At 54.9% G+C, this 115,343-nt stretch carries 95 protein-coding genes and 2 tRNA genes (1 of these 97 running past the window's edge); 34 read left to right on the top strand and 63 right to left on the bottom strand.

Going from position 1 to position 115,343, the window contains the following annotated elements:
* The 8 genes from HK20_RS00490 to HK20_RS00455 form a co-directional block, all read right to left on the bottom strand.
* On the bottom strand, nucleotides 1-159 hold the 5' end (the start) of the coding sequence (locus HK20_RS00490; RefSeq protein ID WP_086645142.1) for an FAD-dependent oxidoreductase. Its footprint begins 1,092 nt before the window's first position; only the first 159 of its 1,251 coding nucleotides appear in the window; the start codon lies at nucleotides 157-159; its stop codon lies beyond the left edge, outside the window.
* A gap of 261 nt (nucleotides 160-420) precedes the next feature.
* Complete coding sequence (locus HK20_RS00485; RefSeq protein ID WP_086645166.1) at nucleotides 421-1,158, bottom strand: class II aldolase/adducin family protein; 738 nt, start codon at nucleotides 1,156-1,158, stop codon at nucleotides 421-423.
* Between the two features lie 34 nt (nucleotides 1,159-1,192).
* The gene (locus tag HK20_RS00480) at nucleotides 1,193-2,239 is read right to left on the bottom strand and encodes an isopenicillin N synthase family oxygenase (protein ID WP_086645141.1); all 1,047 of its coding nucleotides are present in this window, start codon (nucleotides 2,237-2,239) and stop codon (nucleotides 1,193-1,195) included.
* A complete protein-coding gene (locus HK20_RS00475) occupies nucleotides 2,239-3,108 on the bottom strand; it encodes a sugar phosphate isomerase/epimerase (RefSeq protein WP_233129016.1) in 870 nt (289 codons plus the stop codon). The genes HK20_RS00480 and HK20_RS00475 overlap by 1 nt, the downstream gene beginning before the upstream one ends.
* Nucleotides 3,109-3,133: 25 nt before the next feature.
* On the bottom strand, nucleotides 3,134-5,527 hold the full coding sequence (locus HK20_RS00470) for a TonB-dependent receptor (RefSeq protein WP_086645140.1): 2,394 nt from the start codon (nucleotides 5,525-5,527) through the stop codon (nucleotides 3,134-3,136).
* A gap of 154 nt (nucleotides 5,528-5,681) precedes the next feature.
* Nucleotides 5,682-6,407, bottom strand: a complete 726-nt coding sequence (locus HK20_RS00465) for an amino acid ABC transporter ATP-binding protein (protein ID WP_086645164.1) — start codon at nucleotides 6,405-6,407, stop codon at nucleotides 5,682-5,684.
* 16 nt (nucleotides 6,408-6,423) lie between these two features.
* Nucleotides 6,424-7,998 carry an ABC transporter substrate-binding protein/permease gene (locus tag HK20_RS00460; RefSeq protein WP_086645139.1) on the bottom strand — a complete coding sequence of 525 codons (1,575 nt, stop codon included), beginning with the start codon at nucleotides 7,996-7,998 and terminating at the stop codon, nucleotides 6,424-6,426.
* Nucleotides 7,998-8,951 (bottom strand): LysR family transcriptional regulator, encoded by a 954-nt coding sequence (locus tag HK20_RS00455; protein WP_086645138.1) that lies wholly within the window; start codon nucleotides 8,949-8,951, stop codon nucleotides 7,998-8,000. Before HK20_RS00455 ends, HK20_RS00460 begins: the two co-directional genes overlap by 1 nt.
* A gap of 315 nt (nucleotides 8,952-9,266) precedes the next feature.
* Between HK20_RS00455 and HK20_RS00450 the strand changes: the two genes are divergently transcribed.
* From HK20_RS00450 to HK20_RS00440, 3 genes are read left to right on the top strand one after another with little or no spacing between them, the layout of a single operon-like run.
* Nucleotides 9,267-10,139 (top strand): dimethylarginine dimethylaminohydrolase family protein, encoded by an 873-nt coding sequence (locus HK20_RS00450; protein ID WP_086645137.1) that lies wholly within the window; start codon nucleotides 9,267-9,269, stop codon nucleotides 10,137-10,139.
* Nucleotides 10,140-10,165: 26 nt separating this feature from the next.
* Nucleotides 10,166-11,110 carry a glyoxylate/hydroxypyruvate reductase A gene (locus tag HK20_RS00445; RefSeq protein ID WP_086645136.1) on the top strand — a complete coding sequence of 315 codons (945 nt, stop codon included), beginning with the start codon at nucleotides 10,166-10,168 and terminating at the stop codon, nucleotides 11,108-11,110.
* 35 nt (nucleotides 11,111-11,145) lie between these two features.
* Nucleotides 11,146-12,390, top strand: a complete 1,245-nt coding sequence (locus HK20_RS00440; RefSeq protein ID WP_086645135.1) for a M20 family metallo-hydrolase — start codon at nucleotides 11,146-11,148, stop codon at nucleotides 12,388-12,390.
* Nucleotides 12,391-12,528: 138 nt separating this feature from the next.
* Here the strand turns inward: HK20_RS00440 and HK20_RS00435 are convergent, their stop codons facing one another.
* The 13 genes from HK20_RS00435 to HK20_RS00375 all read right to left on the bottom strand — a co-directional run bounded on the left by HK20_RS00435 (nucleotide 12,529) and on the right by HK20_RS00375 (nucleotide 33,628).
* Entirely contained in the window at nucleotides 12,529-13,710 is a 1,182-nt protein-coding gene (locus tag HK20_RS00435; RefSeq protein WP_086645134.1) for an aminotransferase class I/II-fold pyridoxal phosphate-dependent enzyme, read from the bottom strand.
* 443 nt (nucleotides 13,711-14,153) lie between these two features.
* Nucleotides 14,154-15,755, bottom strand: coding sequence for a hypothetical protein (locus tag HK20_RS00430; protein ID WP_143296433.1), 1,602 nt, complete (start codon nucleotides 15,753-15,755; stop codon nucleotides 14,154-14,156).
* A gap of 270 nt (nucleotides 15,756-16,025) precedes the next feature.
* Nucleotides 16,026-17,387 (bottom strand): nucleobase:cation symporter-2 family protein, encoded by a 1,362-nt coding sequence (locus tag HK20_RS00425; protein WP_086645132.1) that lies wholly within the window; start codon nucleotides 17,385-17,387, stop codon nucleotides 16,026-16,028.
* Nucleotides 17,388-17,541: 154 nt separating this feature from the next.
* Complete coding sequence (locus tag HK20_RS00420) at nucleotides 17,542-18,450, bottom strand: isopenicillin N synthase family oxygenase (RefSeq protein ID WP_086645131.1); 909 nt, start codon at nucleotides 18,448-18,450, stop codon at nucleotides 17,542-17,544.
* A 33-nt stretch (nucleotides 18,451-18,483) separates the two neighbouring features.
* On the bottom strand, nucleotides 18,484-19,341 hold the full coding sequence (locus tag HK20_RS00415; RefSeq protein ID WP_143296432.1) for a helix-turn-helix domain-containing protein: 858 nt from the start codon (nucleotides 19,339-19,341) through the stop codon (nucleotides 18,484-18,486).
* Nucleotides 19,342-19,528: 187 nt separating this feature from the next.
* The gene (locus tag HK20_RS00410; RefSeq protein ID WP_086645163.1) at nucleotides 19,529-20,980 is read right to left on the bottom strand and encodes a carbohydrate porin; all 1,452 of its coding nucleotides are present in this window, start codon (nucleotides 20,978-20,980) and stop codon (nucleotides 19,529-19,531) included.
* 690 nt (nucleotides 20,981-21,670) lie between these two features.
* Nucleotides 21,671-21,880, bottom strand: a complete 210-nt coding sequence (locus HK20_RS00405) for a molybdopterin-binding protein (RefSeq protein ID WP_086645129.1) — start codon at nucleotides 21,878-21,880, stop codon at nucleotides 21,671-21,673.
* Nucleotides 21,881-22,299: 419 nt separating this feature from the next.
* Nucleotides 22,300-25,473 carry an EAL domain-containing protein gene (locus tag HK20_RS00400; protein WP_086645128.1) on the bottom strand — a complete coding sequence of 1,058 codons (3,174 nt, stop codon included), beginning with the start codon at nucleotides 25,471-25,473 and terminating at the stop codon, nucleotides 22,300-22,302.
* A gap of 330 nt (nucleotides 25,474-25,803) precedes the next feature.
* Nucleotides 25,804-26,370, bottom strand: coding sequence for a hypothetical protein (locus tag HK20_RS00395; RefSeq protein ID WP_086645127.1), 567 nt, complete (start codon nucleotides 26,368-26,370; stop codon nucleotides 25,804-25,806).
* Nucleotides 26,371-26,764: 394 nt separating this feature from the next.
* Nucleotides 26,765-28,213, bottom strand: a complete 1,449-nt coding sequence (locus tag HK20_RS00390) for a cytochrome c (RefSeq protein WP_086645126.1) — start codon at nucleotides 28,211-28,213, stop codon at nucleotides 26,765-26,767.
* Nucleotides 28,206-29,843, bottom strand: a complete 1,638-nt coding sequence (locus HK20_RS00385) for a GMC family oxidoreductase (RefSeq protein WP_086645125.1) — start codon at nucleotides 29,841-29,843, stop codon at nucleotides 28,206-28,208. Before HK20_RS00385 ends, HK20_RS00390 begins: the two co-directional genes overlap by 8 nt.
* Before the next feature lie 22 nt (nucleotides 29,844-29,865).
* Nucleotides 29,866-30,498 carry a sugar dehydrogenase complex small subunit gene (locus HK20_RS00380; RefSeq protein WP_369822984.1) on the bottom strand — a complete coding sequence of 211 codons (633 nt, stop codon included), beginning with the start codon at nucleotides 30,496-30,498 and terminating at the stop codon, nucleotides 29,866-29,868.
* A 382-nt stretch (nucleotides 30,499-30,880) separates the two neighbouring features.
* A complete protein-coding gene (locus HK20_RS00375; protein WP_086645124.1) occupies nucleotides 30,881-33,628 on the bottom strand; it encodes an autotransporter domain-containing protein in 2,748 nt (915 codons plus the stop codon).
* A 350-nt stretch (nucleotides 33,629-33,978) separates the two neighbouring features.
* Here HK20_RS00375 and HK20_RS00370 point away from each other — a divergent pair, with 350 nt between their 5' ends.
* The 3 genes from HK20_RS00370 to HK20_RS00360 all read left to right on the top strand — a co-directional run bounded on the left by HK20_RS00370 (nucleotide 33,979) and on the right by HK20_RS00360 (nucleotide 37,732).
* Nucleotides 33,979-34,644, top strand: coding sequence for a DedA family protein (locus tag HK20_RS00370; RefSeq protein WP_198943852.1), 666 nt, complete (start codon nucleotides 33,979-33,981; stop codon nucleotides 34,642-34,644).
* A gap of 274 nt (nucleotides 34,645-34,918) precedes the next feature.
* Nucleotides 34,919-35,521 carry a Crp/Fnr family transcriptional regulator gene (locus HK20_RS00365; protein ID WP_158093021.1) on the top strand — a complete coding sequence of 201 codons (603 nt, stop codon included), beginning with the start codon at nucleotides 34,919-34,921 and terminating at the stop codon, nucleotides 35,519-35,521.
* 345 nt (nucleotides 35,522-35,866) lie between these two features.
* Nucleotides 35,867-37,732 (top strand): hypothetical protein, encoded by a 1,866-nt coding sequence (locus HK20_RS00360; protein WP_233129014.1) that lies wholly within the window; start codon nucleotides 35,867-35,869, stop codon nucleotides 37,730-37,732.
* A 90-nt stretch (nucleotides 37,733-37,822) separates the two neighbouring features.
* Here the strand turns inward: HK20_RS00360 and HK20_RS00355 are convergent, their stop codons facing one another.
* The 3 genes from HK20_RS00355 to HK20_RS00345 all read right to left on the bottom strand — a co-directional run bounded on the left by HK20_RS00355 (nucleotide 37,823) and on the right by HK20_RS00345 (nucleotide 41,686).
* Nucleotides 37,823-39,115 (bottom strand): NAD(P)/FAD-dependent oxidoreductase, encoded by a 1,293-nt coding sequence (locus HK20_RS00355; protein ID WP_086645122.1) that lies wholly within the window; start codon nucleotides 39,113-39,115, stop codon nucleotides 37,823-37,825.
* A gap of 189 nt (nucleotides 39,116-39,304) precedes the next feature.
* Entirely contained in the window at nucleotides 39,305-40,696 is a 1,392-nt protein-coding gene (locus HK20_RS00350) for an NAD-dependent succinate-semialdehyde dehydrogenase (protein ID WP_086645121.1), read from the bottom strand.
* A 396-nt stretch (nucleotides 40,697-41,092) separates the two neighbouring features.
* The gene (locus tag HK20_RS00345; RefSeq protein WP_086645120.1) at nucleotides 41,093-41,686 is read right to left on the bottom strand and encodes a TetR/AcrR family transcriptional regulator; all 594 of its coding nucleotides are present in this window, start codon (nucleotides 41,684-41,686) and stop codon (nucleotides 41,093-41,095) included.
* 205 nt (nucleotides 41,687-41,891) lie between these two features.
* Between HK20_RS00345 and HK20_RS00340 the strand changes: the two genes are divergently transcribed.
* Complete coding sequence (locus tag HK20_RS00340; protein WP_086645159.1) at nucleotides 41,892-43,091, top strand: MFS transporter; 1,200 nt, start codon at nucleotides 41,892-41,894, stop codon at nucleotides 43,089-43,091.
* Nucleotides 43,092-43,164: 73 nt separating this feature from the next.
* On the opposite strand, the gene HK20_RS00335 is transcribed toward HK20_RS00340, so the two are convergent.
* Nucleotides 43,165-43,371, bottom strand: a complete 207-nt coding sequence (locus HK20_RS00335; protein WP_086645119.1) for a cold-shock protein — start codon at nucleotides 43,369-43,371, stop codon at nucleotides 43,165-43,167.
* Nucleotides 43,372-44,028: 657 nt separating this feature from the next.
* On the opposite strand from HK20_RS00335, the gene HK20_RS00330 reads away from it, so the two are divergent.
* Nucleotides 44,029-44,511 carry a hypothetical protein gene (locus HK20_RS00330; protein ID WP_143296431.1) on the top strand — a complete coding sequence of 161 codons (483 nt, stop codon included), beginning with the start codon at nucleotides 44,029-44,031 and terminating at the stop codon, nucleotides 44,509-44,511.
* A 19-nt stretch (nucleotides 44,512-44,530) separates the two neighbouring features.
* Here the strand turns inward: HK20_RS00330 and HK20_RS00325 are convergent, their stop codons facing one another.
* The 4 genes from HK20_RS00325 to HK20_RS00310 form a co-directional block, all read right to left on the bottom strand.
* Nucleotides 44,531-45,472 carry a DMT family transporter gene (locus HK20_RS00325; RefSeq protein WP_233129013.1) on the bottom strand — a complete coding sequence of 314 codons (942 nt, stop codon included), beginning with the start codon at nucleotides 45,470-45,472 and terminating at the stop codon, nucleotides 44,531-44,533.
* A gap of 199 nt (nucleotides 45,473-45,671) precedes the next feature.
* Complete coding sequence (locus HK20_RS00320) at nucleotides 45,672-48,473, bottom strand: diguanylate cyclase domain-containing protein (RefSeq protein ID WP_158093020.1); 2,802 nt, start codon at nucleotides 48,471-48,473, stop codon at nucleotides 45,672-45,674.
* 232 nt (nucleotides 48,474-48,705) lie between these two features.
* Nucleotides 48,706-49,377: a thiopurine S-methyltransferase gene (gene tmpT / locus HK20_RS00315; protein WP_086645116.1), complete on the bottom strand. Its 672-nt coding sequence runs from the start codon at nucleotides 49,375-49,377 to the stop codon at nucleotides 48,706-48,708.
* A gap of 34 nt (nucleotides 49,378-49,411) precedes the next feature.
* Nucleotides 49,412-49,738, bottom strand: a complete 327-nt coding sequence (locus tag HK20_RS00310; protein WP_086645115.1) for a YnfA family protein — start codon at nucleotides 49,736-49,738, stop codon at nucleotides 49,412-49,414.
* A 741-nt stretch (nucleotides 49,739-50,479) separates the two neighbouring features.
* Between HK20_RS00310 and HK20_RS00300 the strand changes: the two genes are divergently transcribed.
* The 5 genes from HK20_RS00300 (at nucleotide 50,480) to HK20_RS00280 (ending at nucleotide 56,485) form a co-directional block, all read left to right on the top strand.
* Nucleotides 50,480-52,684 (top strand): EAL domain-containing protein, encoded by a 2,205-nt coding sequence (locus HK20_RS00300; protein ID WP_086645113.1) that lies wholly within the window; start codon nucleotides 50,480-50,482, stop codon nucleotides 52,682-52,684.
* A gap of 125 nt (nucleotides 52,685-52,809) precedes the next feature.
* Entirely contained in the window at nucleotides 52,810-53,727 is a 918-nt protein-coding gene (locus HK20_RS00295) for an NrtR DNA-binding winged helix domain-containing protein (RefSeq protein WP_086645112.1), read from the top strand.
* Nucleotides 53,728-53,813: 86 nt separating this feature from the next.
* Nucleotides 53,814-54,794, top strand: a complete 981-nt coding sequence (nadA, locus tag HK20_RS00290) for a quinolinate synthase NadA (protein WP_086645111.1) — start codon at nucleotides 53,814-53,816, stop codon at nucleotides 54,792-54,794.
* A 21-nt stretch (nucleotides 54,795-54,815) separates the two neighbouring features.
* Complete coding sequence (nadC, locus tag HK20_RS00285) at nucleotides 54,816-55,679, top strand: carboxylating nicotinate-nucleotide diphosphorylase (RefSeq protein ID WP_086645110.1); 864 nt, start codon at nucleotides 54,816-54,818, stop codon at nucleotides 55,677-55,679.
* Between the two features lie 188 nt (nucleotides 55,680-55,867).
* Nucleotides 55,868-56,485: a GcrA family cell cycle regulator gene (locus HK20_RS00280; RefSeq protein WP_086645109.1), complete on the top strand. Its 618-nt coding sequence runs from the start codon at nucleotides 55,868-55,870 to the stop codon at nucleotides 56,483-56,485.
* 67 nt (nucleotides 56,486-56,552) lie between these two features.
* Here HK20_RS00280 and HK20_RS00275 read toward each other — a convergent pair whose 3' ends face one another.
* Nucleotides 56,553-57,242, bottom strand: coding sequence for a polymer-forming cytoskeletal protein (locus HK20_RS00275; RefSeq protein ID WP_194301366.1), 690 nt, complete (start codon nucleotides 57,240-57,242; stop codon nucleotides 56,553-56,555).
* A gap of 215 nt (nucleotides 57,243-57,457) precedes the next feature.
* Here HK20_RS00275 and HK20_RS00270 point away from each other — a divergent pair, with 215 nt between their 5' ends.
* Complete coding sequence (locus HK20_RS00270; protein WP_086645107.1) at nucleotides 57,458-58,456, top strand: adenosine kinase; 999 nt, start codon at nucleotides 57,458-57,460, stop codon at nucleotides 58,454-58,456.
* A 35-nt stretch (nucleotides 58,457-58,491) separates the two neighbouring features.
* Here HK20_RS00270 and rnd read toward each other — a convergent pair whose 3' ends face one another.
* A complete protein-coding gene (rnd, locus tag HK20_RS00265; RefSeq protein WP_086645106.1) occupies nucleotides 58,492-59,694 on the bottom strand; it encodes a ribonuclease D in 1,203 nt (400 codons plus the stop codon).
* 122 nt (nucleotides 59,695-59,816) lie between these two features.
* Between rnd and queF the strand changes: the two genes are divergently transcribed.
* Nucleotides 59,817-60,287: a preQ(1) synthase gene (queF, locus tag HK20_RS00260; RefSeq protein WP_086645105.1), complete on the top strand. Its 471-nt coding sequence runs from the start codon at nucleotides 59,817-59,819 to the stop codon at nucleotides 60,285-60,287.
* Nucleotides 60,288-60,350: 63 nt separating this feature from the next.
* Here the strand turns inward: queF and atpC are convergent, their stop codons facing one another.
* From atpC to HK20_RS00230, 6 genes are all read right to left on the bottom strand, one after another.
* Nucleotides 60,351-60,758, bottom strand: a complete 408-nt coding sequence (atpC, locus tag HK20_RS00255) for an ATP synthase F1 subunit epsilon (protein ID WP_086645104.1) — start codon at nucleotides 60,756-60,758, stop codon at nucleotides 60,351-60,353.
* 28 nt (nucleotides 60,759-60,786) lie between these two features.
* Nucleotides 60,787-62,259, bottom strand: a complete 1,473-nt coding sequence (atpD, locus tag HK20_RS00250; protein ID WP_086645103.1) for a F0F1 ATP synthase subunit beta — start codon at nucleotides 62,257-62,259, stop codon at nucleotides 60,787-60,789.
* A gap of 31 nt (nucleotides 62,260-62,290) precedes the next feature.
* The gene (locus tag HK20_RS00245; protein WP_086645102.1) at nucleotides 62,291-63,178 is read right to left on the bottom strand and encodes a F0F1 ATP synthase subunit gamma; all 888 of its coding nucleotides are present in this window, start codon (nucleotides 63,176-63,178) and stop codon (nucleotides 62,291-62,293) included.
* Between the two features lie 16 nt (nucleotides 63,179-63,194).
* Entirely contained in the window at nucleotides 63,195-64,730 is a 1,536-nt protein-coding gene (gene atpA, locus HK20_RS00240) for a F0F1 ATP synthase subunit alpha (protein ID WP_086645101.1), read from the bottom strand.
* Nucleotides 64,730-65,347, bottom strand: a complete 618-nt coding sequence (atpH, locus tag HK20_RS00235) for an ATP synthase F1 subunit delta (RefSeq protein ID WP_179290170.1) — start codon at nucleotides 65,345-65,347, stop codon at nucleotides 64,730-64,732. Before atpH ends, atpA begins: the two co-directional genes overlap by 1 nt.
* Nucleotides 65,348-65,658: 311 nt before the next feature.
* Nucleotides 65,659-65,732, bottom strand: a tRNA-Gly gene (locus tag HK20_RS00230).
* 225 nt (nucleotides 65,733-65,957) lie between these two features.
* Here HK20_RS00230 and HK20_RS00225 point away from each other — a divergent pair.
* The 4 genes from HK20_RS00225 to HK20_RS00210 all read left to right on the top strand — a co-directional run bounded on the left by HK20_RS00225 (nucleotide 65,958) and on the right by HK20_RS00210 (nucleotide 68,719).
* Nucleotides 65,958-66,034 (top strand) — tRNA-Trp (locus tag HK20_RS00225).
* Between the two features lie 132 nt (nucleotides 66,035-66,166).
* Complete coding sequence (gene secE, locus HK20_RS00220) at nucleotides 66,167-66,361, top strand: preprotein translocase subunit SecE (protein WP_059024606.1); 195 nt, start codon at nucleotides 66,167-66,169, stop codon at nucleotides 66,359-66,361.
* A gap of 9 nt (nucleotides 66,362-66,370) precedes the next feature.
* Entirely contained in the window at nucleotides 66,371-66,901 is a 531-nt protein-coding gene (gene nusG / locus HK20_RS00215; RefSeq protein WP_086645100.1) for a transcription termination/antitermination protein NusG, read from the top strand.
* 189 nt (nucleotides 66,902-67,090) lie between these two features.
* On the top strand, nucleotides 67,091-68,719 hold the full coding sequence (locus tag HK20_RS00210) for an NAD-dependent malic enzyme (protein ID WP_086645099.1): 1,629 nt from the start codon (nucleotides 67,091-67,093) through the stop codon (nucleotides 68,717-68,719).
* A 76-nt stretch (nucleotides 68,720-68,795) separates the two neighbouring features.
* On the opposite strand, the gene HK20_RS00205 is transcribed toward HK20_RS00210, so the two are convergent.
* Entirely contained in the window at nucleotides 68,796-70,757 is a 1,962-nt protein-coding gene (locus HK20_RS00205) for an alpha/beta hydrolase family protein (RefSeq protein WP_369822988.1), read from the bottom strand.
* Nucleotides 70,758-71,022: 265 nt separating this feature from the next.
* Between HK20_RS00205 and HK20_RS00200 the strand changes: the two genes are divergently transcribed.
* Together HK20_RS00200 and HK20_RS00195 are read left to right on the top strand one after the other, a co-directional pair.
* Nucleotides 71,023-71,607: a DedA family protein gene (locus HK20_RS00200; RefSeq protein WP_086645156.1), complete on the top strand. Its 585-nt coding sequence runs from the start codon at nucleotides 71,023-71,025 to the stop codon at nucleotides 71,605-71,607.
* The gene (locus HK20_RS00195) at nucleotides 71,604-72,554 is read left to right on the top strand and encodes an SDR family oxidoreductase (RefSeq protein WP_086645097.1); all 951 of its coding nucleotides are present in this window, start codon (nucleotides 71,604-71,606) and stop codon (nucleotides 72,552-72,554) included. The genes HK20_RS00200 and HK20_RS00195 overlap by 4 nt, the downstream gene beginning before the upstream one ends.
* 12 nt (nucleotides 72,555-72,566) lie before the next feature.
* Here HK20_RS00195 and HK20_RS00190 read toward each other — a convergent pair whose 3' ends face one another.
* Nucleotides 72,567-74,918, bottom strand: coding sequence for a helicase-related protein (locus HK20_RS00190; RefSeq protein ID WP_086645096.1), 2,352 nt, complete (start codon nucleotides 74,916-74,918; stop codon nucleotides 72,567-72,569).
* Nucleotides 74,919-75,280: 362 nt separating this feature from the next.
* Between HK20_RS00190 and HK20_RS00185 the strand changes: the two genes are divergently transcribed.
* From HK20_RS00185 to HK20_RS00175, 3 genes are read left to right on the top strand one after another with little or no spacing between them, the layout of a single operon-like run.
* A complete protein-coding gene (locus HK20_RS00185; RefSeq protein ID WP_086645095.1) occupies nucleotides 75,281-76,177 on the top strand; it encodes a ferredoxin--NADP reductase in 897 nt (298 codons plus the stop codon).
* A gap of 58 nt (nucleotides 76,178-76,235) precedes the next feature.
* Nucleotides 76,236-77,633, top strand: a complete 1,398-nt coding sequence (gene gorA / locus HK20_RS00180) for a glutathione-disulfide reductase (protein ID WP_086645094.1) — start codon at nucleotides 76,236-76,238, stop codon at nucleotides 77,631-77,633.
* Between the two features lie 11 nt (nucleotides 77,634-77,644).
* Nucleotides 77,645-78,994 carry a dihydroorotase gene (locus tag HK20_RS00175; protein ID WP_086645093.1) on the top strand — a complete coding sequence of 450 codons (1,350 nt, stop codon included), beginning with the start codon at nucleotides 77,645-77,647 and terminating at the stop codon, nucleotides 78,992-78,994.
* Nucleotides 78,995-79,136: 142 nt separating this feature from the next.
* On the opposite strand, the gene HK20_RS00170 is transcribed toward HK20_RS00175, so the two are convergent.
* The 13 genes from HK20_RS00170 to HK20_RS00110 form a co-directional block, all read right to left on the bottom strand.
* A complete protein-coding gene (locus tag HK20_RS00170) occupies nucleotides 79,137-80,681 on the bottom strand; it encodes a Tad domain-containing protein (RefSeq protein WP_158093019.1) in 1,545 nt (514 codons plus the stop codon).
* Nucleotides 80,678-81,286 carry a TadE/TadG family type IV pilus assembly protein gene (locus HK20_RS00165; RefSeq protein WP_086645091.1) on the bottom strand — a complete coding sequence of 203 codons (609 nt, stop codon included), beginning with the start codon at nucleotides 81,284-81,286 and terminating at the stop codon, nucleotides 80,678-80,680. Before HK20_RS00165 ends, HK20_RS00170 begins: the two co-directional genes overlap by 4 nt.
* Nucleotides 81,255-81,737 (bottom strand): TadE/TadG family type IV pilus assembly protein, encoded by a 483-nt coding sequence (locus HK20_RS00160; RefSeq protein ID WP_086645090.1) that lies wholly within the window; start codon nucleotides 81,735-81,737, stop codon nucleotides 81,255-81,257. The genes HK20_RS00165 and HK20_RS00160 overlap by 32 nt, the downstream gene beginning before the upstream one ends.
* Nucleotides 81,724-82,467, bottom strand: a complete 744-nt coding sequence (locus tag HK20_RS00155; RefSeq protein ID WP_086645089.1) for a lipopolysaccharide assembly protein LapB — start codon at nucleotides 82,465-82,467, stop codon at nucleotides 81,724-81,726. The genes HK20_RS00160 and HK20_RS00155 overlap by 14 nt, the downstream gene beginning before the upstream one ends.
* A 28-nt stretch (nucleotides 82,468-82,495) precedes the next feature.
* Nucleotides 82,496-83,434 (bottom strand): type II secretion system F family protein, encoded by a 939-nt coding sequence (locus tag HK20_RS00150; protein WP_086645088.1) that lies wholly within the window; start codon nucleotides 83,432-83,434, stop codon nucleotides 82,496-82,498.
* Nucleotides 83,434-84,399, bottom strand: coding sequence for a type II secretion system F family protein (locus HK20_RS00145; protein WP_086645087.1), 966 nt, complete (start codon nucleotides 84,397-84,399; stop codon nucleotides 83,434-83,436). The genes HK20_RS00150 and HK20_RS00145 overlap by 1 nt, the downstream gene beginning before the upstream one ends.
* Entirely contained in the window at nucleotides 84,396-85,724 is a 1,329-nt protein-coding gene (locus HK20_RS00140) for a CpaF family protein (RefSeq protein ID WP_341461179.1), read from the bottom strand. The genes HK20_RS00145 and HK20_RS00140 overlap by 4 nt, the downstream gene beginning before the upstream one ends.
* Before the next feature lie 68 nt (nucleotides 85,725-85,792).
* Nucleotides 85,793-87,055 (bottom strand): hypothetical protein, encoded by a 1,263-nt coding sequence (locus HK20_RS00135; protein ID WP_086645085.1) that lies wholly within the window; start codon nucleotides 87,053-87,055, stop codon nucleotides 85,793-85,795.
* A 3-nt stretch (nucleotides 87,056-87,058) separates the two neighbouring features.
* Nucleotides 87,059-87,397: a hypothetical protein gene (locus tag HK20_RS00130; RefSeq protein ID WP_086645084.1), complete on the bottom strand. Its 339-nt coding sequence runs from the start codon at nucleotides 87,395-87,397 to the stop codon at nucleotides 87,059-87,061.
* A 6-nt stretch (nucleotides 87,398-87,403) separates the two neighbouring features.
* Nucleotides 87,404-88,789 (bottom strand): type II and III secretion system protein family protein, encoded by a 1,386-nt coding sequence (locus HK20_RS00125; protein WP_233129011.1) that lies wholly within the window; start codon nucleotides 88,787-88,789, stop codon nucleotides 87,404-87,406.
* Between the two features lie 55 nt (nucleotides 88,790-88,844).
* Complete coding sequence (gene cpaB / locus HK20_RS00120) at nucleotides 88,845-89,690, bottom strand: Flp pilus assembly protein CpaB (protein ID WP_086645083.1); 846 nt, start codon at nucleotides 89,688-89,690, stop codon at nucleotides 88,845-88,847.
* Between the two features lie 9 nt (nucleotides 89,691-89,699).
* Nucleotides 89,700-90,161, bottom strand: coding sequence for a prepilin peptidase (locus tag HK20_RS00115; RefSeq protein ID WP_086645082.1), 462 nt, complete (start codon nucleotides 90,159-90,161; stop codon nucleotides 89,700-89,702).
* Between the two features lie 115 nt (nucleotides 90,162-90,276).
* Nucleotides 90,277-90,468 carry a Flp family type IVb pilin gene (locus tag HK20_RS00110; RefSeq protein ID WP_086645081.1) on the bottom strand — a complete coding sequence of 64 codons (192 nt, stop codon included), beginning with the start codon at nucleotides 90,466-90,468 and terminating at the stop codon, nucleotides 90,277-90,279.
* A 289-nt stretch (nucleotides 90,469-90,757) separates the two neighbouring features.
* Here HK20_RS00110 and HK20_RS00105 point away from each other — a divergent pair, with 289 nt between their 5' ends.
* The 3 genes from HK20_RS00105 (at nucleotide 90,758) to HK20_RS00095 (ending at nucleotide 94,326) form a co-directional block, all read left to right on the top strand.
* Nucleotides 90,758-91,921, top strand: coding sequence for a glycosyltransferase family 87 protein (locus tag HK20_RS00105; RefSeq protein WP_158093018.1), 1,164 nt, complete (start codon nucleotides 90,758-90,760; stop codon nucleotides 91,919-91,921).
* A 176-nt stretch (nucleotides 91,922-92,097) separates the two neighbouring features.
* A complete protein-coding gene (locus HK20_RS00100; protein ID WP_158093017.1) occupies nucleotides 92,098-92,532 on the top strand; it encodes an isoprenylcysteine carboxylmethyltransferase family protein in 435 nt (144 codons plus the stop codon).
* Nucleotides 92,533-92,781: 249 nt separating this feature from the next.
* Entirely contained in the window at nucleotides 92,782-94,326 is a 1,545-nt protein-coding gene (locus HK20_RS00095; RefSeq protein WP_086645078.1) for an NAD(P)/FAD-dependent oxidoreductase, read from the top strand.
* A 52-nt stretch (nucleotides 94,327-94,378) separates the two neighbouring features.
* Here the strand turns inward: HK20_RS00095 and HK20_RS00090 are convergent, their stop codons facing one another.
* The 3 genes from HK20_RS00090 to HK20_RS00080 are packed head-to-tail and all read right to left on the bottom strand — an operon-like array spanning nucleotide 94,379 to nucleotide 98,007.
* Complete coding sequence (locus HK20_RS00090; protein ID WP_086645077.1) at nucleotides 94,379-94,843, bottom strand: hypothetical protein; 465 nt, start codon at nucleotides 94,841-94,843, stop codon at nucleotides 94,379-94,381.
* Nucleotides 94,844-94,855: 12 nt separating this feature from the next.
* Nucleotides 94,856-95,992: a DegT/DnrJ/EryC1/StrS aminotransferase family protein gene (locus HK20_RS00085; RefSeq protein WP_086645076.1), complete on the bottom strand. Its 1,137-nt coding sequence runs from the start codon at nucleotides 95,990-95,992 to the stop codon at nucleotides 94,856-94,858.
* Nucleotides 95,989-98,007 (bottom strand): nucleoside-diphosphate sugar epimerase/dehydratase, encoded by a 2,019-nt coding sequence (locus HK20_RS00080; protein WP_086645075.1) that lies wholly within the window; start codon nucleotides 98,005-98,007, stop codon nucleotides 95,989-95,991. The genes HK20_RS00085 and HK20_RS00080 overlap by 4 nt, the downstream gene beginning before the upstream one ends.
* A gap of 66 nt (nucleotides 98,008-98,073) precedes the next feature.
* Between HK20_RS00080 and HK20_RS00075 the strand changes: the two genes are divergently transcribed.
* Nucleotides 98,074-99,099: a UDP-phosphate alpha-N-acetylglucosaminephosphotransferase gene (locus HK20_RS00075; protein ID WP_086645074.1), complete on the top strand. Its 1,026-nt coding sequence runs from the start codon at nucleotides 98,074-98,076 to the stop codon at nucleotides 99,097-99,099.
* 21 nt (nucleotides 99,100-99,120) lie between these two features.
* Here HK20_RS00075 and HK20_RS00070 read toward each other — a convergent pair whose 3' ends face one another.
* The 3 genes from HK20_RS00070 to HK20_RS00060 form a co-directional block, all read right to left on the bottom strand.
* A complete protein-coding gene (locus HK20_RS00070; protein ID WP_086645073.1) occupies nucleotides 99,121-99,564 on the bottom strand; it encodes a hypothetical protein in 444 nt (147 codons plus the stop codon).
* A 199-nt stretch (nucleotides 99,565-99,763) separates the two neighbouring features.
* The gene (locus HK20_RS00065) at nucleotides 99,764-100,177 is read right to left on the bottom strand and encodes a MarR family transcriptional regulator (protein WP_086645072.1); all 414 of its coding nucleotides are present in this window, start codon (nucleotides 100,175-100,177) and stop codon (nucleotides 99,764-99,766) included.
* Between the two features lie 170 nt (nucleotides 100,178-100,347).
* Nucleotides 100,348-101,775 (bottom strand): M17 family metallopeptidase, encoded by a 1,428-nt coding sequence (locus HK20_RS00060; protein WP_086645071.1) that lies wholly within the window; start codon nucleotides 101,773-101,775, stop codon nucleotides 100,348-100,350.
* 112 nt (nucleotides 101,776-101,887) lie between these two features.
* Between HK20_RS00060 and HK20_RS00055 the strand changes: the two genes are divergently transcribed.
* Both HK20_RS00055 and fdxA read left to right on the top strand, forming a co-directional pair.
* Nucleotides 101,888-104,473, top strand: a complete 2,586-nt coding sequence (locus tag HK20_RS00055) for a helicase-related protein (protein ID WP_086645154.1) — start codon at nucleotides 101,888-101,890, stop codon at nucleotides 104,471-104,473.
* A gap of 165 nt (nucleotides 104,474-104,638) precedes the next feature.
* On the top strand, nucleotides 104,639-104,971 hold the full coding sequence (fdxA, locus tag HK20_RS00050; protein WP_086645070.1) for a ferredoxin FdxA: 333 nt from the start codon (nucleotides 104,639-104,641) through the stop codon (nucleotides 104,969-104,971).
* Between the two features lie 227 nt (nucleotides 104,972-105,198).
* On the opposite strand, the gene cyoD is transcribed toward fdxA, so the two are convergent.
* The 5 genes from cyoD to HK20_RS00025 all read right to left on the bottom strand — a co-directional run bounded on the left by cyoD (nucleotide 105,199) and on the right by HK20_RS00025 (nucleotide 110,426).
* Complete coding sequence (cyoD, locus tag HK20_RS00045; protein WP_086645069.1) at nucleotides 105,199-105,531, bottom strand: cytochrome o ubiquinol oxidase subunit IV; 333 nt, start codon at nucleotides 105,529-105,531, stop codon at nucleotides 105,199-105,201.
* Entirely contained in the window at nucleotides 105,531-106,136 is a 606-nt protein-coding gene (cyoC, locus tag HK20_RS00040; RefSeq protein ID WP_086645068.1) for a cytochrome o ubiquinol oxidase subunit III, read from the bottom strand. Before cyoC ends, cyoD begins: the two co-directional genes overlap by 1 nt.
* On the bottom strand, nucleotides 106,136-108,127 hold the full coding sequence (cyoB, locus tag HK20_RS00035) for a cytochrome o ubiquinol oxidase subunit I (RefSeq protein WP_086645067.1): 1,992 nt from the start codon (nucleotides 108,125-108,127) through the stop codon (nucleotides 106,136-106,138). Before cyoB ends, cyoC begins: the two co-directional genes overlap by 1 nt.
* 5 nt (nucleotides 108,128-108,132) lie before the next feature.
* Nucleotides 108,133-109,059: a ubiquinol oxidase subunit II gene (cyoA, locus tag HK20_RS00030; RefSeq protein WP_086645066.1), complete on the bottom strand. Its 927-nt coding sequence runs from the start codon at nucleotides 109,057-109,059 to the stop codon at nucleotides 108,133-108,135.
* Between the two features lie 593 nt (nucleotides 109,060-109,652).
* Nucleotides 109,653-110,426 carry a Bax inhibitor-1/YccA family protein gene (locus HK20_RS00025; RefSeq protein ID WP_086645065.1) on the bottom strand — a complete coding sequence of 258 codons (774 nt, stop codon included), beginning with the start codon at nucleotides 110,424-110,426 and terminating at the stop codon, nucleotides 109,653-109,655.
* Between the two features lie 254 nt (nucleotides 110,427-110,680).
* Between HK20_RS00025 and HK20_RS00020 the strand changes: the two genes are divergently transcribed.
* The 4 genes from HK20_RS00020 to HK20_RS00005 all read left to right on the top strand — a co-directional run.
* Nucleotides 110,681-111,148, top strand: a complete 468-nt coding sequence (locus HK20_RS00020) for a hypothetical protein (RefSeq protein ID WP_143296430.1) — start codon at nucleotides 110,681-110,683, stop codon at nucleotides 111,146-111,148.
* Between the two features lie 208 nt (nucleotides 111,149-111,356).
* On the top strand, nucleotides 111,357-113,588 hold the full coding sequence (locus HK20_RS00015; protein ID WP_086645063.1) for a PQQ-dependent dehydrogenase, methanol/ethanol family: 2,232 nt from the start codon (nucleotides 111,357-111,359) through the stop codon (nucleotides 113,586-113,588).
* Between the two features lie 48 nt (nucleotides 113,589-113,636).
* Nucleotides 113,637-115,055: a cytochrome c gene (locus HK20_RS00010; protein ID WP_086645062.1), complete on the top strand. Its 1,419-nt coding sequence runs from the start codon at nucleotides 113,637-113,639 to the stop codon at nucleotides 115,053-115,055.
* 33 nt (nucleotides 115,056-115,088) lie between these two features.
* A partial coding sequence (locus tag HK20_RS00005) for a hypothetical protein (protein ID WP_143296429.1) occupies nucleotides 115,089-115,343 on the top strand: 255 nt, incomplete at its 3' end.

Below are 115,343 nucleotides of genomic sequence, written 5' to 3'. Positions count from 1 at the left end.
GTCCGCATGAGCACGAATAGGCACAATACGCGGGATGGTTCCGTGCAGGGCCGTACGCCCAAGAGCGGCTGCTGCATCTGGGGTGGCGGCCCAGCCCCGTCGGGTGCTCCCCATTATTCCGGCTGCCAGAGAGGCCGCAAACAGGTCTCTGCGTTTCAAGCTGCGTATCCTAATTGTGTGATCAACTGGCGAATAGAAGACCTAGCATACGGGAGTTTGCCGTGCATGCGCTACCCCTGCGCGCAAAACGACCGACCATGAACTTGCAAAATGGGTGATTTATCTGACTGAGCAGGCTTTACACCCGGCAAAACTCCTGCTGGCAAGGATGCAACACATCTGTTGTACCGCATCTGGCGCAGGCGGGCAGGCACCCTACCAAGGAGAGGCTCAAAAGCTCCCCCTGGCAGGGTCAGATGCTCAGTTTTTGTAGTCAGGCTGTTCGCGGTCAAGCTTGCGGCGCAGGGCTTTCCAGATCATCTGCCCCTGATCGGGGTCCGTATCAAACTGGTTTTTGGCACGAAGCATTTTTTCTTCTGACGGAATGTGTAGCGGTACCCCGGTGGACTGCGCTGCAATCTGGATCTTGCAGGCCTGTTCCATGTAGTACATGCGATAAAATGCCTGTGCCACGGTGCTACCTACAGTCAGCAGGCCGTGGTTTTGCAAAATAATGGCATTGCGTGTGCCAAGGTCACGCACCAGACGTTCACGCTCGCTCAGGTTGTCATCCGCTGCAATACCTTCGTAAGCATGGAAGGCAACTGCACCATAAAACTCGATATTGATCTGGTTAAGTGGAAGAATCCCCTGATCCTGTGCCGCAATAACCATACCGGCAAGGGTATGCGTATGCATGACGCATGCAGCATCCGGCCGATTGGCATGGACAGCGGAATGAATGACAAACCCGGCAGGATTGATGTTCCAGCTTGTTTTTTGCTGCGGAACACCATCTGCGTCCACCACAACCAGACTGCTGGCTGTAATTTCTTCAAACAGAAGCCCATACGGGTTAACCAGATAACGGTGCCCATCACCGGGCAGGCGGACGGAAAGGTGCGTATAAACCATATCCGTCATGTCAAAATGCGCGATAAGCCGGTATGCGGCTGCCAGGTCTTCGCGCAGTTCCTGTTCTGTCTGCTGTGTTGTCATTGTTGTGGTGTCCTTAAATTCAAAAAAGGTGGTTTCAGGCTGAGGCAACGCGCTTGAAATGTCCAAAAGTTGCTGTTTTGCGTGCCCCTTCGGGGAGCTTGAGATCCCCTTTTTCAACCTTGCGCACCAGATACTGGTATGTCTGCAAGGCCTGCGCCCACATGTGCTCGCCAATAGTGATGGTTTCGTAGGAAGCCGCATCATCCTTGGCAAAAGCCGGTAACGGGCGGATCTGGGTATGGTAGTCGCAGGCGTAAAAGAGCGGGAAGGAATAGCGCTCTTCGGCAACCTTGCGCACCCTGTGTGCTGTTGCCACAAACTCGCCTGCGGTCATGACTTCAAGCATGTCACCAATATTGACCACAAACGCTCCGGGGATGGGGGGCGCGTCAATCCAGTCTCCGTGCCCGTTCATCACTTCCAGCCCCGGCTTGTCTGCCAGAAGAATTGTAAAGCATTCGTAATCCGTATGAGCACCAATGCCGGGCGCATCCTGCGCCTGTGCGTCATGCGGGTAATGGATCATGCGCAGCTTGGAGGGCGGAAAATTGGCTACGGAATCAAAGTAGTTTTCCTCCAACCCCAGAGCGAGAGCAAAACCGCTGAAGAGCTTGCGGCCCAGATCAAACACCGCACGGTAATAAGCTTCCGCCGCGGCCTGAAAACCGGGGAGGTCCGGCCAGTTGTTAGGGCCAAGCAACGGGGTTCCGGCTTGTACCAGCGGGTGATTGGCCGGAACTTCGTAGCCAATATCAAACGCTTCCTTATGATCGGGGCGGCCAGCGGAATACACCTCCTCCCCTTCAGGCACAAAACCTTTGTGGGTGGCAGAGGTGCCTATGTAATATTCCATCTTCTTTTCAAAAGGCTGGGCAAAAAAATCACGCGCAACCTTGCGCACACCCTCGATCAGATCCTCTGGCACATTATGCCCGGAAATAAAGAGAAAACCGACATTACGCGCAGCATCACCCAGCTTGTCCGCTACGGCCTGACGTTGCGCAATATCAGGACTGTACAGACCACTGATATCAATAACGGGAATACGGGTGAAAGTTTCGGTGGTGGTGGAAACGGACATCAACCCAGTTCCTTTTTACTGCCACGCGCTGACATGGCCTGTTGAAAATGCTGGCGTTCTGTCTGGCCAGTCCAGATGTTAAGGGACCACAGGTCCGCAACCGGCATGTTGGTAAACGGCAAGGTGTGCAGATAACCATCCGGCCCACATTCGGGGGTCATGGTGGTTGTGGTGTAGCCCCGCGCAAGCTGACTCTGCCAGATCTGCTGCCAGATACTCTGGTGGAACCGTAAGGCGGGTGCATATTCCGGCGCGCCGGGATGGGGGGCCTGTGGCCCCTGATCATACCCCACACGTGCCTGAATGTGATGCACACGCTCGACAAAAGCGGACAGGTCATCTGCCGGGTCATTCAGCAGGCGTTCACAGCACACAACCCAGTGGCTTATGTCCGCCGTAAACAGCATATCCGGCACCTGTGCAAGCACATCCAGCGTTACCCACGGTGTTGCCAGAATACGGGAGCGGTGTGTTTCAAAACAGCAGAGCACATTGGCTGCACGGCAAATTTCCTGCGCCTGCGCAATAAACTCTGCCTGCTGGCTTGCGGGCCAGCGGTCGTTGCCCCCCAGAATGGTGACAAACCGAGGGTTCATGGGCAATGCGCGGTCCACAGCACACCGCAGGTCGTCCAGATGATTTTGAACAGAGGCACTCTGGTTGGGAATAACGCCGCCACCTGTCATGGCTATGGCGATATACGGTGCCCCTTCTTCTCGCAAAATAGTGCTGCATTCCTGTGCGGCAGCATGGGTTGGAGGAATACGCGCCTCCAGCCCGGTAAACCCCGCGACACGGGCTTCCGCCAGTGGGATGTCCCACCGGCGGTTATCTCCCCACAATGTTCGGAAAAGTTCAAATTTCATCATCGCTTTCCCGGTTTTTATTCAGGTATCAGAAGTTGTAGTGCAAGTCGCAGCCAACCCAGCGGGGTGTCTGGATATACTGGGCGCGGTTCCCGTCACTCCCGGTAAAGGAGTAGGTGGAGCCATGATTGTCCTGCAGATTGTCAACATAAACGGCAGCAGTCCATTTGCCGGTTTTGGGGCCAACTTCCATCCGCAGGCCAAGCGAGCTGATCTTGCTGGTCTGGGCGTTACTATCCCCCAATGCGGCCCACATGTTGTCTTTCCATGTGTAGCTGGCCTGCAATGTGGTGCGGTAGCGGTCAAAGTTGATGTTGTAACGTGCAACAGCACTCCATGAGAACCGCGGCGCAAACGGAAGCTGGGAGTTATGCGCGATCTTTGGGTCCAGTGTCAGGCCGGGCAGCGAGTCAACCGGGCTTTTGATCTGTGCATCTAGGTAGGCAAAGGAACCACTCAGATCAAGGTTAGGAATAACGTTATGCAAGGTGGTGGAAACTTCGCCACCCCGTGTGCGTGCACGCGGAATAGTGCCCAGCGTCAGCGAGTTGCTGGAAATGTTTGAATTTGCATAAGGGTGGAACGTACCAAAGAAGAGTGTCTGACGATTGTGATATTCGTAGTCAAACAGGGAGCCTTCCAGAATAACCTTGTTATGCAGAAGGGAGGATTTGATCCCGACTTCATAAGCAATCAGATTTTCCGGACGGACATAATCCAGTGCTGCGGGCGCCAGCACAGGGGCTGCAAAATAACTGCCTGCCTTATAACCGTTGGAAATGGTGCCATAAGCATAAGTGCCCGGCACAATCTGGTAACGCAGACCAACACGCCCGGTAAAGCGCTCGTAATCGTGCTGCTGGTTAAGATGGTTGATCGCACCATTAAGCGTTGCATTGTACGGAGCAGCAAGGCGCGGGCTTCCGTTCCCGACCGCCGAGTACACCGAACCACCATTAAAGCCACGTTCATCATAGGAAAAACGACCAGACGCGATAAAGTCCAGCTTTTTCGTAATATTGGTGACCGTGTTGACATAAACACCGGTGGACAGGTTCTGCTGCGAGAAATGGTTGGTCAGGTTGACCATGCTACCGGGGTCATCCATGCGGTAGCTGGTGTAGCTGCCATCAATCTTGTCATAAGATTCGTAAACACCAACCGTCAGATGGAAGATTTTGGCCAGATTCATGCGCAGGTGCATGTCATGCGACTGGGCAATAGCCGTATCGTTCCAGCGGTAATCGGCATATTTGGTGCCAACGCCGCCTACCACGCCCGTACCGTCGGAGCGCACCCCGCCAGCAACGGTGCCAAGACCATCGTAGTTATCCAGATCATTCCGGCGGTAAAAATCAATCCCCGTTGTGGAGGAGAACGTACCAAAATCAAAAATTTTGGTAAAGTTGAGCGAAACACCACCGCCATTTTCGTTGCGTTGGGGCGGGGTATTGCCAACATTAACAGCATGCGGGTTGGGGTTTGCACCCACACCACCATTGGCAACCGTATCCATGTCCTGTGGGGATGTGGACCGCCCCTTATCACGCGTATAGTGGATATTCAGCAGGAAGGATGAGGTATCATCCACCGTAAACTTGGTCAGGTTACGCATTGCCAGCAGATCCTGCGAGCCATAACGCGCACCCGTTGCAACGTCTTTCTGCCAGCCATCGCCCTTGACGTAGTTAAAGGCCAGGCGGTTGGAAATCTTGCTTGTAATGGGGGTGTTAATGGCAAAGCGGCCACGGCTGGTATTGTAGCTACCATAACCCCACTCCGCATACCCCCCAAACTTATCGGATGGTTTTACGGACTGTACGTTAATGCTACCACCGGTAGTGCTGCGCCCCATGTCAAAACCCTGCGGGCCTTTTTCCGTTGCAACACTTTCCACATCCAGCATCTGGCCGGTGTAGAACACGGGGAACGGAGCCAAAACACCATCAAGGTAAATACCAATGCCACCCATGTTGGTGCCAACATAGTCATCCAGCCCAACACCACGAATGGAGAAAATGGGAGCCGAACCAGAGACAGCGTTGGTTGCCGTCACACCGGGGGTAAAGGAGGCAATGTCCTTGGGGTTCTCCAGATGGAGCGAGCGGAGTTCCTGCCCGCTGATCACGTTGACCGTGGTTGGCTCGGACAGATAGCGATGGGCATGGGTCTGCGTGACTTCAACCTGCTCGGAGCCCCCTTGCCGAGGGGCTGAGCTTTTGCGGCGCGGCGCAGTACCCGCATGCTTATGGCCTGGGGCACTGTGGCTTGCATCTGCAGACGGCGGGCTTGCAGCAGAGGGTGCAGCCGTTGCCAGTGGGGAGGTGGATGCCAAAAGCAGGCAGGGCAGAGCTGGCAGGGTAACATACGCTGGAACCGAAGCCAGAAGGCGGAAGGACCGACGTAAAAACAAGGATTTCATGCCCGTATTCCTGATTTTATTCCAGTTGGAACCGGCCCTGGGCTTCTAAGGCAACCGGTCTTTTCATTTCCATTTGATAACGAAATCTCCGGCACATTCGTTTGAAAATGACTAAATCATACTTTTGCTTGTTGGCATGCGGCCCTGTAGCGTCTCAATAACGGAGCATCTGGTTAAGAAAATTCTGTGCCCGCTCCGACTTGGGCGAGGTAAAAAAAGTTTCCGGGGGCGTAATTTCTACAATTTTCCCCTGATCCATAAAAATAATACGGTCAGCAATCCGGCGGCTAAACGCCATCTCGTGGGTTACGCAAACGGTTGTAATACCCTGCTCTGCCAGTTCATCCATAATACCAACCACCCCCACAATGGCCTCGGGGTCCAGCGCTGCGGTTGGTTCATCAAACAGCATCACTTCTGGCTGCATGCACAGGGCACGGGCAATGGCTACACGCTGCTGCTGCCCACCAGACAACTGAATGGGGTATTTATCTGCCTGATCGGGAATCCCCACCTGTTCCAGATAACGGCGGGCAAGGGCGGTAGCCTCCATACGGGTCATGCGCCTGACCCGCATGGGGGCAAGAATGCAGTTTTCCAGCACGCTCAGATGCGGAAACAGATTGTAGTTCTGGAACACCATCCCAACCATGCAACGGAGCTGTATGGGGTCCGTTTTTTCATTGATCAGCTTGCCATCAATGGTAAGCATACCGCTGTCATGCGGTTCAATCTGGTTGAGCGTGCGGATAAGGGTTGATTTTCCGGACCCGGATGGCCCCAGAACCACAATTTTTTCACCACGGCTTATATCAAAATCCACACGGTCCAGAGCAACAAACTTGCCGAACAGTTTGCTCATTCCCCGGACGGAGATCATGGGAGTGGTTGTGGTTTCATGCTGCATTGGAAACAACCTTTTTGCGGTCAGACCAGGAAAAACGTCGTTCCACCCGTTTCTGAAGGAAAAGGAAAAAGAACACCATGACAAGGTAGTAAATCAGTGCTGCGGCATAATACTCGGTAAAGGCGAATGTCCGTGCCACCTGTATCTGGGTGACCGCCAGCAACTCCTGCAACGAGATAACAGACGCCAGAGACGTGATTTTTAACAGATTGATAAATTCGTTAATGGTTGGCGGCAGGGCAATACGAAAAGCCTGCGGAAAAATAACGCGCCAGTAAATATCGCGCCGGCTCAGGCCCAGAGCACTTGCGCCAAGCTCCTGCCCCGGATCAACCGCGCTCAATGCGGCACGATTGATTTCGACCTGATAAGCCGATTCATTAATGGACAGAGCCAGAATGGTGGCCAGAAAAGGCGTAAACCACTGTTCCCGAAAAATAGGGAAAAACTGCGGAACCGCATTCCAGATAAACAGAAGCTGGAGCAGTGTAGGCGCAGCCCGGAACAGCGACACATAACCCTCCAGCGCCACCTTTAGCAGCGATTTTTGCGGGCTATTCAAAACAATGGCGATCGGCACGGAAATTGTGATGGCAATAAAGTGCGAAATCAGCGCAACACTCAGGGTAATCAGTGCACCGTGCAAAAATGCCATGGACGTAAGAGCGGAAAAGAATGCGCCCCAGTCAAACATTCCGCCTGCCCCGGCCTGCGTTGCATCGCCTTTTGTGGACTGGTCGGTAACAGACCATTTGGTGCGGAATGTTTGCAGCGTACCATCGCTATCCAGCGCCGATATGGCATTCTGCAACAGTGTCCGGTCCTCAGGATTCTGGCGGATATAAATGGCAAAATGGCGGTAATCCGGAATATTGGGGGTAATCAGCACATGCAGTTTGTCCCCCAGCTGGCGCATACGGTAAAAAAGCTCGACATCCTGACTGACGAAGGCAAAAACACGCCCGATCAGCACCTGCTGCACCACCTGCTCTTCGGTTGGGTATTGCTGGATGATCATGGGGGGCTTGCCCGCAGCAATCAGGGCATCGTTTACAACCCCCAGCCGGGTTACGTAGCTGGTGCCGGATTCCACCGCAACATCCTTGCCCGACAGTTCATCCATACTGCTCAGGGAAGGAGTGCCTTTGCGTCCGACAACAACCAGCGCCGTATCCTGATAGGAAACGGCATCAAAGCTTTTTTCCCGCGCGGGGGTGCGGATAATACCGCTCATGACCAGACCGCAGCGTTGGGCGGAAAGGCTGGGGAACAGCCCCGTAAAATCCATGGTGATCACAGACAGGCGGGCATGCCAGCGCGTGGCCAGTGCCTGCGCTACGTCTATGTCAAACCCTTCCGGGTGTGTAACATCCTGTCCTTTTACAAAGGTCATGGGGGGCAGCGTGGGGTTGGTACAAACGGTTAATGTGCCGTCCTGCACGAACGAGGGAACCTGCTCCGCCCGGGCTACGCCGGGCAGCACTGCTGCGGTAAGCGCAACCGCAAGGGCCGCAACCGGACGAAGCCTGCGGGGGAGCCGCAGGTAAGATAAAACGCTGGTCATCAATAGGAAGCTTCCAGAAGGGTACGGAACGTCTCGACCATCAGGCTGGTTTCGGGGGACGTACGTGCCAGAAAATGACAGCAGGTGATCAGCCGCAGATCGTTAAAAACAATCCGGCGCAGCAAACCCTGTGCAACAAGAGGAGCGGCAAACACTTCGGGCAGAAAGCCCATATAACTGCCAGAAAGAATGAGCAGGGCGCGCGCATCCACCTTGTCGGCCTTGGCACGATAGGTAAACAGCGGGCGTATCTCCTCCCACCTGTCGGATGTGGCGGCATCTGCCACGCTGACCATGCTGTGGCTGGTCAGCACATCAAGGGTGATGTCTTCTTCAGGCATATGGAAAAGAGGATGGCGGGAGCCACAGAACAGAAAAGACGCCTCCGCCACAAGCGGGCGGCAACCCAGCGGGGCCTGCCCCTGTGCATACAGAGCAATGCCAGCCGTGGCCTGCCCGGTCATGACCGCAACTTCTACCTCCTTGGTGGAGGCGGAATGCAGGTTCATGAACACACCAGGGTGGCTTTGCGTAAAGGTGTGAATGGCTTTGACCAGCGGTGTCTCACCATGGGTCTGTATGTTATCGGGAACATACAGGTTAAAAGTGCCGCTGAGCATGCCACTGGTCTGGTTGATCTGCTGGCGGAAGTTCTCCAGACTGACAAAGAGTTTGCGGGTTGCCTCCAGCACCTCGCGCCCTTCATCCGTAAGGGCAAAGCCACTGCGGCCGCGCAGGCAGATGGTCAGGCCCAGACGGGTTTCCAGCGCGGAAATATCCAGACTGATAGACGATTTGCTTTTGCCCAGCGTAATTTCGGCCGCACTGAAGCCCCCCTGTTCCGCCACAGTGTGAAAGACACGCAGCAGCCGCAGATCAATTTCGGAAACATGCCCCTGAAAACCGCGTGGCCTCTTTCTGGGGCGGGGTGTTTTATGGCTGCTTCCCGTCATGGTTTGAATGCTCCTGTCGGATGGGGCGTCAAGAAGAGGGCGGAAGGTGCTGCCAAAGGCTCCTGTTCTATGCTGGCAAACCGTTATCGTTCTTTATCCAGAATAATTATGACGTGGAAAATATACGATGTGAAGAGAGAACCAGTGCAATGCATAAACATACGCGCACCAGAACGCAGCAGAATGACGGTTTTCCGCGTTGTTTGCCTATGTTTGCGAAAAAACCAAAGTAAACTCATATCTGTTCATATTGGGTCCGAAACGAGGCTCGGATAGCCTGCAAGGGAAAACAGATACCTTGGGGATTGACAAGACATGGCTGCAAACAGGTGGTTTATTGATAGCGAAACCGGTGTGCTGACAGATGTTCTTTTATGCCCGCCAGATTATTATGAATGGATTCCGAGCAACGACATCGCCATTCAGACCATGGCTGGCGGTGGCAGTATTGACCGGAACATCCTGAGCAGCCAGTTCAACGAGCTGGTTTCCACCCTCAAGGGGGCGGATGTTTCCTGCCATTTTCTCACGCCGCACAAGGGCATGCCTTACGAGGTCTACACCCGCGACAGCTCGCAGACCACGCCATTTGGCACGGTAGTCACCAGCCTTTCCCGCCCTGAACGGGTGGGGGAAGAAAAGGAAATCCGCACCTTTTATGCACCCGACGAAATCTGGCGCACCTGCACCGCAGGCCGGATTGAAGGGGGGGATATTCATATCATCCGCCCCGGTCTTCTGGCCGTAGGGGTCAGTGGTGGGCGCACGGATACCAAAGGGGCGGCCGAGTTCATCAGCTGGTTTGAAGAGGCGGGCTGGACCTGCCGCATGATCCATTTTCCCGAACATTTCCTGCATCTGGACGTTATTTTCTGCATGGTGGCGGAAAATCTGGCGATTGCGGCAGTCGATGTGCTGGACGAAGCAGATCTGGAGTGGTTCCGTGAGCAGGGTATCCGTATTCTGCCCGTAACCTACCGTGAAGCCATGCGGGATATGGGGTGCAACGTGCTGGCTCTGGGGCGTGACCGGGTTGTAAGCCCGCGCCATTCCACCCGTATCAATGCCATGCTGCGGGCCGAAGGGCTGAGTGTGCTTGATCCGGAACTGAACCAGTTCTCCCGCGGGGGGGGCAGCATTCATTGCATGACCATGCCCTTGCGCCGTCAGTCTTTGCAGACCGCGTAAGGCACAAACTAAAGGAGCGGGGGCAGATGCCAGCACGGATTGTTATCAGCGCAGATGGCAAGAAGGCGTATGAAAGCTGGCATCAGGCCTTTGCTGCTGTCGCGCCTGATCTAGATGTCTGCTCATGGTATGACCCTGCGTGGGAAGTCGGGGGGGATGATTACGCACTCGTCTGGACCCCCGAACCTGAACATATGGAACGCCTTGCGGGCATGAAGGGTATTATCTGCACCGGAGCGGGTGTTGACCACCTTCTGGCGCACGAACACTTCCCCCGCACGGTTCCACTTGTCCGCATGGGCGGGGAGCAAACCGCACGGTTGATGGCCGATTATGTTCTGTGGGCGGTTATCGGTCTGCTGCGGGATGCCCGGACATGGGCCGTGCAGCAGCAGCAGGGGATATGGCGCAACAATGTATGCTGCCGCACATCCAACACGACCAGAGTAGGCGTTATGGGGCTGGGCCACCTTGGGGCCTATGTGGCACAGGCGCTGGCACAGGTCGGCTTTTGCGTATCGGGCTGGAAACGTACCCCGGCCGAACTGGATGGTATAACGGTCTGGAGTGGGGCGGACACATTGCCCGATTTTCTGGCCGAGCTGGATGTTCTGGTCAATCTTCTACCCGCAACCCCTGCAACTGACGGGCTGATCAACCACGCCCTGCTCAGCCAGTTGCCCAAAGGGGCCGGGTTTATCAATGTCGGGCGCGGGCGCCACGTGGTGCAAAGCGATTTGCTCCGCGCTCTGGATGATGGAACACTCTGTGGCGCAGTACTGGACGTGGTAACACCAGAACCCCTGCCACCAGAAGATCCCCTGTGGCACCACCCACGCCTGACCATAACCCCCCATGTTGCCTCTGAGGCCGCGCGGGAGGTGCAGGCCCGTTACGTAGCCGACGTGGTGCGCAGTCTGGAGCGGGGGGAAAAGCCCGCATTACTGTGCGACACAGCACGTGGTTACTAAAAACCGAACAGCTTGAAACAGGGAATGGACAGGATATGAGCCAGCACGCCAACCTGACAGTAAACGGACAGGCCCTGTGGCATGACCTTGTCACAACCGCAGCCTTTGGCGGCACAGAAAAAGGTGGCGTCTGCCGCCTTGCCCTGACGGATGAAGACAGGCAGGTTCGCGCCTGGTTTGAGCAGACATGCACGGCACTTGGCTGCACGGTTACGTATGACTCCATGGGCAACCAGTTTGCACGCCGCCCCGGCACGCGTGATGACCTCCCCCCTATTATGATGGGCAGCCACCTGGACACACAGGTCACAGGTGGTCGCTTTGATGGCATTCTGGGGGTGCTGGGGGGCATTGCCGTTTTGCGCGCCCTGCATGATGCAGGAGTTACAACCATGCATGCGCTGGAAGTTGTAAACTGGACCAACGAGGAAGGCGCACGCTTTACCCCGCCCATGCTGGCATCGGGCGTTTTTGGGGGAGCCTTTACCGAGGAATTCGCAGGCTCCCGCGCCGATGGAGCCGGCATAACCCTACGGCAGGAACTCGAACGCGGTGGTTTTGTTGGCACAGAACCCTGTGGCCAGCACCCTGCCGCTGCATATTTTGAACTGCACATTGAGCAAGGCCCCGTGCTGGAAGCCGAAGACCGCACCATAGGCGTGGTAACGGGTGTGCAGGGCATGCGCTGGTACGAGGTTGTTGTACGTGGTCGCTCCGCCCATGCAGGCACAACCCCCATGCCCATGCGCAAGGACGCACTCCTGGCTGCCGCACGCATGATTGAACAAGTCAATGCCGTGGCTCAGGCCCATGCGCCTGAAGGGCTAAGCACTATCGGTATTATTACGGCACTCCCGGCCAGCAGCAACGTTGTGCCACGGGAGGTCCGCTTTACAGTGGACCTGCGCAACCCGTCAGAGCCTGTCTTACAGACCATGGAAGAAGATTTCCTACAGCGCATGCAGGCCTGTGCACTGGAAAACGATGTGCAGGTCACGGTTACACCAACATGGAACTCCCCGGCTGTTCATTTTGACCCACGTTGCATTGCCAGCGTTAAGGAAAGCACGGAAGAACTTGGCTACAGCATGCGCGATATTGTTTCCGGCGCCGGGCATGATGCCGTTTATGTCTCCCGTGTTGTGCCAACTGCCATGATCTTTGTGCCATGCCTGCATGGAATCAGCCATAACGAGGCAGAAAGCGCCACACCGGAAGACGTCACGGCGGGCAGCAATGTTCTATTGAATGCTGTTTTGAAAGCTGATCATCTTTTTTAAAGAAATCTTTTTTCACTACACCCCTTCAAAGACCATTCTGGCTTTCCAGCCCTAGAAAATGCACTTTATAAAAAGGGGAGGGAGAAGTTGATCTTCTCCCTCCCCTTTATTGAGCGGCGTTGCAAACCAATCAGCTTATCACTTAATCAGTGACGCAACCTGTTCCATGGCTTTACAAAAAACCTGCACATCGCTGGCCGAGCCCACGGTAATTCTGGAACAGGTTGGCCAGATATCCCAGCTTCGTCCGATAATCACATTGTTCTGGGCAAATGTTCTCACAATTGGCCCGGGTGCTGTACGCCAGTCTGCCATAAGCATATTGGCTTCACTTGGAATAGTCCGGACGCCATAATGGCTCAGACATTCCTGCATGACTTTGCGGTTTTGGCGTGTTTCAGAACGCCGCTTTGCAATTTCAGCCTGATCTTTCAGACTCTCCGTGCCAATAGAAACAGCGGGAACGGAAAGCATGGTCGTCTGGTAAATGCCATCATACCGCATCATTCTGTCATGCAGTTGCGGGTGAGCAATGCTCAGCCCCAAGCGAAGTCCAGCCATGCCGAACAGTTTGGAAAAAGTACGTAAAACAACAAGATTACGGCACGACCCAAGCAGTGAAACCGCAGAGGGGGCGTTACTGAAATGCAGATAGGCTTCATCCACCACCAGCACGGATTTTTCAGGAATATTACGGGCAAGCCATGCAATATCCGCTAACGGCGTAACCGTGCCTGTCGGGTTATTGGGGCTGCATATGTAATACATACCGGCATGCGGATCAGCCTTGAGCATGGCCCGCACATCGGTCTTATAGCCATTGTCTGCCCTTAGGGGGACTTTGGTCAGGGGGATCTGTAGCCATTCCGCAACACCCCATACCGTCTCGTATGTAGGGTTGCTGGTTACAAGGCCCTGCGTAGGCGAACAGAAGGAAATCACAGTCCGGCACAGCGGGTCGCTCGACCCCGGCCAGGGAGTTACCAGCTCTGGCGAAATATGATCATACGTTGCCACGGCTTCAACAAGCGCCTGACGCTCCTTACCGGTCAGATAGCGATTGCCGTTCAGCAACGCCTTTTGTCCGGCGGGCAAGGCCGAGGGAAAAGGCCCCGTCCAGAATTCATTCCCATTGAGCAGAATGGCCCCCGCAGGGTAAACCCCGCCTACAGGCAGGGTATCCGCTCGGCTCCTGTGCCAGGGCATGCCGGCCATAACAGCACCGGCGCCCAGAACAAGACCAATGCGACCGATCTGCCTGCGGGAAAAACCACGCTCCTGAAACTCCTGCTGTGTGTGCGGTGGCAGAGGGGCAACCATGGCGTGTCTCCTGTCGGGGAAAGAAAGGAATCTGGGAGAAAACTTCTTTGGCTCAAACACAACTCGTGCAGAGTAGCATGGTGGCCAAAGTAGAAGGATCAGAACTGTACGAAAAAGAGGTGAAAAGGAAAGTTCACTTTTGTTGTAACGGAAATCGGTCTATATGTTCCGATAACGTATCTAAAAATATGCTATGAATACAAGCCTGAAAAATCAGAAGGGCGTTCAATTCATCGCCAGTCACTTTATTCCTCTCCAGAACAAAGCGTCCAAACCCCTGACTGCAACACACAATGCATGGAGTATTAACCCATTGGAGCAATGGTACGCGCGTCCTCCAGCAGCCCGACTATGCAGAAGCTGCTTCTGCCAAGCCAGAACGACAGCGCGCTGCCCCACAGGTAACGCCTCAGGGGCAGAAAAAGCGTAACAGAGGCCCTGCCCTATTTTGACCGGCAATTACTCTGTTCTGTCCTGGCCACATTCAGTTGGTAAACTATAAAGCCCTGCTCCAGATAACCATTGGGATACCTCGCGATTTCACGCGTATTTTCTAAAAACCTCTTTTTTTGTTCGGGTGTTACGGTAAACGTCCAGTAGTTGTACATATAATTTCGGACAGATTTTTCCGCATTCTCATCCATGATATTCAGAACAGAACTCCCTGCTTTCTCCTTGTCATTAGCAATCAGAATCAAGGGCGGAGATTTAGAACACACGGCCAGCTTTTGTGCGGCCTTGAGCAAATCATCCAGATTGTAATCCAGCTTGTTTTTATAAGGAACGACAACATCATAGTCATTCAATGTCATCATGAACACGGGTCGTTTTGTATAGTAAGGAATTGCCTCCAGATTATAATCCATGGATGAAAGAATAGGAGAATCCTTTAAAATTTCGTCTTTATTGATAAAATCCACAAACTGTTTGGACATGCTATTAGGTTTATGCACCTCATGAAATGCCAGCAAACCAGACAGAATGACTTGAATAGTGAGTATTGTATAAAATGAGACAGAGCCAATTTTATTCAGAACATTACCGGCAGGCTCTTTATACGTGTTCTTCTTTATCCACAACAATGCAACAACAAGCATGAGCCAGAGAGCCTCATGCCGATAATTACCTTGATAAACGATAGAGAAAAAAGCAGAAAATCCGATAAGAGACAGCGCTGCAACAGAAAATAGAAAAGCATCACCCCACAAAACAAGGGGGGAAAACAAGATAGCAGCGTAAGCGACTGCCTCCAAAACAAGATATACAATTTTTCCGAAAAGGTGATGGCCGAAAACATCAGATAAATAGTCTTTGCACCCGAAAAAGGTCAAATGCTTGAAAAATCGGAAATGGTGTTTGACAGTCATCTCTACCGGATGCGCCGCCGCCAGGTCATAGCGTGTTGGATAAACTGTCATGAAACAGGCAATAAATCCCGCAATACCCAGAAAACTGTTGAGGCATGCTTTTTTAGTGTCCTCACTCCACTTTTTGCCATTTTCGTACCAAATACTTAATGGCCATAAAACTGAAAATCCCCCCACAATCAGAGCTGAGTGTACGTTGGTATTAGCCAACAAAAACAAAATAGGACCCGAGAAAATATATTTGTATTTATCAGTTGAAAAACAGCAGGCAAGCAGCAGCATCAACAGAGCGCTTATGCCATAATTCCTATCCATAACCGTATATTCATACAGCATGGGATAGCCAAAAAGTACCAGAGCTTTGAGTCTGAAATTAAATGGAGAGAAAAACAGCAGCAATATTACGGAGCAAAGAGATATGAACAACGATGAAGCTGGCAAAACATAATAAGAATCAGTTATCCAATATAACAACTGCTCTATTTTATAGACCAAAAATGGGTGTGGATTCCCAATAATATGGATCCGGGACGTTGCCCCTATACCTATCATAAAATTCCGCACTTCATCCCGCCATAGGGCATGATGAAGAACCAAGTATGTTATGGTTAAAATCCACAACATAAAAATTCCAATTAAATTAATATTTTTATTTTTTAATAAGCCACCTTTACTCATTTTTTATTTCCACAATATTTTGCCATTTCGGAACTCATAAAGCAGAAAACAACGCCATTCAAGAGGATTTTTTAAGTGTCAAGACCATCAACTTTGAGAATTTGTGCTTAATATTTTTCACTATTGAATACACACCATAAAATTTCATTTCCACCAATAATCAGAGCATCCTCGCACAAATATCCAACATTCTTCTCAAACACTGAAGGGGAAGGAGCTTTCCCCCTTCCCATACATGCACGGCATATCTTTCGGCAATTATGAACGCCGTTAATTGCTGGCCAGATTTTTATCTGATTTTGAAGGCGGCAAAACATGATTGAAAAGAAGGCTAAGGAAAATAGCCGTAAGAGCACCAACGGTAATCCCGCTCCCAAACACAATCCGCACCCATGATGGGAGGCTGTCTGTAATATGCGGTTGAGCCGTAACCAGCATGCTCAATGCAACGCTGGCCCCCGCAATAATGATGTTACTATGATCATCAAAATCAACCTGACTTAAGATCTGAACACCGATCATTGCGACAGTTGCAAACATGGCAAGGGCAGCGCCCCCCAGTACCGGGGCCGGAATGCTGGCAACAAGAGCCGCTGAGACCGGAAAACTGCTGAGAATGATCATAATGACAGAGGCGGAAACAATAACCCAACGGCTCCGCACACCAGTCATACGCACCAGTCCAACATTCTCTGCATAACATGTATAAGGGAATGAGTTGAGAATACTACCCAGAACAGTCGCCAAACCATCTGCCTGAATAGCAGAGGCAATGTCCTCAGCATGAATATCACGCTTTACAATGGAGCCAATGGCATAAACACCAGCAGATGTTTCGATCATGGCGATGATCATAACAACTGTCATCGACAGAATTGGTGCGATATGAAAAACAGGAAGTCCAAAATAAAAGGGCTGAGTATAAGCCACCCAAGGTAGGGCATTATAATCATGCACTTTCATGTCACCCAGCATCATGGCAATGCCCGAACATAGGAGCAAACCCAACAGCACTGCTATGGTGGAAAAAAAACCGCGTAACACCCTTTGTAAAATGACAATCAGAAAAAAAGTACCCAACGCATAATAAATATTCCTGATATTAACAGAGCTCTGCATAATGCTCGGGCTCTGACCACCAACAATATCATTTGCGGCTATGGGAAGCAGGGCAAGCCCGACGATAAGAATGGTTGATCCCATGACCACTGGTGGGAAAAACCTTACAATTTTGGAAAAATATTTTCCCGCTATAAACGCGAACAGACCTGCTATGAGAATTGCACCGTAAATCTCTCGCAATCCTTCTATTCCGCCACCTGCAGCTACACCAATGGTGACCATCGGCACCATGGCTGTAAAGGTAACCCCCTGTAACAGCGGTAAACGGACACCAATTTTTCCAATACCAACTGATTGTATTAAAGACGCAATACCACATGTAAAAAGATCAGCATTGATCAGGTGTAGCAGGTCACTTCTGGACAGGTTAAGTGCATTGGCCAGAATGATAGGCACAATAACCGCAGCAGCATAAAACGTGCAGACATGCTGAACACCATAGATAATCAGCTTGTTTAAGGGCAGCACTTCATCAACCGGATTATCCTGTGCTGATTGAGCCTTTGCCATACAACCTGACACACCTGCATTTGTTTCGCAGCACTTCATCCCAGTTCCTTCCGGCCATGTACGACTGAACTATGAGATTCAGGAAATTTTTTGAGTATTGATCATGTTCTCTACTCACGATCAAAATAGAAAACATGGACTGATCTATTCAGCCTTAGCTCTGGTGCCCATACGTTGCCTGTAGCCTTTCCTGCAGATAATCGTAGCCACTCACAGGCGGGTAATGCGGGCTTTCATCTTGCTGGCTGACAATTGGTTCAACCTGTGCATCCGCATCCGGGTCCAGAAAAAAGGCAATGGAATATCGCTCTCCTTCTGGGCGCAAAACACGATGGGGTGTGGAGACATACACATCGTTGCTCCAGCGCATCAGGCAGTCCCCAATGTTGCAGATAAACGTGCCGGGAATAAGTGGCGCATCCATCCAGTCACTCCCCCGCGGGCGCACCTGCAGGCCGGACACACCATTAACGGCCAGAATGGTCACATTGCCATAATCCGTATGTGCCCCTGCCCCCGGAGCCTGATCGGCACGTTTTGATAGAGAAGGCGGGTAACGCAGCAGACGCAGCGTTACCATGGGGTTTTTGAACTTATCAACAAAAAAGTTCTCATCCACGCCAAGGTCGCGCGCAAAACCACGGTGCAGGGCCGCACCTATATCCAGACATGTTGTAAAATACGCCATCATCAGGTCCCGCCACCCCGGTAAATCGGGCCATACGTCTGCATCATCCACATTATGGGGGCTGATATTGAAGGCTTCCTTATTATCGGGCAGGGATGTCGTATCAAGCCGTTCGACGCCCAGACCAACATAACCCCGATTTTTGCCAAGCCTGCTCATGGCGACCTTTTCCTTGGCATTGGCAGGCTGGTTGAAGAAAATGCGTGAAGCTTCAAAAAGCTTGTTCATCATTTCAGGCGCAACACCGTGGCCGGTAATGTAAAAAAAACCGGCTTCGCGGCATGCCCCGCCAAGGGCTGCAGCCACTACCTTACGCTCCGCACTGCTGCCATGACGGAGTGCTGCAATATCAATAACAGGAATAGGGGGAACCATCGGACGTATCCTTTCAAACGCAGGACGCAAAGACTAATGCTGATCGTCAGGCAGGCGGGTGGCGTCTCCCATGGTATGGGATGTCTGGCCATGAATACCGCGCTGCCGGATACTGCGTGGGCTCTGGCCATTCATCAACCGGACCTCACGCGAGAGATGAAATGCCGATCCGTACCCGGTAATATCGGCAATACTGGCAAGCGACATGTCTGTATGCCGTATAAGGCGCAAAGCCGCTTGGGCCCTTACGTTACGTAAATACCGTATAGGGGTTGTACCCTGATGGCGACGGAACAGGTCGATCAGGTAAGGCGATGTAACACCAGCCACGCTAGCCAGTTGCTCAAGGGATGGTTTTTCCGCGTAATGCTGGTCGATATAGGATTTTGCCGCAATGAGGGAGGGCGGCATATGCCCGATAACGTCCTGCCCCGCCTCTATACGCCATGCCGCAAACAGGGCCTCGCCCAAAGCATTGCGTAATGTATCCAGCGTGGGCGAGCTATTCAGGCCGCAGTTAATACCCTCACGAAACAACGTGAGAATACGCTGGGATGCACGAACCCTGTCCCCCAGAAAATCACTTCTGGCTGGCAGGGCAGACTTGAGCAGCGGTGTTTCGCACCACATCACACGGCTGCCCGGAGCGTAAGTGGAGCGACGGCCTGTTCTGTTGATAAAAATACCGCATTCACCAGCATGCAGCTCGCGCCGGTTCCTATCAATAACCGTGCTCATGGTACCTGTTTCCAACAGGATCAGAGCAGCATAGGCACCACTGGTGACCCTGAACTCCCCTCCATCGGGGTAAGCCGTTTGACCAAACGAGAAATTGGCGCCACGCCTGATAAATGCGGTTTCCTGAATCTCTGACAGATCGAGCCTCCTCACATAGCGCACGACCTGAATTATAGTTATGATTCCGGAATGATAAATAGCTCAAATGGCTAAAAACATATCCAGAATTAAGATATGGCAACCACGGAGGGCACCCACCCCCAAAAGATCGGGCCTGTAGCAAGCACGCTGGAAGCTGGAAAAATACGGGCGGCCTGAAACACCGCCCGACTGGACCGCTTTACAAAGCACTGATCACTTTAAGCCCTGCCAGAACAGCGTTGGGAATGACCGATGTCTCCCCCGGGCGCATCATGTATTCAAACTCGGGAGTTACAACCAACCCCGGCATGATGGGGATACCATAATACGCTTCCAGAATAGCAGAGTGGGTCTGAGGTGCATTAACATAGGCCCCCATGGACATGCCTGCCATCTGGCGCAATCGTTGCCCATACGTCGTGCGGGGGCTGAGCTGGTAATAGGAATACATGACCCCAAACCGGTCAAACGGACGCCCGGGAATAATCCCCAGCAAGGAAGCCCCGACATAAAACTCATTGGCGAATGTAGAATTGCTTGGAGTATTATGGACAAATCCCGCCAGCACATACCCCCCCGCCATCTGGTGTTGCCCATGACTGCGGTAAACCATCTGGTCCGTCTCGATATAAAACGTATCTCTGGGCTTTTCCTTATGCTTTTGCACGGACCCGGCAAAAGCAGGCGGAACAACCCCGATCATGTCCGCATAGGGGGACGTATCATGCGCATACCCAATTTTGTAATGACCGGGCAATTTGCGTTCACCAAAAAAGGGTTCCCAGGTCAGTTCCACAGGGGTCTGAATACCAGTGTACGGCTCACTCCCCCACGCCCAGCCTGTGTTATCAACCGCTTTGGGGCCAATGCGGTACACGCCTGTTCGTAAAATCAGATCCCGCGTGGGACGTATGCGGAATGTTCCGCCCCACGATGTTTTAGGATACACGCTCCAGCCCGCAGGCTCACGAATGGCCATAGGTGCGGAACACATGGTCATGAACGTGCATAGCAACACCGAAGTGGAATAGGTATGCGTGAGCGCAATACGCCCGAGATTAATATTGATCCTGTTGTTCAGGAACGATTTTTCTACGTAAAGGTCTGCCAGACGTGCGGCGGCAGGGCCATGAATACTCCAGACCTCGGTCAGCAGAACATTGCGCTCGCCCACGTGGTCCCACCCAACCTGCCGGCCCTCCCGGTTCATGACAATACCATGCAGGAACCAGCCTTCCAGCGGTTTCCATCTGGTTAGCCGGCCCAGATCAAACAGCATGGCAATACGCACTTCATGCGTGTAGTCCATTCCTTTGGAAAGGCCACCGCTCATATTCCCCATGCCCTCGCCCTTATAGGTTAGTTCAAAGCTGAAACCATGGTTCGCCAGACGGTCCCGTAAGGGTTTAAGGGAGGGCATAAGGTTGCCAAATGCCTGCTCGGACACATAATACCCTGCACTAATATCCCCCCGCCGCAAGGCATCTTCATTATGGTTCAATAATGAGGAAATACTTTCCGTCTGAAACAAGGATTCCAGACGCTCTTCCGCAATAGGCCGCTTATGTTTGGTCGGGGGCTGTGCAGTGCCATGCCCCCCACTGGCTTCAGCACCCGCGGACACAGGCAATTTTTTAACATCCTGCGCCATTACGGCGTAAGGCACAGCCAGCAGAACAAGCCCCAAAACAGCAGGCAATTTTGCAAGAGAATAAAAGATACAACACCGCAAGGCACATGCTTTGCGGCTATGACCCCGAAATGTGGACATGGCTTTATCCAAAGCTGCAAGCATCCGCCCCAGCTTGCGCTGAAACAGAGGCACAACATTCCTGATTTACAGAATAAAGGCGCGCTTAGAGCTTGCTGACGACAGGCAAGCTTACGGACACCTTATTGTGCTGTTGCAGGTCTGGGGGAGCACGGAGCATCATTTTGTCAGACATTTTTTTCTTTTTCTTATGACTGTTTTTTATGAGGCTAAACCGGGTTTTAAAAATTTTCAATTCACGTTCTTGTCGCTGATTTGTAATAACAACAGAACATACTTCAGTAATTCATTTTTCTGCTCGGATAATATAATATCCGCTGAGTGACGGTATACCTTTACGTATTGCTTTCAAGTATCGCCAAATTGGTTCTTTGCATCCCGTAAAATGCTGTAACCAGCCGGTTTCTAAGCTGATTTCTTTATTGCCTTAAAACACAGGTCAGTTTCAAAAACATCTCTATTCATCTTTATCTATGAACACTCTTGTTACAGAAGAATGGAAACCGTGCCAGATTTTATGAGGCTACAAGCACCATCTTTACAAGGCACGGTTCCAGAAATGGAATGTCTTTAGTCAACACCCACCATAACATCGGATGCTTTGATCACAGCATAGACGGACTCTCCGTCCTTCAGCCCGAGGTCTGCCACAGCTTCATTGGTAATGGATGCCATAACAATAGCTCCACCTGCAATTTCGATGCTCACATGAGAGGTGGTTGCACCTTTTTCTATTTTTCTGACTGTACCTTTGATCTGATTGCGTGCGCTAATCTTCATTATTCTATCTCCAGCATTTTTATCAGCTATCTCCCTCTGACGGGCGATAGAGAAAGTATTTTCAGGAGCCAGATGCTCCTTCTTTTATATACTGCCACGTCCTGTAGAAAACACCAGCTTGCTACAGTGCTTACAGTTGGGGTTATTCTGCTTTAACCCCAGCCGAGCCACAACACGCCGGTATTTGTCAGGAACAAATCACCAACGCGTGGCCATAAGCCAACTATGCCGCCTTGCGGCCACTTATAGTGGCAAGCCCCTTTTTGCGCCGAATGGGAACCGGCAATCGCGCCAGATTGCCCATTCCTGCCAGAAACCGAACCTGTCCGGCCGCGATGACGTGCATCTACCGAACAGGCAGGAAAAACCCTTTCATCCGGCGTAGCAATGCCGCGCATGGGAGCACCATGTGCACTGGTCTATACGCCCGTTTTAGGCTCTTCTACCAAAGACAGACGTTCCTGATTGGCCTCGGCTATTCTTTTAACCAGCCAGCCTATAAATTTGCGGGAAGCCCCCACAGGGTCATCTCCATAATGGCATTGTTCATGCCATTGTGCTGCATCAGAGCCTTCCAGCCCCCGTGCAGCCAGCCAGTGCGTTATAAGGCTATGGCGCAGTGAGTGCCTGCTGGCACTCTGCCCGCCCCGCGTGGACATCCAGTGATACGACAGCACGCCCAGATCGCTCACCAGTTCCTTGGCATAGCTGCAGGAATGGGCTTTTACGCGGTACTCTGCATGCCATTTGACAAAATGCTCGGGAGGCATGGGGGGAGAAATGCCATATCCCTGACCAAAACGGCAGCCCAGATGGTAGATGGCCTCGATAACGTCATCATCCTCCAGACCTTCCACAATAACCAGCTCATGGAAATCTATCCCCATATCCAGCACGGACTTAACCATGCTGAATGTCTGAAGCGGTGCTGTGCGGATATTCCGCAAAAGCCCTTGGTCAACCTTGATAATATCAAACGGCAGGGAAGAAAGGCGGAGCAGGTTACTATAACCCGACCCCAAATCATCAATCGCGATCTTGACCCCTACCGCCTTGAACTTCTGGATAGCAATATCCTGTATGGTCGGGTCGATCATCTGGGTTTCCAGCAGCTCAACCGTTAACTGCTCGGGGCGGATGTTATAGCGCTGCAAAGCACTCTCAACCCACGCTGGGCCATCCTCATTTAAAAGATAAGTGGGAGGCATATTCACGGCCAGGTTGATAATCTGCCCGTCCTTCTGCCACTGCTGCAATAAGCTCAGAGACTCCTCAAGCCCCATATGGAACAGCCTGTCGAGCTCATTCTGCCCAAGCAGGGACAGGAAGCTCCCGGGTTCGATAATGGCACCATTAGTATCCTGAATACGCACAAGTGCTTCAACTTCCAGCAAATCTCCCGTGCGCAGGTTTACAATTGGCTGAACGTACATCCGCAACCCATCGCTGAACAACCTGTCCCTCAGGTAGCAGGACTGTTCTTCCGTCACGACGGACCCCCGGGGGAAGCAGCACCGCATCCACATCTGCTCCCAGCGGTGTTGCAGGCTGCGGGCAAACTGCTGCATGCGCTGGGTTTCAAACTGGTTAGGGCATGCGCCAAACAGGGCCAGCACAACCGCGACCTGCTCCTCCTCCATGGAAATGGGGATGCTAATGGACGAACTTATGCCCAGAGCCTGCATCATCTCCCGCCACGGAGCGGCATTGGGGTTTGTGGAATAAGAGGCACAGGTCTGCTTCTGTCGTGTCCGCCATGCCAGACCGGTCACAGTATTACCAAATACCGATTGCGCGTTCACAACGGGCTGACTGATGATCTGCTTCAGTCTTTCGGTCAGCTGGGCACCAGCAGCCCCTCCACTATGTTCAACCACCAGCTCGCCAGCAGGGTTCATCCGGAACAGCAAAACAGCTTTAATACCCGGCAGGCTGCCCAGAGCCTCTATGCCCTGCGCACTCACATCCGGCCATACACCCCCGGCAACAGGCAGACGCTTGGAAAGAAGAGAGAAATATTTTTCCTCTATCTTCTGCCCGGCCTCAAGCTGTGCGCCTTTATCATCCTGCAAGCGCATTTCGGTTGTCAGGAGAATATGGTACCGGTCATACGCACGCAGCAGCGCTTTATCCAGACTGTCAATCAGCAAACGTCGGTAAATACTATAGGCTTCTCCCAACAGGGCGGGGGAAATACCACAAAGCATGTGAATGGCACCCAGCTTTGTCGCCTGTTGCAGAATATCCTGCCGTTGCGTTTCTGCCCCCAGTAAAAAATCCAGATGTGCAGCCTGCTTTTGCTTCAGGTGCTCAAGCTGCTCTGGTGTCAGCACAGACAGGATAGACTGCGCCTCGCTCATTTTTGCCAGACTGTCGTAAAAACACTCGATAAAATTCTGCCGTATCCGTGTCAGAAACGTTTTGGCGCGGGTCAGCAGTTCCGCAGCTTCTGGCCCGTATGGGTTAAAGGCAACCTGTTCCACGGCCTCCTCAGCAGGCATCTGCCGGGTATTGCTGGCCATGCACCACCAATTCTGGCGGTTGGCCTTGTTCTGCTTGGACAAATACATGGCCGCATCGGCACGGCGCAAAAGCGTGTCGGGGTCTTCGCCATCAACCGGATACAGTGCGAGCCCTAACGTCATGCCCACCATGGCAAAAGCATCCTGCGCAATGGCAAAGGGCGTTTCCACGGCTTTGTGCAGGTTATCCAGAATTTTTGTAGCCTGTGTTACCCGTAACAGCGGGTCCAGATTTTCCAGCACAATAACAAACTCATCGCCGCCCAGCCGGGCAACATAATCCGTATGCCGGACATGCTCTTGCAAACGACGCCCAAGAGCCTGCAAAAGACGGTCCCCCGCCTCATGCCCATAACCATCATTAACCTGCTTGAAGTCGTCCAGATCCAGCATACCCACAGCCACCGAACTGCCCTGACGGACCGCGCGGGCTATGGCCTGTGGCATATACTCCTCCAGCGCCAGGCGGTTGGGCAGGCCTGTTAGCGGGTCATGCCGTGCGCGGCGTGCTTCCTCATTCTGGAGTTTTTCCAGCCTTTTCTGGGCATCCAGCTTATCCAGCGCATGGCCCAGCAGTTCCGCCACCTTCTGGCACAGGCCTATACACTGCTCATCGAACATATCTGTGCGGATTGATACAAACGAGATAACGGCCCAGCGTACGCCGCCCCGCCAGATCGGGACCGCCAGCACGGCACGCCACTGGTTACGGTACAGAAAATCATACCACGGCGTGTTTTTCTGCTCTCCCAGTTCGTCATTACTGTAAACTAGGGTCTGTCTGTCCCATGCCTCCACGGCGACAGGAAACTGGGGCGAATCTTCCTGAAAGCCAAACTTCAGGTTGGTCATCCCCTGCGTGCCAGCCCCCATGCAGGAGAGGATATGCAACGTGTCGGACTCATCCTTCCGACCAATCCAGACTGCCTGAAAAAGCGCATCATATACCAGATCGGCACATGTTTTATCGCACATCTCGCTTTCGGTAGAAGCCTGCAACACCGCATCGGCCGTGTTAAGAAGGGCGCGATACAGTCTCTGCACTAAATCCAGATTTGTTGCATTCTCCATAAAACAGACTAAAACCTTCCCCAGAATTTATGAATGACACAAAAACTAAAGTCCAAAACCCCAAAATGGGTATACAATGCGTATCTAACCTAAAAACAAGACGATTTTATAAAGTGGAAACGCTGCAAGCCGGTTACAATATATTTAATTATTAAATACATAACAGCATCAGATACAGAACCCCCTGTGCTGACAGGCAGATTTCCGCACGTTTAAAGACCCCAGATTATTCTACACCCGCATTGCGGTCAGACACGCCGGGAAACAGATACCCACGCCCCCGGCAACCCTGACCAAAACCTGAACACCAGAGAGAGAACCCGGCTTTCCTTAGGCGGCAGGTTCTTTTTCTTTGGGCATTTCCATGATCTTGATGCAGCTAGACAGAATCTTCCCGTTCAAAAAGCTGTCACGCACAAACCGGCGGGACACATCTGCGGGCTTATGCTGCCCATCGGACCGGTTTTTATTATCGTCCAGCACAACGGCACCTGTTTTGGGGTCAAAATACCCAAAATCGCATAGATGGGGGTTTCTGATATCCGCCATAATATCAAACAGATGGCACTTATACTCCCCAATCCAGATTTCCGTTCCCTTGCGGTTGGAAATATCGGGGTAGTTGAAGGTCAGCCCACGCGCATGGAAAAAGTCAAAAATACCCCCCATCAGGCACTGGGTTGCCTTGACCTCGCGCGGGTTGAACTCAAAACCGTAATAAAAATGCTTCTGATAACGGATTTCGTCTGTGGGCAGGTATTTCTGGTTAAACAGCCCCATGAACTTCTGCAGGCCGTTAGGGTTCGCCTTTACCTTGACAGGATCCTCATGAAAGAGGGCTGTTCCACGGTAATTGAAGAACACGGGAACAATAATATGTTTTGGGTTTTCCCACATGGGAAATCTCCTAAAGACCTGACCACACAATAAATAATCTAGTTTGTTATGATTCTGCCAGCTTTGACAAGCTGCCCGTGTTCATAACCCTCAACCAAAATCACCAACGACCAATATCGGCGAGAGAGGCAGCAACATGCAAGTAACCTTACGAATGCACAACCGGCTTTGATAGCTTTACCCTAACGCCAGACCGAGCGAGACGTGGCACCATGTGCCTCCAATTACCTGCTTATACCTTTTTAGCATAGAGCATTCCTCCACCCGCCCAAACGCAATCTGCCCCGCCAGCACCCACAAGGGGAGTATAACGGGGCAGACTTTGTAAGCGTTTACCGGGCCTTCAGGGGCATGCACTTTTGTCCCGCGGCTTATCCGCCACAGGCAGCGGCCCTCATGGATGCTCTGGCGGCGTAGGCTGGGCTGCCTCCTTGCCCGAAGCCGGCACGGCAGGCGGGGAGGCAACAGTTGCAGGTGCTGCGGTTGCCGGTGCCGGCACCGGAGCAGATGCGGAAGCAGGAGCCGGGGCCGGGGCCGGGCGCGGCTGGCGCATGGCCGCAACCTGCTCGGCATTAACCTGATGGTCCCCACTCCCGAACCTGATGGTCAGGTAATTGACCAGTCTGGCAATTTCCTCATCACTCAGGCGCTGCACGTCGGAATGGCTGCCAAAAGAGGGCATGCTGGCATGGCCAGACGGCGTCGTGCGGTTAACGCCTTCCAGAATGGTCATGATCAGGTTATCCGGCCGCCCCGAACCCACAACGGAGTTGGTGTAGAGCGAGGGCACATACTGGTCCGTCGTTCCTGCGCCATTGGCACCATGGCAGGCTGCGCAGTTTGCATCATACAGTTCAGCCCCACCCATTTCGTACAGATCACCGACCTGATGGACAACACCGGACCGAATATCAGGCTCCTGTAGCGCCTTGCCAAAACTGTCCCGCGCCTGATGCTCCATGTCATCATCATGAGCGGGAACCTGTTTGATAAAGGCGGCCAGTGCATGCAGGTCCTCATCGGTCAAGTGGCTGGTGCTATGCTCAACCGCCTCCCCCATGGGGCCAGCGGCCTGACTGCGCCCTTTGGCATGACCCGTTTTAAGGTAGGCTACCAGATCATCCTCGCTCCAGTCCCCTATGCCGCCAGTATTGCTGGGCGTAATATTGGGCGCGAACCAGCCATTCAACTGGCTCCCGGCCAAGTACTGGTCCTGCTGCTCCACCAGCATGAAGTTACGGGGCGTATGGCAGGTGCCACAATGCTCCAGCGCAGTAGCCAGGTAATGGCCACGGCGGAGCTTGTCATAGGTTGCGGAATCCCCTGTTTCGGGCTTTTCGCTCTCGGCCAGCATGTTCCACGCCATCATGGACATACGGATATTACCGGGGAACCCCATTTGTGTTTCAGGCGCTTTTTCCGCCACTGGCTGCACACCGTGCATGAACCATGTGTACAGCGCCTTGACGTCCTGATCGGTCAGCCCGGCATAGGATACGTAAGGCATAACGGGGTAAAGATACGCCCCATCTTTTCGCAGGCCACGGCGCAGGGCTTTTTCAAAGTCCTCCAGCGTGTATGCACCAATGCCGTTTTGGGGGTCGGGCGTTATGTTGGTGGAAATCACCGCCCCTTTGGGAGTGGCAATTTCCAGCCCACCGGCAAAAGGTTTGCCTCCGGGGCGCGTATGGCAGGCCACGCAGTCACCCGCGGTTGCAAGGTATGCACCACGCGCCATAAGTGCCTGCTCGTCATCCGCAGCATGGCCGGGCGTGGCATGCACTCCGCCAAAGACCGCCCCACCCAGCAGAACAGACCAGAAAATATGTTTGAAATCAGCCATGGAGCAGTTCTTTTTTCAACGTATCGGCAACACGCAGCGCAATGGCCGCTACGGTCAGGGTGATATTCCCCGTTCCCACGGTCGAAAAGACAGACGAACTGGCAATAAACAGGTTTTCATGGTCATGCGTGCGGCAATGCCCATCCACCACGGAATCCTTGGGGTCCACACCCATAATGGTGCTGCCCGAGGGATGATCCTGCGGGAAGTAGCCCGGTGTCCATTCTTCATCCGTGCCGTGCATCAGGTGGATCAGCTGCTTGAACACACTGCGCGTGTGGTCACAGCTACGCACCGTGTACTGGGGCAGTTTGTAATAGACTTCGGGGTGCGGAATACCCAGTACGTCTTTTTCCGTCTTACTCAGGGTCAGGCGGTTTTCGGGGTCGGGCAGAGCCTCGTTATGGCTGAACAGGCGCACCGTGTGCGATGCAAGGTAACGGATCTGCTCTTCCAGCTCCCGACCGACATACCCTTTGGAAATGGCAAGCTGGGTGGCAAAGTCCACCTGATTATCATCCACCATATGCACAAGGTACGCACCGCGTTCGTTCCGCCAGCTTCCATCCCGGAAATTGTCGATCACGTTTGTTTCCAGCGGCCCACGCCCCGGCCAGAGCGCCTTGTCCCCGCTAATAAACGTCACCTGCACGCCGGTATGGTCCATCATGTTCCGGCCAACATGGCCTGAACTGTTGGCAACCCCATCGGGGCTCTGCTCATCGGCGGACAGAAGCAGGAGTTTGGCGGTTTCAATACAATGGGCGGCAATAACAAAGTACTTTCCGCTCACACGGTGCGACCCTTTATCGGGATCGTAATAGTGTACTGCTGTAACTTTTTTATTCGCGGCATCCCGCTCAATTTTGTACACAACCGCATTGGGGATAAACTTCGCCCCGGCTGCCTCGGCATGGTAGACGGAATAGCTGCCGTTATACATGGCCCCGATCGGGCAGATGGGCATGCAGTTATTATGCCCTTCGCAGGTTGGCCGTCCATCATACGGGCGCGTGTTGCGGGCCTGCGGTTCATGCACAATGCGCCAAGGGGTTTTTTCCGTAATCAGCTTGCGGAACTGCTCCCCGGCATAGGACAGGGGCAGAGCTTCCATGGGGTAGGGCTGCTTGCGGGGGGAGCCAAGGTCTTCCACGCTGGGGTCTGGCCCGCAGACGCCCATCATCACCTCGGCCTGATAGTAGAATGGCTCCAGGTCATCATAGCTCAAGGCCCAGTCACGCCCCTGCCCGTAACGGGTTTTCAGCTCAAAGTCCGATGGCAGGTAGCGCCATGCACAACCGGCCCAGTGCCATGTTGTGCCCCCCATAAGCCGCAGATAAGCCTGCTGGTACGCCTCTGCGTCCGGGCCGGTCGTGTGGAGGTACTTATTGGGGGATTGCTGGTTGGGCGGATGGGGTGCCCACGGCGTGCTGGGGAACGGCCCCTGATAGGAGGGTTTATTCTCCAGATTACGAAAGTTCTCTACAAAATGCTGCCGGTCCACGCGCGGACCCGCCTCGAGCACGATAACGGATATTCCAGCGCGCACCAGTTCGTTGGCAATGGAACTTCCGGCAACGCCGGACCCGACAATAACAACATCAGCGGAAAGATTCTGGTCAGAAGACATAGGTTTGGACTGCTTCAGTTCTTCAGGTGGGTTCCACGACAAACGGCGAGGGCGAAAGGGCCGGCAGACCAGTCGGACGCGCGACCTCGGGCGGCTTGGTGGTCCAGTAGAATGGACCACCTGCGGCGTAGGTCTTGGGGTAAATGGCATCTTTGGTGATGTCGAACATCAAGGCCGTGCGGTACACAACGACCTTGCCCCCCGCAACACCACGGTACCAACCGATCATGATGTCATGAATCGTATCTTTTAAGGCCTTGTCGGCTTTTTCCGCCGCTTTTGCCAGTTCGGCCGCGGTGATCAGCCTGTACTTTGCCTTCAGGTCATACAGGGTTGCGATCTGGGCCGTACGTTCTGGTTTGGCCTGCACCATACCGGCGTACAGGGCAGCGCCCACGGTGGAGTCCAGCTCCGTGCGGTCCGTCAGGCAATGAGAGACATCCATAAACCGGGCAAGGCCGGGGTCAACGGCCGGCACGGGTGGAGGCACTGTATCCAATGCCGGAGCTGCACTGGCCCCACCCCATGCTGCCAGAGCACCAATGCCCGAGAGCAGCACATCACGACGCATCAGCCGCATGGACTGGTTCAGCTTGATTGCATTGGGCGATGCACGCCATGAACCCGCCACTGGGGAACGTCTTTCTTGCGTCACAAAAACTCACTCCACCCTAAAATCATAATCCCGACCGGAACGCAGAATATCCCGGACATTATTGCGACAACCGAACAGACAGTCTGCCCTCTACATAAACCAGAGCACTGGCTCCAAGGGGTGATAAAGCGGAATAACTCCTCTGAACGAACAACAGAACCCCCAAAAAAGAGCAGTTCTCGCCCGATCACAGCCCTCCGACCCATAGGGAACCAGATAAAGCGCTTTATTCCTGTGTTGATATTTTTGCGCATACAGGCAAAAGTGGAGTGTTATATCAAATTTTTCTTTACCTTACGGCACCTCCGGCATGCACCTGCCCTGCCAGCACTGGGGTTGTGTGCCGCAATACAGGCATATGCCAGATAAGGGCCACGCTCCTTTAAAAACGGAAGGTCACGCCACCATGCGCACCACTGCTGGAGGAAGGCCCACCATACTGCCCCAGATAGGACACGCCGATATCTATCCGGTCTGTCAGTTTAACACTCACCCCCACATCCATGACCGCCGCGTTCGGGCTCAGGGATATGCCGGCAACCTCCATACCATAGGCACCAGAGCCAATGGCAAAGGCCTCATGCGTGGTGGCTGTTAACAGGCCAAAGGCATGCCGGTAGCCTAATGTGGCATGTGGAGTAACCCATGCCCCATGTGTCTGGAAAGACGCGGAAGCCCGCACCCCGAACGTAGCAAACGTGACCCCACTGGTCATTGCCCGCCCACGCAGTGCTGCCACGCCCCCACGCTCCCGGAAGGAACTGGTATGCTGGTTTACGTAAGCCACATTACCAAACGGTTCCAGCACAGCCCGCCCCGTATGGAACCGGTAGCCCAGTTCACCCACACCCTGTGCCGTGCCTCCATCATAATGGCTAGACAGGGTGTTGCCAAAACCCGCAAACGCCACCCTGCGTGAGAGGGAGAGCAGGTTCCATGTGTAATCGCCCTCTATATGCAGGCGCCACCCGCCCAAACGCGCGCCCACATACCCCCCCAGCGTTATGTTGTTGCTCCGGCCAGACGCGCTGCGCCCTCCGCTGTCCACCATGGAACGGCCATAACTGACCAGCCCCCCAACGCGCCACCGGGCCTCCTCCCCCAAAGGCGTATCTGCCCCCATGATAAACCCGGATGTAGAATGGTGCAGGCTGGCCGCATTGCCATTGCCGCTATTATTGCCAAAACCCCCATAGGCCTGGCTCCACACTGCCGCGCGCTCTGCCGTGCAGCCCTCCTCCACACCGCGCCCATGCCGCGTGCCCAGCACATGCACGTTTTGCCCTGTTGGCCCATTATCACACCAGGCTCCGGCCAGCCGGTCGGATACGGCCTGCCGCACATACATGGAATCCTGCACCAGAACCGTGCGCATGGAGGCATGGACTTCGCCCGACAGGGCATCCAGCGCACCATCCACCGCGCGGGTACCCCCAAGCTGCACTACTGTACGCACCACGGAACTATCCAGCGCCACGCCTTGCAATCCATTCCCTGCGGCCCGCTGGTTCCGTGTCTGTGCCACTGCGGCAAAAGGCACAGAATTACGCAGTAATTGCAGGTTTACCGTATTTGCCGTGTAAAGCAGGGTGGGAGATAAAAATGGGTAAATGCTCGCCTGTTCCAGACTCACCCCTTCATACTGCCCACTTACACCCTGTGCAGCGGATAACAGGGTGTATTGCTCCCCGTAACGCAGGTTCTGCTCGGCACCCAGCAGGCGCACGGTGCCACCGGACAGGTTTGCACTCCCCGTAACCCGCACCAGTTCCTGCGTGGTGGACAGGTTATTAACCAGCAGGGAGGAACCCTGGCTCATGCTCAGGTTCCCCACCACATTCAACTGCCCACCAGTGCTCCCCACGCCGGGCGAAAGAGCAGCACCGGAGGCCACCGTTGTAGTGCCAACACTACCCTGCCCCGCCAGAGTGGCCCCGCCAAGCACATTCACCGCGCTGCTGACCCCGCCATCAACCTCCAGCACCCCGGACTGCACATCCGTCTGCCCGGTGTAGGTATTGGTCCCGGATAAAATAAGTGTCCCCTGCCCGGCCTTGGTCAGCCCCCCATTGCCCGAGAGCGTGCCAGACAACACCGCCATTCTGCCATTAGTATCAAAGGTGGACTGCACGCCACCGGTCAGCTGCATGGCCATTTGCGTGGTTAAGCCGGAATTAATCAGCTTGATGCCCCCGCCAGACAGGATCAGATGTGACTGCCCGCCCGTTCCCTCCTGATCCACCAGCGCACTGAGCGTCTGGCCATTGGCAACCCGGTCCCCCAGTGCCAGCGTGCCGCCGGATTGCAGAATAAGCGTGCCATCACCATTGGTGTTGTCCGTACCAAAATAGACCTGCCCGCCCACAAACAGCATACCGCCATTGCTGACCTGTGTTGTACCCGTGCCGCCAGCGCCCCCCGAGCCACCATTGACGTAATAATCCTGACTTGCCTGCAAAAGGGAGTTGGTACCATCCACCGTTACAGTGCCGATGCCGTCACCATACATCCCAATAGCCACTGTACCCACCAGAACCCGCCCCCCATTGGTAATGTTAAGGGTGCCGTAGGTTTTGTTGGTCGTACCAATAAACGGGCTGCCGTAATTACTGTTATCCCCCGTTGCCACAACCAGAAGGCTCTCGGGCGATGTGACTATCTGGGAGCCCGCGCCAGAAACATTGACCAGACCATCCCCCCCACTCCAGCCAATCTGCATAACCGAGCGGTTGAGCAGCAGAGTCCCTCCCCCCTGAATGGAAAGAGTGCTGGTGCCCGAGGTGGTAAACCCGACATAAACCTGCGCAGTGGATGTGACCGTGGCCCCTGTGCCCACAATTCCCAGCGTAGCCCCACCATCCACGCAGAGTGGAGATGGGGCTATATTGTTTGAGCAGGCCCCCCCCGGTACAAAAAAACTTTCCTGACCATTCACCACATATGTTGTCTGGCTTCCGGTCAGGTACAGGGTGTTATCTGCGTGAGCAGCCTTTTGGAGCGCCACATTCAACCCGACCAGAATACCCAGAACCGGGCCTGACAAAGCGAACGAACGGACTCTGGCGCGAGAAAACAGTACAATTTTGGTACTGTTTTTGCCCATGGAAATGCCTGCACGATCTAATTTCATGCGACTGTATTCCTTATCAGATTAATGCTGTTACTCATGAATTTGTCTTAATGATAAGCACACATGAAAATATATTGAGCGTTAAAAAAACGGTTATTCCAATTTATTGAGATTATTTGATATTTTATTAATTGATTATAAATTCGTTTGTTTGAAAAATATTGACTGTATGTTTTTTGTTCTTATTTTTCTAACTTGGTTCTGTTCTTTCTCTTTCGCTGGATAACAGTACTCCAACACCACCAGCAGCCAGCACCAACTCAAACATGGCAGGAAATGCAGCCATGCAACAGAAAGCCTTCCCACCCGTAACACTCTGACTGCATCAGAAAACGGAAACACCAAAAAGGATGCTCCCCCTGCTACATCATCTGGATACGCTGCTTCAGCATTACGGTTACGGTATCGTGACCCTGCTTGTTCTGATGGAGAGCATGGGCCTGCCTGTTCCGGCCGAAACCTGCATTATCACCGCATCGCTGTACTGCCTCAAAACCCACCATCTGGCCATTCAGGGTGTTGCGCTGGCAGCTATTGCCGGGGCGATCATCGGGGATAATCTTGGCTACCTGATCGGGCGGCATTTTGGGCTTCCGCTCCTGCAAAAGCATGGGCGCAAGGTCGGCCTGACGCCAGAACGGCTGGTGCTGGGCCAATATCTGTTCCGCCACCACGGTAGCGCCATTGTTTTTCTGGGGCGGTTTGTGTCTGTCCTGCGCGTTTTTGTGGCTCTGCTGGCTGGGGCGTGCAACATGCACTGGAAGCGCTTTATGCTTTTTAATGCACTGGGCGGCACATGCTGGGCCGGGGGGTATGCAATGGGCACCTACCTGCTGGGGCGCAAAATATCGGAAGTTTCCGGCCCGACCGGCATAGCCATAGGGGTGCTGACCGTAATCGGCCTGCTTGGCTCAGGTCTTTTTTTACGCAAGAACGAAAAACATCTGACCCAACTCGCCCTTGCCGAAGAAAAAAACCTCGCATCCCCGCAGCAAAGCACCATTTCAGCCGCATGAAAGGCTGGTCCATTCGCTCTGGCCGCCTGTACTGGATGATATTGTGAAACGGTTCCGTTTCGTTTATTTAGGACCCAACAGCAACCTCGTCATCATGACAGCAAGGGTTTACCGGCATGGCGGTCACACATCATGAACCAGACCACCTGCCCGCCTCCGCGCTGCCGCTTGGGTGGTAACCAGCACCGTGCCTTACTCTCGACCGCTGCATAATCCGGAGTATTCCGGGGAGCATGCCCCAAGCACTCCACCTAGTCTTGTGGAAGAAGCATGCTTGGCTCTGGAGCGCATTGGCTGCGACCTGAAAAAACCCGCAAAAAGCATTGTGTTCCGGCAAGGTGAAAGTGCCGATTTTATCTATTTCATACAATCCGGAGCACTCAGGCTGGATTACCAGCTTGAAGATGGCCGTAATCTGGTGCTTGATTTTTTATGGCCCGGCAGGGTTTTGGGCATTGTAGAAAACGATGTTTACGCCTGGTCTGCCATTGCGCTGGTGGACGTGCACCTCAAGCGCCTGCGCCGGAGTGCTGTGCAAACCCTTGCCCGGAACTATCCGGGCATAACGGATTTACTGCTCAAGCAGAAAACAGCCTCCCTTATGGCGGCCAAAAACCATATTATTCTGATGTCCCACCCAACAGCGACCAGCAAACTGATCGGTTTTCTGCTCGATTACAGCAAACAGCCTGAATACTTCAACCAAGCAACGCAGGTGTTAACGCTGGTTATGAGCCGTAAGGATATTGCCGATTATCTGGGCATGACGTTTGAGACAACCAGCAGAATTTTCAAATATCTGGAAACCAAGAATTACATCAAAAAAATCAATCATCGTCAGATACAACTCAACACCCGCATGCTGCTGGACCCATAACCTGCGGCAAACCCACCTGCGCGGCATAATCCAGATCAACCCATCATCTTTTTCTGGTCATGGCCTTGATGGATCTTATTTTACATAGTTATGCAGATCATAAACACGCCTGCTTTTTCAGACTTTTTTATATTCTACACCCCTTTTCCTCCTATGGTTTACTGCAAAACCATTGTGTCAGTCTGGCACTTCCGGCCATTTGGGTAGCCTGAATTCGCCCTGTATGGATGGGTCGCCAAATTGGCATATCTAGACTGGAGCAATACCCGTTAAATCACTGCTTCGTTACCGGTAAGGCGCTGAAAGGATAATCGTCTCCAGCCGGCCACACGAGGATCGGTCAGGGTGAAAAAACAGTCTTTTCTACATCTCTACACGCAGGACCTCTGGTATTTTGGGCTATCATGCGTTCTGGGCTGCATAATCAGCTTCCCCCGCGCAGCTCTGGCGGACAATAGTGCCGAAATTGCACAATTGCGCAGCATGGTTCTGCAACTTCAGGCACAGGTTAAAGACCTGCAGAAAAACCAGCGGACACCCCGTAGCCTCCTCCGCCACCAGCCCCGTGCGGAACAGAGCCCCACCAGCCACTATGCCTCTGGTCAACAGGCTTCTGGCACAGCGGGCACACGTCTGGCACGCTCACCCTCCATGCCAAGCCAGCAGACGGAAGAACTGGCCGGGCCAATCCGGATCAACAACCAGCCAGTCGAACCATTTTCTGCCGACCCTGCCCCCACAGCCATGGCGCAGGACACGCCAAGCGTTAAAAACATCAACCTGTCTTCTTCCAGCCCTACCGCGCTCACCCAGACAGAAGTGGACAGCCTACCCCCTATTTTTAAAATTGGCTCAGTCTCAGTCAAACTGGGTGGTTTTGTGGATATGTCGAATATCTACCGAGATAAAAACCTGACCGCAGGCCCCGCAACCCCTTGGGGGGCTTTCCCTTACTCCGGCAACCCCAATGCCCATGCCTCCGAATATCGCCCGACCGCCCAGCTCAGCCGCTTCAGCCTGCTGATTGAGGGCAGACCTGCCCGGGGGGTTACCGTTGAAGCTTACGTGGAAAGTGATTTTGGCGGTTCTGGCAGCAATTCCAATGCCGTGCAGACCAACAGCTACGTGCCCAGAATGCGACAGGCCTATCTGGCGGCAGACGACCGGGATCTGGGCCTGCACTTTCTGGCCGGTCAGGCATGGAGCCTGACCACGGGCTACACCAGCACCCTGCTGCGCAGGCACGAACAACTCCCCCCTGTTGTGGATAGCAACCTTATTCCCGGCGTAACCTTTACCCGTGTGCCTCAGGTGCGCTTTATCAAGGACTTCCACCGCAAGTGGTGGCTGGGCCTGTCGGTTGAAACCCCGCAGGCTACCCTTGGGTTTGATGATTCCACGCTGGATTCCGGCGGCAATATTCCACCCGCCATGGGGCAAACGTCTGGGCCGCATGTGATCTATAACAGCACGGGTACAGGCATGCTGGACCCCGAAGCCCATTACAGCCTTGATGCCGCTCCGGATATTGTTCTCAAGACTGCGGTGGACACTTCTGCCGGGCATTACGAACTATACGGCTTGGCACGGTGGTTCCGCACTATTGTTGTCAATGGTGGGGGCAGTGGGGGGCTTGGTGGTCAGGCGCATTCCCGGGTTGCCTTTGGGGGCGGTGTTGGTGGCTCCATGGCTGTGCCGCTTCTGTCTGGTAAAATGCAGCTAGTGGGGGATGTGCTGGCAGGCAGAGGAATTGGCCGTTACGGCCCCAGCCAGTTACCCGACATGACCTTCCGCAGCACCGGCGCACCCGCCCCCCTGCACGAAATTATTGGCTCCCTTGGCCTGATCGGCCACCCGACGGACAACCTGCTCCTGTATTCCTATGGTGGTGTGGAAGCCGCCCACCGCACGGTTTATGAAGGAGCGGATGGCAACTATTACGGCTATGGCTCCCCCAATGCCAGACTTTCGGGCTGCTCCCTGATGATGGGGGTCTGCAATGCCCAGACCCAGTCCCTTATATCGTACACAATGGGTGGGTGGTGGCACCTGCTGGATGGGCATTACGGTAGTGTTATGGCAGGCCTGCAATATACCTATGTTCGCAAATTTGCTTTTCGGGGCGTGAATGATACCGGAACCACAACCCGCCCAACCGTAAACGGCAACACGGTTTTTGTAACCTTCCGGTATTATCCTTTCCAGAACTAGGCCAGAAGCAGGCCGGAGCCTGAAATACCTGAAGACAAAAACCGGAAAACACAGGGGCCTACAACTCCCCCTAATCCTGCTTGGCCGGGATTAATCCAGCCTTACAGGGGGGCGGATAAAGGTTTCAATCCTGTCCGCAAAAATGGAGGCCAGACCACGCAGTAATCCGTACAGTTCAACCTGATGTTTTCTGTAAAGCATGATATGGCCAATACGGGCAGAGAGCCCGCGCATAAAGCCGCCCCCCAATACACGCCCACCCGGCAGGGCCGCCCAGCCATTATAATTGCCCAAGGCAACAATAGCCCCCTTGTTATGAAAAATGCAGCCAGGCACTTCTTGACCGTGTTCAATCCAGGCAGGCAGGTGCCGGGCAAGGTGAATGGCCTGCTGGCGGGCAACCTGCGCGGTTGCTGGCAAAGGGTCATCCACAATAAAGGAGCAGTCCCCCATTGCAAAAATCCGGTTATCATCCACTGAGCACAGGTTGGGTTTAACCTGTATCTGCCCCGCACGATTGAGCGATAGCCCCCCATAGGCACGCGTAACTTCCGGTGCTTTAACCCCAGCAGCCCAGACACGCAGCATGGCAGGCACATGCGTGCCGTCCTTGAGGATAAAGCCGCTCTGATCCGCCCCCGCCACTCTGGCCGATGTGCGCACGGTTACCCCAATACGCTCCAGCTCCTGCTGCGCTGCCACCGAAACAGATTCGGGAAAAGCCGGGAGAATACGCGCACCGGACTGAAGCAGCGTAATACTGAGCTTGGGCGGCTCCTTACCAAAGGCATGCAGGCTGACCGGGTCCACGATTTCGAGCGATTTATGCAGTTCCGCAGCCAGCTGGGTGCCAGTTGCACCGCCACCAACAATGGCAATGTCCAGCTTGGATGTGCTGGCAAACGCCTTGAGCAGTTCCATGCGGAACTTCTCGTTAAAAGAATTGGCTTCGACCAGATTATCAATAAACAGGCAGTTTTCCTTAACTCCCGGTGTGCCAAAATCGTTCGCGCAGCTCCCCACCGCCAGCACTACGGCATCATATGTCAGTGTCCGGCTTTCCAGCACCGGCGTGCCATCGGAGGCATGAAAAGGGCTTAGAGTTACCTGCCGTTTCTCCCGATCCAGAGAGACGACCTCACCGGGCCAGAACTCAAAATGGTTGCCGCTGGCCTGCGACATAAAACTGATCCGGTCATTTTCGTTCATGACCGTCCCTGCTGCAAAACAATGCAACATGGGCTTCCACACGTGGCAGAAGCTTTTATCCACCAGTGTAATGCGGGCCTTACCCTGCCTGCCCAGCGTTTTACCCAGACGCGTTGCAAGAGCCAGCCCGGCCACACCACCGCCAACAATAAGAATTTCAGACCTGGATGCCATCGGTTTTACCAACCTCTTTAAAAAACACGCAGAATGGAAGAGCAGCCAAAAGGGTTTCCCGCATGGGAAACACAGAAGAATTATTTTAGTCCGGGAGTTTCAGTCTGATACTTTTATAAAAAAGTATCTTATTCAGTCAGTATATTTTGCAAAACCCGGTGGAATATCACTTCCACCGGGCTGTGTTCGTCAGAACGGTGCGTCAATATCAACAGTGTTGATCAGTTTGTGGTTAACAAACTCCTTGATCCCCAGACCGATCAGCTCGCGGCCATAACCGGAACGGGCAATACCCCCGAACGGAAGATCGGCCTTTGGTGCCAGCGGATGGTTGATAAACACCATGCCTGTGCGGATCCGGGCGGCAACACGCGCACCACGTGCCTCATCCCGCGTAAAGACAGACCCACCCAGACCATAGGGCGAATCATTGGCAATACGCACGGCGTCATCTTCATCTTTCGCACGGTAAAGCTGTGTTACCGGGCCGAAAAACTCCCAATGGCGGGCTTCGTTATTCTCATCCAGACCGGTCATGAGCAGCGGCTGGAAGAACGCGCCCTTACCCGGCACGGGAGCACCAATAACTTCTACCTTTGCGCCATGGCTCATGGCCCGCGTTACCTGATCGTGCAGGTCATCCTTGGCACCCTGGGAAGAAAGCGGAGCCAGTGTGGTGGCTGGGTCCATAGGGTCACCCGCTTTAAGCTCGGCAACACCTTTTTTGTACAGCTCCAGAAAACGATCATACACGGCATCAGCCACAATCAGACGCTTGGCAGATACACACACCTGCCCTGCATTCCAATGGCGGCCCAGCACGGCCCATTTGGCAGCCTTTTCCACATCGGCATCATCCAGAACAATAAAGGCGTCTGCGCCACCCAGTTCCATGGTTGCCTTTTTAAGGGCTTTGCCCGCCGTGCCTGCGATAATAACGCCAGCACCTTCGGACCCGGTCAGGGCCACGCCGCAAACGCGGGGGTCATTCAGGATCATGGCTGTATGCGGGCGCGCAGCATACAGGTTGCGGAACAGGCCTTTGGGCAGACCGGCTTCTTCCATCAGGCTCTGGCAGGCTGCTGCACACTGCGGCAGGTTGGAAGCATGCTTGAGCAGCACGGCATTACCAGCAGAAAGCTGGGGCGCAATAATGCGCACAACCTGATAGAAGGGGAAATTCCAAGGTTCGATTGCCAGCACAATACCCAGCGGTTCATGCACCAAAGTGGCCTTGCCTTCCGAAGGGTCGGCAACCGGCAGGGATTCAGGCTGGAGCAGTTTTTCGGCAAATTTTGCGTAATATTCAAAAATTTCGGCTGAAAGAATCACTTCTTTTTTGGATTCTTCAAACAGCTTGCCCATTTCCAGCGTGCCAAGCAGGGCATATTTATCCACATCCCGGCGCAAAATGGCGGCGGCGGCCGTCATGACCCGTGCACGTTCTGCAAAGGATGTTTCGCGCCAGCTTTCATAAGCTGCGTGAGCCTGTGCCAGTGCGGTCTGCACTTCCGCATCCGTTGCATCGGGGAATGTGGCTAGAACTTCGCCCGTATAGGGGTTTGTTGACGCGTAGGCCATTTTTTCCTCACAAGTATTAAAAGTCGCCAAGGCAGAAGTGTGCACAATCTACCCCGCACCCAATGCGCGACCGCGCACAACATCGGGGCGATTAAAAATAGACCAGTCTATTTAATTGTTGGCACACGAGAAGCAGCCGGATGCTGCCCGCTCTTGCGCCCACAACCTGGAACAACAGTGCACGACCATAACTCCACACAAACAGCACCCCGCCAAAACCGTGGCTTGCTGGTTTGTGCTACTCATGTTGTCTATATATGTATGGATATAGATGCGGTCAACGACGAAAATAGACCGATCGGCTCATATCCGCCCTGCACGTTACGCACATGCTTGTAACAAAAGCATTTTAAAAAAGACCAAACCGGGTCGGTTTGAGCTACACGCTCCGCCGGATCAGGGCAGAAGGAGCCGCTGGGACGCCTGCCATGTTTTTTCAAACGGCTGGGAGCGGTGCGTAATCTTGACCATTAAGGTCGCGCCAAGCCAGAGCTGGTATAAAGCTCCCGCCAGTGCCTGAGCCTCCATACCGCGCTGGACCGAGCCTTCCTTTTGCCCTTCCGCAATGGTGCGGGCAATGCGGTCTATGGCTTTGGCTGTGCCGGTATCCAGAATTCTCCGCATGCGTTCGGACAAGTCAGATACTTCTGCTGCCAGCTTAACAATCAGGCATTTATCGCCTGTTTTCCCATCCACATGCGTTTCCTGCCAGAAGCGGAAATATGCAAACAGCTGGTCCGCTGCATTACCAACATCGGGTGAGAACAGAGTGTCCATTTTTTGCAGATAATCATCCATGTAAATCCGCAAAAGTTCTTCGCCAAAAGCCTCCTTCGAATCAAAATAATGGTAAAATGATCCTTTGGGGATACTTGCAACTTCCAGTATCTGGGAAATGCCTACAGCAGAAAACCCACGCTCCCCAACAATAGACCGTGCGGCTTCTACAATACGCCTTCTGGCTGCATTATGCTTTTCTACAACACTCATGCGTATTTAATAGAGTATCTACAGTGCTCAGTCAATACAACCAGACCGATCGGTCTATAAAATTCCCCTTTTACTCTGCCGAATTCTTTGCGCCATGCGGGCACCAAAGGGGCCTCTCCGGCTCCATGCCCCACATACTCATCACATTGCTGCTCATGCGCTTAACCTGCTGTGCAAAGCGTTCAAAATCTGTTCCAATTACGGCATGGCCACCGCACAAACATCAGACGCATCTCCGATCAGGAAGGTTCTTTCCGTCGTTCTGTTCAATCTGCTTGTCTATATTGTCATAGGCATGCCCAATGCGGTCCTGACAATTTTTGTGCATACAACGCTGGGCTACAGCACAACGCTGGCCGGGCTAACCTTTGCCCTACAATATCTGGCCACCTTTGCGGCCCGCTCCTCCGCCGGACGGCTGGTGGACAGAATAGGCCCCAAACCCGTGGTTATTGGCGGGTTGCTGACTTGCGTCTGTTCCGGCCTGCTCTTGGGGGGGGCGGGGCTGCTGCCATATGCCCCCTCTGCTTCCCTTGCCATTATATTGCTCAGCCGCCTTTTTCTGGGCTGGGCAGAAAGCTGGACAGCAACGGGTGTTATCATATGGAACATCCACCGCGTGGGGGCCGAGAACACAGCACTGGCCATATCGTGGAACGGAATATGCTCTTACGGGGGCATTGCTCTGGGGGCACCGGTTGGTGCGGCACTTGCACTCCTGCCTGCACCGTATGGGGGGCTGGTTTCGGTTGGTGCCCTTTCTGCCGCATTACCACTATTCGGGCTTGCCCTTATTGGCTTTTACCACGGAGCCCAACCTCACCCATCAACTGAAACGCCTATTGCTTTCAGCAAGGCATTGCATCTGGTTCTGTGGCACGGCTCGGCCCTTGCCGCAGGCTCTATCGGGTTTGCTGCCATCTCGTCTTTTCTGGCACTGTATTATGCAGCCCATCATTGGACTGGCGCGGCTACGGCACTTGCTGTTTTTGGCATCGTGTTTGTGTGTATCCGGTTTTTCTTTGCATCCCAGATCAAACGACGCGGAGGCGTGTTTGTCGCCATTGTTTCCTTACTGGTCGAAGCGATTGGACTGGTTGTTATTGGGGTTTTTCCGTCCCATACCAGTGCATTGCTGGGGGCAGCCCTAACAGGGGCAGGCTTTTCGCTCCTGTTCCCGGCATTAGGGGTTCTGGCGGTTAACAAGGCAGGCCCTCATAACCGTGGTGCCGCACTCAGCGCTTATTCCATCTTTCTGGACCTGGCCATTGCGTGTTCAGGCTTTACACTCGGGCCTATCATTGAACTTGCAGGCTACCCCGCCATGTTCCTGGCCAGTGCCACCTGCTGCCTAGTCGGGGCCATGATCAGCCACCTGTTAACACGTGCGCCAGACCACACCTGACCGGGCTTAACCCCAGACATAAAAAAAGCCGCCCCGAAAGGCGGCTTCAGACAGCATTTCTGCTGGTCTGGTCTTAAACTGCCTTGAGATTGACAGCAGACTTTTTGCCGTTACGGCCAGCTTCGATTTCGTAAGAAATCTGCTGCCCTTCGCTGAGCGAAGCCATACCTGCACGTTCGAGAGCAGTAATGTGAACGAACACGTCCTGCGCACCATCCTCAGGCTGGATAAAACCGAAACCCTTGGTCGAATTAAACCATTTTACGGTGCCTGTTGCCATAACTAGGCTCCTTTTTAACGTCGTGGTCGCGCACAGAACACGTGCGCAATCGTAACTTCTAACAGGACAAGGCTGGCACAACGCGCACCAACTCGCCTTATAAGAGCATCCACTCTATATTTTTCCCATACATCCAATACAAAGGCAAGTTATTATTTTTATAATGGACATAATTTTATTTTATGAGATCAAGAAATTTACGCATGATATTGAATTTGTTACACCTTATTAATTTACATATCATTCCGATTTATTTTTACACATCTCTTTTTTTATAATCTTTTAAAGACTGTTCCTTTCCATAGCCCACTCCCCAACATTGCCCCTGCATGCTGGATGGAAACCACAGTTCGCGTTATGGAGCACTCTTTGGTCCATACAAAAACACCAAGGCCTGTCTGCATGCCCCACTCCCCCGCCCCACAAAACCAGACAACGGGTTCTGATGGTGTTGTCTGGAAAGATTTTCCTCAGGCGGCCCTTCTTAACCTTGTAACAACAGAAATCGTGCGCAATTTTGCACGCCCGTTACAAGATGATAATCGGCGCGTACATGCCCCTACGCTATTTGCGGCTTTAGGGAGTGTTTGTGGGTTTGCCACCCAAACCAGCCTGCTTGCGCTCATACACTCTGGGCAACGACCGGAGCAGGATATAATGGCACATACACTGGCTGGGGGGCGGACCTTTCTGTTTGGTGAGCAGCTCAACCAACTGCTGATGCAAGGGGACGCCAGTGTGCATAACCCCGGCCTGTGGCCCTGCCTGAGTGGGCCAGCACTCCAGAACGGCTGCTCCGCACAGGACTTACCGGACCTGAACGCCCAGTTTGCAAGCGTTGCCAGCCGTCTGGGCACCGCAGAAGAAGGCATGCCTGATGTTGAAGCCCACTTCCGCCCCCTGATTGCTACAGAAAACCTGCGCGAGGCCATGTGGGCATACGTGGAACCTATTTTTCAGCAGGATTACCCCGATCAACCCGGACCATATGGCCCGCTCCCCAAGCCGTTCTGGGGCTCCGCCATGACCGTTGCCACAGGCATGCTGTTCAACACCATGTTCAAGGTCATGGACACACGCATTGCCATGACCATTATCCTGCAATCCGCCATTTTTGGTTCAAAAATTATAGAAGCCTGAAGCAGCGGCCCCAACCCGGTCAACTCACGAGTTGACCGGCCTTATCTGCCTTACGGGCTTTACGGCGGGCAAGGCGTTCCTTCATGGCCATCCGCTCATAGCGGATTCTCTGACGCACCCAGTTCAGAATACCGGAAGACATCAGCACAATAATACCCACGAATGTCCAGCCATCCAGCGGCTGGCGGAATACGAGGTAGCTCAAAGCCACCCCCCACACCATCTGGCTGTACTGCGGCAGCGCAACACGGTTGGCAGGTGCTCTGGCTGTTGCCATCATCATCATCAACTGCCCCAAAGCCGCAAGAAAGCCGTAACCAAACAGATAGACCCATGCTGTCATTGTGGCAGGCCATTGTGCATGCAGCCCCATAAGCAGCCCATTGCCAACCAGAGGACCAATCAGGCTTGAACCAAACAGGGACAGGCGCGTGGGCTCCTTATCCGCCAGACGATAGGCAATAACACTGCCAGCGTTGGCAAAAGCTGCGATCAGCGCGCACAGATGCCCCCATTGCAGCGCCCGAAGCCCGGGGCGTAGAACAATAAGAACCCCGACAAACCCCAGTACAACCGCCAGCCATGCCCAGAATGACACTTTTTCCTTGAGCAGCAGCACGGACAGGATTGTCACAAACAGCGGCATAAGAAACATGAGCGAAAGGGCTTCGGGCATAGGGAGCAGCATAAACGCTTCCACACTGGCAGCCGTAGCAGCAAACACACACCCTGCACGCAGCAACCACATGCCCCATTTTTGCGGCCTGACGATATCCAGATAGGATTCACCGGACCTGCGGATAAAGGGCAGAATAAGAAAACCAAAAACCCCGCCAGAAAAAGCCACTTCAAATGGATCAAGCTGGCCAGCCAGCAATTTGGAAAATGCATCACTCACTGCAAAAGACGCATAAGCGCCAAAGGCCAGAGCCATGCCGGAAAAAAGAGTCTTTGTGTCCATTGAAGCCGCTATATCTGTGAGAAAAGTCCTGTATTCAGGACAATATTTGGTAGCAATAAGGGCCAGCTAGCACAAAGTAAAACGGTAATTTTTGCGCTGTATTTCTGGCATCAGGTTTTTCAATCAATCCCATGTTGGGCATAAGGCAAACTCAGGCCAACAGAAAACACCTCTATTGCACCATGCGGAGCCTGCTACCTCAGAGCAAAGGAGCATCCGATGCGTCACCCGCAAGATCCTTCACCAAGAACCACCATTTTTCACGCGTTTTTTTATTCTGTTTTGCGTGATACATGGCCTTATCGGCCCGTTTGAGCAAACTTTCGGCATTTTCACCATCCTGCGGGTACAATGCCACCCCCAGTGTCATACCAACAGTTGCGGTGTCCTCCACTGTAACCGGAAAAGGCTTTTCAACTGCTGTATGCAGCGCGGCCAGCACCACTTCCACCTGCTCAACCGCCTGCGTAGGTGTCAGTCCTTCAAACACCACAACAAACTCATCCCCACCCAACCGGGCAACAAAATCTGTCTGGCGTATCCGGGCTTGCAGGTTTTGCCCCAGTTGCTGCAAGAGCCTGTCCCCAGCTTCGTGCCCGTATGTATCATTCACCTGTTTAAAGCCATCCAGATCAATCATGCCAATGGCAACACTGGTCGTCTGGCGCTGCGCACGGGCAAGTGCTTGCGGCAGATACTCCGTAAGCGCCAGACGGTTGGGCAGGCCGGTCAGCATATCATGGCGGGCGCGGGCAGCTTCCTGCTCCTGCAAACATTCAATGCGCTGCTTCACATCGAGCTTGTCCAGCGCATGGCCCAACAGGCTGGCAACCCGTTTGCACAATGCAATGCTTGGCGCATCAAACACCTGCGCCTGAGGGGAAACAAAGGTCATGATCGCCCACATCTGGCCATCACGCCAAATGGGTGCGCACAGCACCGCACGCCAGTTATTGGTGCGTATAAACTCAAAGCAGGGACTATTGGCCTGCTCTGCAAGTTCATCGTTACTATAAGCAAGATCCCTGTCGCGCCATGCACGCATAATCACCAGCGGCTGGGACAGGGAGCAGGATTGATCCAGACAGTTGTTGATCTGCTCTATCCCTTCGGTACCCTCCCCGGCATGGGATAAAACCTCCAGCTGCCCCTCGTCGCTTACTCGACCAATCCAGACCGCATGGAACAGCGTATCCCGCACCAGATCCAGACAGGCCCGACGACACATCTCGCGTTCATCCGTGGCCAGCAACACGGCATCTGCCGCGTTCACCAGTGCATGGTACAAACGTCGCGCAACATCCCTGCTGGTCACATCCTCAAGCGTCCAGACAGAAATATCATTTTGCAGATCAGACAATTTTACGCCTGAGCAATCAGCAATCAGAATCTGCCCATCGGAGCGGGCAAGGCGCACGCCAGTTATCCGCACTGTACGCTTTTGCGCAAGCTGCTCATAAAACTCGGCAATACGCTCGAACTCAGCCTGATCTGCGTAGAGAATTTCGGTTGATTGACCAACAAGAGCATCAGGCTCAAGACCAAACATATGCGTGGCATATGAGTTGGTCATCTGAACAACCCTGTTTTTTACAAGAAGAATCCCAACAAGGGAATTATCCAGCAAAGCGGTTTTCAACTGCTGGCTGTAAATCCTATCCAGACCCATGGAAATATTAATGCAGACTTCCTTGAGCAGGATCTGGAGCTGATCATCAAAAATATCTGCTTTTTCATGATAAACACTAAAAACAGCCCAGACCTTGCCATCCCTGTAAATCGGCAGAGCCGTATTGGAACGCAACCCTAGCTTGAGCGCGCGTTCTTTCCATGGCGCAAGGGCGGCGTTACTTGAGAAAGACGCATTAAAAATAGGTAGCCCCGTGCGCCAGACCTGACCAATAGTACCCCGCCCTTCCGGCAGGTCCCCCCGCGCGGAAATGGCAATATTATTCAGATATGCCCGCGCACCGCTTATTGCGAGCATCTGAAACCACTGCGCTTCATCCGGTCGGGCAATAAGGGCAATTCTAAAATGAGTATAGCGTATGGCCATATCGCAGATTTCCTGCAAAAGCCCCGCTTCATCATTTGCCTGACTGGCACACTGGCTGGCCTGCGCCATAAACATGTTAAAATCGGTCAGCCTGCGCAAATGCGCCATCTGCTCACGATCACGCCGACGGATTAAAAACTCCCCGACGAGCAATAACAGGACAAGCAACAATGCCTCCGCACTCCAGCGCGCGGGAGCCTGCTGGCTGTATGCGTGCCACACGCGCGAGGAAGATACCAGCGTCTGCACAACAAACGGGTAACCCGGCACAGGGGCTAGCGCGACCATTTCCGGCTTTACAGACAACAAAGGGTGAACCTGCACCTGCATATGCAGCAAATGGGTCAGGGACTGCCCGCTCCGGGTATCAATAACCGTAAAATCCCAGTTCCGGTAATCCGGTGGCAGTTCCTGCTCATCCAGAAACCTGCTGAGCCGGTAAGGAGACCCTAAAAAATAGCCTGCTTTCCCACCGTCTTTTTCGCGCACCCGCATTGGCAGCACGACTGTTCCCAGACTTTCCGAATAATGCACAGGCCCCAGAAGGTGATGTGGCATTTTGGGAACGGGCAAAAAATCCCGTAATGGTTCATCCAGCGCCTTTTTCTGCTCCGAGCTGGACCATTGTATGCTCTCACCATCAGCCCCCAGAACGCTAAAAGTCGAGTAAGTCGGGCGCGAAAGCAGATAGTGCCGAAGCGACAGTTCAACCTGGGGAGAAAGAGGAGTGCCAAGCTTGTCATCCGCACCGCGCAGCGCGGCCAGCGCCATATCCAGCTCTGTAAAGCGGGTGTCCAGCCGCTCCATAATCAGGTTGGCATAAGCCTGACTATCCCGGCGGGCAGCCTCGTTAATTCTGGAAATGGCATGCTGGTATTCATCAAACTCAACGGCTGTACCGCAGATTGCCACAACCAGAACCGGCAGTCCGTAGCTCACCATCATTTTTGCCGGCTTTTTTATGGCTCTGAAAACCTGAGAAGCCACGACAAAGAAGGATGGGAATGGACTCACGCGCATGACCATATGCTGGATTTTATAACAAGCTCACAGGCAATATATACGACGCTATGCCCGAGACTCTATGTTTTTTAAGTAATGGATACAAATATTTTACAGATTTTTTGCAAAAATCAGCACGCGGCCCAAATTCATAAAAAGTCAAACCAAATATGGATTAAATTTTCTGGTCACTCGCAGGCGCTGCATCACGCCCTTGCAAAATCCAGACATGCTCAAACCCCGGTTCTTTTCCCTTTATGCCTCTGGGCACAGGCAGGCGCTCAATACTCGCGATATTATAAGCCTGCCCGTAATACCGCTCCACATCATGCGCCATAACGGCATAGGGCGGACCAGACAGGCGGGACTGATCATATTCAACACAAATCAAAAACTGTTCTGATTTACGGGAAATTTCTATAACATGCTGCGCATAACGCACGCGTATATCCTCAGGTAACGCCACCAGAGCAGCCCTATCGTAAACCGCATCAACCGGACCGAGTATGGCATGCGTCAGCACAAAAATATCTGCCACAAAAATTTTTATATCAGGACCTTCAAACACCATGATTTCTGGAGACAGAGAAAACACAGCGGGTTGAATGCCCAATTCAGCAAAAAGCTGTTCAACCGCCAGGCGGCTCAGTTCCACACCGACAACTTTGTACCCCTGCTCTAGGAGCCAGTGAATATCTAGCGTCTTCCCACATAATGGCACAAAAACCCGGTCCCCCGGAGCCAAACCGAGCCTGGAAAAATACTGCACCAAAGCATGATGCGGGCAAGGAGTATGAAACCCGATTTCGTTTTGACGCCATTTTGCAAGCCAGAACTCTGCGTTCATGAATACACATGCCTCCGCCAAAACAAATAATCGCTCACCGCGCGTGGGGTGCCAATAAAATAACAACCGTACCCAGCAGGCATAAACCCACGCCCAGAAAATCCCACGGGTCTGGTCGCGCTCCTTCTGCCAGCCACATCCAGAAAACCGCCACCAGAATGTAAATACCTCCGTAGGCTGCGTAAGCACGCCCCGCCACGGATGTATCAATCAGGGTTAAAAGATACGCGAACAGAAGCAGGCAACAACACCCCGGCACAAGCCAGAGGGGCGTTTTTCCCAAACGCAGCCACCCCCAGAAGGCAAAACACCCGCCGATTTCAGCTATTGCAGCAGCCAGAAAAATTAAGCCTGTCTTCATGCTCTCTTGTCGCAACCATCTATCTGATCCTTCACCGCTCCTTATTAAAGAGGACCGGATACAGGGTCGTGCCTGCATATCACGCTTCAGAGCAAAAACCTGACATTAAAATTAAGCCATTTAAACCAGTCAGGCATCGTATGAAGCAATGCTTTACCTTGTTTGTTTTTCTCCACAATCCACTAGCAAAACCCTGCTTTTCCGCCCCGGAGCAAGAGCGGGAAATTATCCTTTAAATAACTGTAAAATTAGATTTTTTTTACCTATTTTTAAAAAATATATGGACGCTCCACTGTTGTAACGCCAATGTGACAATGGTGGTATGAGAATCACGATAAGCTTCATGGTGGGGTTTTGCTGCGAAGCAATTCCCCCAGATCTTAAAACATTTTTGACGCCTTGCGATAACAATAAAAACATTACGTGTGTCATCACAAGGGAATATATACGACATGAGTTTGGTTATTTTTGACAAATTTATTGAATATAATGCACAAACACTAGAACTATATTTTATTTTTTCTGTTCTATTTTATGTAACATACCATTTTCTGAAAAATAATTTTCCAATTCCTCAGACTTTCAACAAAATTTATTTGACTTTGCAACCACCCATATATTCAATTTTCAAAAGACCTCACACACCAAACCATGCCTTGCGCAATGCGGTTCTTCCATCTGGCATGAATGTCATGAGGCAGATGTCCCTCTGGTTTAGCCTTCTGCTTAAAGATTGAGTCCATGCCAGAACTTGCAAACCCGCTCACGCTCTCAGGCTATACCAACACGTTTTACGCAGCCATTCTTGAACAGGCGACTGATGGCGTCATCATCATTGATGACCAGAACAGGATTGTTTTTTTTAATGCTGCGGCAGAGCATTTGTGGGGGTGTTCGGCATCTGCGGTTCTGGGGAATAATGTTGACCTACTGATCCCCCTGGGGCACCGCCAGCACCATAATGACTATATTGAACACCATCGCAAGACGGGGATTCACCGCCTTGTCAACACCTCGCGCGAAGTTACGTTTGTTCGCAGCAATGGGGATTATGTTGCCGCAGAACTCTCGTTATCTACTGCTCTGATCGGGAAAGATAACAAACGCTATTACATGGCCTTTATTAAAGGTGTGACCGAAGAAGTCCACCGCCGTAAGCTACTGGAACTGCAAAGCGAGGTTTTTGCCGCACTCGCAGACTACACAACCATACACGATGTTGCAGATATGCTGTGCAGCAAGGTGGAAGAACTTGTTCCCAACAGCATAGCCACACTCCTGCACATTACCCCACAGGGGGGGCTTTCCATTCTTTCGGGGAAAAGCCTGCCCAGCAGTAAGATCAACAAGCTGGACAATCTGGTTTTAAGCGCTTCGGATATCCAGACCCTGCGCACAAACCCACACCATGCCTGTGCCCTGATCTGGACCCCAAAACAGGGTCAGAGCCAGCTCAACGACCTGCATGACTGCTGGGCATCGGCCATCTGCAACGGTGCGGGAGAACTGATCGGTATTTTTGCACTTTTCTCACGCAACAAGGAAAAAATCACTGACTGGCCGCAAAAAATTGTCACAGGGTGCATTCCGTCCTGCGCATCTATTATAGAACATGAAAAAACACTCTATAAAATCAATAATTTTAATAACATTGATTCCCTAACGGGGCTTCTGAACAGAACAGCCCTGTCCACCCGCCTGAGGCAGATGCTGGCGCAGACCGGGCAGGCACCCTTTGCCATTCTGATGCTTGACGTTGACCTTTTGCAGGATGTCAACAATGTCATGGGGTACAATAGTGGGGACATCCTGCTCCAGACCATTGCCCGACGCATTGCCGCTTTTTGCCGCGGGCAAAATCTGGTTGCCCGTTTGGGAGGGGATGATTTTGTGGTTGTCATGCCTGATGCAGACCGCAACAAAGCCTGCAAACTGGCCCATGACCTGAACTGCATATCCCGCGAACCCATAGAGGTTAAAGGCCGTGATCTGGTTGCCTCCCTGAGCATAGGGATCAGCCTTTACCCCGATGATGGCACGGAAATAGAGGAAATACTGGGCGCTTCCGAAATTGCCATGCGGCAGACCAAAAAACAGGCCCGTGGCGGGTTCCGTTTTTTTGGCAAAGGCGGCAACAGCAATATGCGCGAACGCCTGATTATTGGCTCTGCCCTGCGCGAAGCATTGCAAAAAATGCAGCTTCATCTGGTCTATCAGCCCCAGATTTGCGCATTAACGGGCACCCTGTGCGGCGTTGAAGCGCTCAGCCGCTGGCAGCACCCCACACTTGGCTTTATTCCACCCTCTACCTTTATTCCCATTGCAGAGGAAACCGGGCAGATCGAAGCCATAGGTTTATGGTCGCTGGATAAATCCTGCCAGCAGGTCATAGAATGGGAGCAGAACAATGTTTACGTTCCCATTGTCAGCGTAAACATGTCTGCCGTTCATTTTTGCAGCATGGACCTGCCAGACCAGATCCTATCCGTATTGCAGAAGTACAATCTGGCCCCGCATCGCCTGACCATAGAAATTACCGAAAGTGTGGCCATGCGGCAGGACCCCGAAACAGCCGCCAACCTGACTGCCATCCGCAATATTGGTGTTGGCCTGTCCATGGATGATTTTGGTACGGGCTTTTCGTCTCTGTCACGGCTTGCACAACTCCCTCTGACAGAGATCAAAATCGACCGCAGTTTTATTGAGAATTTTGAAAACAACATCAGTTCTCTTGTTGTAGCAGAAGCTGCAATCAACATTGGCAAACGCCTTGGTATCAAGGTCGTTACAGAAGGTGTTGAGCACGAAGCGCAGGAAACCAAGTTGCAACAACTGGGTTGCGATATTCTGCAGGGTTATTTTTACAGCAAACCCCTCCCCGCAAAGGACATGCCCCTCTGGCTGGACACATTTCCCGCCAGACGGGCCATCTCCCCCTTGGCCTGAGCGTGCCTGTTCTTTTATAACTCTTTTACCACGCAGGCATGGCGCGCTTCTTCTCACGCACGGCGCCATGCGCACTCATTTTATGACACTTGCCAGACACCACACGTTCAGACACTTTGCCAGCCATGATCAGTCCTTTGGCCACCCCCATACCCCAAAACGCACAGCCAGTATTGTGTGAGACCGAACTGGTGGCTGTTCTGGTCAGTATCAGCAACAATACGCCACACATTCTAACGCTGGAGCATGGCCGCTCCTTTCCGTCCGGCCCGCTTATGGTGGAGCATCGCTCCTTGCAAAAAGGGATGCGTAACTGGGTGGAACACCAGACCGGCCTAAAGCTTGGTCATACAGAACAGCTTTATACCTTTGCCGACCCCCTGCATGGGCAGGGCCACCAGATGGTGCAGATTTCCTACATGGCGTTCATCCGCCAGAACTGCGACCACAGTCTGGCCGAGCGTTCCATTTATGACTACTTCCCATGGGAAGACCGGCGGGATGCAACAACCTGCCCATTGCTGCATACCATTGCCACACGCCTCAAACAGTGGGCGGCCGATAACACACAGCACTGGCAAAGATGCACCACTGTTTTTGGCCTTGAGGACCACGCCTGGAACGATGAACTCAGCCTCCAGCGTTATGAACTGCTCTGGGAGGCCGGGCTTGTGCCCGAATCCTCGTGGCAGAATGGCGCGCACCTCCCGGGCCTGAGCATGCACCGCGACTACCGGCGCATTCTGGCCACGGCACTTTCACGCATGCGGGCAAAAATACGCTACACACCGGCAGTGTTCGACCTACTGCCCCGGCAGTTCACCCTGTTGCAACTTCAACAGGCCATGGAGGCTCTGGCAGGGCGCGCCATGCACAAACAGAACTTCCGGCGGCTTGTGCAGCAGCAAAAACTGGTCAGCCGCACCGCGGAATACGATTCCCCCCCACAGGGCCGGCCAGCACAACTGTATCAATTCGCACCCGAAACAGCCGAACACTGCTATCTGGCGGGGGCCAAACTTCCTTTACCTGCCATCTCCTGAAAAAGTGTTTGGTTCGACCCTTGCAATTCCTGAATGCTATATATACTCAATAAGAGCATATATAGCACGGGAAACGGAACACAACCATGTCTGCCTCTCTCATGCCCAGCAGGGATGAATTATACCACCCTGTTGCCCACATTATGCTGCGGGACCAATGGGAAGCCAATTACGCGGCGGATATTGAAGCCATCCTGCGCTTGAAGCAGGAAAAAAACGCCGTCATTCTGGCCCATAATTACCAAACACCGGAGATCTTCCATTGTGTGGCAGATATTCGGGGCGACAGTCTGGCTCTGGCACGTGCGGCACAAACGGTGGATGCCTCTACCATGGTGATGGCGGGCGTGCATTTTATGGCCGAAACCGCAAAACTGCTGAACCCGGAAAAAACTGTTCTTATCCCGGATGCCACGGCAGGGTGTTCTCTGGCCGAAGGCATTACCGCAGACAACGTGCGAACGCTCAAAAAGCGCTACCCCGGTGTGCCCGTTGTAACCTACGTTAACAGCACAGCCGATGTAAAAGCGGAAAGCGATGTCTGCTGCACATCGGGCAATGCACGCCGCATTGTGGAAAGTCTCGGTGTTCCCCGCGTGATTATGATCCCCGACGAGTTTCTGGCCCGCAACATCGAAGCCGAAACCGGCATAGAAATGCTGACATGGCCAGCCCACTGCGAAGTGCATGAACGCTTTACCCCGCAGGAAATCCGCCAGTACCGGCGCCTGCACCCCGATGTGAGTGTCATTGCGCACCCCGAATGCCCACCCGACGTGGTTGCAGAGGCCGACCATGCAGGCTCCACTGCACAGATGATCAGCTTTATTGACCAGACCAAACCGCAAAAGGTCCTGCTGGTTACAGAGTGTTCCATGAGCGACAACCTTGCGGCACTCTACCCGCAAACGCAGTTTGTGCGCCCGTGCAACCTGTGCCCGCACATGAAGCGGATTACCCTGTCCAACATCCGTCAGGCGCTGGAAACCATGCAGACGGAAGTGACCATCCCTGAACAACTGCAACACCCCGCCCGTATGGCGGTGGAGCGGATGCTGGCAATTTAAGCCCCCAGACCGGAGCCTGACATGACCACAAACCTGCATCTTCCCACCCTTTTATGGGAACCCATTGTGCGCACCGCACTTATGGAAGATCTGGGAATTGGGGGGGATGTCACCACACAGGCGCTGGCCCAGCCGGGGCAGCAACTGCATGCCATCTTCCGCAGCCGCCAGAATGGTGTTCTGTGCGGGCTGGAAGGAGCCCGACAGGCTTTTGCCATACTGGACCCCAGCGTGCGCTTCAGCCAGATCAAGCAAGATGGCAACCAGATTGCACAAGGGGACGTTCTGGCCACCGTGGAAGGCAACGCCACCACCCTGCTGGCTGGGGAGCGCACGGCATTGAACCTGCTGTCACACCTGAGCGGCATCGCCACACATACGCGCCATATTGTGCAAGCCGTGGCTGGCACCAAAGCCCGTGTGGCCTGCACCCGTAAAACCCTGCCGGGGTTAAGAAGCCTGCAAAAATACGCGGTGCGCGCCGGGGGCGGGAGCAGCCACAGGCTCCGACTGGACGATGCCATTCTGATCAAGGACAACCATATTGCCCTGTGCGGTGGCAACATACAAAAAGCCCTGCTTTCTGCCCGTACATACGCAGGACACCTGATGAAGGTGGAACTGGAAGTCGATACCCTCGAACAGCTTGAGGAAGCCCTGTCCGGACCGGGGGCGGATGTCTATCTGCTGGATAACATGTCCGTACCCCAGCTTGAACAGGCCGTGCGCATGATTAACGGGCGCGCACTGGCCGAGGCCTCTGGCGGCATCACGCTCAAAACAGCCTCCGCCATTGCCCAGACCGGAGTGGATGTGCTCTCGCTCGGCTGGCTGACCCATAGCGTGCAGGCACTCGATATTGGTCTGGATATTGTGCAGAGCTAGGCACCGGCCCCTACCCTTCCGCCCCCCATAAACCCGGTAAAACCACTTTTTGCAGGCATGAACACACCACAGGGCACCCAGACTGCGGGCTTTCCGCTTGAGATACGAGTGCCATCCTCCTAATATGCAAAATGTAGAAGCACTGGTATTTTGCCAGCCCGCCATGCAATGCTCAAAGGTGCCTGTTAATGGAGTGGTCCGAAGAAATAATCGCCCAGCTTAAGGACCTCTGGGCGGAAGGTCTTTCAACGGCGGAAATCGGCAGGCGTCTTTCCATTACCAAGAACGCAGTGGTCGGCAAGGCGCACAGGCTGGGCCTGCCGCCGCGGCCCTCCCCCATCCGGCGGAACGGCAGCAAACCCAAGGCAGCGGCCGACAAAGCCGAGCAGCCCACGCTTATTCCCCCCACACCGGAGGCCCCCGTTAGCCGCGTGGCTGCTCCGGCTCCGTCCGTGGCACCTGCTACACAGCCGGTTGCTGCAACCGCGCCTACACCTGTTGCAGCCCCCTCCCCAGCACCTGCTACGGCGACTGAGGCGGGTACGGTGGATGATAAAACTGCCAGAAAAGAAAAAGCGGCACCCGTTACGCGCACCAGCGCCAAACCCAAAACACTGCTGCGCAGCATCTCGGACCCGGAACCACAAAAGCGCCGCGGCCCATCCTGCTGCTGGCCTATTGGCGACCCTGGCACACCGGGTTTTCATTTTTGTGGTGCAACGCCCATTCCGGGTAAACCCTATTGCGAGGAACACGCCCAGATCGCCTATGTGCGTCTGCGTGACCGCCGCGACAGTGTAGCCTGATCAGCCACACCCAAGCATGATGCCTGATGGTGGCACTACCACCACCATCAGGCTAACAGGCAGATAATCAGCCTTCAATCGCCTTAACCGGCTCAGCCGCGCTATCAGCCGTTTTGGTTGTGGCACTGCCTTCGGCCAGCATTTCCAGCTGCCCTGTAATCTGGCCACCATCTTCCACTTTCAGGCGATGGCAGGCAGCCTTACCCAGCAGGCGGCCGCTACCACGCACGGTCAACCCGCCACGTGCGGTCAGGGAGCCATCCACCGTACCGGCGATTTCCGCATTTTCCACTTCCACACCACCACGGAACAGGCCACCTGGCATAACAACCAGTTCCTTGGCCGTGATCATGCTGGATTCAACCGTCCCTTCAACCACCAGACGCTCTGCATCCTGCACCGTGCCCTGCACGCTAATGCCGCGCCCGACAACCAGAGTACGCTGCTCCGGGCCATCCTTTTTCGGCTGGATCTGCGTGGGCAGGCCACGGGCGGCAGCAGCTCCGGGCATAGGCGGAATGCCAGCACCTGCGGGAAGAGAAGAACCAGACGGAAAAGGTGCACGACCCATAGGTGAAGTTTCCTTTGAATTATCAGAATGCGATACGGGAGCCCCAGCCGCAGAACTACCCTGAGCCGCCGCATTGGACGGAAGAACAGTGCCAGATGCCCCTGCCGGACGCGCAGAACCCTGCTGCACGGTAGAGGGTGCCTGTGTGTTTGGCTGACTATCTTCAGGCTTACGTCTTTTGAACAAGAAAATCCCCCGCCTTTCTGGCCGCCTGTATTCAGGCAGCAGTCCACGTTAACAAGCCGCTCCAACACCGGCCCGGCTTCCTTCAGAACATTTTCATGCACGGAGCCGTCCGGTAAGCAGCGCATGTTGCTTAAGCCTTACTGTTGCCCTTTTTGTGGCAGCGCGCTAGCCAAACAACCGCACAGATCATTTTTTCAGGAAAAAATTTTATCGCCATGACCGGTCAGGACACACAATACGACATTCTCGGTATTGGGAATGCCATTACCGATATTCTCGCCCGCACGGATGCCGCCTTCCTGCAAAGCCAGGGGCTCACGCCCGGCAGCATGACGCTGATCGACGTGGACCGGGCCAACGCACTGGAAGCCGCTCTGGCTCCCGAGCAGGTCATGGGTGGTGGTTCCGCAGCCAATACCTGCGTTGTTGCCGCACAGTTTGGCGCGCGCGTTGCCTACCTTGGCAAGGTCTCGCGCGATGATGCCGGGCTAAAGTTCACGCAGGACCTGCGCGATAACGGAGTGCAGTTTCCGTCCGCTCCGCTGAATACGCAGGTATTTGACAACCTGCCCACAGCCCGTTGCGTGGTCATGGTCACACCCGACGGACAGCGTACCATGGCAACCTATCTGGGTGCCTGCACCTGCTTTACCCCCGAAGACGTACTGCCGGACATGATTGCCGCATCCAGCATTATCTATCTGGAAGGGTATCTGTTCGATCCCCCGCATGCGCAGGAGGCATTCCGCCGGGCCGCAGCTCTAGCCCACAAGAACGGCCGCCAGGTTGCTCTTTCCCTCTCCGACCCGTTCTGCGTTGGTCGCCACCGTGCTGCGTTCCTTGATCTGGTCAAGAACCACGTCGATATCCTGTTCGCCAATGAAGACGAAATCTGTGCATTGTACGAAACAGAAAACTTTGACACAGCTGCCCGCCACACCGCGCAGGACACAACCTTTGCAGCCCTGACGCGCTCAGGCCTTGGCAGCGTGATTGTGCATGATGGCCAGCTGACCACCGTAGCCCCGGTTCCAACACAGGTTGTGGATACAACAGGTGCGGGCGATGCCTATGCCGCAGGCTTTCTGGCAGGGCTGACATCCGGCCGCAGCCTGCCTGAATGTGGGCGTCTTGCCTCTGTTGCTGCGTCGGAAATCATCTCGCACTACGGTGCGCGTCCGCTTTCCAACCTGTGGGAAGAAATGGGCTTTTAAAGCAGGCTCCCGTCCGGCGGGCGCGCGTCACTCCGTCAGGAGGCCGCGTTTTCGCCGGGCACGCTGATCACCCGCCCACCCTTGACCTGAAGCGCCACGCGCCCTTCACACAAAGCCTGCGCCACATCCCCAAAAACTCTGCCCCGCCAGCCCGACAGCAAGGTGGGAGCCTGTGCCGGGTCCAGCGCCAGAGCCTCCAGCTCATCCATGGAAGCAACCAAGCGTGGCGCCACATCGTGCTCCTCGCAACAGGCGGTCAGCAGCACCTTGAGCAGAGCAACCAGAGATGCAGGCGCTCTTGCGTTATCCTTACCCTTGCCCCGTGCAGGACGCGGCAGTTCCGACTCCGGCAAAGCCTGTGCCTGCTTGACCGCTTCCAGCAGCGCCATGCCGGTGCGGCCTTCGGCCAGCCCGCGGGATACACCACGCACACGGGCAAGCGCATCCACCGTACCCGGTGTTGTGGCTGCTATTTCCAGCAGGCTTTCATCCTTGAGCAAACGCTGGCGCGGCACATTCACGCGCTGGGCCTCACGCTCGCGCAGGGCGGCAACTGCACGCAGCACACCCAGCATACGGCGGTTGCCTGTGCGGGCCTTAAGCCGCTCCCACTGTTTTTCCGGATCAGGGCGGAAGGTTGCCGGGTCTTCCAGCTCTGCCATTTCCGCAGCTACCCAGCTCAACCGCTTGTCCTGCTCCAGCTTGCGCACCAGTTTTTCGTAAACCAGCCGCAGCCATGTCACATCGCCCGCAGCATAATTCAGCTGGGCTTCGGAGAGCGGACGGGCTGACCAGTCCGTAAAGCGGTGGCTTTTATCAATCATATGGCCAGTCAGGGAGCCAACAAGACTGTCATACCCAACCTGATCCCCAAAGCCCGCCACCATGCCAGCAACCTGCGTATCAAACACAGGTGTCGGCAGGGCATCGAACTCATGCAGAAAAATTTCCAGATCCTGCCGCGCCGCATGAAACACTTTCAGCACCGAGGCATCGGCCATCAGTTCTGCCAGAGGGGTCAGGTCAATCCCTTCCGCCTGTGCGTCAATCAGCACAACAGCATGTGCGCTACCCACCTGCACCAGACACAACTCCGGCCAGTACGTGCGCTCACGCATGAACTCCGTATCAACCGTTACAAAACGTTCGGCATGAAACGGTTTAAGAGCTTCCGCCAAGTCCTGGGTAGAGGACACAAGCTGGGGCTGGGGAAAGACGGGAGTGGGTAATTTGGCCATGTTTCTTCCATACACCAGCCAACCAGAAAGAGACAGCCAGAACCCATATACCCCATACGAAACTTGACGAACGCGCCGACAAGCCGGACACCCAAGAAAACCATAGCTGCATGGAGAAAACGATGAACACGGCAGATGATGGACGCCACGCGCTTACCCAGCTTGGCCGCCAGATTGCCCCCCCCAACAGCCCGGAAGAGGCCGTGCTGGAGCGTGTGCCAGCCCCCAACCCGGACAAACGCTATATGGTACGCTTTACCGCGCCGGAATTTACGTCCCTGTGCCCTATTACCGGCCAGCCGGATTTTGCCCATATTGTGCTAGATTATGTACCGGACCAGTGGATTGTGGAGAGCAAATCCCTCAAGCTGTTCCTCACCAGTTTTCGCAATCATGGCGCGTTTCACGAAGCCTGCTCCGTGCAGATCGCAAGCACTCTGGTTGACCTGCTCAACCCGGTCTGGCTGCGCATTGGTGCCTACTGGTACCCGCGCGGTGGTATTCCCATTGATGTTTTCTGGCAGACAGGGGATGCCCCCGCTGGGGTATGGATTCCCGCGCAGGATGTCCCGTCCTACAGAGGGCGCGGCTGAATCCGGACACAAAAAAAGCCACCTGAACGGTGGCTTTTTTTAAAATCTGGCTGAACACAAATTTTAGCTGGCGCTGCCTGCTTCAATTTCTGCCCGTACTGCCTGAATCTGATCCTGCAACACAACAAGGCGGGACGTATCCGTCTTGTCTGCCTTGTCCCATGCTTCAGACAGGGCCTCCAGCTGAGCTGTGGCCATATCAATGGAAATGTCGCTTACAGGCACAGCCTTGTCGGCCAGCACCGTGCATCGTGCGGGGGTAATGTCGGCAAAACCTCCCCCCACAAAATAGCGATCGGTCACCTTGTCCCCTTCGTAAAGGGCAACAACGCCACCACGCAGAAGAAGCATCATGGGCGAATGTTCCGGCATGGCGGCAATATCACCCTCCATGCCCGGAAGAACGGCCATATCTACCTCACGCGACACCAGAACCTTTTCAGGGCTGATTATCTCAATCTGGATTGGCATGAATGGTGCTCCCTCCAGAAGCCGGCTGTTAGGCCGACTCCCTCAGTTTTTCTGCCTTGGCAACAGCTTCTTCGATCGTCCCGACCATGTAGAAAGCCGCTTCTGGCAGATCGTCATATTCACCAGCACAGATCGCCTTGAAGGAACGAACCGTATCGGTCACGGATACCAGCTTGCCGGGGGCACCGGTAAACACTTCCGCCACATGGAACGGCTGGGACAGGAAGCGCTGGATACGGCGAGCGCGGGCCACAACCAGCTTATCGTCTTCAGACAGTTCATCCATACCCAGAATAGCAATGATATCCTGCAAGGATTTGTAGGTCTGGAGAATACGCTGCACTTCGCCAGCCACTGCGTAATGTTCTTCACCCACAATCTGCGGGTCCAGAGCGCGGGACGTGGAGTCCAGCGGATCCACAGCCGGGTAAATCCCCATTTCCGCGATGGAACGGTTCAGAACGGTGGTGGCATCCAAGTGGGCAAAGGTTGCTGCCGGAGCCGGGTCGGTCAAGTCATCGGCAGGGACATATACGGCCTGAACGGACGTAATGGAGCCTTTTTTGGTGGACGTAATACGTTCCTGCAGAGCGCCCATTTCCGTTGCCAGTGTCGGCTGGTAGCCCACGGCAGAAGGAATGCGGCCCAGCAGTGCGGACACTTCCGAACCAGCCTGCGTAAAGCGGAAGATGTTGTCCACAAAGAACAGCACGTCCTGGTTTTCTTCATCACGGAAGTATTCCGCCATGGTCAGACCAGTCAGGGCCACGCGGGCACGGGCACCCGGCGGTTCGTTCATCTGACCGAATACCAGCGCAACTTTGGAGCCTTCGGTCGAACCGTTTTCACCCAGCTTGATTACGCCTGCGTCCTGCATTTCAAAATACAGGTCGTTCCCTTCACGGGTACGTTCACCAACACCGGCAAATACGGACACACCACCGTGCGCCTTGGCGATGTTGTTGATCAGTTCCTGAATAATAACGGTCTTGCCAACACCTGCGCCGCCGAACAGGCCGATCTTGCCACCCTTGAGGTACGGGCAGAGCAGGTCAACAACCTTGATGCCGGTCATCAGGATTTCGGATGCAGCAGCCTGCTCGTCAAAAGCAGGGGCATCGCGGTGGATGGGGGCGCGACGTGCGGTCTGGACAGGACCCTGTTCGTCAATCGGTTCACCGATCACGTTGAGGATACGGCCAAGGGTTTCCGGACCGACAGGCACGGAAATCTGTGCACCGGTGTCAACCACTTCCGTACCACGGACCAGACCATCGGTCGTGTCCATGGCGATGCAGCGCACTTCGTGTTCGCCGATTTCCTGGGCCACTTCGAGCACCAGAACCTGATCGCCCAGCTTGACATGCAGCGCGTTCAGAATTTTGGGCAGTTCACCTTCGAACTGCACGTCAACAACCGGCCCTTTAATGGTGGTAATGCGGCCAACAGCATTGGTCTTCGTGGCCGCAGGGGCCTGGGTCTGGGTTGTGGTATCCGACATGGGTCAGCTCCTGCGGGGCATACGATCGGGCTCAGACAGCCTGTGCGCCCGAAATGATTTCGATCAGTTCGTTAGTAATATTGGTCTGGCGGGTCCGGTTATAGACCTGCGTCAGACTATCGATGGTGCGGCCTGCATTGCGCGTCGCGTTATCCATGGCCGTCATACGGGCACCGTTTTCGCCCGCAACCGTTTCCAGCAGCGAAGCATAAATCTGGACCTGCAGATTACGCGGCAGCAGCATGGCCAGCAGCGTTGCTTCATCAGGTTCAAACTCATACTGGGCCACATCGTTGGAGGCTTCGAGCGTACCAGATGCCTCTTCCACGACCATGGGAACCAGTTGCTGGCATGTCGGCACCTGTGTCATCGCATTGCGAAACTTGTTGAACACAAGTGTGCAGACATCAATCTCGCCTGCTTCAAGCAGGGCATTGATCTTGTCACCCAAGTCACTGGCGACGGAAAAGGGAATTTCCTTCGCACTTGTCCCGATCACATGATCAACAATCAGGTCCGCATGGTCACGCGTGAAAAAGTTCAGCGCGCGACGACCAACCGGAAGCAGGCGCACCGTCTTGCCTTCAGACTGAAGGCGACGGATGGTCTGCACCGTAAGGCGATGTACGTTGGAGTTAAAGCCACCGCACAGGCCACGGTCACTGGTCATGGGCACAAGGAGATGCACCTTGTCCTGCCCGGTACCGGCCAGAAGAAGAGGCGCTCCGTCCTCCCCCTTGGTTGCACCGGCCAACTCACCCAGCATACGGCGCATGGCTGCCGCATAAGGACGAGCAGCTTCTGCGCTGGCTTGCGCCCGCCGCAGCTTGGCCGCTGCCACCATTTTCATGGCGCTCGTGATCTTCCGTGTCGATTTGATACTTCCGATCCGGGCGCGTAGTTCCTTAAGGGAAGCCATGAGTGCTTCTGCTCCCTCAGCCGGCGAAGTTGCGGTTGAAGGCGGTCAGATATTCGGTCAGCCGCGCTTCAAGGTCCTTGGAAATGGCCTTATCCTTGCTCAGCGTGTCCAGAATGTCCTTGCCTGCGCTCCGCACATCGCTCAGCACTGCACGTTCCCAGGCCACAACCTTGCTGGCTGCAATGCCATCGAGGAAGCCACGGGTACCAGCAAACAGCAGAACAACCTGTTCTTCAACCGAAAGCGGCGAAGCCTGCGGCTGCTTCAGCAGTTCCACCAGACGGGCACCACGGGCAAGCATCTTCTGCGTTGCCGGGTCCAGATCGGATGCGAACTGGGAGAAGGCTGCCATTTCACGGTACTGGGCAAGCTCAAGCTTGATCTTGCCTGCGACCTGCTTCATGGCCTTGATCTGTGCCGCAGACCCAACGCGGGAGACGGAGCCACCCACGTTAACGGCAGGGCGGATACCCTTGTAGAACAGATCGGTCTCAAGGAAGATCTGGCCGTCCGTAATGGAGATCACGTTGGTCGGGATGTAAGCTGCAACGTCACCGGCCTGCGTTTCAATAACGGGCAGAGCCGTCAGAGAACCTGCGCCATTGGCGTCGGACATTTTAGCAGCCCGTTCCAGCAGACGGGAATGCAGGTAGAACACGTCACCCGGATAAGCTTCACGGCCCGGCGGACGACGCAGCAGCAGGGACATCTGGCGATAAGCCACAGCCTGCTTGGTCAGATCATCATAGCAGATCAGGGCGTGCATGCCGTTGTCGCGGAAGTATTCGCCCATAGCGCACGCAGCGTAGGGTGCGAGATACTGCAGCGGAGCCGGGTCAGATGCGGTAGCGGCCACGACGATAGAATACTTCATCGCGCCTTTTTCTTCCAGCAGACGCACAAGCTGTGCAACTGTGGAGCGCTTCTGGCCGACAGCAACGTAAATGCAGTAGAGGGACTTCTTGTCGTCGCCCTGCTCATTCACGCCCTTCTGGGCCAGAATGGTGTCGGTCAGGATGGTGGTTTTACCGGTCTGACGGTCACCAATCACCAGTTCACGCTGGCCACGGCCAATCGGCACCAGAGCGTCAATCGCCTTGATCCCGGTCTGCATGGGTTCGCTCACGGACTGGCGCGGCATGATGCCGGGAGCCTTGACTTCCGCACGACGCAGTTCAACGTCAACCAGCGGGCCCTTGTCGTCGATCGGGTTACCCAGACCGTCTACAACGCGGCCCAGCAGGCCCTTACCAACCGGCACACTGACAACCATACCTGAACGGGTGACACTGTCCCCTTCACGGATATTGGTGTCATCACCGAAAATAACGATACCGACGTTGTCGCTTTCCAGGTTCAGGGCCATGCCCTTCTGGCCAGCGGACGGAAAGTCCACCAGTTCACCCGACATGACATTCTGCAGGCCAAATACGCGGGCAATACCATCCCCAACGGACAGGACTGTGCCGGTTTCGACCACATCAGATTCCTTGTCGAACGAGGCAATCTGCTGCTTGAGGATATCCGAAATCTCTGCGGGACGGATTTCCATCACGCGGCTCCCTTCATGGCGTAATGCAAACGAAACAGGCGGGTTTTGAGGCTGGCATCATACAGCTTTGCCCCGACGCGGACGACAAGACCGCCGAGCAGGGCGCTGTCAACACGCTCGCGAATATTGATGCGGGAATAACCGGCTTCGGCCAAACGAACCTGAAGCTGGGCCCGCTGTTCGGCCGTAAGCGGCACAGCACTGCTGACCTCGGCCACAACCTCGCCACGGCGGGCCACGGCCAGAGCATCCAGCGATGCAAGAATGCGGCGCAGAACCGGCAGACGACGGTTATCAGCCACGACGCCCACAAAATTACGAAGAATCTGACCGAATCCCTGAGCCTCAAGCACAGCCAGAACGGCCTTGCGAGACACCAGGATATCCAGACGCCTGTCTTCCAGAACAGTGCGCAGGGGCGCACTTTCATCAATCAGGCGCGCAAGTGCGCCACCTTCATCAAGCACGGTGTCCAGCTGCTGCTGTTCGGCAGCCAGATCATAAAGCGCAATCGCGTAACGGCCTTCAAGACCGTTGGCCGCAAAAGCTACTGCTTGTGCTGTCGTTACGCCCGAGGCCACCACTCTTTGGTTCTTTCCTTCTGTGCGCGCCGGCATTCCACACTGACAACGATGCAACCCAGACCATCAGGCGATGAATCCAGATTTTGATGCACCTGTTGGCGCGGCCTCTAGCATGACCACAACAGGCACGCAACTAGCTGAACAACCCTATTTTATTCAACCCGCCGCTGGCAGCGCATTCTGGCCGACCAAAATACCAGACCAAAAGCCCTTAAACGCCGGAGCAGCGCACCCTATTAGGTGATAAAACCCCACGCCCGGAACGGCCAGTGGAAGCCAGACGCAATCCGCTACGTTCACGAAACGGTGAGGTAACAGGCATTCAGACTTTTTGGGAGAAACCTTGGAGCGGACAGAGGGAATCGAACCCTCCTCGGTAGCTTGGAAGGCTACTGCATTACCACTATGCTATGCCCGCACTCCGAAGTGTTGGTTTTTATAATCCATCCCCCACACGCGCCGCAAGCCCCCACCAGTTTTTTTACGCCCACGCTCCCCGCGCACGACAATAATCTGCAACAGGCACTTGACTTTAGAGCCACAACATATTTTGTTCCGCCTCCTGTGATGCCCGCAAGATTGTGGCTGGTCAGACGAACGGGTTTCCGTTATAGGTCTTTTCCAGCCGTGGCGGACACGCTGCAGGGGTGTAGCTCAATTGGCTAGAGTGCCGGTCTCCAAAACCGGAGGTTGTGGGTTCGAGACCCTCCACCCCTGCCAGATTTTCTCGTGGTGTACGGAAGGTTCCGCTTTTCACCTGTAAAATGCGGCTTTATCGTACAATCTGAGTGGTGTTGATTTAAGACTGCCCCCTTGGCAACCGAGCGGGGCGGAACAAGGAGAGTGTGCTTCGTGTCGTTCAGTCCCGGTAAGTTCCTGCATGATGTGCGTACCGAGGCGGAACGGGTCACATGGCCCACCCGCCGCGCAACATTTGTCACCACCGGCGCCGTACTGGCCATGGCAGGTATGGCATCCATCTTCTTCTTCGTCGTTGACCAGCTGATCGGTCTCGGCGTGCGTCAACTTTTCGGGCTGGGAGGCTGAGGAAACGGCATGGCCAAGCGTTGGTATGTGGTCCACGTCTATTCGGGCTTCGAAAAGAAAATCGCGCAGCACATCCGCGAAGATGCGGCCCAGAAGGGACTGAGCGACCATATTGACGAGATTCTTGTCCCGTCCGAGGAAGTGATTGAAGTCCGCCGTGGCCAGAAGGTGAACGCGGAACGCAAGTTCTTCCCCGGTTACGTGCTGATCAAGATGGAAATGACCGATGAGTCATGGCATCTGGTCAAGGACACACCCAAGGTTACGGGTTTTCTGGGCACCAAAAACCGCCCTACACCCATTTCCGCGGCGGAAGCCGAACGGATTATCCGCCAGACAGAGGAAGGTGTGCAGCATCCCCGCTCCGCCGTTACCTTTGAAGTGGGCGAACAGATTCGTGTGGCTGATGGCCCCTTCACCTCCTTCAATGGTGTTATTGAAGAAGTGGATGAAGAAAAAGGCCGCCTGAAAGTTAGCGTTTCGATCTTTGGCCGTTCCACACCGGTGGATCTGGAGTTCAATCAGGTCGAAAAGCTGTAATTTTTCAGCCCATAGATACGATATTAAAAAAGGCGGCCTCCGGGCCGCCTTTTTTATTGCTGATTCGCACCGTCCATCTGCCTTGCAAACACAACAAACCCATTCCGGCGTTTGGAACACTCGGGCATGTTCCGGGTTGTACCCTTGTCTGTTAGCCTGACGTGGTTTTTGTTTTGCCAAGGAGTTACCATGCCTTCAGCCCTGACTCTTAGAGGAACAGCCCTTCTTAACAATGCCCTGCTGAACAAGGGCACGGCATTTACAGAAGCAGAGCGGCGGGAATACGGGCTGGAAGGACTCCTGCCCACACAGGTGGAAACACTGGACCGGCAGGTAGAGCGAATCCACAGGCACCTCGAAGCCAAACCCAGCAATCTGGAACGCTACATCTATCTGAGCGGCCTGCGTGACCAGAACCAGACCCTGTTCTACCGGGTGCTCATGTCCAACCCCGCACAGTTTGTGCCCATTGTGTATGCGCCTACTCTGGCGGCTGTCTGCCAGCAGTTCAGCCACATCTACCGTCGCCCGCGCGGCATGTACATCAGTCTGGACATGCGCGGCCGAATCCGTGATGTGCTGCGCAACTGGCCTACGGATAACGTACGCTTCCTGTGCGTCACCACTGGGGGGCGAATTCTGGGGCTGGGCGATATTGGCGTGAACGGCATGGGCATTCCCATTGGCAAGCTTGACCTTTACACGGCCTGCGGGGCGGTCCCGCCGGAAGTGCTCCTGCCTGTGCAGCTTGATATTGGCACAACCAACAGCGCCCTGCGGGCAGACCCGCTCTACCTTGGTCTGCGCAGGGAACCCCCTCCGCTGGAGGAACTGGACGGGTTTGTGGAAGAATTTGTAAGCGCGGTTAAGGAGGTCTTCCCCAACTGCTGCCTGCATTTTGAGGACTGGAAGGGCACAGACGCCCTGCATTATCTGGACAAATACCGCAACACCGCCCTGTGCTATAATGATGACATTCAGGGCACTGCGGCCGTTACGCTGGCCGGCCTGATTACCGCGCTCAAAATCAAGAACGAAACACTGGCGCAGCAGCGCTTTTTATTCCTCGGGGCAGGCTCCTCCGGGCTGGGTACCGCGGATATGCTGATTTCCGCCCTGAAGCAGGAAGGCATAAGCGAGCAGGAAGCTATTGAGCGCATAACGCTCATGGATGTGAACGGCCTGCTCGAGACCTCCCGCACGGACCTGAGCCCACAGCAAAAACGCTACGCCAAAGCCATGCCTCCCTCGCGTGATCTGCTGGCCACGATCAAAGCCATCAAGCCCACCGTGCTTATTGGTGTTTCAACCAGCGGAGGAGCCTTTACGCAGGAGGTTGTGGAAACCATGAGCGCGCTGAACGAGCGCCCCATTATTTTCCCGCTCTCCCTGCCCCAAAAAAACGCGGAATGCACGGCCGAGCAGGCATATGAATGGTCACAGGGACAGGCACTTTTTGCCGCCGGTCTGCAGTTCCCCGAAGTGGAAATGAACGGGCGAACCTTCTACCCCGGTCAGGCCAACAATTTTTACATCTTCCCGGCTCTGGGGCTGGCTGTGTACGCCACATGCCCCAAACACATTACGGATGACATGGTCATTGAAACCGCCCGCGCACTGGCGGATCAGGTAGACCCGGCATCACGCGAGCGGGGCCGCCTGTTCCCGCCCCAGAGTGACATTCTGGAGGTATCGGTTACGTCTGCTGCGCGTATTGCCGAATTTATTTTTGATCAGGGCGCCGCAACGGTAGAACGGCCCAAGGATATTCGGGCCTGGATTGAAAGCCTGACGTACAGCCCACGCTACGCAGGCTGATTTTTTACAGACCACAAAAAAACCGGGGCCGTGTTTCTGCCCCGGTTTTTTTTTCGATTCGACTGGGCGTATGGCGTCAGGCGTCCAACGGAGGAGCCGGATCAAACCCGAAAACCCGGCCGTAAAACGCCAGTTCCATGGTCCATGCCTGACGGATGGTTGCCTCCTGACGGAAGCCATGCCCCTCGCCGGGGAATTCATGCAACGTACAGGGAGCACCTGCCGCACGCAGCACCGCTGCCATGGCATGCGCCTGAGAGGGCGGAACAACCTTGTCCTCCGTCCCCTGCAACAGCAGCACCGGCGCCCTTATCCGGCTGGCGACAGAAAGGGGTGAGCGCGCTACATAAACAGACTCCGCTTCCGGCCACGGACCAACCAGACCATCAAGGTAGCGCGCTTCAAACTTATGCGTTTCCTGCGCCAGTGCGCGCAGGTCAGTGACACCATACAGGCTAACACCCGCAGCAAACAGGTCGGATGCCGCCAGCGCCAGCAACACGGTCATTCCCCCCGCACTGGAGCCGCGAATAGCGATTCGCTTGGGGTCAACGCGGCCAGTGGCCACCATATGGCGGCAGGCGGCAATGCAGTCCGCCACATCCACAACACCCCACTGGCCTTGCAGCCGATTGCGCCAGGACCGCCCAAAGCCTGTGGAACCCCCGTAATTGACATCCAGCACGGCAAAACCGCGCGATGTCCACCACTGCACCTTAAAGGAAAAACCATCCTGCGCCCGGGCGGTTGGGCCACCATGCACCAGCACGATCATCGGGGGTTTTTCATCCTGCGGCACACAGGCACGGCTATTGGCAGGGGGATAAAAAAAGGCATGCCCCTGCTGGCCACCGACCCCATCCACCGCAAAACGCACCGATTCGGGGCGGGAAATATCCGCCGCCTGCAAATCCAGCGTGGCAGAACGACGGAGTACCTGCTGCACACCCTGCTCGGCAGAGCCCACCACCACGGCGGGCAGGGCATCCACCGGTGCCTGCACCCATGCAAACCGCCCGTCTGCCAATGCAACAGGGCATTGGTCTGGCTGCCCTGCAAAGCTGTGAGTGTGGCCCTCAGCCGTGCGTACAAAACACTGGCCTTCGCCATCACGCACGCTCAGGGCCATGCACCCGCCATTGGCCAACGGCTGGTAGCTGCTTTGGCCAAACACCCATGCGGGCTGGCCAATCTCCCCCTCTGGCATGGCATACGCCACCAGATGCGGGGCAGGCTGATGCACGACCTCCCATACCCGCCAGAGTTCGGAACGGTCAGAAATCACCAGCAGGTGGCCATCTACCGTCCAGCGCGGCTCCACCAGCGACTCGCCGCCTGCCCCTCCGGCCAGAACCTGCACACCCTCAAGTGCCGCAATGGTGCCATCTGCCCCGCGCACCACACGCCCCATGCACAGGCGCGTGGAGTCCCACGGCATGTTCGGGTGGTCCCACTCAATCCACGCCAGCAACATGCCATCGGGCGAGAGGGTGGGGGACATGTAAAAATCCGCACCATGTTGCAGCACCAGCCCCTCCGGGCCAGCCCCCCCACCAAGGGCGACCAGTGTGCTCTGGGGCTCACCAGCCGTGCGATGGTCCTCACGCACGGCCACAACCGAAGGGCTGGCGGGGTCCAACCGCAGGTCGGCAAAGCGCACGCCTTCCGCCCCGGCCAGAAGGGTGGAGGCTCCACCTCCCCGCCCCAGCAGCCAGACCTGCGCCGTGCGCCTGTCCGCATAGACAATACCGTGGGGGGAGACGGCATAAGCGCCTCCGCCATATTCATGCACACGGGTCCCGACATCCGCCTGCGCAGGCAGCACCTCGGCCACGCCATCGGGCTCCGCCCAGCGCATCAGAACTGTCCGCCCCCCCTCTGCCGGGCGGCGCTCCAGCCAGAACACGGCCTGCCCTGTGCTGCGTACCTCTGAAAAGGTCAGGCTTTTACCAGCCACCAGAGTAGCCGTTACGGGGGAGGGCCAACTACCACAGCGCATGGGCTGGGGCATTTGAGCATGAGCGCTGTTCTGTTCCATCATTCACCCAGTTTATCATGCAAAACGCCCTGAACGGAAAGGCATGTGCCGCTTTGCATTCCATGCTAGGCAGGGCATACGGACCTGCTGTTTTTTCCTGTGGGCTTGACATGACGGGAGCGACTCTGCTCCTCCCCACTCCTGACGATGTTCTCTCTGAATTGGATTGTCTGTCCTGTTACACGCTCTGGAATCCATCTTTTCGCTTGATTACCTGACAACCCTGTTCACCCGGTACGGTTATGGGGTGGTTGGAGTGGTTGTTATGCTGGAAAGCATGGGCCTGCCCCTTCCTGCGGAAAGTCTGCTGATTACCGGGGCCATTTTTTGCGCAACCACCCACAAGCTCCAGATCGAAGGCATTATTGTTGCCGGGGTGACAGGGGCGATCATGGGGGACAATCTGGGCTACCTGCTTGGCCACCGGCTGGGCCTTGGGCTTTTGCGCAAGCACGGTCCACGCTTTGGCTTAACCCCTGAGCGCCTGCTGCTGGGGCGTTATGTTTTTCTCAAGCATGGTGGGCCGGTTATCTTTTTTGGTCGCTTTGTGGCCATCCTGCGGATGTTTGTTGCCATACTGGCCGGAGCGAACCGTATGCCCTGGCATACGTTCCTGTTCTATAACGCGCTTGGCGGCGTGTTCTGGGCTGGAGGATACACAACATGCGCCTACCTGCTGGGAAGCGAGATTGCCAAACTCTCCGGCTGGCTGGCCGTAGGCTTCGGGGCCGCGACTCTGGTGGTTATTGGCGTGCTGTTCGTATTCATCAAGCACAATGAAAAACGTCTGACGGAGGAAGCCATGAAAGCAGCAGAACAGGATGAGCAGCTCAAAGCCCCCCTGCCATGATGGGCCGCAGTCCCTGGCGGGTTAACAGCACACAACCGGAGCTCCATGGGCGCGTAGCCCTTGTAACCGGCGCAAACAGCGGTCTGGGGTTTGAGGCCGCACTCGGCCTTGCCCACCGTGGCGCAAAACTTATTCTACCAGTCCGCAACCCCGAAAAAGGGCAGAATGCTCTGGACCGCCTGCGCGCGGACTGCCCCCGGGCGGATGTGACCCTGCTCCCGCTTAATCTGGCCTCCCTCCGCTCCGTAGCGGAATGTGCGCGGGCTGTTGGCGCGCTGACAGACCGGATTGATATCCAGATCAATAATGCCGGGGTCATGGCCCCGACGCGGCGTATGGAAACCGAGGATGGATTCGAACTCCAGTTCGGTGTGAACCATCTGGGCCATTTTGCCCTGAGCGCGCATCTGCGCCCCCTGCTGGAAGCGGCAGAAGGGGGCGGTGTGCTTGTAACCGTAGCCAGCCTTGCGGCGGGTAAAAACACCATCCACTTCAACGACCTGCAATTCCGCCACAGGTACAGCCCGTTCGGGGCGTACCAGCAGAGCAAGCTGGCCAACCTGCTTTTTGCGCAAGAACTGGCCCGCAAAGCGGGGGAACGGGGCTGGAACATCCACTCCCGCGCAGCACATCCGGGATGGGCGGCTACCTCCATTGTGGCTAACGGGCAGGCATCCACCCTACCCAAGCCGCTGGGGCTGATCGAACAGACCCTTGGCACGGCTATCCTGCGCGTTATGGGCCAGTCCGCCGCCAAAGGGGCCGAACCCCTGCTTTATGCAGCCCTTGCCCCTCAGGCGCGGGATGGGGATTACTATGGCCCGCAGGGAACGGGCGAACGCCGTGGCCCACCCGGCCCGGCCATTGTGCCCCCTACTGCCCGCAAGGCCAGTCTGGCCGCCCGTCTGTGGGATGTTTCGGAACGGCTGACCAACACGGCCTGGTAAAAACCAGGCCGCTTACCCGTGCGTGGAACGGCGCGCACGGCTCTGCTGGCGTAGAACGCGCTCGATCCAGTCATTCAGCTTACGGGTAGTATCCTCCGCCTCTTCCCGGTCCGGGTAGATGGTGGGGAAGCGCAGCGCCAGCCAGCGCCAAGCCACCAGCCGCTTATGCCGTTTTTCGGCCCGCTCCAGTTCCTCACGCCCGGCGCGTTCGGCAGCAGGCAGCGGGCCTGTGCCCGGTGGCAGCACACGGCGGCCAGCAGCATGGTCCGCCGCCCAGCCAACCAGACGCCTGATCCCGTTATCGCGGTCATCCACCGGGCACATGGCGTAGGACCAGCGGGTGGTCAGGTCCAGCCCTTCCACCCCTTCCAGCGCCGAGGCAATGGCAAAGGCCTGCTCCATATCCGACAGGCGGTAATTGGGATCATCCTTGCGCAGAACCGCCCTGTGAATGCGTGAGAGCACGCCATACAGGCTTTGCGAGCCTATTTCGGACGCAACAGCTTTGACAATGTCCGCATCGGGCTGCACGTAGGGGCGCAGGTCATCCGGCAATTCGGCATCGGCATCCAGCTGGCGGCGCACAAAGCTCGGGCTGCCTGCACCAGCCAGCACGGCCACAACACCTGTCTCGTGCTTACCAAAACGGCCCGCACGCCCGCCAATCTGCTTGACCTCCTGTACGGTCAGGTCGCGTGTTTGCCGGCCATCGTATTTTTTGAGCGCGGCAAACACCACCCGTTTGATGGACAGGTTAAGCCCCATGCCAATGGCATCCGTTGCCACCAGAATATCAGCCTGACCGTTGTTAAAGCGCTGCGCCTCCGCCCGGCGTACTTCCGGGCTGAGTGCGCCATACACCACAGCCACACGCTTGCCGTGCTGCATAAGGGCTGCACGCAGGTCCAGCACCTCCCTGCGGGAAAACGCAATCAGCGCATCCCCGGCCCCAAGGTCGGCCAGACGCACAGGCTGGCTGGCGGCCTTGAGCGGGCTTTTACGCTCGAGCGAGATTTCGTCCAGCGGGTCACCACATAGTTCGGCAATCCGGCGGACCATGGGAATACAGTCCGGCGCACCCAGCACATACAGGTGCCGCGCTGGTGCTCCCATAATGGCGGCTGTCCATGCGGCACCACGGTCCGTATCAAACAGCATCTGGGCTTCATCAATGACGGCCACATCAACCGGGCTGTAAAAAGGGCACATTTCCACCGTTGCAGCCAGATGCCGGCTTCCGGGGACTTCAATCCGCTCCTCCCCGGTGGACAGGGAGGCCTCAACCCCACGCGCGGCCAGCGCTTCACGGAACTCATGCGCCAGCAGACGCAGGGGAGCGAGGGCCAGCCCGCTCTCCGCCTGTGCCAGCGCATTAAGGGCTGTGTAGGACTTGCCGCTGTTGGTTGGCCCCGTGACCAGCGTAATCTGGCGGTTGAGGGCACGCGCGGTGCGGAAATGGGCCGCGTATTTGTCCAGCGCCGCCACACGTGCGATCACGGCATTGGCGACCTTGCGCCCCATATCCGGCGCATGTTTGCCCTTGCCCGGACCTGTTGCGGGGCCACGTTCCTCCTTGCGCCACTCGGACAGGTTGCCCCGCAGGGCCACAAGTGCTGCGGGGTCAAACTCCCACCGCTCCCGCCCACCGGGTTCCTGCACCTTACGCGCAACGGGTAGCCGATTCTCGGCAATCCAGCGCAGGGCCTCACGGTGGGAGCAATGGAGGAGTCGCGGCACCTCATTGAACGGCACAAGGCTGCTTTCCCATGCCTTAAGGTGCTCTTCCTCCTGTGCGCGTTTGTTCTGGGCGGTCTGTTCTATCCGGCTGGCGGCCCGCTGGCGCTGTGCCTCTTCCTTGCGCGCGGTCTCCAGAAAGGGGTCGCCTTCGGGCAGGTCAAAGGCAATGGCCACGGCCATAAGCAAAAGGTCGGTCTGGGCGGGGGATGGCACGCGCCCAATATCCACCAGATCCGCCTGAATGGCGGCAAACGCCGCATGGGGCGATGCTCCATACCCACGCAGGCGTGCCAGACTAACCGGAGCCAGAGCGTGCTCAAGCGCCTGATCATCCGCCGCCGGGTCGGTAATCCCGCCGACGGCCTCTTCTATTTCCTCCCGCGTAATCCAGATTCGGCCACTGCGTCGCGTACGGTCCAGCAGGCGGGAAATCCATTTTTTGCGCCGCACCTGGCACAGCGCAGCCCGATAGACCTCAACCGGGACTTCGCGCGCTCCGGGTTCAAGTGCCCGGGCAATGCGGCGCAGAACCTCTGTTTCTTCCTTGGGTTCGGGCTGGAGGCCCGTATGGGCCACGGCACGGGCAAGCGCTTCACGCGCGGGGGAGGCGGGGCTATCTGACGTCATGCCCTACTCTTGCGTCATCCCGGGCGGCGGAACAATGGGCCTTGCCCAATACTTCATGGAAAAATCAAACATTGCGCCCCGGCAATGGGGGGAACGGCGCAATATACGCTTGATATGGCAGCCGCCTTGTGCCCATTGTGCCCGCCACTGGCGGTTTGTGGCTTCCAAGCGAGGCTGTTCCTGCCCTGCTGTGTGAAGCAGGAACACGTCTTGTGACGAATTTGCACTGGCGTCCCACGCGCCTGCCCCTTAAAAACGCCGCCAAAGCACCAGGGTTGCCTTTTGCCTGTTGAAGCACTGCCCCCTTTGGGCAAAAGCGCGCCATCTATCTGATCTGCTATAAGCGGAGTACAAAGCGGTCCATGTCTGAAACCATTCTTGATAACGACGTTCTCCCCCGGCTGTCTGCCTCTGAAGTGCCGAGCAGCCTGCTGCCGGTAGAAGGGCAGGACGGTGTGTGGCACCTTGCTCCCCCTACCAAGGAGTACGGCCACCTTTACCCGGCCAAGGTGCTGACCGTGCACCACTGGACCGACCGCCTGTTCACCTTCACCACCACGCGTGACCCCGGCCTGCGGTTTGAGAACGGCCAGTTCGCCATGATCGGGATTGAAGTGGACGGCAAGCCCCTGCTGCGCGCCTACTCCATTGCCTCCCCCAATTATGCGGACGAAATGGAGTTCCTCTCCATTGCCGTGCCTGATGGCCCGCTGACCTCGCGCCTGCGCCACGTCAAGGTAGGCGACACGGTTCTGATCGGGCGCAAGCCCACCGGCACCCTGCTGCTGGACAACCTGCGCCCCGGGCGGAACCTGTACTTCCTGTCCACCGGCACGGGTCTGGCTCCCTTCATGAGCCTGATCAAGGACCCGGAATGCTATGAGCGTTACGACCACGTGATCCTCAGCCATACGGTCCGTATTTCGGGCGAGCTGGCCTATGCCAACCATATCCGCCACGAACTGCCCCAGCACGAGTTCCTGGGCGAGGATATCAGCGGCAAGCTGCTTTACTACCCCGCCGTCACGCGTGAAGACTTTGCCGTAACCGACCGCATTACCAAGCTGATCGAAACCGGCAAGATCTTTACGGATCTGAATATCCCCGCTCTGGACCCCGAGCATGACCGCGTGATGATCTGCGGTTCGCCCGAAATGCTGGCCGATACGGAAGCCCTGCTTCAGGCCCGCGGGTTTGATGAAGGCAACATGTCCACCCCCGGTGCTTACGTGGTGGAAAAAGCATTTGCCGAACGGTAAAGGTAGTCCCACCTTACTGTAAAAGACCCTCAGCCCAGCACCAAAGGAGCCCTGCCCCATGACGTATGACTTTGATCTTCTGGTCATAGGAGCAGGCTCCGGCGGTGTTCGGTGCGCCCGCATTGCCGCCGGCCACGGTGCGCGTGTTGGTGTGGTGGAAAGCCGCCACTGGGGGGGCACATGCGTCAATCTTGGCTGTGTGCCCAAAAAGCTGATGGTCATGGCCAGCGATTATGCCGACATGGTGGAAGACAGCCACGGCTTTGGCTGGTCCACCGCACCGGGCACCCATAGCTGGCCCACCCTGATTGCCGCCAAGGACCGCGAAATTACGCGCCTGAACGGTATTTACGTCTCCATGCTGGAAAAAGCGGGCATTACCCTTTTTACCGGCCATGCCGAATTTGTAGATGGGCATACCCTGCGTATTACCCCCTCCCCTCTGGCCCCCACGGAACAGCCCCGGACCATTACCGCCGAGCGGATTGTGATTGCCACCGGCTCCACCCCCACCAAGCTGGATATTCCCGGAGCAGAACTGGCCATTACCTCGGACGAGGCCTTTGCCCTGCCGCAGCGCCCCGAACGGGTGATCATGATTGGGAGCGGGTATATCGGCATTGAATTTGCCGGTATCTTTGCAGGACTTGGCTCGCAGGTAGACCTTGTTTACCGCCGCGACCTGCCCCTGCGTGGCTTTGATGAAGACATGCGCACCGCACTGGCAGACGCCATAGATGCCCGTGGCATTACCCAGCATCGCCATGCCAACCCCACCAGCATAACCCGGAACGGGGCCGAGCTGATCCTGACACTGGATAACGGGCAGACGCTGCGCGCGGACTGCATCTTCATGGCCACAGGCCGCCGCCCCAAAATTGATGCGCTCGGACTGGGCAAGACATCCATTACCACCGCCGATAACGGCCGCATTCAGGTTGATGGCAATAGCGAGACGGCACATCCCGGCATTTACGCCATTGGGGACGTGACCGACCGTATCAACCTCACCCCCGTTGCCATTGCGGAAGGGCATAATCTGGCCGATCGCCTGTTCGGACAGGCTCCCCCGCGCCAGTGGTGCTACGCGACCACTCCCAAGGCAGTCTTTTTCTCCCCCCCTCTCGCCACAGTTGGCCTGACGGAGGAGGAAGCCACACAAAACGGGGCTGTGGATATTTACCTCACCCGCTTTAACCCCATGCGCTACACGCTGGCAGGCCGCGTGCGCAAAACGGTCATGAAACTGGTTGTGGACCAGCAGAGCCAGAAGGTGGTTGGTGTGCATATTCTGGGCGACGAAGCACCGGAAATGCTACAGGCCGTAGCCATTGCCGTAACAGCCGGGCTGACCAAAGCAGACTTTGACCGCACCATTGGTATTCACCCCACCTCAGCCGAGGAACTGGTGACCATGCGCACCCGCACACGCACCACCCCCAAAGCTGACAAGTAAGGACAACCCCCATGGCCGCATCCGCACAGAACACTCCGCACAAGACGCATGATCTGGCGCTCAAAAACGGTTCCGTTGTCCTGCCTGATGGCACGGTAGAAACAACGGTATATGTGCGTAATGGCCAGATTAGCACCATTGGCGGCACGGCAGATGCCGCGCGGGTTATTGATTGTAGCGGCCTGACCATTCTCCCCGGCGTGATCGACACTCAGGTTCATTTCCGTGAACCCGGGGCCGTGGAAAACGAAGACCTTGAAACCGGCAGCCGGTCTGCCGTGCTTGGCGGGGTCACTGGCGTTTTTGAAATGCCGAACACCAAACCCACCACCTCCACGCCCGAAGCCGTAGCCGACAAGCTGGCCCGCGCCAAAGACCGGATGTGGTGCGAACACGCATTTTATGTTGGTGCAACATCCGACAATGCCGACCAGTGTGGCGAACTGGAAAAACTGCCCGGCACTGCGGGGATCAAGGTGTTCATGGGCTCTTCCACAGGCAACCTGCTGGTCTCCGATGATGCCATGCTTGAGCGCGTCCTGCGCTCCGGCCAGCGCCGGGTGGCCATCCATGCCGAAGACGAAGCCCGGCTGATCGAACGCATGGGAGAACGTGTGGAAGGGGACCCCTCCTCCCACCCCGTCTGGCGGGATGATGAAACGGCATTACGCGCAACTGCCCGTGTGCTGCGTCTGGCCCGCAAAACCGGGCGGCGCGTGCATATCCTGCACATTACCACCCCTGCGGAACTGGAACTGATTGCCCAGCACCGCGACATCGCCACCTGTGAGCTAACGCCCCAGCACCTGACACTGGCAGCCGAGGATGCTTACCCGCGTCTGGGCACGTTTGCCCAGATGAACCCCCCCATCCGCTCCGCTGCACACCGCGACGGACTGTGGCACTGGGTCACGCAGGGTATGCCCGATGTAATTGGCTCCGACCATGCGCCCCATAGTCTGGCCAACAAGAGCAAGCCCTACCCGGCCTCCCCTTCTGGCATGCCGGGTGTGCAGACACTGCTCCCCCTTATGCTCAACCATGTGGCCCACCACCGCCTGACCCTGCGCCGGTTGGTGGACCTGACATCCGCCGGCCCCCAGCGCCTGTTTGGTCTGGTTCGCAAAGGCCGGATTGCCGTGGGGTATGATGCGGACTTTACCATTGTGGACCTGAAGGCCCGCTGGACCATAGAGCAGAACTGGCTGGCCTCGCGCTGTGGCTGGTCCCCGTTCACGGGCGAGACCCTGACCGGCAAACCTGTGGGCACCGTTATTCGCGGGCAGCAGGTGATGTGGGAAGGAACACTGGCGGACAAAGCAACAGGTCAACCCTTCCGCTTTGACGCAACCGACAAGTAAAGCGCAACGTCGTCAGCTTCCAAAACGGCAGGCCCCGGCCGGTTATATCAGGGAAACACAGCCGATAAGCGGTTCAAACGCCGCTTATCGGCCCTAATATTGCCCCTGCAACAACTACCGGCAGAAAACCTTACCCACACACTTACTGAGACAACCGCAAAGCGGAAATCTGGCCAGCGATGTTGGAAAAGGCCGTTTGCATATCCGAAGCATTGGGTGATTCGAAGTAATGGTTACTATCGGTTGCACACGCCTTCATGGTGTTGATTGCAGCCGTATCCACCGATGAGCCCTGATGTGTATAGAGAATAACAAACAGGTCTATGCCCATCGCCTTCATGTTAGAACAGACCTGCACCACAAGATTATCCAGTATGGGTCGCACAGTATCCTGAAACCCATAATAATACCCGTTTACCGTAGCCAGGTTATTGTCCAGCAAACGCCCGAATGCTGTTTCGTCACTGTTCCACCATCCCCCCATATTGTCATAATAATCAGGGTAGCCATAGTAACAGGGGCACATCTGGTTCGTACCATCGGTCATCAGCACCAGAATTTTCTTTGTGCTGGATTGCCCATAATCATAGGGCATGTCTGGTAATGAACTGGACCACAGGCCCTTCCACTTGGGGCTGATTGTAAACCAGCCCATCTGCAACGCATTCTGGATCAGGGTTCCACCACGCTGCAGCATGGGCATAAGACTGATTTCTTTTTCAACGGTCGCCTTTGCCGCAGTCTCGGGTAACAGTGCAAGCGGCGGACACCCCAAATTGGGGCCGACTTCACCGCTGGAAACCCTTGGGGGAGCAGACGCGGATAATGTAATTGGGGCTGTTTCCGTAATGCCGGGTCGGCCGGAAACGCTCCAGTCATTATCCCCCTGCAGGTAGCTACAGCCGCCAAACCACGAACAATAATAAGGTGTTTTCTGGTAAGTGGTGGGCCAGAAAAACGGCTTGAACAGATAACTGGATACGGGCGGATTCTCACTCATATCTGCCGTTCCATCACTCGCATAACGTGCGAACACACATCCACCCCAGCCATTTTTTCCATATTTCAGGGTGGAAATATTAGAGGAACTATCCAGCCAGTCTGTATGCGAGTTGCCAATATTTACCTCGCCACCAAACGGCACAACAGAAACCCATGTGGTTGTCGTTGTTGTACTGTCCCCATACACCGTTTCGACCAGATTGGTTGCGCCCGTTCTAAGGGCCAAAATACCGTCCGAACCCAGTGAGTTCGTATTATCCAGCACAAGAGCGACCTCAAGCCCGCCCCCTGCTGCAACAACCTGAGCCTGCGCCACAACCGGGATCTGATTCCAGCCAAAGATTTTAGCAAACACCATCGGCACATATGCTGTGGCCGAGATGTTCAGCGTAGAAGCATCCACAAACGTAATTTTGGGCCCAGGCGTTTGTGATCCAAGCGGACCAATCCCATTGGCAACGTGATTGACTGCAAAATTCTGCCAGAACACCAATGTAGCATCTGCATCACGGGTGGAAGCCTTGACCTCCCTCCCAGCCGTAAGGGCTGCCGCATCAATAGCGGTTTGCAGTCTTACACGCGTCAGATAGGTGCGGGAAAAGTCGATACCCATGGCAACAGAGGCAACCATGGCAAACATGACTATACCAACAACCAGCCCCACAGCTCCCTTTCGATCCATCATGTGCATTCTTTCGCTGTTGCCGTGGTATCAAGTTTGCCAACGCCAATATTGGTACCAAAAAAACGGGCTGGCAAAACGGACTGGCTGCTGAGCACCGGACTATCCCGGTTGGTCATAAGCCCCGAAGCAAACTGCCATAACCCGGGCCGGGCAAATGCCTCCACTGCAATAAATGTCTGAGCAGGATTCATGGAGACACCGGATATTGCATATTGCGAAAGACTCGCTGATGTAATCCCGCTTTTAAAGGTAGTTGAGCCAACCTGCTTCTGCCAGTAAATGGCGAGCTTATTATTACTATCCGGTCCTATCGCTGTAATGATAACGGCACCATTGGTTGTACCGACAATGTCCAGAGGTGCCGCGATCTGCTGCGCATCAGCAAAAAAAACATTCAGGTCATACGGGTCTGAAATATGCTGGCACTGGGCAATAATCTGCCCCACCTGCGTCGTCACAGAGTGAAGGCGCATCCAGTTCCTGAATTCAAAAATCATGTCTGCTGCCCCCAGCAGCAGCAAAAGAGCCACAGGGGCAACAAGCGCCAGTTCCAGCGCTACGGAGCCCTTACGGTTAGCAGCTAATCGTGCCTGAAAACGGTTCATTTTTAACCAACGATGATACTTTATGGACCATACTCCTAGAGTTCATAATCCACTTTCCAAAAAAAGTAAGGTATGGCTGAGTATAAACAAATGTATAAATCATTGTATCCCCCCCTGCACCCCCAAATCCACTACCACTGGAAGAAACAGCCGTAGCATTATTTGCTGCCGACGTTATTGTCAGGTTTTCGGGTTTTAAAATTGTCGGGGCACGTAGCGTCACAAGAAAAACAATAGCCTGAGCACGACATGTTGGAGAGGCCTTTACGTTTGGCACAATCGACTGCCCAGTTGATGCAAAGCGTATTGCTTCGTCCACCCCGTTCCGCAGGGCAGCCTCGGTTTCCAGCTGCCAGCCAACCTCTATCGTGCCCACCACAACCATAATCAGCAGCAGGGCTGTTAACGCAAACTCGACTGCGGCCGCACCACGACGATCATTGCGCAACATAAGGGCGGGTCCTGAATTTGGAAAAAGACGCCATGACAATGTTTGCCTGCGCCTTTGGCATATCCTGCATGAGCGTATTCCGCGCATTATTCCGGTATCCAGCCAGGTATTGTGCCAGTGCAAAATTGGCCCGCACCCTGCTTGAAGTCGTATCCGGTGCAGCGGCAATAGGTTCCAGAATATCCAGCGCCTGAGCGTACTGCCCACTCAACACATACGACAGCCCCAGATTGCTCTGAGCAGACACTTTCATTGGATCAAGCCCCATGGCCTTCCTATAGGCCGCCTGCGCAGGCACATATTGGCCTTGCAGGTCATACGAAACGCCCAGATCAACCCATGCCTGCACATCGCGCGGATAACGCTTGACCATATCCTGTAACAGCACCGTTGCCTGCGGCGGATCGATCTTCAGCTTGATCTTGGCCAGACCTTTGGTTGCTTCCAGGGAATGCGGCTTGTGCTGGAGGGCTTTCTCAAAAAAAATGGCGGCTGCCTGATTACGGCCCATGCTGGCATTGACCTTACCCAGTTCAGTCAGGGCTTTAGGGTCGTCAGGATGTTCATTCAGATAATGTTTCAGCACCTCCAGAGCCGCCTGAGGGGCGCCATCCCGCAGTTCTGCATCGGCCTTGACAACTTCATCCGTCATCGCCGACTGCGTTCCGCAACCGGCAAGCAACGGAAGCAGCAGGAACAGCAGGACATTCATGTATCTGATACGGTACATCTCTATTGTACTCTTCTCTTCCCTTAGATTAGTTATAAAACGTCTTCACAACCTGAAGGAAGGCTGGTCCACCAGCAATAATGAACACGATTGGTAGAAAAAATAGAATCATAGGCAACGTCAGCAATACCGGCAGCTGAGCAGCACGGGCTTCATACTCAATCATGCGATTCTTACGAATTTCAACAGAAAGAGCGCGCAACGCCAGCGTTACCGACGACCCGACCTGAATAGTCTGGCTTAAGGAGTTGGCAATACGGCGCATATCCAGCAATCCCGTACGGCTTGCCATCAACTGAAAAACTTCCCGTCGATCAGTAATCATGTTCATCTCCTGAGCCGTCAACTGAAACTCAAAAGCCGTACTCGGATTGACACTCTTCATTTCCAGCGCCACGCGATTAATGGCCGCTTCAATTGCCAAGCCTGCATCCGCACAGATTACCAGCATATCCAGCGCATCAGGGAGTCCTTTTTCTACCGCTTTAAGATAACTCTTCCTCCATTGCCGAATAAGGATATCAGGTAACAGCAAGCCAAAAATGGCCCCGGCAACAGGAGCAATAATATGCAATGCAGGTTTGGAAAAGAAATCATAGGAAAAAAACCAAGCAACAAAGCCGCCAACCGGTAGCAGGATCAGCTTACATCCAACAAAGATTTCCAGATAATGACTTCCTATATAAGAACTTGCACGCAAGCCTTCTGTAAACGCCTGAATGCTCTTTTCATCTATAATTCCACTTTTGAGAACAACTTGGCCTATTTTTTGAAATACTACTGAAAATCTACCCCCTTTTCGTTCTTCAACAGAATTGGGGTCAAGCTCGCCTACAGTCGCCAGAATAACCCGTAAACGTTTGGCACGTCGGTCATCACTGCGTGTTTTGGCCACCAGAATGAGCACAGAAGCGCAGAACACCGCCAGCAAGCAAAGGAATATGATGATGTTCAGATAAGATGCCATTAGAGGTCAAGAGTTCTGCTGATAATTATCTTCATAACCGCCATCCCTAAAACAAACAAAAAGATGGCAGACGCCAAAAGGTAATGACCAGACTGCGTCCAAAAAAGCTGGTTGATATAGTCCGGATTAACGAACTCCAACAGAATGGCAATAAAAAAGGGTAGTGCAGCCAGGACGTAAGAACTCATTTTGGCTTCGCTGGAAAGTGCAAGGCCCCGCTTGTAAATGGCAATCTGCTGCTTGATCGTATCTGCTAGCGATGACAGCACATCAGCCAGCGCGCCCCCCGTAGAAGACTGAATACTGATAACCGTTGCCAGAAAACGGTATTCCTGAAGATCAACCCGGTCCGCCACAGCCTGCAGAACCTCCCCCAAACTCCGGCCCACGGCAACCTCGCCCGCAATGACTTTAAACTCCCTGCACGTTGGTTCGTCGCTTTCCTCACTGACAACAATCATGCAGCGCGAAAGGGGGACACCAACACGTAGAGAGCGCACCATCATACCAATTGCATCGGGAAATTGTGTATATAATTTTTTTTTGTATCGATTCCGCAGAAAATTACAAATAAAGCGGATAGTAGCAACCCATATGAAAAAGTTTATAATAACGCTCCATATACCGATAACGCTAAACAGATAGTAAAGCGTTATGGTCGGGAATATGGATGATAATAAATATATCTTCAGCAAACCCACATCACTATGTGCATAATGTTGTGGATTATACTTTGAAGCCCAGATCAAAAATTTTCTGATAAAACCAGATTCAACAATATATACAGCCCACTCCACTGGTGTACGTTTGCGTGGCTCAATATTGTGCAGAAGGTAAGAGCTTATTTCTTTATAGATCCGCTTATTGCGGCGATCTTTAGCTATACTGGACTGATAAAGAAGGTACGCAAGAACATTAATACCCGCAAAAAATAAAAAACCAATAACCAGAAGGAAACTGGTCATAAGGACACGCTTTCAAACGCGGCATTCCATACGCCATCCATCTGGTTATAAACGAGTTTTTCATAAAAGCTGGGGCGAATGCGCGAGACTTCATAGCTTGTCAGCAGCTTGCCTTCTGCATCCTCACCATCAAACTGCATCCGGAAAATATCGTTCAGAACGACAACATCCCCTTCAACACCCGAGACGTCTGTCACCTGAGTAATCCGGCGACCGCCATCCCTGTGACGCCCAACCTGAATAATCATGTCAACCGCACCAACAATCTGGTTACGGATCGCAGAAATAGGCAGACCGAAGTTGCCCATCTGCACCATGCTTTCAATACGTGTCACGCCATCACGCGTTGTGTTCGCATGGACCGTGGACATACTGCCATCATGGCCGGTGTTCATGGCCTGAAGCATGTCAAACGCTTCAGCACCACGGACCTCCCCGATAATAATGCGGTCAGGGCGCATACGCAGAGCATTACGCACAAGATCACGCTGCGTCACTTCCCCCTTGCCTTCCAACGACACGGGGCGTGTTTCCATACGCACAACATGCGGCTGCTGAAGCTGGAGTTCCGCGGCATCTTCAACGGTAATTACACGCTCGCCAAAATCGATAAAATGCGAAAGTGCATTTAGTAGCGTGGTTTTACCAGAACCCGTGCCGCCAGAAATTACAACATTCAAACGGATCCGTGCGGCAATTTCGAGAATTTTGGCAACGGCAGGCGTACAGCTACCATTATTAACCAACTGCTGAAAACTGATTTTGTGGCGCGAGAATTTACGAATGGACAGATAAGGACCATCCAGCGCCAGAGGCGGGAAAACAATATTAACACGCGAGCCATCTTTAAGGCGCGCATCGACCATCGGGCTTGATTCATCCACACGTCGGCCGACATCTGACGCAATGCGCTGGCAAACAGACGCAAGGTGGCGCGCATCCCGGAAGCGGATATTGGACGGCTGCGTTTTCCCGCTCCGTTCAACAAAAATGCTGTTGGGCCCGTTGACCATAATATCTGCAATACTATCGTCATCAAGCAGCGGCTGAATGGGGCCCAGCCCCTTCATGTCATGAACAAGTTCAGTCGCAATGCGGCGCTGCTCACGCAGATTGAGCTGAATCCGCTGCTCCGTGGCAACCTGATCGACCACCTGCTCGACCTGTTCAAGCAGGTCCTCGGCCGACAGGGATAAAACTATTGTAGGATCAAGCCGGTTTAAGCACAGCGGACGCAAAATAAGCGACTGGTCGGACAGCGCAGGGCTTTCAACCTCTGCGGCAGGTGCCGTTTCCTGCGGAGCAGCAGCTGCTGCATCAGGCACGCTAAACTCGTCTTGCACATTTTGCATGCGGCGCAGACGATCAACAATCTCATTTTGCTTGCTAGAGCTCATTTCTTAAACCGTGCTCCCAAAGCTTTTATTTTTTCTTTGAGTTGTGCAAAAAGTCCTCCCTTGGAAAGGGAGGAACTCAACGTAACGGCCAGTGCACCATGTGCCAGCTGTTCAATAGTCTGGCGGTACACTTTGTTTTTGGTAACAACCAGCTTGCCGTCGATTTCAGCGTTTCCACAATCTGCGGGCAGATACGGCATGAGTATATCAGGCTCTGTGCCCAGACTCTGCGTAATCTCGTCCAGTGACAAGGACCCAGGCCGCCCCACATTGTTGACAACAATAAACGGCTTGCTGACAGGCGAAACACGCGGAAGGCTGGCCATGACCCGCAGTGCATCACGCACGGAGACAATGGTCGGATCCATTATTAAGATATACTGCTGTGCTTGCCCCAGAACACGCATATACACGTCATCATCCGACCATTTTACTTCGGTCAGGACAAAACGAAAACGAGGGCGCACAAGTTCCATCAACCGGGTAACAGCGTTACTCCCGATTTTGGGCAACGTGTTCAGATCCCCCATGCTCGACAGAACCTGTAAACGCTCTCCAACGGCCTGCATGCTACGTTCAAGCAGCAGTTCGTCCATACGGTCGGGCGTTTCCAGAGCAGACCGGAAGCCACCGTTGGTATTAATATCCAGCAGCGTTGCCATTTTGCCTGCACGCAGGTCAAAATCGATCAGCAACGAATACCGGCGGGCTTCTTCTGCCAGAAAATAAGCCAGATTTGTGGTAAGAGTTGTCGCCCCCACACCATCACGCACCCCGATGCAGGCAATCAGGCTGGCCCCTTCCATCAGGCGATGCGTGTCACGCCCGTGAAGAATAATCGGACCAAAAATACGTAAAATCAGGTTACGGCTGAAGGGACGATACAAATACTCCGCCGCCCCGAACACGTGGGTTACGCTTCGGTAGAAATCCGCATCGGTGCGATCACCCAACACCATAATGGTTACGTCGGGTGGCAATAACTCCGTAACTGTACGCAGAACGCCTAATGCGTCACTTTCTCCACCAACATCGATAATCAGGTAAGATGGAAACTCATGCTTACCCAGGTAGGAGATCGCAAACGCCCCTGACCCGCGCAAAACCTGCACTGTGCCGGACCGGAGCTCTTTCAGGCATTCGGTAAGCTGCGCCTCTGTATCCGCGTCCTGCACGAAAGCAAGGACGCTGCCCTGCTTTATGTTGTCGGTATCAGCAGGCTGCTGCTGGGGCTGGGACTGCTCTGGGGGAAGTGCCACGTGTTATTGCCCCCCACCACTGCTACTGGTAGCGACTCCACCCCCGGAGTTTCCCTGATCTTCACCGTTCATATTCAACTCAGCCAGACCACTCCGGCCAAGGCTTTTGACACGGTCTTCGCGCCAACGTTCCACCGCAGCCACGGCTGTCTGCCCGTCAGACGGCGGCAGCGGACGACCTCTTTGCAAATCTCGTTTATTCTCTACCTGTGCGGCCGTGTTGGCATCGTAAACCCCCAGACTCCGCCAGTGATAAGACTGGTCAAGCGGTTCCATAACCGAACAGTCCGCCAAACCCATCAACAGGATAACCGCAGTGCCTGACACTATTTTATACGACATAAGGTGCTACTCCACCATAAAACCAGCATCGCCGGTTTCCAGACGCTGCCAGGGGCGTCTACGAGAAACATCGGTGCCACTCTGACGCATCATAAAAATACGTTCCATGTCATTTGGCGGCGTCCAGCCTTCATCCGGTGTGTGCAACTCTTTTTCGTTGCTCACCGGCTTGACCAGATACGGCGTGGCAATAATGACCAGTTCGCTCTCGTCTTTCTGGAAGCTTGAGGATTTGAACAACGCCCCCAGCACAGGAATATCCCCCAGCCATGGCAGGCCCTGACCCGTAATTTTTGTGCTATCCGACATAAGACCAGCAAGAACAAAGCTTTGCCCGCTTGCCATTTCCACAGTGGTATCTGCACGCCGGACAGTAATCGCTGGAATCTGAACAGAAGAGTTCCCGGCCGAGAGCGTTACTGCCCCGTTAGAAGAAAGCGCGCTCACCTCGGGCCTTACATGCAGACTGATACGGCCATCCCCTAAAACCGTGGGAACAAACGCCAAAGAAATACCATACTGCTTAAAGCTGACGTTGGTCGTATTATTGTAACTGGAAACCGGAACAGGGTATTCACCACCAACTACAAAATTGGCAGGCTGCCCGCTAATCGTGGTCAAGTTTGGTTCGGCAAGGCTATGCACCAGACCATCTCTGGCCAGCATATCCACAACCGTTTCCAGCGTGACCGACTGGCTACCGGCTTTAAAACGCGAGAGAAAGCCAATGCTGCTTTTGGTCGTTGCCAGTGTTTCCAAGGGGCTAGAAGTCGCAAGGCCAATAACTGCCGATGTTCCCAAGGCGTTAACGTTTTGCCATTCCACCCCAAGCTCACGCACCAACGAGCGATCCATTTCAACAATACGGATCTTGAGGTTCACCTGAATGGAGCCGTGCATTTTGGAATAATCGGACACAAAACCGTCTTTACCGACCAACCCACGAGCACGGTCGCTAAAACGCCAGGCTTTTTCGGGATTATCGGAATCCCCATCAATGTTCAGCCCGTCTGGTGTGGCCGTGGCCCGGAGCATAGGCACAATTTTGCCCGCAGAATGATCCAGTGTGTTGGCGGGATAAGTGGAGGGCTCAACACGCACCGCGTAATGGTCAATCGCCTGCCCATTGGTATCTGCCGCCACAATACTTGTACGACCGGCGGACAGCCCGAAGACAAACACGCTGTGTGGACTTGCCGGACGTATTTCCGCAACCTTTGGATCAGCTGAGAACACGTTTTCGGCTGAGCCGGACAGTTCAACCAGCTTACCGTTCCCGACCTCAAGGGTCAGAACCGAAAGGGAGCGGGGCTGCGCCGCATGGCGCTTTGCAGCAACTGGCGCATGGTGCCTTCTGGGATGCGCTTTTGCTTTACGCGCGGATGCCTCCATAGGAGGACACATGCCAAACAATACGATGCCACTTAGCGCAATCCGCATGGCTCTTTTAAAAGTGGACATCTTGAGCGCCTGAAATCCCATTATAGACATGCATAACCTTTACGCCGCCCTTCACCTGCTGACTATCAGACGCAGAGACAGAGTATTCCCAGACCGGGGGTGTGGCAAGATCATCATGTGAGCCACCAAGCGATTGAACTGTCAGCACTATTTGACCGAGTTGCTGGGCCGTACCCAGAACACCTGACTGCTCAGGCGTGACTTCCAGAGTTACTGTTCGCACGTCTATACCGGCCTGCTCAGTAACATTCCGGCTTCCACGCGGGGATAGAGCACCACCCACGGCAACAACCCGGATACCTGAAAGGACAATTTTAGAGACGAGGCGCGAAACATTGCTTCCGCCAGCACCATCTCCGACCCGTTCGGTCATCACCACATCGACTCTATCACCAGGTTCGATAAGGCCAGACACACCTGAGGCCAGATTGACGCCAATGCTCAGTGCGCGCATCCCGGGCTTCAGAACCGCGGAAAGAAAGCCGTGGTCCCCGACTCGAAGAAACGCCTGCTCAACAATTCCGCCGCCCGCAGGAAGATCCATCCGCAGCAGCGCCCCTTCCAGAGCCTGCCGGTTCGCTGGAGTATCCTCCAGACTCCCTGGGGGGACATAATCATCGGGGATAGCCGATGTAACCAAGTCTGCCTCGCGGAGAAAATCACCCGCATGCATGGCATGCCGGACCGTGAGCAGTTTTTTTGTATGAACAACAACTTCCTGCTGGGCGGCCTTCTGCGGTGCAGGCGCGGGGGACATAATAACTTTCCCGAGCACAAAAAGACCAATCAAGCCGATCACACCAATGAACAACATCGCAATACGCGTGACCATTCTTACCGCCTACCACTCACCCCGCAGGGTCGTCATAATGAAGCCAATCGCAATAGCCACAGCATAGGGTAGGGACATACCCCGCCTAATCCGCCAGGCCTCGACGCGCAGAACGCGATTTTTTGTTGTCCTCTTTGATATGATTGGCAATCTGTTTCGACCAAAGAGATACAGCATGGCCAGAACACCGCCAGCCAAACCAATATTCAAAAGAAAAATAAGCTGCTCATACGGCATAAAAAACAATGAGGTTGCGGCAATCAGCTTAACATCCCCACCCCCGATGACTCCGAGACTCCACAAGAAAAAAAGCAGGAGATAAATCAGGGCACCAAAGGCAAGGGAAATCCAATGGACTGCCGCACCATTTAAAATCGCAAGAGCCAGAAGACCCAGACTGACCCAGTCAGGGATCTCCCGCACTCGCACGTCAACCAACATTGCATAGCAAAGGAGGGCATAGGCCGCCATGAGAACAAACCATGACACCACTAGACCCTCTGACCATTGCCCCTCAGGAGCGCAGAAGCACTCCCAAGGTTACACCTCGTAAACCGACGCAAGGCCGCAGCAATATCCTTCGCAATTACGACGAAATACTTTGCGCAATCGACTGGAACACTGCGCTGAGCCTGGAACCAAGAGTCGTCACGCCACCGATAATTGCCAAAGCAATCAAGGAAGCAATCAGACCATATTCAATAGCCGTCACCCCGCGCTTATCCTTAATGGAAAAAAAACGGGCAACCACTGCTGCATATTCATTTACTCGCAACATGTATCATTCTCCTAAATCTAAAAAATCAATGGAGGTTACCCCCACTGGTTTACGCTAGTGTGTACTATTAATACACATCGGGTTACATATTAATTGCTTTAAATCAAAATTTCAAAAAAAATCCTCTCACCTCATCCTCGCGACGTAGAGTTGTAAATTTCCATCAAATTCCTTAATGTCGAACCATATCAAATCACATCATGCAAAGCGCATTACACAAATGCTCAGTTCGAAGAAGCCAAAAGATATAGTAAAATTTCTATATTCTGAATTAAAAAATATGAATTTCATGAATAAAGAAAGATGTAATGCATATTTGATAATATATATTATAGTTTTTACGATTATTTTCTCTTTTTTATATATTATTAAGGACGAAAATAAACCTGAAGACTATGCATTTGGTGGAGATTTTATACTGTTTTGGGCAGCTTCCAAGCAGTTAATTCACGGCCACATTTATGATATCTACAATACAGCTGCTCATGATGCAGTCATGCAAAGCGCTCATGCCCTGAGCCACCCCTACAAACTACCATTTCTATATCCGCCTTCCATGCTTTTTTTCATCTGGCCATGGGCATTTTTTACTTATACATTATCTTACACTCTATGGGGTTTGACGGCCCCCTTCATCACCGCAAAAACATTGAGTATTTTGTGCCGCAACTGGTCCATTACTGCATTTGCATTTGTATCTCCTCAATTCTGCATTTCTCTAGTTACAGGACAAACAGGGCTTTTGATCGCTCTGATTTTAACATTGGGTTTTTACTATATTGAAAAAAATCCATTTGTTTCTGGTTTATTCTTCGGTCTCCTTATTATTAAACCACATGTTGCATTTCTTGTTCCTCTTGGTCTTATTTTTATGGGCCGTTGGCGCACAATAATTGGAATGATGACATCTGCCACTTGTATGGTAGGCCTTTCCTTGTGTGTGTTTGGTCTTGATGCTTGGATACGCTTTTTTGAATACTCACACATGATGCAAGATAGCATTTTGCATAACGTGGCTTTATGTCAGATCTTTATCACGCTATTCGGTTTTCTGTCCGTGCACCATGTGCCATTCTCTACAGCTTTATGGCTGCAAATTATATTTTCCTCTACAATCATAATGTTTGTTTTTTATAAAATAAAAAAAGGAAAGAATATTAAAAATAATCTCATTCTATGCTTGGCCGCATCTCCTTTATGTACACCTTATCTTCTACACTACGACCTTACTTATATGATGATACCCGCAATATGGATGATTAATACAGCTATTGAAACGAAATTTCTTCCTTGGGAAAAACTTCTACTGATTGTTTTATATTTTTCACCTTTTTATATTTTGTCCCTAACCTTGCATTATCATATGCCGATTGAACCAATTATTGCCCTGATCTTTCTTTACGTAGCCTCCCGGCGCCACTCGTACCTTGAAAAGAACGCAGTTCAATGTTAAGTGAAAATAAATACATTAACGATAAACTAGAAAAAATAATCATAATTATTCCATATATTTATTTCATAAATCATAATTTCAAATTGATATTTATTGATTATAATATTATAACTATATTGTATATGGTGGAAATGATATTGGAGCTTCTCTTTACGTTATTTCGATCTCCGGGAAGAATGAGCCATAACACAACAGATTGGATATTAGCCATTCTGGGAACGTATTCGGCGCAGATCGTTTCTACCCATGCCAGCAATACACATCTTGCCCCTGTTACATTGTGCTTTATCTTGTCGTTTATAGGCATTCTTATCAGCCTTTCAGCCAAACTCTGCCTAGGGAGAAGCTTTGCAATTGTTGCAGCTGTACGGGTTGTAAAAACTTATGGTCCATACCGTATCATCCGGCATCCAATGTATGCTGGCTACATGTTAACCAGCCTCGGTTTTCTCCTGTATAATTTCAGTCTCTGGAATATCTGCGCTATTTTTAGTACATGGTCGTTACAGATCCTGCGTATCCGAGCAGAAGAAAAAATGCTTTCCACAGATCCACAATGGTGTCTTTGGTCAAAGCAGGTTCGCTGGAAGATTTTCCCCTTTGTTTACTGATACGATTACCCGTTACGCGCATTATTCAATTATCACACCTCACACTCAAAAATTATTTGCATTGAAATTAAAATAATGAAGTAGTTTTTGAAAATTTCAATTTATTATATGGCTTATTGAAATTTCTTCGTCACATTGTCATAATTAAAAAAATCTACCGATTTGACCTTTTGTATTCTTCATATACCCTGTATTTACTACCGATCTTTCCGATCAGAAATAAGAAGTCGGGTAAATATAGGGAACGTCATGGCACAAGATGAAAAAATCGTTGTTATTGGTGCTGGGCCAGCAGGTTTGACACTTGCCTATGAACTCCTGAAAGCCGGTCGGAAAAATGTAACTGTTTACGAATGCGACAAACAGGTTGGCGGAATATCAAAAACCATCAAACATCATGGTAACCGTATAGATATTGGTGGGCATCGCTTTTTCTCCAAATCCGACTGGGTTATGTCCTGGTGGGAGAGCTTTCTGCCAATTGCGGCAACAAGCGAACAAAACGTTACCTTGCAATATCAGGGTAAAGAGCGAGAGCTCGCTGTTGGACCTCAGTCTCCTGCGACTGATGACGTCATGCTGGTCCGCTCGCGCCTGTCTCGTATCTATTACAATAAAACGTTTTTTGACTACCCGCTCAAACTCACACCAACAAATCTGGCCAAGCTTGGGGGGCGTAAAACCCTTGTTTTCGGCCTGAGCTACCTCTGGGCCCGGTTCCATAAAATTACACCTGAACTGACACTGGAAGATTTTTTCATAAATCGGTTTGGTCGCAAACTGTACCAACAGTTTTTCAAAGATTACACAGAAAAGGTCTGGGGCGTTCCGTGCTCTAGCATTAGTGCGGACTGGGGAGCTCAGCGGGTTAAAAGCCTGTCTATTTCCAGCGCAATTCTGCATGCCTGTAAAAAAGCTCTTGGTCTGCAGAAAGACACGAGTGTTCAGACCTCCCTTATAGAGCAATTCATTTACCCCAAATATGGCCCGGGCCAGATGTGGGAAACTGTTGCGCGGCATATTACGGATATGGGGGGAACAATTCTCCTCAATCATCATGTCAATGAGATTACTTTTGAGAATAATCGCGCCGTATCCATAACTGTTACCGATCAGGATGGCGGACAAGAGCGCCAGAAGTGCGATGTTCTGGTATCAACCATGCCGATTAAAGAGCTAGTCTCTGCCAGCGGAAATTACTTTTCCCCCACGGTAAGGCAGATTGCACAAAACCTGCAATACAGGGACTTTATTACAGTTGGCCTGCTCTATAAATCTTCGGACATAACACGCCAGTTAGAAGACAACTGGATTTATATTCAGGAACCCGGCGTCAATGTCGGACGGGTGCAAATCTTTAATAACTGGAGCCCCTATCTGGTTGCCGACCCGGAAACCACATGGCTTGGACTTGAGTTTTTCTGTTCCGAAGGAAATGAGCTCTGGACTCTGAGCGAGCAGGATATGATCAAGCTCGCCTGTTTTGAAATGCAGAAAATCGGCCTTGTTTCAACGCTTAACACATTAGACAGTGTTGTGGTGCATGTGCCCAAAGCGTATCCCGGTTATTTTGGTGAGTCCTACAAGAGCTTTTCCACAATCCGCAATGCCTTGGACACTGTGGAAAACCTCTATCTTATCGGGCGGAATGGTATGCACTGTTACAATAACCAGGACCATTCCATGCTAACGGCCAAGGAAGCGGCTGACCAGATTATCTCTGGTCAGCAGGATAAGAGCAAAATCTGGGAAATTAATATTGATGATGAATACCACGAAGAAAAATCAAACTGAGGCATTTTTTCAAGGCAGGTTAGCGCCCTAACACTGCCACCTCATGACCGCCTTATGGAAAGCTGGAATGCTTGAACGGATAGCGATCAACCATCATGCGCAGCGGAGCAAAGTCCTTGTTGGAAAATGTTTCCGTGCGCACCCATGACCCATCGGGCGATTCCACAAAAACCGTAGCATTCCAATCGGCCGCACTAATCCCGGTCCACAGCGTTAGGGTCAGAACATCCTTGCCCTGAGCATCCTTGAGCTGCACATGCGAGTCCCCCGAGGACGGTGGGGTGCGGCTAAGTGGCCCCCAGCCGGACTTGTGGGTTGAAAGCCACTTGTTAACATCTGCCACTTCATCCGCTTCCAGCGGGCGCTGGCGGTGCATTGGACCCACATCAATAACGCCACTGGCAACCTGCGGAAAAGAAACAGGTTTGAAATTAGGCAGGGCAAAGGTCCAGATCACAATCGTGGTGCTTATGGTCAAAACCAGAAAGCCAATAATAAACGCCGTTTCTTTCCGCATGATATATCTTTCTTACCCTCTGACTGCGGCAATCACGCGCGCTACGTCTTGGTTTGTCAGTTCCGGGTGAATGGGCAGTGCCAGAATACGCTGCGCCAGGTCTTCGGAAACAGGAAGGGCCGTACCATCATGGTGGTCACGATAGGCAGGTTGTTTATGCAGTGGCAGGGGGTAATAAATGGCCGAAGGCACCCCTTTGCCTGCCAAGCGGGCCTGTAGGGCGTCCCGCTCCGCTGTATCTGCCAGCAATATGGCGTAAATAGCCCACGCACTGCGGCTGTCGGCCACACGTACCGGCACCTGAACACACCCGCCAAGCCCTGCATCATATTGTGCAGCTATGGCATCGCGCCGGGCCAGTTCATCTTTAAAGCTTTCCAGCTTGGCCAGAAGAACTGCTGCCTGCAGGGTATCAAGCCGACCATTCATGCCTGTGCGCAGGACCTCGTACCGGCTTGCTCCTTCGCCATGGGTGCGTAGGGAGCGGTACAGGGCAGCGCGCTCGGGGTCGTCCGTCAGAATGGCTCCACCATCCCCATACCCACCCAGTGGTTTGGAGGGGAAAAAAGACAAGGTGGTTGCCGTGGCCTCGCACCCCAATGGTTTGCCCGCCAGTTCCGCCCCAAAAGACTGGGCGCAATCCGCCATAAGGAACAACTCTTCCGCCGCAGCAATGGCCCGCAGTTCCGGCCACGGAGCGGGCTGGCCAAACAGGTCCACCCCCACAATAGCGCGCGGCCGCAGCTTGCCCGCCGCCCGCACGGCCTGTATCCGGCTTTGCAGATGCGCAGGATCGATCTGGAATGTCTTGGGGTCCACATCCACAAAAACGGGCGTTGCCCCCAGCAGCAGAGGCACCTCCGCCGTGGCGGTATAGGTGAAGGCGGGTAGAAAAACCGCATCCCCCCGGCCAATACCTTCAGCCATCATGACAATCTGGAGTGCATCCGTACCGGAAGACACCCCTACGCACTCCCGCGCACCAGCCCATTCCGCCAGACGGCCTTCCAGTTCCGCAACCTCCGGCCCCATAACAAAACGGCAATGGGCCAGCACGGCATCCAGACGCTGGCGCAGCACAGGCCCCAGCCGCTTCTGCTGGGCTGCAAGGTCAAGAAATGCAATGGGCCTGCTGTCTGAACTGCTCATGGTGCCATCTGCTCCGTGCCGTCGGCCTTTATCTGCTCGTCTTTTACCGCACCATGGGATTTTGCACCAGTCGGAGCCAGTTCGCGCACATCCCCGTTAGGGTTATGGTCAAACTCGGGCACCAGCAGGCGCAGGGCCTGCAAGGTTGCGGCTACATCACCACACCGGGCATGGGCGGTAATCTGGTCCACGGCTGCGCGCACCTCATCCATTTCCACCACACGCGGCGTTGCCATGAGCAGGCCGGGAGCATCGGTCGGCACCGAGGTCTCACGCCCATGGAACAGTTCCTCGTACAGTTTTTCCCCTGCACGCAGGCCGGTAAAATGAATGGCAATATCTTCATCCGGCTTAAGCCCCGCCAGACGGACCATCTGCCGGGCCAGATCCACAATCTTAACCGGCTCCCCCATATCCAGCACAAAAATACCGCCCTGACGGAGCAGAACCTCCATATCCGTCCCGGTTGCACAGGACATGCCGCGCACACATGCCTGCAGCACAAGCCCCACGGCCTCAGGCACGGTCATGAAGTAACGCCGCATTTCCGGGTGGGTTACGGTTAGCGGGCCGCCCCGCTCCAACTGCCGCTGGAACAGAGGAACGACAGAACCGGTGGACCCCAGCACATTGCCAAACCGCACCGTAATGCAGCGCATGGCCTTAGGCCGCCCCGAAGAGCGGGCCTGCACATCCAGCGCCTGACAGTACATTTCTGCCGCACGCTTGGTCGCCCCCATCAGATTGAAAGGATTAACTGCCTTGTCGGTGGAAATCACGATCATGGCTGCCGCCCCATACCGGGCTGCGGCATCGGCCACCACACGCGTACCGTGCAGGTTGGTCAGAACACCTTCCGCCGGATTGGCCTCCACAATCGGAACATGCTTGAGTGCTGCCGCATGGAACACCAGATCGGGCTTGTACTGGGCCATAATGGCGTTAATCCGCTCCGCATCCCGCACATCGGCCACAACCACCTTGCGCGTAATGCCCGGAGCACACTCCGCCAGTTCCACATCAATCTGCCACAGTGCGAACTCGCCATGGTCCAGCAGAACAAGGCAGGCGGGCGCGTGGCGGGCAATCTGACGCACCAGTTCGGAACCAATGGTCCCCCCGACCCCCGTTACCAGAACCGAGCGCTGGTTGATCAGGCGGTCCAGCCCGGCCTGATCCAGCGGTACCTGCGGGCGGTTCAGCAGGTCCTGCGGCTGCATTGGCTGCAAACGCACCTGTTCTGCCGGGGTCATGTCCAGCATGGCTGGCGGTCGCAGCACAGCCAGACCGTACTCTGCCGCCACATCCAGCATCTGGCTTAATGCACGGCCCCTGCAATCGGGGTCCAGCACCACCAGAGCTTCTGGCAGATGCCCCGCCGCGTTCATCTGCGCCAGCACACGGGCCAACTCTTCCCGGTGCCCCAGAATAGGCACGTTACGAATCCGGTGGCCCGTTTGTGACCGGTTCCCCCCCACCAGCCCGGCAATACGGACATTCATGTGCTTGCCGCGTTCTGCCACCTGAATAAACAGATCCGCTGCGGTATCCGACCCAATCAGCAGCACGCTTTGTCCATCGGCCCGTGGGCCGCCTGCTCTGTGCGCCAGACGGTGGAACACCCGCACCCCGCCGAGCAGAACAAGCAGCACAAGGGCGTAAATAAAGGGGAACGCAACACTGGGCAGGGGCAACCCGGCCCACACCACACCGGCAAAAAGCAGCAGAGCGCTGCTGAATGATGCACCGGCAAGCCCCAGCAGGTCCGACATGCCGGCAAAGCGCCAGTATTGCTGCGGCAGCCTAAAGGGTAGCCCCCCCACCACCAGTGAGGCACCCCCGGCAAGGGCAAACCACACTGGATGAAGCTGCACTCCATAAGGGGCCGCCAGCCAGCAGGCCAGCACTGCCGCCAACGCTGCCAGCCCGCCGTCGAGCAGGATATTCAGGGCAATCCTGTTCAGCGGCCAAAATCTTGCATATTGATGCTGGAGCTGGGAACGTTGCGATACCATGATCGTGCGCTTATAGCCCAGCGCCCGACATCCTAGAAGCAGCCTAACCGGACAACCCTCTCTTTCATGTCTTTTTTTCCCGCCGTTCTGGCTTTTTCATGCCTGCCTTGCGCTGCCCTGCTGTGTGCAGCCCTTGTGCGGTGCATGATCAGGCTGGCGGTCATGGACCACCCCGACCACCGTAGCGCCCATGCCACCCCCACACCCAAGGGGGGAGGAATCGGGGTTATGGTGGCATTCGGGCTGTTTTTTCCTGTTCTGCAGGGGGGGGCAGACCAGCCTGTTTTCTCTTTCCCATGCTTTATGGCGGCAGTGGCTCTGGTGCTTTTGTGCGGTGTCTCGTGGCTGGATGACCTGTACCAGTGGCACCCCGGCCTTAAGTTTGCAGCACAGACCATAGCCGCCTGCCTGATTGTAGCGGGCGGTGTGCATCTGACCGGGCCAACGCCGCTGGCGGGTGCGGGCCTGTCTGTTCTGTGGCTGGTTTTTATCACCAATGCCGTCAACTTCATGGACGGGTTAAACGGGCTTATTGCGGGGTGTCTGGCCTGTGCCGCCCTGTGCGTGGGCCTTGCTGCCCCGTTTTTTGGCGTGCCGGCGCTGCAATGGCCTGCCTTGCTGCTCAGCGCCTGCCTTGTGGGCTTTCTGCCCTTTAACTTCCCCCATGCCCGGATTTTTCTGGGTGATGTTGGCAGCCAGGGTTGCGGCCTGCTGGCGGGAATAGCCAGCCTGTATATTGCCAGCCATACCACCCTGCCACGCGGAGGAATACTTGGTCCCGCCCTGTTGTTCCCACTGGTTTATGATGTGCTGTTCACGCTTATCCGCCGCCTGTACATGCGGCAGACGCTTGTGCAGGCGCACCGGGGGCACCTTTACCAGATTATCTACCGTAGCGCCGTAGCGGTGCCCGTTGTCTCCTTGCTGGAATGGGGGCTAACCCTGTGGGGTGGTGGCGTTGCCTGCCTTGTAGCGCCCACAACAGGGTTCTGGAGCGGCATGGCTGGCGCAGCCCTGCTTATATTACCCCAGCTGGCATGGACTCTTTGGGGTGTGCTGCGCGCACGCCAGCGCGCAATTGGCCCGTGGTAAGCCACACACCCCGGCAAGCGGTTATTTGAGTGTTAACGTCAGCCCCTGAGCAGAACCGGCAAGCCGCGCCCCCTGCGAGATGGTCTCGATCTTGATCCGGACACCATTCTTGTTTTCCAGCACAGCCCCACCCAGGCCCTGACCCAGCGTGGCCTCGCCATGGGCTGCAGCATAGGTGCCGCTAAAATCCTTCAGGCGGTGCAGGTTATAAACCGTGCCTGTTCCCTCGATCTTGGAAAAACCGACAGCGGCAATCGTCCCGCCGGTAATGGAAAAGGCATGCGTTTTGCCGCCATAGGTCAGCTTACCCTCGCCCCACGTATAGCCCAGCCCAATATCGGCCGATTTAGCAGTCAGGGTAATTTTGGCGGTGGGTGCGCCCATGGCATCGGCGGCGTATGCGGCAGGTACGCCCGCAACAGAGACAGCCAGAGTAGCCGCGGCAACAAAAGAAGAAAAACGCATGGAACAGCTCCCTTTACAGGCGTGTCCAGAAGACTGTTAGCAACCTGAAGGTTGAAAACATCTGACACAGGTCAGGAACAACAACGCCCTCCATGCAAAAAGGTTGCCGATTACAGCCCCGCCCCCTTTCTGGAAGAGTACGAGACCCGCAACACGGCAACCTTTATACGTGCGTGTATAAAACGTGCAGGCTGGCTGATCAGGCAGCCGCAACGCGGCGCAGGCGACGCACTGTTGCCACTTTTTCTTCCTGCTGGGTGTTCTGGGCCACATCATGCGCGGTCGTGCCCATGATGGAGCGAATTTCCTTCAGATAGGAAGCGCCCTTAGGGGTACGCTGCACCAGCACGGAGCGGCGGTCCAGCGGGTCCACCTTGCGGCGTGCCAGATCCAGTTCGGTCAAACGGTCGAGTGCCCGGGTAATGGCAGGCTTGGACACGTTCAGGCTTGCCGCCAGACCGCGCACTGTATGCCCGCTTTCATCCAGATAGCAGGTCAGGAACACAGCGAGCTGACGGGCGGACAGGTCCGGCCCTTCTCCGCGCACCAGTGCAACAATGGTATCCCGCAGGGTCTTGACCAGATCCTCTGCCTTTTCTGCGGCCTGTGCCATGACGTTCAACTTCCTTTTGTGCCGGGGACCAGAGCTTTGGCCCGCCCGGCTGTGTTTTTCCGGCCCATATGCAAACCGGAATGAATCTGATGCGCTTTATATAGACACCGAAACGATTTTTTAAAGCGCTGTCACAAAAAAATATTACGCCAGAGTGGTCTGTAAAAACCCTAACTCTTTTGCGTCCGATTCGTTCCACAAAGAGAACGGATTACACGAAAAAGTGCACGAATTCCGGGAGTATCCCCGCCTTCTGGCCGTCCGGGTCTGCTGGAATCATTCCAGGCATAACTATCGATATGCACCCAGCGCTGGTCTGGTTTTACAAAATGTTCCAAAAACAGCGCGGCTGTAACAGCTCCTGCCATGGGCCGGGAGGCAATATTGTTCAGGTCCGCCACCGTGCTTTTAAGCCAGCCTGCATAACCCTGCCAGAGCGGCAGACGCCACAGGGGGTCGGCCTCGTGCTCTGCCGCCTCCGCGAACAGCATGGCCGTGGAGTCGTTGTTGCAGAACAGGGCAGGCAGGTCTGGCCCCAGCGCCACGCGGGCAGCGCCTGTAAGGGTTGCCACATCCACCAGCAGGTCTGGCGCGCTCTCACCTGCCTCGTGCAGCAGGTCACTCAGCACCAGCCGCCCTTCGGCATCGGTATTGCCAATTTCCACCGTTAAGCCCGAGCGGCTCCGGATAACGTCCAGCGGGCGCATGGCATGGCCGGATACGCTGTTTTCCACACATCCCAGCCGCAGTTCCAGCCGCACGGGCAGGTCCTGCGCCATAACCAGATAAGCCAGCGCCAGCACGGTCGCTGCCCCGCCCATATCCTTTTTCATGCGCAGCATGCCGCTGGAGGGTTTGATGTCATACCCCCCGCTATCAAAGCACACACCTTTACCAACAAGGGAGATCAGCGGTGCATCCTTGCCGGCGTGTGTGCCGTGCCAGCGGGCCACGACCACTCTGGGCCCACGCTGCGAACCATTACCCACATGCGCCAGCAGCGGATAAGCCTCGTCCAGCGCTGTGCCCTTGATGACCTCGACCTCTGCCCCAAGCGGGCGGAGTGCCGTCTTGGCCTCCCGTGCGAGCTCGGATGGCCCCAGCAGGTTGGCAGGGGTATTGATCAGGTCACGCGCAAAGCAGATAGCCCGTGCCATCTGCGCGGCCAGCCCCTTGCGCTCGGTCGCCGTCACCACAAGCCGGGGCTGCTCCCCCTGCTCTTCGGTTTTCAGGCTGTAGCGGTATGCGCCCAGAGAAAAGCCCAGAATAACATCATCCCGCGCCACATCATCTGGTGTCTGCACGGTCCAGTCCCCTGCGGGCAGGTCCTGTGCCAGCTTGCCGAATATAAACGGGTCGCGCGGCGTGGTCTTTTTTTCAGGCAGGCCAAAAAGCGCCTGCACCTTGCCCCCGGGACCGGGCACCAGCACAAGCTGGCCTGCCCGCGCGACAAAGCCGCAGCTTTGGGCAAAGCTGACCGCCGCCTCCCCTGCCAATGCCACCCATGTCTCTCGCTCACAGGCCCGCACGGCATAAACGGTGCACAGAGTCTTCCGCCTGCGCGCAACGCTCAGACAGTCCAGATCATGAATAGGCATGGCATTCCTCCTTCTGCCCGCACCCTGCGCCTCCCTTTTGCATGATGCAACGGGGGAGGCTGCACGCATTGCCGACTTGCTTTTCAGGCGCGGGCAGCGGACCATACACGGCATGAAGGTTCCCCCCCGCCAGATGGCTCTTGCCCTGCACGCAGCCCAGTGCGCAGATCAGGCTCCGGTCCGTGCCATTCTGGGCCCGACCAACACCGGCAAAACACATCTGGCGCTAGAGCGGATGCTGGCACACGCGTCCGGTGTCATCGGTTTTCCGCTCAGGCTGCTAGCGCGCGAGAACTATGACCGCATGGTGCGGCTTAAAGGGGTTCGCTCGGTTGCGCTGATTACGGGGGAGGAGAAAATCATTCCTCCGCAGGCGCGCTGGTTCTCCTGCACGGTTGAGGCCATGCCCATGCACCGCCCGGTGGACTTTGTGGCGGTGGACGAAATCCAGCTTTGTGCCGACCCCGAGCGTGGCCATATTTTTACCGACCGCCTGCTCAACGCTCGCGGCCGGTCCGAAACCCTGTTCCTTGGAGCGAACACCATTGCCCCGCTCATGCGCAGCCTGATCCGCGACATTAGCATTGAAACCCGCCCGCGCCTGTCCAGCCTGAGCCATACTGGCCACACCCGCCTGTCGCGCCTGCCGCCCCGCACGGCCATTGTCGCTTTTTCCATGGCCGAAGTGTACGCCATTGCCGAACTGATCCGGCGCAAAAGGGGTGGGTGTGCGGTGGTCATGGGCCAGCTCTCCCCCCGCACCCGCAACGCGCAGGTCGCACTGTACCAGAACCGCGAGGTGGATTATCTGGTCGCCACCGATGCCATTGGCATGGGGCTGAACATGACAATCGACCATGTTGCCTTTGCGGGCCTGTCCAAATTTGACGGACAGCGCCACCGCATGCTGGCTCCGGCGGAAATCGCCCAGATTGCCGGGCGCGCAGGCCGTGGCACGCGCGATGGCACATTTGGCACCACCGGGGAGTGCCCCCCTCTGCCAGAGGCCATGGCCGAGGCCGTGGAAACCCACAAGTTTGAGCCTCTTCCCTTTTTGTGGTGGCGTAGCAGCAAGCTCGATTTTACCTCCCCGCAAGCCCTGTATGCCAGCCTGTGCCAGAAGACCCCACACCCCAAGCTGCGCCCTGCCGAACCCGCAGCCGACATGCAGACGCTTAGCGCACTTATGCAAACCCCTGCCGTGCGCACACTGGCCACAACCACCGCACACACCCGCCTGCTGTGGGAAATCTGCCAGATACCGGATTTTCGCAAACTGGGACTGGACAGCCATATCCGCCTATGTGGCCAGTTGTTTAGCATTCTGGCCAAAGACGGGCAGTTGCCTTCCAGCTGGCTCAAAGGGCGCCTCGCCAGTCTGGAGCATACCGGTGGCGAGATAGAAGACCTGATGCACCGCCTGATGGGTATTCGCACATGGTCCTATGTTGCAGCCCACCCCGACTGGGTGGAAAACGCCCAACACTGGCAGCGCCATACCCGCATGCTCGAAGACACACTCTCCGATGCCCTGCATGAGCGGCTGGCCAGCCGGTTTGTGGACAAACGCGCCGCCAGTCTGGCCCGCAGGCTGGAAGAGGCAGATGGAGCCCCCCTGCTGTGCGCCATTAACAAGGCTGGGGAAGTGCGTGTGGAAGGGCATGACGTAGGGCATATGCGCGGCTTTGCCTTTGTGCCCGACCCCGAAGCCGCACGCTCTGATCAAGCTCTTATTCTCAAAGCCGCACGGCGTGCTGCCCGGAGTGAGATCCCCCGGCTTGTTGCCCGTTTTCTGCAAGCCCCGGAGAGCGAGATCACGCTGGACAACCAGACAGGCCACATCCTGTGGCGTGAGGAGCCAATCGCCCATTTACGCAAAGGCCCGTCGGTCCTGCACCCGGTGATCCATATTGATGATGCGGAGTTTCTGGAAGCCACCCATAAAGCCAGAATACGCGAGCGGCTGACACAATTTATGGCCTCGGTCCTTGCCCACACCCTTGGCCCGCTCTTCCGTGCGGAGCAAGCTGTGGCAGACCACCCCCTGCTCCGCGGCATTGTGCATGCTGTTACCGAAAATGGCGGCGTTGCCACCCTGCCCGCACCGCCTGTTCTTCCCCCGGCGGAAGCACTGCTGCTCCGGCGGCAGGCCATTCGGCTCCATGGCACGCTGGCTTTCTGCTCGCCATTGCTCAAGCCCCATGCCATGGCGCTCCGCAGCCTGCTGCTCCGCATCCACACGGGCCAGTCCATAACGCTGCCTTTGCCCGGTGGTGCGGTTTCCGTGCGTCTGAGCGCACCACTAGCCCCCCCGGCACAGGCACTGCTGGCCAGCCTTGGCTGGCTGCTCAGCCACAACACGCTGGTTCGACTCGATATTGCAGCCAGCCTCATGCAGGATATGCGGGTTTTGTGTGCCCGCACCCCCAAACCTTTGCCGCTCTCTCTGGCATCCCGCCTGGGGATCAGCAAAAAAGAGCTGCCCCATGTGCTCAAAGGGTTAGGAATCCGCCTGCAACCTCCCGCCCCCTTACCGCCACGTTATGCGGGGCCACCGGCACCTTTTATGGTTTTACCAACACGTCACGCAGAAAAAAGAAAACAGCGGTCCAGCCGTCCAAAACACGGGGCACATCTACAAAGTGCCCAAAATAACAGTCCTTTTGCCATTCTGCGCACGTTACGGAGCCAAATGTAGGAGCAGCCCTGCGGGCATTGAAGTGCCCCCTTTCGTCCAAGCGGGTTGCCATAGTGCAAAAAGCCCATCATATCTGCGCCATCCTTGGTGGCACGACCGGCTGGTTGGCCATCTGACCCCACGCGGCGAGCCCCACTCGACCGCCAGATAATTTCGGAGATGGCAATGACCTACGTGGTCACTGAAAACTGCATCCGCTGCAAATTCATGGACTGTGTGGAAGTCTGCCCCGTTGACTGCTTCTACGCCGGTGAAAACTTTCTGGTTATCAACCCGGATGAATGCATTGACTGCGGCGTATGCGAACCTGAATGCCCGGCCGAAGCCATTTTCCCCGACAGCGACGACCGGTCAGCAGCGTGGGCGGAAATCAACACAAAATATGCCAGCCAGTGGCCCAACATTACACGCAAGGGCACCCCACCGGCTGATGCGCAGGAATGGAAAGACAAGCCCAACAAGGCTGACCTTCTTTCCCCCGAACCGCACAAGGACTGAAACCCCACCTGACTTAAGGGGTTTTACCAACAAAAAGGCACCGGTTTTCCGGTGCCTTTTTTGTTGGGCGCAGTACAACCTTCGCAAAGGGTAACAGGCGGTGCAACGCGCAGCGCCCCAGCATTGCCCGGCAGCAGGCCAATAAAAAACCCCGGAGCCTGAGCCCCGGGGTTTTTTATTGCTGACCGCCGCCCTGACCTAAGCCAGAGCAGCGAAGCGCCATGATATCAGCGAGACATCATGTTCATGGACGTGTTCGCCATGACAAAGACCGTGCCGACAATAAGGATGGACACGAAAGCAACGGTGAAAACAAACGCAATGTTGTTCCAACGTGCTTCAGAACCACCACCCATGTGCAGGAAGTAGTGCAGGTGCACCAGAACCTGAACAAGTGCCAGAACAGAAAGCACCGCCAGCGTGCCGGTTGGCGCAAGGCTGTGGCTCATGACCACACCAAACGACAGAACCGTCAGGATAACAGCAAGAACAAAGCCGATAAGGTACGAAGATACGCTACCGTGGCTCTCGCCCGAGGAGGATGTGTTCGGATTGCTCATCAGATCATGCTCGCCAGATAGACATAGGTGAAAACACAGATCCAGACGATATCCAGGAAGTGCCAGAACAGGCTCAGGCAGGTGAGCTTGTTCATCATGCGTTCCGGAATTTCAGTTGTCCCCATCAGCTGAACCATCAGGGTAACAATCCAGATCAGACCACACGTCACGTGCAGACCGTGGGTGGAAACCAGCGTGAAGAACGCAGACAGGAATGCACTGCGATCGGGGCCAGCACCATCCGCGATCATGTGCGCGAATTCACGCACTTCCAGACCAACGAACCCAAGACCCAGCAGGAATGTGACGCCAAGCCACATGATAACCGAGCTGATCTGGGTCTTATGGGCGGCAATCATGCCAAACCCATAAGTAATGGAAGAGAGAAGCAGGAGGGCTGTTTCCAGCCCAAGCCCACCAAACTCGAACAGTTCGTGCGGGGTTGGCCCACCGTTGAACTGGTTACGCAGGACTGCAAACGTGGCAAACAGGGAGCCAAAGATAATGCAGTCCGTCATCAGATAGACCCAGAACCCGAACACCACCGTATTTTCGTGGTGATGTTCGTCGTGGCCTGCGGTCGGAACAGTTGTGTTCTGTGCCATTATTCTGCTGCCTGTGCCATCAGTTTACGGGTGTGCTCGTTTTCGATCCGGGCAACCTCTTCGGCAGGGATATAGTAGTCAATATCCTTGTTAGCGCTGCGTGCAATGATCGTAGCGATCACACCCACAAGGCCAATGGCTGCCAGCCACCAGATGTACCACACGGCGGCGAAACCGAAGATCAGGGCAAAAGCACCAGCCGAAATACCAGCTGCCGTGTTTTTCGGCATATGGATTGCTTCGTACTGACCGCCAGCCTGACGGGTATCAATGCCGTTTTCCTTGTCGTGCATATAAGCGTCAAGCGAGCTGACATGCGGGACAATGGCGTAGTTATACACCGGCGGAGGAGAGGAAGTGGACCATTCCAGCGTACGGCCGTTCCAGGGATCGCCCGTGAAGTCACGGTTTTCAGGCTTGTTGCAGTCGCGGATGGAGACAAAAATCTGCATCAGCTGGCAAACAACACCGAACAGGATGAGCACTGCGCCAACTTCAGCGATCAGCATCCAGGGATGCCAGGCCGGGTTGTCATAGTGGTTCATACGGCGGGTCATGCCTTCGAAGCCGAGAACATACAGCGGCATAAAGGCAAAGAAGAAGCCAACGAGCCAGAACCAGAAGGCGCGGATGCCCCAAGCTTCGTTCATTTTGAAGCCAAGAACCTTCGGAGCCCAGAAGTTCATGCCACAGACGTAACCGAAGTACACACCACCGATAATCACGTTATGGAAGTGAGCAATCAGGAACAGACTGTTGTGCAGCACAAAGTCGGAACCGGGGATGGCCATCATAACACCGGTCATACCACCGATGGTGAACACCACCATGAAGCCAACAGCCCAATACATGCAAGCATGGTACTGGATGCGACCTTTATACATGGTGAACAGCCAGTTGAAGAGCTTAACACCGGTCGGGATGGAGATGATCATGGTTGCGATGCCGAAGAAGGCATTCACGTCCGGACCAGCGCCCATGGTGAAGAAGTGATGCACCCACACAAGGAAGGACAGCACCATGATGGAGCAGGTTGCATAGACCATGGTCTTGTAACCGAAGAGCGGCTTGCCGGAGAAGGCAGGCACAACTTCGGAGAACACACCAAAGGCAGGCAGAACAAGAATGTAAACTTCCGGATGGCCCCAAGCCCAGATCAGGTTCAGGTACAGCATCTGGTTGCCGCCACCATCATTGGTGAAGAAGTGCATACCGAAGTAACGGTCCAGACCCAGCAGGGCGACAGCAACCGTCAGCACGGGGAAGGTTGCCATGATCAGGATGGAAGAGCAGAAAGCCGTCCACGTGAACACGGGCATCTTCAGCCAGGTCATGCCTGGAGCGCGCATCTTAACAATGGTGACAAAGAAGTTCACACCGGTCAGCAGCGTGCCAACACCAGAGATCTGGATTGCCCAGATATAGTAGTCAACACCCACGCCAGGGCTGAACTGCATTTCGGACAGCGGGGGATAAGCCAGCCAGCCGCACTGCGAGAACTCACCAATGAACAGGGATATGTTCACCAGCATGAACGCAACAGCCGTCATCCAGAAGCTCAGGTTGTTCAGGAACGGGTAAGCCACGTCACGTGCGCCAATCTGCAGCGGCACAATGAAGTTGAACAGACCGGTCATGAACGCCATGGCTAGGAAGAAGATCATGATCGTCCCGTGAGCGGAGAAGATCTGGTCATAGTGATGCGGGGGCAGATAACCGGGGTTACCCGCATAAGCCAGCGCAAGCTGGGTACGCATCATGATGGCGTCCGCAAAACCGCGGGCCAGAGCAACCAGCGCCAGTACAATGTACATGACAGCCAGACGCTTGTGATCGACAGAGGTAAACCACTCTTTCCAGAGGTAGCCCCACTTGCCGTAATAGGTAATCAGTCCCAGTACCGCGACACCGACAATGAGAACGCCGATGAACGTACCTACTAGGATCGGCACATCCAACGGGATGGCCGAAAGCGATAGTCTCCCTAGCATAGATCCTATTCCTTCATATTCATGTCGGACATCGCGGACTGCTGCACCTGAATCATTTTGCCAGTGCTTTTGTCCATGACCATGCCGTTGTTGTATTTGGCAACGATCGTGTTGAACATGCCGGGTTCAACATGCGCGAAATATTCGACGGGGTTCGCTTCGCTCGGTGCAGCCAGTTTAGGATAGGTCTGGCTATCCAGCTGTTCGGAAGATGCACGCACCTTTTCGACCCAAGCATTGAACTCGTCATTGCTCATGGCCAGGGCATGGAAGTGCATGTCCGAGAAACCACGCCCACTGTAGTTGGCGGATTCACCCATGTAATCGCCCGGCTCGCTTGCCAGCAGATGAAGCTGGGTCTGCATGCCTGCCATTGCATAAATCATGGAACCAAGACGCGGGATGAAGAACGAGTTCATCACGGAATCAGAGGTGATGTCGAAATCAACAGGCGTATTGACCGGCATAGCCAGCTGATTAACTGTTGCAATTCCCTGTTCGGGGTAAATGAACAGCCATTTCCAATCCTGCGCCACAACCTGAACATGCAGCGGCTTGGTATTGGCTTCTGCCTCAAGCGGCTTGTAGGGGTCCAGAGAATGACAGGTCTGGTAGGTGATCACTGCCAGAAACAGAATAATCAGAGACGGAACGCCCCAGATCACCACTTCAATCTTGTTGGAATGGCTCCATTTCGGCAGATATTCGGCACTCGTGTTGGACTGGCGATACTGCCAAGCAAACCAGAGTGTCAGAATAATGGTCGGAACCACTACGATCAGCATTGCGATCACAGAGGTGGTAATAAGAGTTTTAACCCCCTCTCCCACCGGGCCTTTCGGGTCCAGAACGTCTAGTTCGCACCCGGCAAGCAGCAACGCTGACGATAGGCCGCCCAATCGCGCCGTTCTCGCCAGTAACTTGTTTTTCATCGCACGCCTCTTGGTTCTGACATCAACTTAGCCTCACAAAGACTTTTGCCCTGCTGCCACAGAAGCCTGACAACAGCAAGAAAAACCGCGTCCCGGCATGGGGAGCCCTTTCTGTTCCGCACCAGCAACACATTCTGGCCATCCAAGATGAATACCCCGAATATGTTGCTTACGGCGCAGCCCCCCATGCACGGCGGAAACGCATTGCGCCTACTTTATTCCTTACGCGGGGATTCTCAAACGTCAGAAAAGTTCCATCTGCCTTTCGTCACAATCAGTTAGCCGCTGTGAGCATGGCTTTTGCCTACTTTTGAGGCGGCTGGATGACCCAAATAGCATATCACGGAATGTTTCATAATATTTCAAAAAATTCAATAATGGCAAAATTTAGTCTGAAATTTCATATTGTTAGAGAGCACACAAAATCTCACATCCCTGTTACAACTTAAAGAATTGAAATCAGGACCATTTTTGCACCCATTCTTGATTTTCATGCCATCATTCGGACCAAGCATAACTGCCCATACAAAAAAACCCGGCCATAACTGGCCGGGCTTTCCTCTGGCAGGACCAAGAGTGCTGCTCTGGAGCTCTCAGTCGCTGGAATTGCGGACACCCATGAACTGCAGCAGGAACTGAAAGAGGTTGATGAAGTTCAGGTACAGGCTCAGCGCATCATAAACACTGCGCTTGGCGGTCATTTCCGGGCCTTCATATGCGGCAAACTGCGGGTAGGTAACCCGAATCCGCTGGGCATCAAACGCGCTGAACGCCGTGAAAACGAGCACACCCGCAATGCTGTAGAGGTAATACACAGTCGGGCTTTTGAGGAAGAGGTTGACCAGAGCGGCAATGACCAGCCCAAACAGCCCCATCATCAGGAACGACCCGAACTGCATGAGGTTAGCCTTGGTCACGTAACCCCACAGGGAGGTCGCGCCAAACATGCACGCCGTTACCAGAAACACGCGGACAATGGAGGTCCCGGTATAGATAACGAACACACTGGCCAGACTGGCCCCCATAGCCGTACAGAACGCCCAGAACAGCGCTTGCGCCCCCTGAAGAGACAGCCGGTTGATCCCGAACGACATGACCAGCACAAACGCCAGCGGGGAGAGCATGGCCAGATCACCCAGCAGAGTGGGGCGCGGCAATGGACCCGCAGCAGTCAGGTAGATCTGAAAAAACAGGTCGCTCAGACCGGTATTGGCAATGACGTACGCCACAATCCCGGTCAGCAGAAGGCCAGATGCCATCCAGTTATAAACACGCAGCATATAGCTACGCAGACCAGCGTCCAGACTGGCCTGATCGTTCCAGCCTGACGCTGATGCGGGGGAACGGTAGTCGTTACTAAACGACATGGTTTTCTACACTCCTTACCCAGACAAGCTGGCTTTGCTTTATACTTGTGGCTGCCCTGCCTTTCCGTCAAGGGTATCACACGTCATATAATATAAGGCCGGCCGACAATCTGTTCGGGTCACGGCCTGCTTCCTCCCGCACCCTGTCACAAGGCCCGGATATGCACCTTATTGCCGGTCTTCCGCTCCCGGTGGAGATGCGCCTTTTCCTCCATGGTTTTCAGGACTTCTTTCCCTCTCGGGAGTGGAAGCCCATGCCACTGCTTTACCTGCCCCTTGTGTCCTTCGGGCGCATGCAGCCGCAGGTCTGGGAGGAACTGGACCAGACCCTGTACACGCTCCACCTGCCTGCCCCGGCAACGCTCCGGCATACGGGTTTTGGCGTGAGTCTGAAACGGAACCGAATCATGCTGGAGGCCACTGTAGAAGCCTCTGTTATAGATCACCTTTCCGTGAAAATCAGGAACCAGGCGCGGCTGGCTGGCGTCTCCTCGACACACTCCCTCCTCCCCTCGGGCGTTGCCCTGGCAGACATTACCGATGTGGACCCGAATGTGTGCAATTTATGGCTTGCAACCCACCGCCATCTCTTTGCCCAGACAGAAGAAGTTTGCGAATTCACCGTGTTCAAGACTGGAAAAAACCGTGAAAACCCTTTTTGGGAGGTGATGGCGGAATACCAGTTTGCTGATGGCTTCCCACACACCTCCAATTTGTTATAACATGATCTTTCCGCAGTTCCGTTCCCGCTCCTGCATGCGCCGGAACCGACCTTTTGCACCCCTGATCTCTACAAGGAACGAATACGTGGGGATGCAGCTATTCTCTTGGCGTGATTGACATACAGCGCCCGCCTTGGCTGATGTGTGAGAAACCGGATTTCCGGCTCTATTTTTCCTCATCTTGATACACAGTCGAGGACATGAACGCATGACCCGCCCCGCCTCCGCCAAGAGACGTTCGCTGCTAGGAATTCTCGCGGCTGGAACAATCTGTGCCGCTGCCCTACCTTACGCAGCAGCCCCTGCCCGCGCCGACAGTCAGGGTGACACGGGACAAGCCATCATCCATGCCGATGAGCACCCCGAGAACTGGCTGTCCTATGGACGCACCTACTCTGAACAGCGCTACAGCCCGCTGGATCAGATCAACCGCTCCAACGTTGGTAACCTGAAGCTGGCCTGGTACTACAATCTGGACAGCAACCGCGGTCAGGAAGGCACGCCTCTGATTGTGGACGGCATTATGTATGCCACGACCAACTGGTCCAAAATGAAAGCCCTTGATGCGGCAACCGGCAAGCTGCTGTGGGAATACGACCCCAAGGTGCCCGGCAACATTGCCGACAAGGGCTGCTGTGACACGGTTAACCGTGGCGCTGGCTACTGGAACGGCAAGGTCTATTTTGGCACGTTCGATGGCCGCCTGATTGCGCTGGATGCCAAAACCGGCAAAAAAGCGTGGGAAATCAACACCATTCCTGCCGATGCCTCTCTGGGCAAGCAGCGCTCCTATACGGTTGACGGCGCTGTGCGCATTGCCAAGGGCCTTGTCCTTATCGGCAACGGTGGCGCAGAATTTGGTGCCCGCGGCTTTGTCTCCGCTTTTGATGCGGAAACCGGCAAGCTGAAATGGCGCTTCTACACGGTTCCGAACAACAAGAACGAACCCGACCACGCTGCGTCGGATAATGTTCTGATGACCAAAGCCTACCGGACATGGGGCCCCAACGGGGCATGGGTCCGTCAGGGCGGTGGTGGCACCGTGTGGGACTCCATTGTGTATGACCCCGTGTCCGATCTGGTCTATCTGGCTGTCGGTAACGGTTCCCCCTGGAACTACAAATACCGCTCCGAAGGCGTTGGCAACAACCTGTTCCTTGGCAGCATTGTCGCCGTCAAGCCAGAAACGGGTGAATATGTCTGGCACTTCCAGGCCACCACCATGGACCAGTGGGACTACACCTCTGTCCAGCAGGTCATGACCCTTGATGTGCCGATCAATGGTGAAATGCGCCACGTTGTGGTGCAGGCTCCCAAAAACGGCTTCTTCTACATGCTCGATGCCAAGACGGGTGAATTCCTGGCTGGCAAGAACTACGTGTACGAAAACTGGGCCAGTGGTCTGGACCCGCTGACGGGCCGCCCGATCTACAAGCCTGAAGGCCTGTGGACCCTGAACGGCAACTTCTGGTACGGTATTCCCGGCCCGCTGGGCGCCCATAACTTCATGGCCATGGCGTACAGCCCCAAGACCCATCTGGTCTATCTACCTGCACACCAGATTCCATTTGGTTACCAGAACCAGGCTGGCGGCTTCAAACCCCACCCCGATGCCTGGAACCTTGGTCTGGACATGACCAAAACCGGTCTGCCTGACTCGGCCGATGCCCGCTCCGCTTACCTGAAGGACCTCAAGGGCGAGCTGCTGGCATGGGATCCCGTGAAAATGGAAACCGTGTGGAAGATCGACCACAAAGGCCCATGGAACGGTGGCGTTCTGGCAACGGGCGGCGATCTGCTGTTCCAGGGCTTGGCCAACGGTGAATTCCACGCCTACGACGCAACCAACGGTGCCGATCTTTACAAGTTTGACGCACAGAGCGGCATTATTGCTCCGCCCGTGACCTACAGCGTAAACGGCAAGCAGTATGTTGCAGTTGAAGTGGGCTGGGGTGGCATCTACCCGATCTCCATGGGTGCCATGGGCCGTACGTCGGGCTGGACCGTCAACCACTCCTACGTGGCCGTGTTCTCGCTCGATGGCAAAGCCCAGCTGCCTGCCATGAACGAACTGGGCTTCCTGCCCGTCAAGCCGCCTGCGGAATATGACACCAAGGAAGCTGCCAAGGGCTACTTCCAGTACCAGACCTACTGCCAGACCTGCCACGGCGACAACGGCGAAGGTTCGGGCGTTCTCCCTGACCTGCGTTGGTCCGGTGCCATCCGCCATGACGATGCATTCTACAACGTTGTGGGCCGTGGTGCGCTGACCGCTTACGGCATGGACCGTTTTGACACGAGCATGAAGCCTGAAGAAATCGAATCCATTCGTCAGTACCTCATCAAGAGGGCGAACGAGACCTATCAGCGCGAAGTGGATGCCCGAAAGAACGCTCAGGGAGTTCCTCAGACCCCTGTCGTGGGCATTACGCCCCAATAAAGCGGCAGTCATAACGTCATTCGGTACACAAGCGATACAGTGGTAAAAATGATGATGAACAGACTAAAAGCCGCTCTTGGAGCGGTCACTGTCGGGCTTCTGGCAGGAACCTCCCTGGCACATGCGCAGGGAGCGGATGAAGACCTGATCAAAAAGGGCGAATATGTCGCCCGTCTTGGTGACTGTGTGGCTTGCCACACAGCACTGAATGGTCAGAAATTTGCAGGTGGGCTGGCAATCAAAACCCCCATCGGCATGATCTACTCGACCAACATTACGCCAGACCCCACCTACGGGATTGGCACCTACACGTTGCAGGAGTTCGATGAAGCCGTGCGCCATGGCATCCGCAAGGATGGCAGCACGCTTTATCCGGCCATGCCTTACCCGGCCTTCTCCCGCATGACGCAGGACGATGTGAAGTCGCTCTACGCCTACTTCATGCACGGCGTGCAGCCTGTTGCCCAGAAGAACCGTGAGGCAGGCATTAGCTGGCCTCTGTCCATGCGCTGGCCGCTGGCCATCTGGCGCTCCATGTTTGCGCCCACACCCAAGGACTTTACGCCTGCTCCGGGCACGGATGCAGACATCGCCCGTGGTGAATACCTAGTAACGGGTGCAGGGCATTGCGGCATGTGCCATACGCCGCGCGGCTTTGCCATGCAGGAAAAGGCTCTGGATGCCTCTGGTGGTCCGGACTTCCTTGGCGGTGGCGCTCCGATCGACAACTGGATTGCGCCCACACTGCGCAACGACCCGGTTGTGGGTCTGGGTCGCTGGTCTGAAGAGGACATCTTCCTGTTCCTCAAATCCGGCCGTACCGACCACTCCGCAGTCTTTGGCGGCATGGCCGACGTGGTTGGCTGGAGCACCCAGTACTTCACGGACTCCGACCTGCACGCCATTGCAAAATACCTGAAGGCCCTGCCTCCGGTTCCGCCGTCACGGGGGGATTACACGTACGATCCGTCCACGGCTCAGGCTCTGGATTCTGGCAACACGGCCAACAACCCGGGCGCACGGGTTTATGTTGAGCAGTGCGCAGCCTGCCATCGTAACGATGGTGGTGGTGTAGCCCGGATGTTCCCCCCGCTGGCTGGCAACCCGGTTGTTGTTGGGGATGACCCGACCTCCATTGCCCATATTGTTATGGCTGGTGGTGTTCTGCCGCCCACCAACTGGGCACCTTCCGCCGTTGCCATGCCGGACTACAAGAGCGTTCTGTCCGACCAGCAGATGGCTGATGTGGTCAACTTTGTCCGCTCCGCCTGGGGTAACAAGGCTCCGGCTAACGTGACGGCTGCTGATGTCCAGAAACTCCGTCTGGACCACGCTCCGATCCCGACCACCGGCTGGGCTGACCCCACGTCCGCTACGGCAACCTGGGGCCTGTTCATGCCGCAGCCCTACGGCGCTGGCTGGACCTTTGCTCCGCAGACCCATAACGGGGTGGACGCAGAACAGTAAGGTCTAACCAACCTTACCTCTGCCCCTCACCAGATGGGCTGGATTACAAAAAACACCGCAGTGGCAACGCTGCGGTGTTTTTTATGGCGTGAAGCCAACATTACCAAACTACCCGTAAGCCACCTGCCACAACATAAGGCAGAACGGCTTGGCTCTTTCTCCTATGCCCTTGCAGGTCTGCCGTCAGATGTGCGGAGTAAAGCACCAGCCCCAAGCAGGGTTGCTACAGCCACACTGGCACTGGCACTGGCACTGGCACTGGCACTGGCACTGGCACTGGCACTGGCA

This window comes from Acetobacter sp. DsW_54 (assembly GCF_002153575.1).
In the GTDB taxonomy this organism is placed as follows: Bacteria; Pseudomonadota; Alphaproteobacteria; order Acetobacterales; family Acetobacteraceae; genus Acetobacter; species Acetobacter fabarum.
This window is presented reverse-complemented; position numbering and strand designations above follow the sequence as displayed.

Excerpts from the sequence above, each read along its gene's own strand:
- HK20_RS00485 (WP_086645166.1), bottom strand. The coding sequence starts at position 1,158 with ATGACAACACAGCAGACAGAACAGGAACTGCGCGAAGACCTGGCAGCC.
- HK20_RS00480 (WP_086645141.1), bottom strand. The coding sequence starts at position 2,239 with ATGTCCGTTTCCACCACCACCGAAACTTTCACCCGTATTCCCGTTATT.
- HK20_RS00475 (WP_233129016.1), bottom strand. The coding sequence starts at position 3,108 with ATGATGAAATTTGAACTTTTCCGAACATTGTGGGGAGATAACCGCCGG.
- HK20_RS00470 (WP_086645140.1), bottom strand. The coding sequence starts at position 5,527 with ATGAAATCCTTGTTTTTACGTCGGTCCTTCCGCCTTCTGGCTTCGGTT.
- HK20_RS00465 (WP_086645164.1), bottom strand. The coding sequence starts at position 6,407 with ATGATCTCCGTCCGGGGAATGAGCAAACTGTTCGGCAAGTTTGTTGCT.
- HK20_RS00460 (WP_086645139.1), bottom strand. The coding sequence starts at position 7,998 with ATGACCAGCGTTTTATCTTACCTGCGGCTCCCCCGCAGGCTTCGTCCG.
- HK20_RS00455 (WP_086645138.1), bottom strand. The coding sequence starts at position 8,951 with ATGACGGGAAGCAGCCATAAAACACCCCGCCCCAGAAAGAGGCCACGC.
- HK20_RS00450 (WP_086645137.1), top strand. The coding sequence starts at position 9,267 with ATGGCTGCAAACAGGTGGTTTATTGATAGCGAAACCGGTGTGCTGACA.
- HK20_RS00445 (WP_086645136.1), top strand. The coding sequence starts at position 10,166 with ATGCCAGCACGGATTGTTATCAGCGCAGATGGCAAGAAGGCGTATGAA.
- HK20_RS00440 (WP_086645135.1), top strand. The coding sequence starts at position 11,146 with ATGAGCCAGCACGCCAACCTGACAGTAAACGGACAGGCCCTGTGGCAT.
- HK20_RS00435 (WP_086645134.1), bottom strand. The coding sequence starts at position 13,710 with ATGGTTGCCCCTCTGCCACCGCACACACAGCAGGAGTTTCAGGAGCGT.
- HK20_RS00430 (WP_143296433.1), bottom strand. The coding sequence starts at position 15,755 with ATGAGTAAAGGTGGCTTATTAAAAAATAAAAATATTAATTTAATTGGA.
- HK20_RS00425 (WP_086645132.1), bottom strand. The coding sequence starts at position 17,387 with ATGGCAAAGGCTCAATCAGCACAGGATAATCCGGTTGATGAAGTGCTG.
- HK20_RS00420 (WP_086645131.1), bottom strand. The coding sequence starts at position 18,450 with ATGGTTCCCCCTATTCCTGTTATTGATATTGCAGCACTCCGTCATGGC.
- HK20_RS00410 (WP_086645163.1), bottom strand. The coding sequence starts at position 20,980 with ATGGCGCAGGATGTTAAAAAATTGCCTGTGTCCGCGGGTGCTGAAGCC.
- HK20_RS00405 (WP_086645129.1), bottom strand. The coding sequence starts at position 21,880 with ATGAAGATTAGCGCACGCAATCAGATCAAAGGTACAGTCAGAAAAATA.
- HK20_RS00400 (WP_086645128.1), bottom strand. The coding sequence starts at position 25,473 with ATGGAGAATGCAACAAATCTGGATTTAGTGCAGAGACTGTATCGCGCC.
- HK20_RS00395 (WP_086645127.1), bottom strand. The coding sequence starts at position 26,370 with ATGTGGGAAAACCCAAAACATATTATTGTTCCCGTGTTCTTCAATTAC.
- HK20_RS00390 (WP_086645126.1), bottom strand. The coding sequence starts at position 28,213 with ATGGCTGATTTCAAACATATTTTCTGGTCTGTTCTGCTGGGTGGGGCG.
- HK20_RS00385 (WP_086645125.1), bottom strand. The coding sequence starts at position 29,843 with ATGTCTTCTGACCAGAATCTTTCCGCTGATGTTGTTATTGTCGGGTCC.
- HK20_RS00375 (WP_086645124.1), bottom strand. The coding sequence starts at position 33,628 with ATGAAATTAGATCGTGCAGGCATTTCCATGGGCAAAAACAGTACCAAA.
- HK20_RS00370 (WP_198943852.1), top strand. The coding sequence starts at position 33,979 with ATGCTCCCCCTGCTACATCATCTGGATACGCTGCTTCAGCATTACGGT.
- HK20_RS00355 (WP_086645122.1), bottom strand. The coding sequence starts at position 39,115 with ATGGCATCCAGGTCTGAAATTCTTATTGTTGGCGGTGGTGTGGCCGGG.
- HK20_RS00350 (WP_086645121.1), bottom strand. The coding sequence starts at position 40,696 with ATGGCCTACGCGTCAACAAACCCCTATACGGGCGAAGTTCTAGCCACA.
- HK20_RS00345 (WP_086645120.1), bottom strand. The coding sequence starts at position 41,686 with ATGAGTGTTGTAGAAAAGCATAATGCAGCCAGAAGGCGTATTGTAGAA.
- HK20_RS00340 (WP_086645159.1), top strand. The coding sequence starts at position 41,892 with ATGGCCACCGCACAAACATCAGACGCATCTCCGATCAGGAAGGTTCTT.
- HK20_RS00335 (WP_086645119.1), bottom strand. The coding sequence starts at position 43,371 with ATGGCAACAGGCACCGTAAAATGGTTTAATTCGACCAAGGGTTTCGGT.
- HK20_RS00330 (WP_143296431.1), top strand. The coding sequence starts at position 44,029 with ATGGCACATACACTGGCTGGGGGGCGGACCTTTCTGTTTGGTGAGCAG.
- HK20_RS00325 (WP_233129013.1), bottom strand. The coding sequence starts at position 45,472 with ATGGACACAAAGACTCTTTTTTCCGGCATGGCTCTGGCCTTTGGCGCT.
- HK20_RS00320 (WP_158093020.1), bottom strand. The coding sequence starts at position 48,473 with ATGATGGTGAGCTACGGACTGCCGGTTCTGGTTGTGGCAATCTGCGGT.
- tmpT (WP_086645116.1), bottom strand. The coding sequence starts at position 49,377 with ATGAACGCAGAGTTCTGGCTTGCAAAATGGCGTCAAAACGAAATCGGG.
- HK20_RS00310 (WP_086645115.1), bottom strand. The coding sequence starts at position 49,738 with ATGAAGACAGGCTTAATTTTTCTGGCTGCTGCAATAGCTGAAATCGGC.
- HK20_RS00300 (WP_086645113.1), top strand. The coding sequence starts at position 50,480 with ATGCCAGAACTTGCAAACCCGCTCACGCTCTCAGGCTATACCAACACG.
- HK20_RS00295 (WP_086645112.1), top strand. The coding sequence starts at position 52,810 with ATGATCAGTCCTTTGGCCACCCCCATACCCCAAAACGCACAGCCAGTA.
- nadA (WP_086645111.1), top strand. The coding sequence starts at position 53,814 with ATGTCTGCCTCTCTCATGCCCAGCAGGGATGAATTATACCACCCTGTT.
- nadC (WP_086645110.1), top strand. The coding sequence starts at position 54,816 with ATGACCACAAACCTGCATCTTCCCACCCTTTTATGGGAACCCATTGTG.
- HK20_RS00280 (WP_086645109.1), top strand. The coding sequence starts at position 55,868 with ATGGAGTGGTCCGAAGAAATAATCGCCCAGCTTAAGGACCTCTGGGCG.
- HK20_RS00270 (WP_086645107.1), top strand. The coding sequence starts at position 57,458 with ATGACCGGTCAGGACACACAATACGACATTCTCGGTATTGGGAATGCC.
- rnd (WP_086645106.1), bottom strand. The coding sequence starts at position 59,694 with ATGGCCAAATTACCCACTCCCGTCTTTCCCCAGCCCCAGCTTGTGTCC.
- queF (WP_086645105.1), top strand. The coding sequence starts at position 59,817 with ATGAACACGGCAGATGATGGACGCCACGCGCTTACCCAGCTTGGCCGC.
- atpC (WP_086645104.1), bottom strand. The coding sequence starts at position 60,758 with ATGCCAATCCAGATTGAGATAATCAGCCCTGAAAAGGTTCTGGTGTCG.
- atpD (WP_086645103.1), bottom strand. The coding sequence starts at position 62,259 with ATGTCGGATACCACAACCCAGACCCAGGCCCCTGCGGCCACGAAGACC.
- HK20_RS00245 (WP_086645102.1), bottom strand. The coding sequence starts at position 63,178 with ATGGCTTCCCTTAAGGAACTACGCGCCCGGATCGGAAGTATCAAATCG.
- atpA (WP_086645101.1), bottom strand. The coding sequence starts at position 64,730 with ATGGAAATCCGTCCCGCAGAGATTTCGGATATCCTCAAGCAGCAGATT.
- atpH (WP_179290170.1), bottom strand. The coding sequence starts at position 65,347 with ATGCCGGCGCGCACAGAAGGAAAGAACCAAAGAGTGGTGGCCTCGGGC.
- nusG (WP_086645100.1), top strand. The coding sequence starts at position 66,371 with ATGGCCAAGCGTTGGTATGTGGTCCACGTCTATTCGGGCTTCGAAAAG.
- HK20_RS00210 (WP_086645099.1), top strand. The coding sequence starts at position 67,091 with ATGCCTTCAGCCCTGACTCTTAGAGGAACAGCCCTTCTTAACAATGCC.
- HK20_RS00205 (WP_369822988.1), bottom strand. The coding sequence starts at position 70,757 with ATGGAACAGAACAGCGCTCATGCTCAAATGCCCCAGCCCATGCGCTGT.
- HK20_RS00200 (WP_086645156.1), top strand. The coding sequence starts at position 71,023 with ATGCTGGAAAGCATGGGCCTGCCCCTTCCTGCGGAAAGTCTGCTGATT.
- HK20_RS00195 (WP_086645097.1), top strand. The coding sequence starts at position 71,604 with ATGATGGGCCGCAGTCCCTGGCGGGTTAACAGCACACAACCGGAGCTC.
- HK20_RS00190 (WP_086645096.1), bottom strand. The coding sequence starts at position 74,918 with ATGACGTCAGATAGCCCCGCCTCCCCCGCGCGTGAAGCGCTTGCCCGT.
- HK20_RS00185 (WP_086645095.1), top strand. The coding sequence starts at position 75,281 with ATGTCTGAAACCATTCTTGATAACGACGTTCTCCCCCGGCTGTCTGCC.
- gorA (WP_086645094.1), top strand. The coding sequence starts at position 76,236 with ATGACGTATGACTTTGATCTTCTGGTCATAGGAGCAGGCTCCGGCGGT.
- HK20_RS00175 (WP_086645093.1), top strand. The coding sequence starts at position 77,645 with ATGGCCGCATCCGCACAGAACACTCCGCACAAGACGCATGATCTGGCG.
- HK20_RS00170 (WP_158093019.1), bottom strand. The coding sequence starts at position 80,681 with ATGATGGATCGAAAGGGAGCTGTGGGGCTGGTTGTTGGTATAGTCATG.
- HK20_RS00165 (WP_086645091.1), bottom strand. The coding sequence starts at position 81,286 with ATGAACCGTTTTCAGGCACGATTAGCTGCTAACCGTAAGGGCTCCGTA.
- HK20_RS00160 (WP_086645090.1), bottom strand. The coding sequence starts at position 81,737 with ATGTTGCGCAATGATCGTCGTGGTGCGGCCGCAGTCGAGTTTGCGTTA.
- HK20_RS00155 (WP_086645089.1), bottom strand. The coding sequence starts at position 82,467 with ATGTACCGTATCAGATACATGAATGTCCTGCTGTTCCTGCTGCTTCCG.
- HK20_RS00150 (WP_086645088.1), bottom strand. The coding sequence starts at position 83,434 with ATGGCATCTTATCTGAACATCATCATATTCCTTTGCTTGCTGGCGGTG.
- HK20_RS00145 (WP_086645087.1), bottom strand. The coding sequence starts at position 84,399 with ATGACCAGTTTCCTTCTGGTTATTGGTTTTTTATTTTTTGCGGGTATT.
- HK20_RS00130 (WP_086645084.1), bottom strand. The coding sequence starts at position 87,397 with ATGTCGTATAAAATAGTGTCAGGCACTGCGGTTATCCTGTTGATGGGT.
- HK20_RS00125 (WP_233129011.1), bottom strand. The coding sequence starts at position 88,789 with ATGGAGGCATCCGCGCGTAAAGCAAAAGCGCATCCCAGAAGGCACCAT.
- cpaB (WP_086645083.1), bottom strand. The coding sequence starts at position 89,690 with ATGGTCACGCGTATTGCGATGTTGTTCATTGGTGTGATCGGCTTGATT.
- HK20_RS00115 (WP_086645082.1), bottom strand. The coding sequence starts at position 90,161 with ATGGCGGCCTATGCCCTCCTTTGCTATGCAATGTTGGTTGACGTGCGA.
- HK20_RS00110 (WP_086645081.1), bottom strand. The coding sequence starts at position 90,468 with ATGTTGCGAGTAAATGAATATGCAGCAGTGGTTGCCCGTTTTTTTTCC.
- HK20_RS00105 (WP_158093018.1), top strand. The coding sequence starts at position 90,758 with ATGAATAAAGAAAGATGTAATGCATATTTGATAATATATATTATAGTT.
- HK20_RS00100 (WP_158093017.1), top strand. The coding sequence starts at position 92,098 with ATGAGCCATAACACAACAGATTGGATATTAGCCATTCTGGGAACGTAT.
- HK20_RS00095 (WP_086645078.1), top strand. The coding sequence starts at position 92,782 with ATGGCACAAGATGAAAAAATCGTTGTTATTGGTGCTGGGCCAGCAGGT.
- HK20_RS00090 (WP_086645077.1), bottom strand. The coding sequence starts at position 94,843 with ATGCGGAAAGAAACGGCGTTTATTATTGGCTTTCTGGTTTTGACCATA.
- HK20_RS00085 (WP_086645076.1), bottom strand. The coding sequence starts at position 95,992 with ATGAGCAGTTCAGACAGCAGGCCCATTGCATTTCTTGACCTTGCAGCC.
- HK20_RS00080 (WP_086645075.1), bottom strand. The coding sequence starts at position 98,007 with ATGGTATCGCAACGTTCCCAGCTCCAGCATCAATATGCAAGATTTTGG.
- HK20_RS00075 (WP_086645074.1), top strand. The coding sequence starts at position 98,074 with ATGTCTTTTTTTCCCGCCGTTCTGGCTTTTTCATGCCTGCCTTGCGCT.
- HK20_RS00070 (WP_086645073.1), bottom strand. The coding sequence starts at position 99,564 with ATGCGTTTTTCTTCTTTTGTTGCCGCGGCTACTCTGGCTGTCTCTGTT.
- HK20_RS00065 (WP_086645072.1), bottom strand. The coding sequence starts at position 100,177 with ATGGCACAGGCCGCAGAAAAGGCAGAGGATCTGGTCAAGACCCTGCGG.
- HK20_RS00060 (WP_086645071.1), bottom strand. The coding sequence starts at position 101,775 with ATGCCTATTCATGATCTGGACTGTCTGAGCGTTGCGCGCAGGCGGAAG.
- HK20_RS00055 (WP_086645154.1), top strand. The coding sequence starts at position 101,888 with ATGAAGGTTCCCCCCCGCCAGATGGCTCTTGCCCTGCACGCAGCCCAG.
- fdxA (WP_086645070.1), top strand. The coding sequence starts at position 104,639 with ATGACCTACGTGGTCACTGAAAACTGCATCCGCTGCAAATTCATGGAC.
- cyoD (WP_086645069.1), bottom strand. The coding sequence starts at position 105,531 with ATGAGCAATCCGAACACATCCTCCTCGGGCGAGAGCCACGGTAGCGTA.
- cyoC (WP_086645068.1), bottom strand. The coding sequence starts at position 106,136 with ATGGCACAGAACACAACTGTTCCGACCGCAGGCCACGACGAACATCAC.
- cyoB (WP_086645067.1), bottom strand. The coding sequence starts at position 108,127 with ATGCTAGGGAGACTATCGCTTTCGGCCATCCCGTTGGATGTGCCGATC.
- cyoA (WP_086645066.1), bottom strand. The coding sequence starts at position 109,059 with ATGAAAAACAAGTTACTGGCGAGAACGGCGCGATTGGGCGGCCTATCG.
- HK20_RS00025 (WP_086645065.1), bottom strand. The coding sequence starts at position 110,426 with ATGTCGTTTAGTAACGACTACCGTTCCCCCGCATCAGCGTCAGGCTGG.
- HK20_RS00020 (WP_143296430.1), top strand. The coding sequence starts at position 110,681 with ATGCCACTGCTTTACCTGCCCCTTGTGTCCTTCGGGCGCATGCAGCCG.
- HK20_RS00015 (WP_086645063.1), top strand. The coding sequence starts at position 111,357 with ATGACCCGCCCCGCCTCCGCCAAGAGACGTTCGCTGCTAGGAATTCTC.
- HK20_RS00010 (WP_086645062.1), top strand. The coding sequence starts at position 113,637 with ATGATGATGAACAGACTAAAAGCCGCTCTTGGAGCGGTCACTGTCGGG.